Source organism: Maribacter sp. MAR_2009_72, assembly GCF_007827235.1.
In the GTDB taxonomy this organism is placed as follows: domain Bacteria; phylum Bacteroidota; class Bacteroidia; order Flavobacteriales; family Flavobacteriaceae; genus Maribacter; species Maribacter sedimenticola.
In genome coordinates this window covers 3,171,931-3,287,273 of sequence record NZ_VISB01000001.1, presented here as the reverse complement: position 1 = coordinate 3,287,273, position 115,343 = coordinate 3,171,931, and the positions used below count along the sequence as shown (strand labels likewise).

The window sequence follows — 115,343 nt, the reverse complement described above, 5'->3', positions numbered from 1 at the left end:
AGTATTCCCATGAATATAAAAACGGAGATCCAAGTTGGCATAAAAACGGAATTTTTATTTCTGAAGAAGGCCATGCTACAGACTTAATTGGGACAGAAGCCATCAATTGGCTTACAAAGCACAGAGATACGACCAAAAGTTTTTATGTACAATTGGCCTATAGTGCTCCACATTTTCCGCTACAAGAAACCGAAGCATGGAAAAAACCTTATGTTCATTCTATTAAAAATTCATCAAGAAGGGATTTTGCCGCAGCCATGTCCCATATGGACAATAATATTGGCAAAGTCCTGAACAAACTTGATGATTTAGGACTAACGGAAAATACCATTATTCTATTTATGAGCGATAATGGGGCAATGGAAAATTGGTTTCCAAGCAATCAATATGAGGGTAGACATGCCGCAAATGACGTTTTAGGCAGCAATACACCCTTAAAAGATTGGAAGACTTCCAATTATGAAGGAGCTATTAGGGTACCCGCAGTACTATATTGGAAAGGCATGTTAAATCCCGGCATATCCAATAACTATATTTCTGCCATAGATATGATGCCAACTATACTTGACTTGGCAGGTATTGATGAAATACCGGCTTTAGTGGAAGGAAGAAATATTTGGCCCACACTTACAGGCAAAGACTCTTTAAACTCATCTATTTATGTGCGTGGTCATCTACAGGAAAGTATTATAGTGAAACCTTGGAAGCTGATCAGAACAAGACATTTAACTTCCGATACCGAATACGAGCTATACAATATTGAATTGGATCCAGAAGAAACCAATAATGTAGTAAAGGAACAGGAAGCCCTATTTTCCAGTTTAAAAGTAAGCCTAGAGGACCAGTTTCAATTAGACGACCAAAATGTTAACCTAGATATTCAATAATGCCATGAAAAGAAATGCATTCACCATGAAACTCATAAAAGGCAATGAGCAAGAATATAAAAAAAGACATGATGAAATTTGGCCTGAGCTTTCAAAACTTCTTTCAGAGACGGGAATTTTGGAGTACGCTATTTTTTTAGATGAGGCAACCTCTACCCTATTCGCATTTCAAAAGTTAAGTGACGATTTTGACGAAGCTTTGCTTCCCAATCATCCCATTGTCAAAAAATGGTGGGCATACATGGCGGATATTATGGAGACCAATGCCGATAACTCCCCATTATCAAAAAAATTAACCGAAGTTTTTTATATGGATTAAGACCCGTCAATTAATTACCGATAGCCAAAACAAAGTCATGAAAATACATTCTATTCTACTATATATAACTCTATTGGGGCTCACATTCTCTTGCAAAGAAAAAAATGCTGAAGTAAAGGATAGCCAAAATTCCCAAAATTCAGCGCCATCATGGGTCTCTAAAGTTGGTGCTTCTCCCTTAACATTTAATTCAAAAGCATATTCCGTAAACACATATGGTGCGGTAAATGATGGCAGTGCGTTGACCACCGAAGCCATTCAAAAAGCAATTGATGAATGTGCAAAAAATGGTGGCGGAACAGTATTCTTTGAGCCTGGCATTTATTTAAGCGGATCTATTTTTATTAAAGAAGGTGTTCATTTTAGAATAGATAAAGGAGTAGAAATCAGAGGTAGTCAAAACATTGCCGATTACAAAGAAATAAATACCCGTATAGCGGGCGTAGAAATGAAATGGCCAGCAGCATTAATAAATGTTCGTAATGAGAACAATGTATTGATAGATGGTGATGGCTTGGTAAATGGCGAAGGCAAGGTCTTCTGGGATTATTATTGGGATCTTCGAAAGAACGACTATGAGCCTAGAAGTTTGCGCTGGATCGTAGATTATGATGCCAAAAGGCCACGAACTTTTTTAATATCCAATGCTAAAAACGTATTTTTAAAAGACCTCAACATTCAAAAAGCAGGTTTTTGGACCGTTCAGGTATTGTATTCGGAACATATTACCGTAGATGGCCTAACCATACGAAACAATATTGGTGGCCATGGGCCAAGTACAGATGGTATAGACATAGATTCCTCTAGATATATCTTGGTGCAGAATTGTGATATTGATTGTAACGATGATAATTTTTGCCTAAAAGCAGGTCGTGATTGGGACGGTTTAAGGGTAAACAGACCTACGGAATATGTGGTGATTCGTGATTGTATTGCCAGGGCAGGTTCAGGATTGGTGACCTTGGGCAGTGAAACATCAGGGAGTATTCGACATGTTTATGCATCAAACATAAAGGGTTTGGGAACCAAAAACGGACTCAACATAAAATCGGCCACTACCCGTGGTGGAACGGTAGAGGATATTTATCTTGAAAATATACAGATGGATAGTGTACGTACATTTATGGAAGTTTCCATGAATTGGAATCCAACCTACAGTTATTCTAAATTACCGGAAGAATTTGACCCCGAAGAAATTCCCGTTCATTGGAAAAAGATGCTCAATAAAGTTGAGCCGGAATCAAAAGGCATTCCACACTTTAAAAATATCACCCTAAGAAACATTCAAGTTAAAGGAGCTAAAAAAGCAATTAACGTAAAAGGTTTGGAAAGTTCAACGGTTGAACAAATAACATTGGACAATGTGCACATAGAGGCAGAAACGGCTGGTGATATCCAATATAGTAAAAACTGGAGCTTGACCAATGTAAGTCTAGATGCCGAGGACGGCTTGCCGTTAACCATAGAGAATTCACCAGGGGTCATTTTCCCGGCATCTACGTATTCTTCCAATAAATAAACGCATTAAAAACTGTCAAAAATGAAAAATTTCCTTTTTATAGCATTACTGATTTTCACATTTCAATGGCCCCAAAAGAGTTTAGGTCAAGATAAAATAGACCGCCATGCTTTGGTGACAAGGCATAATGTGAACATACAAACCATAGATACCTTAGGTTCGTTAAACGTAGGTAACGGAAAGTTTTCTTTTACCGTAGACGCTACCGGACTTCAAAGTTTTCCTGAACATTATCAAAATGGAGTACCCTTAGGAACCCAATCGGAATGGGGCTGGCATACCTCGCCCAATGAAGGTGGTTTTAAATTTGAAGAAGCATTAAAGGCCTATGATTTTAATGGCAACCCAAATGCCCTATATGCCATTCAAGACCGTGAAAATGAACGAAACAATGCCGCATCGGATTATTTTAGGTCCAATCCGCATCGCCTACAATTAGGAAATATAGGGTTGATCATTATTAAAAAGGATGGTTCAGAGGCGCTCCCTGCCGATTTAAAAAAGATTGACCAAACGCTCAATCTTTGGACCGGCCAAATAGAAAGTAATTTTGAGGTTGAAGGTTCACCCATAAAAGTGCAAACCTATGCAGATGCTGAAACCGATGCTATTTCGGTAAAAATTGAATCTCCCCTCATAGCACAGCAAAGAATTCGCTTAAAATTCAGGTTCCCCTACCCTACAGGTGAGTTTTCAGATAAGGGCACTAATTATACAACGCATAAAAAACATACTACCACAGTTGAAAATAAACCGGGCAACGAATTTCTTTTTTCCCGTACGTTGGATAATGACCGGTATTTCGTTTCGGCAAAACTATCCAACAAAAGCGGTATTACTAAAATAGAGGACCACTATTACAGTATCACACCGTCAACCTCAACATCTTTTGAAGCTACCATAACATTCAGCGAAAATGAGCCAAAACAGCCTATTCATAATTTCACTAACGTAAGGGCTAAAAGCAGCAACATGTGGAAAGATTTTTGGCTGTCCGGTGGTGCGGTAGATTTTTCCGAATGTACCGATGAGCGAGCATTTGAACTTGAGCGTAGGGTGGTACTTTCGCAATACTTAACACGGTCGCAATGTGCTGGTAACTATCCCGTTCAGGAAACCGGACTAACCTATAATAGCTGGTTTGGAAAACCTCATATGGAAATGTATTGGTGGCATACCGCCCATTATCCGCTTTGGGGACGTACCGGTTATTTAGAAAAAAGTATCGGCTGGTATTTTACAGCTTTTGAAGGCGCAAAAAAATTGGCACAACGCCAAGGATATGAAGGAGTAAGATGGCAAAAAATGACCGATAATGAAGGTGGCGAAACATCATCAAATGTGGGCTCTTTCCTTATATGGCAACAGCCACATGTCATTTACCTTGCCGAACTCATCTATAGAGACAATCCTAAGGAAGAAAATTTAAAAAAATATCAAAAGCTCATTTTTGAGACCGCAGATTTCATGGCATCCTATGCTAATTATGATGCTGAGAAGGATAGATACATCTTGGGTAAAGGAGTCATACCCGCACAAGAATGTTTTGACAAATTAGAAACTTACAATCCGCCATTAGAACTTTCATATTGGAAATGGGCCTTGGAACGGGCACAGGAATGGAAAAAAAGATTGGGAATGGACACTAATCCAAAATGGCAAAAAGTCATCGATAAAATATCGCCAATGGCACAACAAGATGGTGTTTATTTAGCAGCGGAGAGTGTCCCTAATTCATACTCCCCAACAAGCAAACATACCATTGACCACCCGGCCGTTTTAGGGGCCATGAGTTTTCTTCCACAGAACGATTATGTGGATATCCCCACAATGAACCGTACCTTCGATATCGTGGACAAGGTTTGGAATTGGGACCATACCTGGGGGTGGGATTTTCCACTTGAAGCTATGACCGCCACCAGATTAAATAGGCCAGAAGATGCAATAAAAGCACTTTTAAGAGACGAGATAACAAATACCTATTTGCCTAGCGGTCATAATTACCAAACTCCTAGATTAACACTTTACTTACCCGGCAATGGAGGTTATCTTGCAGCTGTGGCCATGATGTGTGCCGGTTTTGACGGAAACACAATTAACAACCCTGGTTTTCCAAAAGATGGCACTTGGAAAGTGAAGTGGGAAGGATTAACAAAAATGCCTTAATAAACATATGATACAGCGTTTACTCATACTAATACTATCGATTCAATTTGTATCCTGTACAAAACAAACAGTTACAGATGGTTTTTTAATTGCCGATAAAACCCATACAACATCCATTTATGTGGACTCTAATTGCGACCCGCTAATATTCTGGGCTGCGGAAGAACTTTCAAAAGACATAGAACGTATTACTGGCGCTAAGCCCAATGTTATTAAAACGAATACCCAAAAGGAAACCGGTATTTATATAGGTGAAGTTAAAGACGAGCTGTTAACAACACTTACAACATCCAATGATTCCTTACTAGGAAAATGGGAGGCTTTTAGCATCCAGAATACTCAACAAAATATTGTCATTACAGGTAGTGATGTTCGCGGAACCGTATATGGCATTTTTGAATTGGCAGAACAACTTGGCGTTTCACCTTGGCAATGGTGGGCAGATGTTGTTCCACTAAAAAAAGAAAAATTACAGCTAGAACTACTTGAAAAAGGTATTGTTCAATCACCTTCAGTGCAGTATCGCGGTATATTTTTAAATGATGAAGATTGGGGGTTACAACCTTGGGCGGCCAAAACCTTTGATACCGAGACCGGTGATATTGGTCCAAAAACCTATGAAAAGATTTTTCAATTGCTATTGCGCCTAAAAGCAAACACCATTTGGCCTGCCATGCACCCTTGCACGCAAGGATTTTTTACGGTCGAAGGTAATGCGGGCATGGCCGAAAAATACCAAATGATCGTTGGCACCTCTCATGCAGAACCTATGATGCGTAATAATGTGGCAGAATGGAACCATGATTTCGGCAAGTACGAATACAGTACCAACAAAAATCGTATCAACGAATACTGGCAATCTCGAATTGCTGAAATAAAAGAGAAAAACGTCAATACCATTATGACCTTGGGTATGCGCGGTATTCATGACAGCGGTATGGAAGGCATATCAAGTCTGGCCGAGGGAATGGCTTTTGTGGATACCATTATGACTACGCAGCGCACAATGCTATCCAACACTTTGGAAAAACCAATAACCCAGATTCCTCAAGTTTTCATCCCCTATAAAGAAGTCCTGGATATCTATAACGAAGGACTAGAGGTGCCGGAGGATATTACGTTAATGTGGACGGATGATAATTATGGATATATACGCAGATTGAGCAATGAAGAAGAGCAAAAACGAATTGGCGGAAGCGGTGTATACTACCATTTAAGCTATTGGGGCAGACCACACGATTATCTTTGGCTGAGTACCACCCAACCCGGACTTATCTGGTATGAAATGAGTAGGGCCTATGCTAACGGTGCAAAAAAAATATGGATCGCCAATGTAGGGGATATCAAACCTGGAGAATACGGAATGGAATTTTTTCTGGACTTGGCTTGGGATATCAATTCAATTGAGGAGTCTACAATTCATGAACATTTAAGACAATGGTCCGCTCGGGAATTTGGCGCTGAGATTGCAGATGAGATTGCCATGGTCATGGACGAATATTACCGATTAGCATTTTTGCGCAAACCAGAATATATGGGTTGGAGCCAAACCGAACCTACAACCACTACCGGGATAACCAACTTTACTAACCAACGTGCAAAAGATAGAATAGCAGCATATGATATGCTCTATAAAAAAACCGATAGTCTACAATCTCTTTTGCCACAAGAGAAATTGGCGGCTTGGTTTCAATTGGTAGCATATCCGGTAAAAGGAGCGGCATTAATGAACCGTAAGTTTCTTTATCAACAATTGGCATTGACCGAGAAGGATGAGGCCGACAAGGCAGCTTATATCAAAAAAAGTGAAGAGGCATTTAACACCATTGAAGAACTTACCGCTTATTATAACAAAGAGCTAATAGGTGGAAAATGGAACCATATGATGTCCATGGCACCAAGAAACTTACCGGTGTTTGATGCACCAACATCCCATAAGCCTAACATAGATACAGGAAGGAACTTTAATGTCACTTTTAAAGGCAAAACTAAAAAAGCATCAGGGTTCAAGACTTCTAAAGGCAATTGGAAAACAATAGAGGGATTAGGGTACAGTAACCAAGCAATAACCCTATTTCCTTTGTCCAACACCCGCTTTAAAAATGACCAACCATGGGTTGCATATGAATTTGATGTGGAACAACCTGGTGCGTATTTATTTGAACTTAGATGCCTCCCAACCCATTCCAACACGTTTGACCATGAAATACGTATAGAAATAGATGGTGAACAGCTAGCACCCATAACATTGAACACAAAAGGCAGAAGCGATCAATGGAAAGAAAATGTATTGCGGAACAGTACGGTAGTAAAGGTTCCCGTACAAGTAGGGAAGACAGGTAAGGTAGCTCTTAAGGTTTACGTAAATCAAACAGGCATAGTATTGGATCAGGTAGCGCTATATCCTGCAGATAGTCCTCATTTTTATGAGTTGCCAATTATGGATTAAAGAATCAATCCTTAATAGGTAAAATAAATTCCCTTAATCCACAAGTGGAACAGTTTCGTAAGCTTTGGGCAATGATTCTTGCATTGAATGCCGCCCCTTTAGCCCCGGTATGCGTGTGGTCTTTTGGAAAGAATGCATTAACTTTTTCTTTACCCAATTCACCATATTTAACGGCTAAACTATCACTAATATCCAAGAAAATGGCGTTTTCCACCTTGGCAGCTTCCCGTGCCCATTTTATATATGAATCCGTCCGTTGCTCAACAATACCACCCGGCCATTCATTACGCACCGTTAAACTTAGTACAATAGGCACTGCCCCTTTCGCTTTGACATCCCGTATATATTTTTTCATATACCAGCCAAAAGTATGAACGGTTTCTAACGTACTATCAGGCCGAACTACTTCTTGTAATTCATCTCCAATTCCCCTTAAGGAACCTCTGTATTTTGCCTTTGCAATATTTCCGGCATCATTATGTCCAAATTGAAGCAGTACAAAATCCTTTGGTTGTACTTGTTTTAATACACTGTCCCATAATCCTTCATACATAAATGTTCTTGAGCTTTTACCTCCCCTTGCTTTATTGATTATCTGTATTCGTGTCGTATCAAAATGAATAGGAAAAGGAACACCCCAGCCTACGGCATTTTCATCACCGTTATCTGCCATAGTAGAATCGCCCACCAAAAATAAATTTCGTTTTTTAGGCAACTTGACCAAAGGGCTTCCCAATATAAAATCAGCTAAAGAATTGGATGATTTCTTAAATGCTTCAATAATGACTTCTGCTGCCATGACCGCTCCTTTTGCACTGGTATGGGTATGATCGTGTTCGTAGAAATAAGTTCCCGTGATATCTTTTTCACCTATGGATTCCATTTTCTGGGCCATCTTTGTATTCAAATCTATGAAGGTCACTTGTTCTTCTTGTGCTATCTGTTTAGCCCACAGACCATAAGAGGTATTATTTAAAGGCACTTTGCCTTCGTTCCATTTATTTCTTGGAATAGGCGACAATACAATTGGGATAGCACCTTTCTCTTTCGCTTCTGTTACCACTTTTCGTATATACCATCCGTAGGAATGTACAATTTCATGTTTGCCGGTGAGTATATTATCAATCTCTTCCGATTCATTACCGACCCCTTTAATAGTACCACGCGCCCTATAATCATCATTTATTGGCCCATCATCATTATGCCCAAATTGAATCAACACATAATCTCCTTTGTTCAGTTTACGGTGTACCGAATCCCAAAGTCCTAAATCTTGAAACGTTCTACTGCTAGTGCCCCCCAATGCATGGTTTTCGACATTCACCTTTGTACTATCTAAAAACTGGCCAATAAAATCTCCCCACCCCCACAGTCCGCCAGCACCATCTCCTTGTCCGTTCTTAACCGTAGAATCTCCTACCATATAAACGGTAGGTTTCTCAATACTTGAGGAGGTACATTGCACAAATAGTACACTAGAAAAAACAACTAATAGGACTGATTTAATCGTTTGCATAATTAATTTGTTTGAGGTCTAAAATCGAACCATAGGTTCATGGGAATGCCTTCATCGCCACTTTTAATGCGGATACTGGCCGGTTGACTATGCGGCCCATGATGTGCTAAAGGTTTAAAAGAGCGCATGGCCGGTATTTCATATAAAAAGGAAATATCGCCAGAAGGAAATTCCGGTTGCGGGTGACTGCCTGGAAACCCATTTTTAGGTTCATCTGGTGTGAATAAACGGAGAAAAACCTTTTCAGATTCACTGAACACCTTAAAACCATGGTTACTAGCCTTTAAAGCAGCGGCGTACATATTGGCATGATAGCCTTTAAATTCCGGATAGATCAAATTTTCAAAACTTTCGCCTGTAATGGTACTGTTATATTCCTTTTCCCAAAGTCCGTAAGTGGTTCCCTTTATCCTATTTTTCCATACACGGTAAGGTCCTCTACCCAACCATTTTATGTCCTCTACTCCATCTTCTGGAAAATTGAATGAAATACCAAATGCGCTAATATTATCGTCTACAAAGGCACCATCAAAACCACTATTTCTTCCTGCATTTTTGAGCGCTATCATCTCCATATGCAAGCGACCATCTGGGTACATGGTCCATCTTATGGAGTGGATGCCACCGGTATAATTCACTAGACAAATGGCATTTTGCCCATCGGTATACGTATCTACACTTTTTACACCTGCTTTCATCCCTATAGGTTCTGGACCGTTATTAAAAGGGATCATTTCTTTTTTATTCGATACACTTTTAATTTTTCCGCTTTCTGTATCCAATTTCATGATTACGCCGCCACCTGTTAATATTATTTCATTTCCAGATTTCATGACCTTCGCCACAGTTTTTTCATTTGTAGCGGACAAGAATTTTTTTGCATAGTAAGGAGCATTATGAATGGGCCATGACCATGTATAAATTTCTCTATTATGCTGGTCTTGCGCCGTAATCTCAAGCCAATCACCTTCAAAAAAACTATTAGAAATAGGCATCATCAACTTACCGGTTTCTTTAGGCTCTAAATTTGGAGCCTTAAGTGTACCGCTCTCAATAATTTTAGAGGAACTTTTTGAGTAAAAAGCGTCTTTCGCTGCTTGTACAACGCGGTATTTTAATGAAGTTGAGTTTAAATTTGAATATATATAATCGTTGGTGACATAGAAAGTACCGTCGAACTTTTTGGTGATTTTTACAGGAGCAAATTGTATGGGAGCCCAAACTTCTTTAACCGTAAAAAAACTACCCTCCTTTTCACGATGCGGACCTAAAATTCCGTCGGGTGCCAATGAACCTTTCGAGTCATACACTTGCTCTTGGCCTTTCCAATCGCTTCTCAATACAGCGGCATCGCTAAAAGCCCACATGAATCCGCCAGCAAAAAGCGGACTCTCCTTAAAATGGTTCCAAAAATCCTCTAGTCCGGCACCATGTCCGTTATCATACGTACCGTGCATGAACTCGGTGGGAAAAAATACATTCTCCCCATTTACAAATCGATGTACCCCGGTTTGGTAAGCGGGATAATGGTGCGTATCCCAACCATCAAAATCTGACCACGGGTGTATTACAATCCTATCTTGGGGGTCTAATTCTTTAAATAATGGGTCTAATTCATAATTCCACCCGCCTTCATTGCCATGGTCCCAAATAAGCACCGATGGATGATTAACGTCTCTCTGCACCATTTCGGTAACCAATTTTATGCCTACTTCAGTATCATAGCCGTTTTGCCATCCTGCCAATTCATCTAACACAAAAAGCCCCAAAGAATCACAGGCTTCTAAAAAATGGGTGTCTGGCGGATAGTGATTACGCACCGCATTCATATTCATATCCTTCAACAGGTTAGCGTCCATTATGCTAATACGTTTACTGGTACTTCTACCGGACTCTGGCCAAATGGTATGCCTGTTGATACCCTTCATAATAATTTTCTTTCCATTTACATAAATGCCGTCTTTTTTAATGAATTCCAGGGTTCTAAATCCAATTCTTTTGGTAACATTATGAACGGTCTTTCCATTTTGTTGTAAACTGAAATGAAGGTCATATAAATTAGGAGTTTCAGGAGACCATGGGTCAATATCGCTGAATTTGGTTTTGAGATTAAAAGATGATTTTTTTGGATTGAGGATAAACACTTCGCTCCCCATTTTTTCAGTACTGTTCACTTTGGTCAAAAAGATCTCCAAACTGCACATTTGCGAAAAATTCTCTACAGTCAATTCTGATGTGACCGTACCATCCATTTTTGCATCAATGGCTACATGGGCAATATGCGTTTTTGGCGTCACCGATAACCACACAGGGCGATATATTCCTCCGAACAACCACCAATCTGCCTTTCGTTCGGCAGCATTTACTGAAGCATTTGCAGAATGTTTGGACACATGCACCTCTAACAGATTATCCTCCCCATAATTTAATAAAGAGGTGATATCGTACGAAAACTCATAGAAGCCGCCTTGGTGTATTTCCCCTGCACTTTTACCATTGATTTTTACTTCGGTATCGGTCATGGCTCCACCAAAAACTATCGCTACCTTTTTCCCTTCCATGGAAGCTGGCACCATGAACGTATGTTTGTAAAAACCTTCTTCCTTACTGGGTTCGTCCTGGTCTAATTCTTTATACCATCTACCATAGGTATATTCTCCAAAACCCTCAAATTCCCAATGTGAAGGCACATTTATAGTAGACCACTGATTACTGTTCCTACCGCCATTGACCATAAAGTCCCACTGTACAGGATGTTCAAAATCAACACCAGAAAGATATATTTTTTCGGTTTCTTGAGCGTTCAATAGTATTAAGCTCAAAAGAGCACTTAGGAATAGGAAAAAATTGTTCTTCATTATTGACTTCTATTTAATTTCCGTCTGGTTTTGTAGGTTCAAATCGATTGCTAAGTGGCAAGGCCCATTGAGAAATATGATTTGGAAATGCAGGATTATAAGCAGGGGTAGTATTTTTTAAAAACACTTCTAATGGTAGGCCTTGTCTTTTAATTTCCTGAATGACGCAAAACGCAATTTCATTAGCGCCAAATGCATTGAAATGGGTATTGTCTTCCAAGGCTGTGCTCTGCCCAGGAAATGTATTTGCAGGATATTGTACAAACGCTTTTCTAGAACGATCATCACCCCAACTTTCATAAAGCGTAGTGGTAATTTTTGTGAGGTCTATCAAAGGAACGTTCATCTTTTTGGCAACTGCACGTACTGCATCTGGGTATTCGCCGTGTGTATTGTTCAACTTCCCATCCTCACCAAAAGATCGTCTTTGGACCGGAGTCAATAGAACGGGGATTGCTCCTTTTTCCCGTGCTGTATTAACGAATTCCACTAACAACTTTGTGTAGTTGAGCCATGGCCCTTCATTTTCCTCTTTCTGCTTCTGGTCATTATGTCCAAATTCTATCAAAAGATAATCGCCTTTCTTCAACAAGGAGCCTATTTTTTCCAATCGACGACTCCCTTTAAAAGAGCTCAATGATGCTCCGGAATAGGCATAGTTAGAAACTACAACGCGATCTGATAAATAGCGGGTAATAAATTGCCCCCAAGAGGCCCAAGGCTCTAAATCTTGGTCGGTAACGGTAGAGTCACCGGCTAAAAAAATACTGGTGATTTTCGGTATTGGCGTAACCTGAATTGCTCTAACCTTAGCAGTTCCTAAAAATTCCAAGGTTAATTTACGGTCCCAATTTAAATAGGTCAACTCCCTATCCTTTAGAGAAATCTCACCTCCACCGATTATATTTGGCGTTCTTACGTTGATCATTACAGATTTGGAAAACGTGGTGTTTGGGCCAATTATAGTATCTAACATTAACCTTCTGGATTCTGCTTTTAAGATGATAGTAGTTGCAGACTCCGCCCCTTCAAAATCAATTTTGACCATGTAATTTCCTTCCGGCTTCATGACAGAAAAATAAACCGGGGCCTTGTCTATACTGAAACCGTTATGATGAAACTGCACATTTTTGGACGTGTTAAAATCAAACCCATAACCTAATTGTTCTGTATAGGGCTGGCTTGAATCTACTACGGCATATTCTGTATTTGCGTTATGCGTGCCAAAAACAAAATTTGTAGGCATATCTTTAATTTGTCCATTTGCAACAAATGAAACTACTGCGGTTATAAAAGCTACAATACGTTTTTTTGAATTTATAGGTAAACTAATCAATCTTCTATTTTTTCTAAAAATAATAGTGATTTATAGATATGCCATCCTGTACTATACGGCTTAGGCCTCTAACACCTTAAGCACTAAACAGAATTCCGTTCAATATATTTAAACACATTCTTCACCTTTTCTTTTTTATTCTTTAGCACCATATAGGCAGCAGTCTCCCCCATGGTCTTAAAATCCGTACTGATTACGGTAATGCCCAGCAAACTTTTTAACGGGGTATCATTATAGGAAATAATACCAATATCCTTGCCCAGGGTCAATTCTTTTGCGTTTACTTGCTGCACCAATTTAACAAGGTCCATTTCCTCTATGGTAATATAAACATCTCTACTGCTCAACTCCATGTCCTCATAGATTTCATCCAAAATTTCATGGTCAAAATTGTACTCGCCACAGAATTGGACAAACCCTCTTAAAATTCTTCTAGGATATGGAAAAACAGATTTTTGAGGATAGACCAGAATAAGCTTATCATACTTCTTAAGCTTTTCTATACCTTCTTTTAAGGCACTATAAATATCCTGTTGAAAATCTTGGTAAATAGCGCTGTAATTTCCCTTTATTTCGGGCTTATCATTATCCAGTATAATCAATTTATCCTTCGGGATACGTTCTAATTCCTTTAAGGTATTATCCGTATAACTAACATGCTCTAACCGCTCATTCTTAAAATGGGTCATGATCACATAATAGTCAAAAGATCCTAAATTCTTTTGAATTTCCAATGCAAACAGGGTTTCATCACAATGGTAAATAGATAAGGTTACATGTCCATCTACCCCAATACCATCAACGAACGAGTTGTAAATTCGCATTTTATAGGAGCTAGGTTTATTGATCAGAAAGAAAACATTGATTTTGGAAATCAAGTCTGTTTTGGCAGTATAGAACCCTTTACCCTTGACCGATACAATGACCTTTCTATTTTTTAATTCCCTGTAAGCCTTTTCTACGGTATCCCTAGAAAGGTCGCAATACTCGCTCAATTCATTAATAGATGGTATTTTATGACCGATCTTTAATTTACCTTTTGAAATATCCGCAATAATAGATTCTACAATTTGCTTGTATTTAGGTACTCTAGAAGATTCATTTATTACTATATTCAAGTGCTCGGCCATTCTATTGTTTATGGAAATTAATAGATTAAAAGATGTTGGATAATTTAGGTAAAAACCTAATAGGGCTTTATTAACGCTATATTAAATAAAGCATAAAAATAGTAATCAATTAGGATAAACTACCATAACACTACAGGATAGCTAAAAATTCTTGTTCTCCTATCTTTGGAATTATCATAATAACACTAAGCAATCCAAGATGCAAAAAAACTTTAAACACGTTAATTACCTTTGGGATGAAAAAAAAGCCGCTCAATTTGGTGATGACCAAGTTGCCCTGTTTTTATACCGCTCCAATATATTGGGGGCAGATTTAAGAATTACCAACTACGGAGGCGGTAACACCAGTTGTAAAACCATAGAAAAAGACCCACTGACCAATGAAGACGTTGAGGTAATGTGGATCAAGGGTTCTGGTGGCGATATAGGCACTTTGACCAAGGCAGGTATTGCAGGATTGTATACCGAGCGTTTACGCGACTTAAAAAACGTTTATGGTGGTCTAGAAGATGAAGACCGTATGGTAGGCTTGTTCAACCATTGTATTTATGATTTAAATAGTAAAGCACCTTCTATAGATACACCCTTACACGGGTTACTACCTTTTAAGCATATAGACCATTTACACCCAGATGCTTTGATTGCGGTAGCCGCGGCCAAGGACAGTGAACAGGTGACCAAAGAAATTTGGGGAGACACTATGGGTTGGGTTCCTTGGCAACGACCTGGTTTTGACCTGGGGCTTCAATTGGAAAAATGTTTAAACGACAATCCGGGTATTAGAGGTATTGTTTTAGGGAGCCATGGACTTTTTACATGGGGCGACACCTCTTATGAGTCCTACATAAACAGTTTAGAGGTCATTGAAATGGCTTCGGAATATATCGAGAAAAAAATAAAGGAAAAAGGAAGTGTTTTCGGTGGACAAAAATTACAAAGCCTACCCAAAGAAGAACGATTGGAAAAAGCGGCACAACTTATGCCAATGCTTAGAGGTTTATGTTCTTCCGAAGCTAGAATGATCGGTCATTTCAATGACAATGACATTGTGCTTGAATTCATTAACAGCAATGATTTGGAACGTTTGGCACCAATGGGCACCTCTTGTCCCGACCATTTCCTACGTACCAAGATCCAACCATTGGTATTGGACTTAAAAACAGATGAAGATTTAAGCGATACGGATGCTATTCTAAAAAAACTGCAACCATCTTTCGAAAAATATAGACAAGAATACAAAGATTATTACGACACGTGTAAAAAATCCAATAGTCCAGCCATACGTGATGCCAATCCGGTGATCATTATTTATCCTGGTGTGGGTATGTTCAGTTTTGCAAAAAATAAGCAAACTACGCGTGTAGCCAATGAATTCTATGTAAATGCGATTAATGTTATGCGTGGTGCGGAAGCTATATCGGCATATACATCATTGCCAAGGCAGGAAGCTTTTGATATAGAATATTGGTTGTTGGAAGAAGCCAAGCTACAACGAATGCCTAAAGAAAAACCATTGTCCAGACGAGTAGCCTTTATTACAGGCGCAGGTGGTGGCATTGGTAAAGCAATCGCAGATAAATTAGCGGAAGAAGGTGCCAATGTAGTATTAAGTGATATTGCGGAAGATAGATTACAGGAAGCCGTTGACACCTATGCACGTGATGTAGCCAGTTATGCGGTATGTGATGTCACAAAAAACGAATCGATTGCAGAAGCTTATAAAAAAGCATGTTTAGAATTCGGTGGTATTGATATTATAGTACATAGTGCAGGTTTGGCAATTTCAAAACCGTTGACAGAAACTACGGATGCAGATTGGGATATTTTACAAAATGTATTGGTTAAAGGTCAATTTGAATTAGCCAAACAAGGAGTAGCAATTTTACGCAAACAAGGTTTGGGGGGTGACATTATAAATATTGCCAGTAAAAACGGATTGGTATCCGGTCCAAATAACGTAGGTTATGGTACTGCTAAAGCAGCCCAACAACATATGTCACGCTTATTAGCGGCAGAATTGGCTTCCGATAAGATCAGGGTAAATGTAGTCAACCCAGATGGCGTCATCGTGGGCAGTAAAATTTGGGAAGGAGACTGGGCAGAAGGCCGTGCAAAAGCCTACGGTATTACCGTAGAAGAACTACCGGCACATTATGCAAAAAGAAATTTATTGAACGAAATCATATATCCTGCCGATATTGCCAATGGTGTTTTTGCCTTAGTTGGTATATTAGATAAATCTACAGGGAATATTATAAATGTAGATGGCGGTATGGCCAATGCATTTGTACGATAGTAAATTGAGTGAGTGAGTGCAGACCTGTTGGTGTAGTAAGCCAACAGGTCTATTTTAAATCAACTTTGTATGCAACTAAATAAAGACCAAATTCTATCAGAGAACAATAGATTTCAAAGAAGTCATCAAGATTACTTTAACTTTTTATCCGATCAATTAGATAATCAAGATAAAGATGTAAATGGTATTCTTAGAAAACTTGCCAATTTTCAAGTGGCTATACCTAGTTGGGCATTGGGTGCCGGTGGAACCCGTTTTGGTAGGTTCGGTTTTTTTGGGGAGCCCGCTTCATTGGAACAAAAAATTGAAGATGTAGGTGTTCTACATTCCCTTACCAAAACTGCAGGGGCAATTTCCCTTCACATTCCTTGGGATATTCCACAAGACTATAATGCCATAAAAGAATTGGCGAATGCAAACGACCTAGTTTTCGATGCCGTAAACTCCAATACCTTTCAAGATCAAAAAAATGCAAAGGAAAGTTATAGGTTTGGATCGCTCTCCAATTTAAATGCATCGGTACGTGAACAGGCCGTTCAACATAATATAGATGTCATTAAAATAGGTGAAAAACTAGGGTCAAAAAGCTTAACAGTCTGGTTGGCAGATGGCGCCAATTTTGCAGGTCAACGCAATTTCCAATCTGCTTTAACCCATACAGAAAACAGCTTAAAAAATATATATTCGGCATTACCAGAGGATTGGAAAATGTTTATTGAGTACAAACCTTACGAGCCTAATTTTTATAGTACCGTAATACAAGATTGGGGCACCTCTTTTATGTTGGCAAATGCTTGTGGTGAAAAGGCATATACGTTGGTAGATTTAGGCCATCACCTACCCAATACAAATATTGAACAAATAGTGTCAACCTTAATGCTAAAAGGAAAACTAGGCGGTTTTCATTTTAACGACAGTAAGTATGGTGATGACGATAGTACGGTAGGTAGTGTAAAACCTTATGCCTTGTTCTTAATTTTTAATGAATTGGTATATGGTATGGAAAATAATCCTCAGAATCCTGATTTAGCTTGGATGATTGATGCCAGCCATAATATTAAAGACCCACTTGAAGACTTATTACAATCCTTAGAAGCTATTCAAGAAGCATATGCAAAAGCACTTTTAGTAGACCAAGAAGAATTACAGGCAGCACAATCAAGAAATGATGTAACGCTTTGTCAAGAAATATTACAAAATGCCTATAGAACAGATGTGCGCCCATTATTGGCCCAGGCAAGAGCATTAAGTGGTGGTGCAATAGACCCGTTAAAATCGTATCGTTCTTTAAGAATTAGGGAAGGTTTGATAAAAGAAAGAGGTATGAATTCTGTAGCTACAGGCTTATAGTTCATGAAAAAAGTAACCGCCATATTCGATATAGGTAAAACCAATAAGAAGTTTTTTCTTTTTGATGCCGATTATCAAGAAGTGTATAGAGAATATACCACTTTTGATACTATTGTTGATGAAGACGGTCACCCTACAGAAGATTTAAAATCGCTTCAAGATTGGTTAAAAAATGTATTTGACAGGATTTTAAAATCGGAAAAATACAATATAACGGCCATTAACTTCTCTACCTATGGGGCCAGTTTGGTTCATTTGGATGAACAGGGAGAAGTTGTGACTCCCCTATACAATTACACCAAGCCTTTAGATAAAAAAGTGATAGATTCCTTTTTTGAAAAATATGGCCCTGAAGAGAAAATAGCAGTTACAACAGGTTCGTCTAATGATGGTATGCTTAATTCTGGCATGCAGCTATATTGGTTAAAACACAACAAACCTGCTGTTTTTAAAAAGATTAAATACTCGTTACACTTACCACAATACATTAGCTATATTTTTACGGGTATCCCCATTAGTGAATACACCAGTATCGGTTGCCATACATCGTTGTGGGATTTTTCAAAGAAAGATTATCACGATTGGGTATATGCAGAAGAATTTCACAAAATCCTACCTCCTATCGTTTCAACAGAAACGAGTATCAATCTTAATTACAACGGTAAACGAATAAAAATTGGTGTAGGCATTCACGACAGTTCTGCAGCACTACTACCATATGTAAGAAGCATTAAAAAGAAATTTATTTTGGTTTCTACAGGTACATGGAGTATTGCTTTAAATCCGTTTTCAGAAAAATTATTGACCAAAGAAGACATTGATAAAAACTGTATTAATTATATGCGGATCAATGGCAAACCTGTAAAATCCGCTCGCTTGTTTTTAGGAAATGAGTATACGTTACAAGTAAAAGAAATGGCTGAATTTTTTGGTGTTAGCGAAGATTACCACAAGTCGGTCAAATTTAATAACGATACCTATTTTGAAATTGTAAAGGATATGGAACCCATCTTTAAATGGAAAGGGTTCACAACCAAACAAATGCCAAAAAAAACCAACATATACTATGATAATTTTGAACATGCCTACCACCACTTAATGACAGAATTGGTCTTGTTACAAGTTGAAAGTATTAAGATTGCAGCAGGTGACGAACCCATAGAAAAACTTTATATTGACGGCGGTTTTAGTGATAATGATGTTTACATTAAATTGCTATCCCATTATTTAAGAAACATGGAACTACGAACTACAGATTCATCTTTAGGCTCTGCATTAGGTGCGGCCATTGCTATTTCTGATAGTAAGTTGAATTCCAAGTTTTTGAAGAAAAATTACAGTTTAAAAAAACATGTCCCGTTCATTATAAAATAAGAAAGAGTTATGGCAACAAGTTTCAATTCGGATTATCCATCAGTAGATGATTTAAGAATAAAAGCGAAAAGTAGAATACCAAAATTTGCTTTTGAGTATTTAGATGGAGGTTGTAATGAAGATGTTAGCCTAGCTAGAAACACCTCAGAAATACGTAAAATACAATTACAACCACGGTATTTAAGAAATCAAGGTGCCAGCTCTACAAAAACAAAAGTGTTGGGAATGGAATTCGATGCGCCTTTTGGTATAGCACCCGTAGGTTTGCAAGGCTTAATGTGGCCAAATACGCCTGCAATTCTAGCAAAATCTGCCTACAACCATAATATCCCATTTATACTTAGTACGGTTACTACGATGGATATTGAAAAAGCAAGTGAGCTTACCGAAGGTAATGCTTGGTTTCAATTGTACAACCCGGTTGATGACGCAATTAGAGATAGCATCATTAACAGAGCTGAAGTAGCTGGTTGCCCTGTATTGGTGTTACTTTGCGATGTACCCACTTTCGGTTATCGTCCTCGTGATTTTAGAAACGGATTAGCATTACCTCCAAAAATGACGGTTTCAAACATCCTACAGATTTTAGGGAAACCAAATTGGGCATTCAATACTTTAAAATATGGCCAACCTACTTTTGAGACTCTAAAACCCTACACACCAGAAGGATTGAATTTAAGACAACTAGGTGCGTTCATGGACCAAACTTTTTCTGGAAGATTGAATGAAGAAAAAATAAAACCGATCCGTGATAGATGGAAAGGAAAATTAGTTCTGAAAGGCGTAGCCTCTGAGCAAGATACACAAGACGCTATTCGTATGGGGTTTGACGGTATAATCGTTTCTAACCACGGCGGCAGACAGTTAGACGCCGCACAATCTACCATTAATTCATTACAAGAAATTACAGCGAAATATAGTGACCAAATAGAAATTATGATGGATAGTGGTCTTCGCTCAGGTCCTGACATAGCGCGTGCCATGGCATGCGGTGCAAAATTCACTTTCATGGGTCGCTCTTTTGTTTATGGAACCGGAGCTTTAGGAAATAAAGGAGGAGACCACACGATTAGCATGCTAAAGACACAGTTTAAACAGGTAATGGACCAATTATGCTGTGAACGTGTAGAGGATTTACCAAAACATTTAATAACCACTTAAAACCAACCACCGCCATGAGCCAAAATCACCAAGAAGAAGAAATAATTGAAAAATTGGCCGGTGGCGAATTTGAAAGAGAACCCGTACCCAAATCCAACCTTAAAAGCTGGAAAAGTTTTTTAGGTATGTATGCAGGTGAACATGCCGCAGGCACTGAATTTGTAATTGGACCATTATTTTTAACTACTGGCGTAAGTGCTTTTGACTTAATAATCGGTTTACTTTTAGGAAACCTCATGGCGGTAATCAGCTGGCGATTTTTGACTTCTGAAATAGCCGTTAAAAGAAGACTGACCTTATACTATCAATTAGAAAAAATCTGTGGGAAAAAATTAGTTGTTGGGTATAACCTTGCCAACGGAATTTTATTCTGTTTTTTAGCAGGTGCCATGATTACGGTTTCTGCAACGGCAGTTGGTATTCCTTTTGACATGGAAATGCCTAAACTAACCGACACTATGCCCAATGGGCCAACTTGGATTATTATCGTATTGGTACTTGGCGCGGTTATTTCGTTAATTGCTTCTAAGGGATATGACACGGTATCAAAAGCTGCAAACTGGATGTCTCCAATTATTGTGTTGGCTTTCCTGGCTTGCGGTATTGTAGCGTTACAACAACTAGGCGTAGGCAGTTTTCAGGATTTTTGGAATATTTGGGGCGAAGGTAGTGACCCATTTCCCGGTCAAATAAAATATACGTTCTGGCATGTTTTCTTTTGGTCTTGGTTTGCCAATGCCGCAATGCACATTGGTATGTCTGATCTTTCCGTATTCCGATTTGCCAAAAAAGCAAGTTCCGGATGGACTACCGCTGCTGGTATGTATGTGGGCCATTATATGGCATGGATTGCCGCTGCATTAATTTATGCTGTTTACGTTCAAACACCGGAAGCACAAGCTTTACTGGCACAAGGTGAAGCACCTAATGTTGCTCCTGGTCCTTTGGCGTATAATGCAATTGGTGTTTTTGGAATCATAGCCGTGGTATTGGCGGGTTGGACAACAGCAAACCCTACCATTTATAGAGCCGGATTGGCATTTCAAGCCATTATGCCAAAAGCTTCCACATTTTGGGTCACTATTTTAGCAGGTTCCATTGCCACCATTGCCGGACTGTTCCCTGCCTTTGCTATGAAATTATTGGATTTTGTGGCACTGTACGGATTTATTTTAGCCCCTGTTGGTGCCGTTATCGTATTTGAACATTTCTTCCATAAACAAGCCGGCATAGTTCAGAACTATGCAGAAGTTGCCAATATAAAATTCAACAAATCAGTTTTATTGGCATGGGGTATCAGTTTCGGGTTATTCTATTTTATATCCGTTCAATTTAATGTATTCCTTTCTTTTGTAACCTTACCTGCTTGGTTGCTTTGTGGTGTTTTATTCTTGGTGTTGAGTAAATATTCTCAGAAGAAAATAACAACCAGCTAAACGGTTCTACATAAATTCTTAAAACAAGGAATGATGCTGTAAAAGTATCATTCCTTGTTTTTTAGAACCAAATTATAGGGAAATCTGCGATAATGACAAATTTTCAATCTACAGATTATCAACTATTTAAAAAAATAGATGTATTATTGTTTCATATTGAGACAATAGAAAATCTATCCTAATGAAAAACATTCAAATACTTCTTTTTTCGCTATTCTTATCCTATAACTTAAGTTCTGCACAAGAGACCAATTCTTTTCCGGTTCAAGTGACTATTGAAAACGGAACTATAGAAGGTAATTACGACACACATACTGGAATACAACGATATTTTGGGATTCCATTTGCCAAACCACCAATTGGTGAACTGCGTTGGAAAGCTCCCCAACCTTTAGAAAATTGGGAAGGAGTAAAAGAAACCAAGACATTTGGTCCAAGACCAATGCAAACATTGGTTTTTGGAGACATGAACTCAAGGTCTAATGGAGTTAGTGAGGATTGTCTCTATTTAAACGTTTGGACACCTGCTAAAATGGACACTAAAAATTTACCCGTACTTGTATACTTTTTTGGCGGTGGTAATGTTGCAGGCGATGCATCAGAACCAAGATATGATGGAGAAAGTATGGCCAAAGAGGGCATTGTTGTGGTTACCACCAACTACCGGCTAAACATATTTGGATTTCTAGCTCACCCGGAATTGAGTGCTGAGGCTTCTTATAAAGCATCTGGAAATTATGGCTTATTAGATCAAAATGCAGCACTTAAATGGGTGAATAAAAACATTACTGCTTTTGGCGGTGATCCCAAAAAAGTGACTATTGCAGGTGAATCGGCTGGATCTATTGGGACGAGCCAACAAATGGCCTCTCCCCTATCAAAAAACTTGATTGCAGGAGCCATTGGGGAAAGCGGTGCCGGTATTCACCCAACCATGGCTGCGGTACCTTTAAAAGAGGCAGAACAAATAGGTTTGGATTTTGCAAAGAGTATAGGACATTCCACTCTTTCAGAATTGCGCAAATTGAGTACAAGAGAAGTGTACGAACTTTATAACAAATCCAAAAGATTTGGATTTCCTGCAGTATTGGATAGATACTTCTTACCAAATACACTACCTGAAATATTCAAAAACAAAGAGCAAGCAATGGTTCCCTTATTACTGGGTTGGAATTCCGCAGAAATACCTGGTTTAGCTTTTACTCAAGGCCCATACACAGAAGAAAATTATATAAACAAAGTAAAAGAAGCGTATCCAAAAGAATACCAAAAAGTACTAGAGCTATACCCACATGGTTCTGAAAAAGAAATTGAACTATCGGCAACAGCATTAGCTTCTGACCGTTTTATATCGTACAGTACATGGAAATGGTTTGATTTACATAGAAAAAATAGTAATCAGCCAGTATACCGTTATCTGTACAGTAAACTAAGGCCGCCCTTAGTTGATAAAACATTAGCTTCTGGCTTGGCTGGCGGAACAATAGCAAAAGAGTCTGATAATCCACCGGCACCAAAAGCGGTAGGCGCACCACATGCCTGCGAAATTGAATATTGCATGGGAAATTTACACTTGGTAAAAGACTATGCATGGACTGCAGATGATTTTAAAGTATCTAAAGAAATGATGACCTACTTTGTCAATTTCATTAAAACTGGGAACCCAAATGGAGAAGGTTTACCAAATTGGGAAGCAGCAAAATCAAATGACAAGAACCCTGCTGTTATGGTAATTGATACCAAAAGTAAATTGATAGAAGCCAACAATGATGCTCGTTATGAATTTTTAGACAAGGCCTATAAAAACAAATAAAGAATAGTTTTATAATTTTTGATAATTGGTTTTGGGTTTCTTAAAAAAGGAAAGCTAAAACCAATTTTTTTTGAGTTACATTTTGTTTTAAAAGTAACCATCAAAACCCGTAAATTGGCTTTATGAAAAAACTGATTCAAATTATTGGTGCGTGGTATGGCGCAAAGAAAATTGGAGGTGGAAAATGTGGTTGTATAGGAACCGTTTTTGTATTTCTTATTTTATATTGGATATTCGGTTATGTATTAGAAGCTTTTTAAGATTAGTTGTTGGTTGATGGTTTTTCGCAGGGTGCTTAGCGTGTTGCAATAGAGCTTTCTCTCTTTTCTATTCTCTAACTTCTATTTTCCCTTCTTGATTATTCACCTTCTTTTGGTCAAAAACCTTGGTACTGGTTTTCATATCGGCATACCTTGGGTCTTGCACAAAATCTTGTTTTTGAAGTTTAATGACCTCAATACTTAAAAAACCAAATTCACTTACCACCTTTCCATAAAAACGGTATACACCCCTTCCCCTAAAAATATATTTAGCGGCCACTGGCGGATATACCCAATTAAAAGGCTGTCGACACTTTCACGTAAATGTATAATAACATTAGTACTCAAGGTTTTTTTGAGAAACTGTACTCAGAAATTTTTGTGAAATAGAACAAGTCAAAAACAACAAATTCCCATGAAAAGATATTCATGAGAATTTGTTAATCAATACTAAAATCACATTTAATTAAAACCGCTTAAGCATTTAACAGCTCTTTTAATTCTTTTGCTGCTTGCGCAGGATCTTTTGCTCCGTAAATAGCTGCTCCTGCAACCGCCACAATAGCACCAGATTGTTTTACAGCAGTAATACTACTGCTATTAACACCACCAGCAATAGATACTTTTACACCAGCTCTTGCAGCCTCATCAATCAACACTTGAATAGAATACCCGTCTTCAGCCTGCTCATCTAAACCAGCATGTAACTCAACAAACTCCGCACCCAAAGCAATTGCTTCTTTTGCACGCTTAACTCTATCTTTAACACCTATAGTATCAACAACAACACCTTTACCATTTGCTATAGCAGCTTTTACCGCACCAGCTATGGTAGAATCTCCTGTTGTTCCTAAAATTGTTACATAATCAGCACCTGCACCGAAAGCCATACCTGCTTCTAATTCACCTGCATCAGCCGTTTTAAAATCTGCTAAAACTAATTTATCAGGAAAAGCATCTTTCATTTTTCTAATTCCAGATAAGCCTTCACTTTTAATAAGTGGTGTTCCAAGCTCTATAATGTCTACATAAGGAGCCACTTTTGTTGCCAATGCAATTGCATCTTCTATTTTTAATAAATCTATTGCTACTTGTAATTTTGCCATAATTTAAATATTTCTAATGTTCTGTATTATTTAACTATAATTCTTGTATTTACTCCATATTAGCATGACGCTTCCATAAATCTGAAGCCAAACTGCCATCTAGTTCCCATAAAGTCTGTATTAAAGCATCCATGACCAAAAGCAATGACTGCTCAAACAGACTACCTGCATATTGTTTTGAAATATCTTCATCACGTTTTTGCTTCTGTGCCGCAGGGATGGTAACCGTATGCTTTGATAGTAATGCTAAAAGAGACGCTGCATTTGTGGTAAAGCATATAACACTCGCGCCTTCTATGTTTGCTGTTTCTGCTGCACTAACAATTCCGCTAGTTGTGCCAGATCCAGACCCAGCAATAAGTACATCTCCTTTTGTAATTGCAGGTGCTGTAGTTTCACCAACTACATGTACTTTGTATCCTAAATGCATCAGGCGCATTGCTGAAGCTTTCATCATGAGTCCGGTTCTACCTGAACCAGTGACAAAAATGTTTTTAGCATTTGTAATTGTCGGTATCAATGCCGCTATCTCATCATATTGTATAGATTTAATAAGTTTGAGATGTTCACCAATAATAATATCCATGGCATCTTCTATCAATTCTGTATTGGTTTTTTTAAGCGTATCATCCATAGGGTACTTGATTGAAATTCTCTTAGCATTAAAATCGACTACAAAAGTATATGGGATTACTAGCTAAAGACTTACACAATTAGACAGTTGTCTGGTACAATTTGCTATTATGGCTTTTAATGATGGTGTTATTGGCTATTTTTGTGGTATATTTTGGAAACGGGCTTTTTTTAGGTAGATAATGCTTTGAAAGTTTTAAGTCTGCTTCATGTTTAAAAAGAAGTTTATGCTGAGTGATAAAGTTTTATATATAAAAGATTTAGGAAATTGTCCACCCGCCTATTTAAATGATCCTGCAAGAAGAGATTTTTATGAAATTGTATGGTTACAAAATGAAGATGCACTTCATGTTCCACAACACGATTTCCAAACTTTAAAGGGAGATTGGATTTATTTGATACCGCCGTATAGAGTGCATCAATTGAACAAAGCTGGTAAAAACGGTGTCTTGATATCTTTTAAGCAAGAATTACTTGAAGGCGATTTGAAAGAATTTTTGTTAGATGTATTTAGAATGTTCAACATTCAAGGTGAATTTTCTTGTTTACAAGTAAACGAAGAAGGTTCGAATGGTTTGGCTGCTGTTCTTCAACTTTTGAAAGAAGAATACAGTCACGACGTCATTAATCTAATAATGATGAAAGCTGTTTTAAAGGTGTTTTTATTAAAATTGATACAGCTAAAAGAACAGCATTTTACATTGCAAGATATTAATGAAAAGCGCGTTTATGAGTTTATGCTTCTGCTTGAAGTAAATTATAAGAATAAACGAACTGCCGATTTTTATGCAAGTAAATTGGACATTAGTGCTAAGCGATTAAATCAAATTTTAAAAGAAAAGCTAGATAAAACTGGAGTACAACTAATTCATGATCGGTTGATATTAGAGGCTAAGCGCCAAATTATACATAGCGAAAACACTATTAAAGAAATAGGGTTTAATCTTCATTTTAAAGATCAGTCATACTTTAGTCGTTTCTTTAAACAACACGTAGGGCAAACTCCTCAAGAATTTCAAAACAATGTAAAAGAGCATGTAATTTCTCATGACAATACATTGTATACTTAAGTTTTTACAGAATCAACAGATTAACAATAAGACTTTATAAAATCAATTTTATTCTTAGCAAGACCTACCATAATTTACAGAGCATAATAGTGATGATTCTATTATAAATAAATTCAGGAAAATAGATGTAAAAAATATGGATGAATAGGCACCTTTTTCAGGTTCCACAGTTCATTCTGGATTTTAATTTAAGCGCTTAATGCTTTCTAAACAAACTGATTGCCTAATTTATTCTCTTCTTGGTCATTCACTTTCTTTTTGTCAAAGACCTTGGTACTGGTTTTCATATCGGCATACCTGGGGTCTTGTACAAAATCTTGTTTTTGAAGTTTAATGACCTCAATACTTAAAAAACCAAATTCACTTACCACCTTTCCATAAAAACGGTATACACCCCTTCCCCTAAACATATATTTAGCCGCTACGGGCGGAAACAAGACCGTATCAAAAACCTGACCCTGCTGGTCTATTAGTGTAGCAAAGAACATTGCCTTATTCGTATGCGTCCGCGTTCGTTTTACCGTAATCAAATATCCATAAATATCAATATTTTTATTTAAATATAATTTCAGGTCCTTACTACCGGTGGTATGAAGAGGTGGAGTTGCCAAAAGTTCAAACGGGCTACACAAACTAAACCCCAACAACTCCAATTGCGTAAAAGCTACTTCTAAATTAGTACTATATAATGAAGGAATCTCAAAATGTTGGTGCCGTGGCGCAAACAGTTTTGGGTGGTCTATTTTCTTGGTTTTGTTCAAAAACAAATGCGCTTTCCATAGGAGTTCGTGTTTATTGGTCTCGGTAAATCTGAAGGCATCAATTCGTATTAGTATGCTTACTTGTTCTATAGAAATAATTAAACGATCTAAAAAACCTTCCAACGAACTAAAAATACCATTAAGATGGCGCTCTTTTAGAATACGCTCCATTACCCGCTGCTCCAATTCCCGTAAATAACCCAAGCCTAAATATAGGTGCTTACCATAGATCTTGTTGTCCACATTGCTATTATTGATACAAGGTGGATGAATGATTGCGCCCAACATACGAGCTTCGTGCACATAGAATTCAGGTTTGTAAAATCCGCCACCATTATTGAGTACCGCTACCATATATTCCAACGGATAATAGGCACGTAAAAATAAACTTTGGTAACTTTCTACCGCATACGATGCCGAATGCCCCTTGGCAAACGCATAACCTGCAAAACTGGCTACTTGGTCCCAAATCTCTTTTATAAGTTGTTCCGAATAACCTTTTTTACGGCAGTTGTCCATAAAGGTATCCTGCACTTTTTGAAACTCCTCTCGAGAACGGAATTTACCACTCATTCCGCGTCGTAAAACATCGGCTTCCCCCAAATCAAGATTGGCAAAATGGTGGGCCACTTTTATCACATCTTCTTGGTAGACCATAACTCCATAGGTCTCTGGCATAATCTCTAACATTACCGGGTGTGCCATTTCCTCTGCCCTGCCCTTGTTTCTGTGCCGCAAAATATATTCACGCATCATACCGCTTTTGGACACACCGGGGCGAATAATGGAACTTGCCGCTACGAGCCCCAAATAGGTATCTACTTCCAGCTTTTTCAATAACATCCGCATAGCGGGAGACTCCACATAAAAACAACCCATACACTGCGCTGTTTTTACCATGTTATTGATTTTAGGGTCGTTCTTGAACGCTTTGATATCATGAATATCAAACTTGGCAAATTCTTCTGGGCGGTCTCGCTCTAAAATATCCAACGTCTCTTTTATTTTGGAGAGTCCGCGTTGGGCTAGAATATCGAACTTAAAAATGCCAACGTCCTCCGCAATGACCATATCAAACTGCGTAGTAGGAAATCCTTTGGGAGGCATATTGGTGGCAGAAAACCAATGAATGGGTTTCTCGGTAATTAAAATCCCGCCTGCATGAATACTTAAATAATTGGGCATACCGTGGAGTAGTTGGGTATATTTAAGGACCAAAGCAGAAATATTGTCCAATCGGCCTGCCTGTATGTCACCATTGCACAGCAAATCTATTTCATCTTTTGGAAGTCCAAATACCTTGCCCAGTTCACGTATAACACCTCTGGACTGAAAAGTTACATAGGTACCCAACAATGCAACATTCTTAAAACGATTAAAAATATACTCCGTCATAATGGGCCTGTCCCTATGGGAGAAATCAATATCAAAATCAGGCGGATTTACACGGTATAGATTAATGAAACGTTCAAAATACAAGTCGAGCTCCATTGGGTCTACATCGGTAATAAAAAGCAGGTAGGCTACAATACTGTTGGCACCACTTCCTCTACCCACATAAAAGAATTTTTGTTTTCTGGCGTATGAAATAATATCCCAATTAATAAGAAAGTAGGATACAAAGCCCATTTTTTTAATTAAGTAAAGTTCCTTTTCCAAACGGTTTAGCACAGCTTTGTCAACCTCAGGATACCTGTAGGGCAGGCCTTCTTGACATAATTTTTCAAGAAAGACCTCGTCCTCTTTTTTACTGCCCAAGTATGTACTTAAATTTTGGGGCTTTCTACCGTCGGAAAAATCAAAATGAATCGTACAGGCATTCATTAACCTTTGTGTATTTTCCAAAATAAAACTGTGTTCAGAAAAGTGTGCCGCCAAATTGGGAATTGCATACATCTTTTCATCTTCGCCCGCCTGTTCGGTTACAGAAAGTTTACTTAGCAAGGTATTGTTGGCAATGGCTCTCAAGAGACGGTGCGCATTAAAATCGCGCTTGTTCCTAAAGGTAACGGGCTGTAGTAGAATAATCTTTTCTCGTTGTTGCAATAATTTAGAAAATCGCAATCGTTTCAACTCATTTACCGAAACCCCTATAAACTCATGTTCATCAAAGCTTTTCTTTTCATTTTGAAGTACTTTTTCAAAAGGATATATTACGAACACATGCTTAAACATTGGGGCTATTTCCGGAATTTTCTTTTCTTGATGAATGTGTTCCGATAAAAAGTCGTTGAGCTCCAGAAATCCCTCATTATTTTTAGCTATCCCAACAAAACAAGGCTCAACCCCATTTCTAAAATCAATTCCTAAAATAGGCCGTATATCATACTCCGGGGCCTTACGTACAAAATTTAAACAAGCCGATGTATTGTTGATATCCGTTAATGCCAATTGTGTAACCCCAAGCTCCTTTGCCAATTGCAAAAGCTCCAGTTCCGAAAAGGTCCCATAGCGTAGGCTGTAATATGTATGGCAGTTTAGATACAAAATTCGTTGTTCGTTTTTGTTATTCGTTTTTTGCGCTGAGCTCAAGAGCGCTTATAACTATTTCTCTTCTCTATATTCTATTTTCTCTTCTCTATTTTCTATATTCTCTTTTCTATATTCTCTTTTCCAACATCTAATTTCTCCCATTAAATTTCACTTCGGCTACGCTCAGTGAACTGGCCTCAACTATGATAGACCGGACAAACACCTCCAACAACAGACTACCGACAACCGCCAACCAATAACTAAATCTTCCTATGCGCCAAAACCACTGGAGGCAGGCCGTTGAAAGGGTTATGCATTCTCCCTATGGTCTTTGCTCCCATACCCGATGCCCGTAGCACACTTTTATCCCCATATCGTTTACGGATATTGTCCATTGCATTATAAAGGCTTAGGATTTCCTCGGTATCATCGAACAAATTAATTTGATAGTTACCCGAAACCAAGTGACTAAAACGTATACCTATTAGCCTAACCAATAACCTACGGTTATACAAAGTCTTGAACAGGTCCAATATTTTAGGAATCAGGATATGGTCTGCACTGGTATAGGGAATACGCATTTGTTTGGAATACGTGTTAAAATCAGAGTATCTGATCTTTACGGATATACAGGCGGTCAATTTTTCTCCACGCCGTAACTGGTACGCCAAATTTTCTGTCATGGCAATGAGGATGCCTCGTAGTCTATTTACATCAATAGTATCTTTATCAAAAGTTCGTTCGGTAGAAATAGATTTTCGCTCGCAGAACGGAATTACAGGTGTATTATCTATACCGTTGGCTCTTTTCCAAATGACTCCGCCATTGGCTCCCAACACCCGTTGCATGACCTCCATGGGCATTTCTTGTACCATGCGTACTTGTCGTAGTCCAAGGTTCCGTAATGTTTGATATGTTTTATCGCCCACCATTGGTATTTTTTTGATGGAAAGTGGCGCTAAAAAAGGCTTTTCCAATCCTTCATCTATCTTTAATTGATTGTTAGGCTTTGCCTCATTTGTAGCAACTTTGGAAACAACTTTATTTGCAGATAGACCAAAGGATATGGGAAGCCCAGTTTCCCTGATGATTTTCTTACGCATTTCCGAGGCATATTGGTAACAACCAAAAAAACGGTCCATACCTGAGAGGTCTGCATAAAACTCGTCTATACTGGATTTTTCGAACACGGGCACATACTCCTTAATTATCTCCGTCACCACATCTGAATGCTTGCTATACTCGCCCGCATTACCACGAATTACAAAAGCTTCGGGGCAAAGTTCTCGTGCCATTTTCATGGGCATACCAGAATGCACCCCATAGCCACGGGTCTCATAACTACAAGCCGCTACCACACCGCGGTCTCCTGTACCACCCACCAACAAAGGTTTATTCTGCAACTCACGATTATTGAGCCGCTCTACGGATACATAAAACGTATCCAAATCAATATGTAAAATGGTCTTGCTCATAACTATTCCCCTAGAAAAATCAGGATAGCTAAATTATGGATTATTTCCAATTATTAGGATTATTTCCAATATTTAGTTATTCACAATATTTGAGCAAGACATCATTTATTATGAAATGAATATGTATATTAAAACCAATTTTAAAAAAAATAGGTTTTAAAATTTAGATTCAAAACCTTGAAAACATTCAAGTATTTAGCATGTTAGGGTTAAATACTATCTTTGGGACAAGAGAATTCTTATGCGTAAAAAACATTTTCTAATTGTAGTGTTGATGAGCTTTATGTGGTCCATAAGCTTTGGACAGGATAATGCAAGCACACAAAATTCTATCATTAACTTTTCCCAACCCAATTCCAGTACAGTATGGAACATTCCAAATAAAGTTGCTTTAGAATGGAACACAGTAAATATTGATACGAGTAAAACAATTCGTTTTTTTCTGGTACGCAATGAAATGGTCGTGCAAGAATTGGGAACCTTTAAAAATGATGGGTTTGAAGAAGGAATAGAATTGGCAAAGAATATTGGTTCAGGCAATAGATATCAAGTAGTAGCCATAGAACTCTTTCCTGATAATAAATTCAAAATTGCAAAAAAGGTTACACCGTTCTTCACCATTACCAATGCGGCATCTGATGAAAGAAAGAAAAAACAGCAATTGGCAAACGCCAACCCTGTTCCCGTAAAGAATGTAAAAAACAAAAAAAATAGCAGCAATACGGAAACGGTAGTGAATATTACACCTGAACCTGCACCACAAATAAAAAAAGAACCGATTTTACGGGAAAGTTTTGAAGGTAGAAAAATTTCGTATACCAAAAAATTTGAATTCGATTCTGAAAATATAATCGTCAAAATTTGGGATCATGGTAGGCAAGACGGGGATATTGTATCCATTTATCTCAATGGTGTATCTGTTGTTTCAAAATATTATCTCACCTATTTTAAACAAGCGTTCAATATAAAATTGAACCCTGACAAACCTAACGATTTATTTCTCTATGCGCATAATTTAGGCAGTTCTCCTCCTAATACGGTTTCATTAGAGATTTCAGACGGAAAAAAGGCTGAAAACATAATTCTAAACTCAGACCTACAAAGTTGTGAAGCTGTTTTGATCAGTGTAAAATAGTACAAATTCCTAGTAAAATCATTTCTTCATTTTCATAAATCCAAAAGGTCTCTTTTATACTGCAATGACCTCTTTAATTAACCCTTATTTTTTTAAATTTTTAATATTTACTTTAACAATACTATAATTTAATGTGTATTATTTGGTAAAATAGCAATGATTTAGCACTATTATTACATATTTTATTTTTTATATAAATAATTTTGTTACATTTAATTAACATTTTTTAACAATCCGTGTACGTTAACGAATATTCAATAAATTAAAAACATATAATACTACTGGTCATGTACTAAAAAGATTTATAAAACACTCCTCCTATTTAATTTCTAATTATTAATTAACAATCAACTTTAATTAACCACCTAATTACACTTAACAAATGAAAAAAAAACACATTAAAAAATTAAGTCGGAAAACAAAGAGTTTACTGTTATCTGCCGTACTTGGCATTTTAACGGTCGGCCCAATTTTAGGAAATTCAGATCATTCATCTAAATCAATAATGATCGAAGATGTCCAAACAACCGTTACGGGTCAGATACTGGATGAGAACGGCATACCTTTAGCAGGTGCAAGTGTTGTTGTCAAAGGTACCACTACGGGATCTGTAGCGGATTTTGACGGGAATTACAGTATAAGCGCCCCATCTAACAGTACATTGGTATTCAGTTATGTAGGTTATGGGAAGAACGAAGTTGCGGTCAACGGCAGAACTACTATTAATGTAACTCTGGAACCGGACGCTTCTTTGTTGGATGAAGTGGTTTTGGTAGGATATGGTACCCAAAAGAAAGGTGAGGTAACCGGTGCTATTGAGACCGTAAGTGCCGAACAATTAAGTATTGTACAGGTTTCCAGTAGTATAGATGCAATAAAGGGGCAAATAGCCGGTGTTGATGTACAGTCCACAGGTGGAAGACCCGGACAGAACCCAACGGTTAGGATTCGTGGTAGACGTTCCATCAGCGCATCTAACGATCCTTTGTATGTAGTTGACGGTATTCCTTTAATTGACGGACCAAATTCTATGGCAGATATCAATCCAGATGATATTGCCTCCATGCAAGTACTTAAAGATGCTGCAGCAACGGCCGTTTACGGTTCTAGGGGTGCAAATGGTGTCATATTGGTTTCTACCAACCGTGGTAAGGTTGGAAAAACCAAAATTACCTATAGCAGTAGATACGGCACAACCTCTGCCACAAGATTGGTGGATATGATGAACGGTGCGGAGTTTGCGGATTTGAAAAGAGAGTCCAGACGTATTGGCTGGAACGGGGCCATACCTGCGGATACTGAAGTATTTTTGGACCCAATTGAATTAGAATCATTGGCACAAGGCCGCTCAACGGATTACCAGGATTTGGTTACCGGTAATGGGTATCAGACCAATCACCAAATAGGTGTAAGTGGAGGTTCGGAAAATACCACGTTCAGTACATCAATAGGTTATTTTAAAGAGCAAGGTATTATATCCAACCAAGATTTTGAACGCTTTTCCGGCCGCTTGAACGTGGACCATAAAATCAACGACATATTTAAGATCGGTGCATCGTTCCTTGTCGCCAGAACAGAACAAAATTGGGGTTCTAATGCAACATTGGGTGAAGCCTTGGCCAATAACCCATTAGGGGTTCCTTATGATGAAAACGGTGATTTAAAATTTCTTCCCACTAATGATGGTATCCGTACAAATCCTTTAAACGAACTAGTAGAAGGAGCTTATATAGATGAAAGACAGCAAACAAGAATATTTGCTCCCATTTATTTGGATATCAATATTGCGGAAGGTATTAAATGGACCACTACTTTTGGTCCTGATATTAGAATAGGAAGAAGAGGAACATTTGCAGGTAGTTTAACCAACACCAACCGTGGAGGACCTGGTAGGGCTCGTATATTGAATGTTAACGACCTTGGTTATACCCTAGAAAATTTATTGACCTATAATACGGCATTAACGGATAGACAAAATTTAAAGGTTACCCTTCTACAGAGTATACAGAAATCTAGGGTTGAATTTAATGACGGTAATGTAACCGGTATTCCCTATGAGTCACAATCATTTTATAACCTAGGTTCTGCCACCCAAGGTGGGGTATTAGAATCCGGATTGACGGAATGGGCCCTAGCCTCTTTTATGGGAAGGGTAAACTATGATTTTGACAGTAAATATTTATTTCAGGCATCCTTACGTGCGGATGGCTCGTCTAGATTGGCCCCTGGTAACCAATGGAAATACTTCCCTGGTGTATCTGCAGGTTGGCGTTTAGACCAAGAGGATTTTTTAATGGAAACACAGGTTTCGGAGATGAAGTTAAGGGCATCTTATGGTGAAGTAGGTAATACTTCCGTACTACCCTACCAAACTGCAGGTAGGTTGGCAAGTTCCGTATATGCCTTTGGAGAATCACCTGCATTAGGATTTGGCTTAAACGAAATTCCCAACGAAGATTTGACCTGGGAGGTTTCAAAAACCTTGGATATTGGTTTGGATTATGGGTTCTTCAATAATCGTTTGGTAGGTTCTTTTGATTGGTTTAGAACCAATACCGTAGACCTATTATTGGAAAGAAGTCTGCCATCTACCTCAGGTTACGAGAGTGTTTTACAAAACGTAGGTAGTACAAGAACTACAGGATTTGAATTCTCTATTAGCGGAGGTATCATTGATAATCCAGATGATGGGTTTAATTGGGACGTAGATTTAAACTTATCCACTTATAATGAAGAAATAACGGAACTTGCCTTAACGGATGCGGATGGAAATCCACTGGATGATGTGGGTAACGGATGGTTTATAGGTCAGCCCATAAAAGTATACTATGATTATGAAAAAATAGGTATTTGGCAAGCCAATGAAGAGGCTGCCGCTTTGGCAGCTGACAATAAGGTCCCTGGGGAGATTAAATTGAACGATTTAAACGGTGATGGGGTTATTACGCCAGATGATAGAAAAATAATTGGTAATGGAGTGCCAGATTGGTATGGTGGTTTCAACAACAAGTTTTCCTATAAAGGATTTGATTTAGGAATTTTCTTTGTCTTTAGACAAGGGCACACTGTGCAATCTAATTTTCATGGAAGCAACAACGCCTTGTTTGGAAGATACAACAACCTAGACGTAGATTATTGGACTATCGATAATCCTACTAACGCCTATCCAAGACCTAATGAAAATCAAGAAAGTCCAAGAAATGGTTCAACGTTGCGCTATTTTGATGGTAGTTTCATTAAGCTAAGAAATATATCGTTAGGCTATAATTTACCAGATTCAATAGTTGAAAAACTGAGTATGGAAAAATTACGTTTGTCAGTTTCTGGACAGAATCTTTGGTTTGCAAGTGATTACGATACCTATGATCCTGAAATTTCAGAAGATTCTACAGATTTGAACAGTGGCGTTGTACCTAGTACAAAACAATGGTCATTATCCTTAAAGGCAACCTTTTAACCATAAAAAATTGTTAGTTTAAATAGAATAATTTAAATATTATGAACAGAAAAATTTATATACTCTTAGTTTTAGCACTGGCTTTTACAACAAAGTCTTGTGATAAATTTATTGAAGAGGAGCTGGTAACAGACGTTTCAGCGGCCTCTTATTATACTACAGAAAGTGGTCTAGAAGATGGTGTAAGAGCAACCTATTCCACTTTTAAACCTTTTTATGGACAGGAAATTAGTGCGGCCATGTTGACCTTTGGAACGGATATCTGGACCAATGGGGCAGATGGTGGCCATAAGGTCTTTAATTTTTACGATGGCGGACTTAATGGTGCGGAAAGTTATATTACCGATTCATGGGACAACTGGTATAAAGGAATCAACCAAGCAAATGCAATTGTTAACCGTGCCACGGACGTTGAAATGGATGAAGCCAAAAAAACATTGAGATTGGCAGAAGTACGTTTTTTAAGGGCCTATTTTTATTTTAATATCGTGACCACATTTGGTGACGCTCACCTTAGCTTAGAGGAAACGGAAGGCGTAGAAGTAGAGGCGAACAAAACCTCACAATCAGAAATTTATGCGCAAGCAATAATACCCGATCTTGAATATGCCATAGCCAATTTACCCGATGAGCAATCTGATTATGGTAGGGCCACTAAGCCTGCTGCAGAATTTTTATTGGGCAAGGCACTATTGACGAGAAGCTATCAAGGATTTGCGGAAACTTCAGACGCTTCTAGGGCAGAAACCTTGTTCAGCAATGTTATTAACAATTATAACTTTTCCCTACTTCCCAACTTTGCGGATTTATGGGATATAGATAACCAGGAAAACAGCGAAATGGTTTTTGTAGTTCCCAATTCAAAATCTCAAGTAGATAGTGATGTTGACCCATTTGGACATAGATGGCATCTCTATTTTCTACATGAATATGATGTAAGAAGAGGAATGACAAGGGATATTGCAAACGGTAGGCCATGGAAACGTCACCGGCCTACGGATTTTATGCTGACCCTTTGGGACAGGTCAGTAGATACAAGGTATGACGCTTCATTTAAGCATGTATGGTATGCCAACAAAGAAGAACCCGCTACGGATGCAGTAGGTGAAGAACCTGCAAGGGCGGCCTTGGCAATTGGCGATACGGCCATTTATATTCCAGGACCCGGCAAAGATGTAGATTGGCCACAATCAAGACAGAATGAAGTACCTTACTTGGTCTATAGCAATGATGAATATAACGAACGTCTTTTTCCATCCATGAACAAATGGATAGACCCAACTAGACCAGATAGGCAAAAAGTGAACGGCCAACGAGATTTTATCTTAATGAGATTGGCAGATGCCTATTTGTTACGAGCGGAAGCCAAGCTACAGCAAAACAATCCTTCAGGTGCGGCGGACGATATCAATGTAATTAGATTAAGGGCGGCGGTTCCGGGCCAAGAAGCGGCCTCGCAGATTGCCCCGGCAGATGTGGATTTGGATTTTTTACTTGATGAGAGGGCTAGAGAATTAGTGGGCGAAGGCCATCGTTGGCCAGATTTGGCCAGAACGGGCAAATTGGTAGAGCGAACTAGGTTGTACAACCCACAAGCATCTCCCAACATTCAAGATTACCACACAGTAAGACCAATACCCCAAAATCAAATAGATAGGGCGTTGGGTGGCTACCCGCAAAATCCGGGCTATCCACAATAATATTGTTAGTTTGAGTTAGTTTTAGTTTAATCCTCCTTCAACCAAATTGGTTTAAGGAGGATTTTTTTATGAGGAACTATTACATAAAATGCTCCCTTACAAATATCTCTACGGGAATATCAAGATCAAGGTCTGCATTATCCTGCTTGGTCAAGGAATTGAATAAATTCTTTATGGCTGCATAACCTTGGTATTTAGGCTGTTGATTGATCAAAAAATCAATTTTTCCATTTTTTAGGTACGTCAAATTTTTATCGTTTAGATCAAAACCCAATAAGGAGGTATTGCTAACCCTATACTCCGATAAAATTTCAGGAATTAAATGTGCCCTTGAATTGGTAACGAAAACTCCTTTTGAGCTATCTCCTTTAAACCAAGAAAGCATTTCTTCCGTAATTTCCAATGCTTCGTTCAAAGGATGGTTTACGGTCTTGATCATAACATCCTTTTTCAACGATTTAAAAAAGGACCTAAAACCGTCCTCACGTTGTTTATTGTTGACCTGTATACCCACATCGTTATACGTATTTACAATAAAATATTTTCCTTTATCCCCTACCAGCCCATGTAGCAATCTGCCGGCTACCATACCTGCCTTATGGGAATTTTGTCTTATGAAATTAGAAGGATATTTTAATGGTATTTCGGTATCTAAAAAAACGACTTTCAATTTTCTTTTTTTAGAGGCTTCCAAAAACATGTTGCACTCTTTTTCAAAAAAAGGTACCGTTATGACCGCATCATAGTTCTTTAACACAATTTGACTACATCCTTTTCTAAATGAAGATGATGATGAACCTGCAAATTGATAATGATCACCACGCACGCCAAATTCCTTTAGTTCATCCAAGGCATTTGCAATGCCCAATCTTGGCAGTTCCCAATAATTTGAGGTCGATGTTGATTCTGGTAATAATATGGCAAATTTTATCTTGTTTACAGAAGCGAGCTTTAACCTACTTGCCACTGTATTTTTCTGATAGCCGTTTTCCTCAATAATCTTTAGTATCCTAAGTTCCGTTTCTTTGGATACCCCACCCCGTTTATGCAGCACACGGTCAACCGTGCCAATGGAAACATTGGCCAATTCCGCTATCTGCTTAATACCTATACTCAAAGTTCAACCTTTAAATTATCTGCGATAAGGTACTACCCAATATGGTTTCGTGAAAATTTATTCCACGAATTATATGGGTTAAAGTTCATTTACCATAATATTCCTGAACTGCACGGTCATTTCGTTGCCTGGATGCAATTGTAAACCTATAGGCCCTTTTAAATTGGCATTCTCCAGCTCATAGTTCATGACCTCTACCCCATTTAGCCAAACGGTATAAGTATTGCCCATGGTCATAGCCCTAATGGTATTCCATCTCTTATGGTCTAACAGGGCATCAACACCAGAGGCCTCTACCGGATAACCTAAAGTGGGCACGTATGGCGAGGCTGTCATATCCTTTTTCAAAGATCCAGAAATACCAATTTGCACCTGCACGTTTCTAGGGTTATCACCTCGCATATATATACCGGTATCCACTACACCCTCACCAAATTTAAAATCCATTTGAACCATAAAATTGGTATATGATTTTTTGGTCCACAAAATAGAGCCAATTTTATCTGGATCGCTCTTGGCCCATAAGGTTCCATTATCTATAGACCACCAAATATTCTTTTTTGGAACGCGCCATTGTTCAAGGTCATTGCCATCAAAAATAGGTTTCCAAGTATCATCCCCTGTTTGTCCGTTCACAGGAAGTACGAAAAGAACAAGGAGTAAAATTTGTACAATAACTTTCATGGCCTTTATTGATTAAAATCCGTAAACGATTTGGTTATTTCTTCTGGTGTTAACGCTGATCCATTATGTATAAGGATACGGTACTTAAAAGTAGTACTTTCCCCTTCTTTCAATTTAAAGTTCAAGGATTCCTTACCATCTGAAAAAACGCCTTGACCTAACGGATTTGCAGCAAACAACCCGTAATCGCGGGCATGCCAATACGTAGGAAACCCTACATTATTTTCATGATCTATTATGGTTATGGAAATCTGTTCATTTTCTAGTTTACTTTCCAATTTCACCCACTCGTTTCGGGTACCCCAAACCTTATTGCCCGTTAGACCTGAACTTGATATGTAATTGCCCTCTACCCCTTCATTATTTAAAACCTTAACCTTGGTTATATTGCCATCAGCATCTGTAAACTCAGCAGGTTTATCCGTTGGCATTTCCATTTCCCTGGCCACCCTAATACCTATCATTCCTTCCTTGTTGTCATTGAAGGCAACATCCTTTAAAGCCTTTAAAGTGGTGTTACGATCAATTATTCTTGTATTACCAACTTGAGCAAAGGTCAATTGGGTGGTTTCCTCCAAAAGATTTTCATTGGTAGAAGTTTGCCAAAAGGCCTTGACCTTGAGGACCCCTTTGTCTTCATCCATCTCCAAAAATTCATCATGGACAATGCTGCCATATTTATCTTTTTCAGCATCTGGAATGGCATAGGAGTTGTTCCAAAAATCCAAACCGTTTACATCTCCATAATTAAACCATAAACCCGCATGATGGGGATGGTCTATACGCTCACCAGGTCTTGGTTCAAAAGGAAAACCTCTGGTCAACGTTTTTCCGCTTAGGGTCAATACAGGATATAATATGGGCTTAGGGGTTTTACCGTCATAGATATAGTTTGTAAAAAGAGTACCGTCTAAACTTACCTTTACTTTTTTGGCCGCCTTGTCGTGTTCAAAAGTCACTACTGGGTCTTGCACATTTTCTTTGTCGCTAATATTTTCAGAAGTTCCTTTATTTTGTTGCTCCTTGCAAGAGGACAATACAACAAGGGTGAATAAAAGAACACCATATTTTATTCTATGCATATAGGGTAATTTTTAGTATTGAAATATTTCTCCGCCGGCCAATACATTTTGGGTTTTCTCGTCAAATGTTGCCTTTAATCCAGTCCTTAAAGCTGCCGTGGTCATGATATTGGCAATGGAATGATTATAACCTGCCTCAATTGGCCCGTTGGTAGCTTTACGACTTCTCACACATTCCATCCAATTTAACATGTGCATAGAGGTCATGTTGTCCGCCCCGGTATTTGCAGAGGTTACCACCTTTGGGGCATTGTCACTGAGGTTAAAACCTTCTAGTTTATTTGGCTCCATATTCATGGCACTGGCATATTTTTCTTCCAAACCTCCATTGTCGCTGACCTTATTGGTATCTAGGTTCAATTCTCCTGCGTTAGAATAGTAGATTTCCTTTGTACCCCCTGCAGAATTTGTAAACCTTGAGGAATAAGTAACTTGAAAACCGGATTCTAGATCATCTGTAGGTCCATAATCAAAAACCGCGGACATGGTATCAAAATTTTTACGACCATCTTTCCAAAGGTAGATACCACCATTAGCCGCAACACTTCTAGGGTGGTCTAAACCAGAAAACCAATGTACGGTATCTATTTGATGCGACATCCATTGACCGGGTATACCGGATGAATACGGCCAAAATAATCTATACTCCAAATATTTTCTCGGGTCCCAAGCCGCTTCAGGTCTATTCATTTGATATCTTTTCCAATCGGTATCAGATTGTCGTATCTCCCTTGTAAGTTTTGGCAACCTCCAACGGCCTGGTTGGTTAACGTTCCATGTCATTTCTACCATGACGATATCGCCAAATTTTCCTGACTTTATAAAGTCATTGGCCGCGTGGTAATTGGCCCCACTTCTTCGCTGACTTCCTATTTGGAAAACGATACCTGAATCCTTTACCGCCTTCATACCAATTCTGGCATCGGCCATGGTTTCCGCAAAGGGCTTTTCACAATACACATCTTTTTTGGCATTGGCGGCCTGTACCGTATGCAAGGCATGTTGAAAGTCTGCCGTTGAAATGATGGTAGCATCAATTTTATTCTCCGCATACATTTCCTCATTATTGCGCCATTGCTTTATTTTATTACCCGTAATTTCATTGATATAGGCCACTCCTTCGTCCCTACGTTTGTTCCAAATATCGGACACCCCAACGATTTCAAAATTTTGTGCTTTACTATGGCCATTAAAAGCAGGTATCAAGGCATTTTTAGCCCTATTTGAGAATCCAACAACACCTATTCTAACCCTATCATTTGATCCAATAATCTTTCTATAACTACTAGCACTCATTGCATTGGCACCTAAAAAAACACCACTGGATGCAAGGGCAGTTTTCTTTATAAAATTCCTTCTTTTGTTTTCCATTGTATTAAAGTTTACGTGTTCTGTTGATTATTACGTTTTGGTTGAAATCTATTCACTGGTTAGCATTAAGTTTTTCGCTTGATAATAACAGGTGTGCAATTGTACCAAGGCAATGATATTTAAATACACACAATTATCATATTATTAATAAATTCATATTTAGGCCCCTGTAAAAATATGATTTACCATTTACGTTAACGTTAACGGTTACGAATATAATTATTATTTACATTGATTATAATATTTTATGCAATGAATGCTGTTAAATATTATTGGTCTGCAAATTAATATGCAATATATTTTTACAATTATAGTGATCAAGCTATGCTACTAATAACCCGACACTTAAATTAAATGCCCTCCATTTTTACCGGTCAATATTAATGAAGGCTTCTTTGTTTTTGGCCGATGAGCTATCTTTACAGATCAACATTCCAAACAAATTATTCAATGAAGCGTATCTTTTTCCCCCTATTTTTTCTACTTATTCAGATTTCATTTTCCCAAGTGGATAATATTCATGGCAAATCAACAATTTATGAAGCGCCAACAGACCCGTTGGTACAACAGAAATTAAAGGAATGGGGAGATCAAAAATTTGGTATGCTAATTCATTGGGGCGTTTACGCGGTTCCGGGGATAATTGAGTCCTGGCAATTATGTTCAGAAGCTTGGCTGGAAAGACCGGAAGGCATGTCTTATAATGATTACAAAAAGTGGTATTGGAACTTGAGTTCTGTTTTTAATCCTGTGAATTTTGATCCAGAAAGTTGGGCAGATGCCGCTGATAGTGCAGGGATGAAATATGTGGTTTTTACAACCAAACATCATGACGGGTTTAATATGTTTGACACACAACAAACAGATTACAAAATCACCAATGGTCCATTTAAAAATCATCCAAAAGCAAATGTCGCCAAACATGTGTTCGATGCCTTCAGAAAAAAAGATTTTATGATTGGCGCCTATTACTCTAAACCAGATTGGCACTCACAAGATTTCTGGTGGGATAAATATGCTACACCAGACCGCAACCCAAATTACGATATTAGAAAGTACCCAGAACGATGGGAACGTTTTCAAGATTTTGCATACAATCAAATAAATGAATTGGTTACAGATTATGGTCAAATTGATATTCTTTGGCTAGATGGCGGGTGGGTAAGACCACGAGAAACCGTTAACGATGAAGTACGTGCCTGGGGCGCTCCAATACCAGATTGGGACCAACACATTAATATGCCAAAAATTGCGGAAATGGCCCGTAAAGCACAACCCGGAATCATTTTTGCGGACAGAACCGTACACGGTCCTTATGAAAATTACCAAACTCCTGAGCGATCAATTCCAGAAACAAAATTAGACAACCCATGGGAAAGTTGTATTACTTTAGGGAATGCCTGGGGCTATGTACCCAATGACAACTATAAGTCTGCAACTAAAGTTATTCATTCCCTAATCGAAATTGTCGCAAAAGGCGGCAATATGCTACTTGGTGTAGGCCCGCAATCTGACGGATTACTCCCATTAGAAGCAGTAAATAAACTAGAAGAGATTGGTGTTTGGCTTTCTAAAAATGGTGATGCTATTTATGGTACGAAAACAACTGATAAATATACTGATGGCAAAAACTTTTTCACCACAAAAGAAAACACACATTACGCACTTATTCCTTTAAAGGAGGGCGAAGCATTACCCAATCAAATTTCATGGGGTAAAAATATCCCTAGACAAGGGTCTAAAATCACCTTATTAGAAACAGGAGAAAAATTAGATTGGAGGCTTAAAAGTGGGATGGTTCAAGTTACGCTCCCAAAAAGCTTAAGATCAAAAACCATACCTGCGCTAGCATTTTCATTTAAAAAGTAAAAACGAAAACTTTGACTAAATCTGTAAATACGTCCAATTCAACACAGAAATACTTTTCAATATTTTGTTTAATATTGGGATTATTCTCATCAATAGTATACGCACAGCAAAATTCCGAACTACCTGAACTTCCTCAAATTCAATTATTAACAGATGAATTTATATTTGAGAAAGCTCCATTTTTACAATGCCATGCCCCTACAATTGTAGCTTTAAAAAATGGCGAATTAATGGCATCATGGTTTGCGGGTACACACGAGAGACATCCTGATGTAAGTATTTATACGAGTTTCCTAAAAAATAATACCTGGTCAACGCCCGTAAAAATAGCAGATGGTTTTCAAAATGACAGCCTCAGTTACCCAACATGGAACCCCGTTTTATTTGAAAATAACAAAGGTGTACTTTTCGTATATTACAAAATGGGCCCATCGCCTTCTACTTGGTGGGGAATGTATAAAACCTCAACAAATAATGGAATTCACTGGTCTAATGCACAAAGATTACCAGATTCTATTCTAGGACCAATCAAAAACAAGCCTATTCAAATAAATGATGAAATAATTATATCGCCATCTAGTATGGAAACTGACAATGGAGAAGTTTGGAAAGCCCATATAGAAATATCTAAAGATGATGGCTACACCTGGAAACGTTCAGAAATACCTTCTGATTCTGATGTGAAATTAATTCAACCTTCTGTAATACAACTACCAAATTATATTTTGAAGGTTTTATTAAGAAGCAATAAAAACGTTATTATGGAAAGTATTAGTTCTGATTTTGGTAAAAGTTGGTCTAAGGCAATTGCTAGTGAAGTCAAAAATCCTAATAGTGGTATAGACGCAATAACCCTAAATAATGGTAATTTCCTTTTGGTCTATAACCCCACTTTAAGTGGAAAAGATTGGTCTGACGGTAGACAAAAATTGAATTTAGCCTACAGTACCGATGGAGTGCATTGGAAAGATGTTTTACAATTAGAAAATGAAAAAGAAGGTGAATTTAGCTACCCGGCAATCATACAAGATAAAAATGGCTTTGTTCATATTACATATACTTACAATAGAGAAAGAATAAAATATTTGAAATTGAAACTTGAAAATTAAAAACACATAAGGGCCTAAAAGTATAATTAGGATATTCACTTTACAAAACCAATACAATCATTATTTGATGCTCAGTTATGGAATGATTAGGGATGAAAAAGTACAGTATATACTATAAAAATTAGAAAAATTGACCTACAAGATGGTTAATGACGTTGCAGAAAGCGATACCCTCATTTATTCTTATAGGTATTATTAAAAAAAACCTCAAAAATCTAAGAAATAGATAGTTGAGGTTTTAATCTGTACTCGAGGTGGGAATCGAACCCACACTCCGAAGAACTGGATTTTGAATCCAGCGCGTCTACCAGTTCCGCCACTCGAGCATAAACACCGTAATAAACGATATTTTTAAATAGGACTGCGAAATTAAAAAATTTTTTTCTTTCTACCACTAAAAATTTCAAACATTTATACAGCTGCAACCAATTTTAATTTTTAAATTTGCACCTCCTTAAAAAACAGGGTCTTCCGTAGGATTGAATCTGCTGCTGAGGTAAATAAGAAGAAAAGATATGCCATATCAAGTTCCGGAACCAAAAATATTTGCTTGTACGCAAAGTACGGCACTAGGTGAAAAGATAGCCAAAGCTTATGGCACCACATTGGGCAAAGTCTCTTTTTCACGCTACAGCGATGGTGAATTTCAACCTTCTTTTGAGGAATCTATACGTGGTACGCGTATTTTCATTATAGGCTCCACACACCCTGGTCCGGAAAATTTAATGGAGATGTTGCTAATGATAGATGCCGCCAAACGGGCTTCTGCACGTCATATTACAGCAGTTATGCCTTATTTTGGTTGGGCAAGACAGGATAGAAAGGACAAACCCAGAGTACCTATTGCCGCTAAATTGGTGGCTAAAATGTTAGAGACCGCAGGGGCTACAAGAATTATTACTATGGACCTCCATGCAGATCAGATACAGGGCTTTTTTGAAAAACCTGTTGACCATCTTTTTGCGTCTACCCTTTTCTTACCTTATTTAAGAAATCTTGGATTGGACGATCTAACTTTGGCCTCTCCGGATATGGGAGGTTCAAAAAGGGCCTATGCCTATTCCAAAGCATTGGATAGTGACGTTGTTGTCTGTTATAAGCAACGGGCAAAAGCCAATGTAATTTCACATATGGAACTTATTGGGGATGTTCAGGGTAAAAATGTGGTACTTGTAGATGATATGGTTGATACCGCCGGTACGTTGACCAAGGCCGCAGACCTAATGATGGAACGTGGTGCAGTAAGTGTTAGGGCCATTACCACACATGGTTTGTTATCCGGCAACGCCTATGAAAAAATTGAAAAATCGCAATTAACGGAATTGATCATAACAGATTCCATACCAATAGAAATAAAAAGTAATAAAGTTAGGGTATTGTCATGTGCCGAGCTATTTGCGGATGTTATGGACAAGGTGCACAACAATAATTCTATATCCTCTAAATTTTTAATGTAGCAACCAACCATTATGGCAATGGTGCTAACATGAAATTAGAGGTCAAACTATTAATATTAATTTTTAATACATATAATGAAGTCAATTACAATTAAAGGATCAGAAAGAGAAAGCGTGGGCAAAAAGGCAACGAAGGCCCTACGTAATGCTGGAAAGGTTCCTTGCGTGGTATACGGAGGGGATAAACCATTACATTTTTCAGCGGATGAACTAGCGTTCAGAGACTTGGTTTACACTCCAAATGCACACACAGTTGCAATTGAACTGGATGGTGGAGCTTCTCTAAAAGCTGTAATGCAGGATATACAGTTTCATCCTGTAACCGATAAGATCATACACATTGATTTTTATCAATTATTTGATGATAAAGTGGTTACAATGGATATTCCTGTACGTTTAGTAGGTAACTCTCCAGGTGTACGTAACGGTGGACGTTTATTGTTCAGAAAACGTAAACTTGCCATTAAGGCCCTACCGGACAAATTACCGGATTTCTTTGATATCGATATTTCAAAATTAAGAATCGGTCAAAATATATCTGTATCATCATTATTGAATGATGATTTCACAATCTTACATCCAGATAACCAAGTTGTTGTACAAGTTAAAACTGCACGTACCGCAATTGTTACGGATGATGAAGATGAAGAAGGAGAAGAAGGAGCTGAGGGTGCCGAAGCGGCAACTGAAGAAGCTACCCAAGAATAACTTCTTATTTCAAAAATTACAAAAAGGCATCTCGATATCCGTATTGAGATGCTTTTGTATTTTTGACCCTAAAATAAAGTTTAAATGTTCCATTTTTTAAAAGGACTTTTTAACAAGCGCTCAAGTGTTCATAAAGAAGAGGACCCAATGAAAAAATTTTTGATTGTAGGTCTTGGCAATATTGGAGATGAATATGCCGAAACCCGACATAATATAGGTTTTAAAATATTAGATGAACTGGCAAAGGCCCAGGAATTTACTTTTGAAACCGCCAAACTTGGAGATATAGGCACGTTCAAAATCAAAGGAAGAACGGTTATATGTCTAAAACCCTCTACCTATATGAACCGTAGTGGAAAGGCATTAAAATATTGGATGGACAAGGAAAATATTCCCCAGAGCAACCTATTGGTCATAACCGATGACATTAACTTGCCTTTTGGAACCATACGTATAAAGACCAAGGGCAGTGATGGCGGCCATAACGGATTAAAAGATATTCAACAACATTTACAGACCCATGGCTACAACCGGTTCAGGTTTGGGGTCGGTGCCAATTTTGGCAAGGGTAGACAGGTAGATTATGTTTTGGGACAATGGAACGAAGAAGAACGTGATCTAATATCGGAACGCCTCTCCAGATCTGCAGAAGTAGTCAGTGCATTTGCCCTTAGCGGTATTGCCCGTACCATGAACCAATACAACAATACTTGATTACAGCACCTTAAAATTATATATACCGGAATTGGAATTGTTTCCTTCAGCATCAATAACGACCACACTCCAATAGTAGACCGTGTCCGAAGCTACGGAAACTTTTATACTGTTTACGGAAGGTTGTAAGGAACGAATTAAATCCGTTGGCGGAGTTTCCACGGAAAAATACACCTCATAGTTTACGATATCGTTATCCAGATCGGATGCCGACCATGAGAGGACCACTTCATTGTTAAGGTCCTTAAATACATTTTCAGATGAAGCCGGACTAACTATCGTAGCTGGAAAAGGAGCAAATGTAGCATTGGAACCTGCATTATAAAAATGCCAGATTTCACTAGAAACGGTCTGTTCTACTTGACTATTCTTTGAACGGACCAACCATGAATACTGTTTACCTTTTTCCAAGGGCAGCGTGGCGGACGTATTTGTGGATATTATGGTCTGTACCGTACCGGTCTCGGTATTGGTGACCCTTAGTTCATAGGTTTCCGTATTATCTGCAGCGCTCCAATTAAATTCCACCTGACTTTTTTCCTCTCCTAAACTTACCCCGGTCGTACATTCGGAATTTTGCTCCGGAAATAATAACAACACCGCTTCAGGTGGTTGTGGACTTCGTTTTTTCTTGCATCCGGTAAAGGAGAGCATCAAACATAGAATTATGAATATGGCGCGCTTCATTGCTTAATTATTTTTAAGGTTCCTTTGGCGGTAGCCCCTACATATTTTATATAATAGATTCCTATGGAAAACGCACTACAGTCAATTTCTATCCTGTTTAATTGTGGAACAAAGGTATCACTTGATATCAATCTACCATCCGCACTAAAAACCTGTACAAAAACTTGTTCCTGTTCGGCCCCAAAATAAATATTAATGCTATCGATCACAGGGTTTGGAAAGACAATAGCCCGCTCACTGAAAACCAATTCTTCCTCATAAGTACCTTGACAGGCCAAATTGGTAGTCACCTTAAAAGTATTGAGACCTTTTTTTAAACTTAATGTTACGGTAGGTTCATTGGTCATTAAAATTTCATCGTTATGCGTAATGGTGTATAAGGATGATCCAAGCAAGGAAAAAGTGATCTGACTGCCATCCAAAGCCAGTTTAGATGTTACATTGAGCGGCGCAGGCTCCGTAATTTGGACCTCTACGCAATATTCCTCATAAGTAATGATCCCATCTGTACCTACAATACATACCGAGTAGGTGCCGGATGCCAAATTGGCCAAGTTAAAAGTGTTGGAAAAATTTTGAACAAGTTCTACACCATTTCCGGTAACAGTTGCTTGATAATCCAAGGATAATTTGGGAGTAATGGTAATTGAGCCATCATTATTGTCACTGCACGTTTCGCTATCTATCCTAACCGTAAAGTTTTCACTAGGAAAACGATATACTGGACAACCCGATGCATTTACCTCTTGGCCCAATGGTGTATCCAGACATAAATCGTCTCCATCGTCAAACACGCCGTCCTGATCATTATCCGGCCTAAAATCACCTTCCACACAGACTTCAAGTAAAAAGGCATTCAATTTACCGCCATCAGAAGGAGCATTATCGCGAACCTCCAAGATCCATTCCCCTAAAAGGGACTCGCCATTAAAGGAGCTTAAACTCCCCAATGGGCTAACGGTACCACTAATACCTGGCTCCGGACTACAGATAAAACTGGGCGCATCATCATCAAAAGTGGCTATAATATTCCGCGCCTCACCACATGAACTGGAAACCAACGTAACCTCGGTACCTTCAGGTGAGGTAAGGGTAATTACCAAATCTGCCAAAAAAGTATGTTCAATATCAAGAATGACATTGATATCCGCAATAGGCAAATCTTCATAAAAAATTATTTTAGAGCTTATTACGGGAGTTCCGCTACTGGAAATAGCAATGGGCAAGCCCGCAGTGGCTTCTTTCGTGGTACAGTTAAATTGTATGGTCGTAAAACTGAACGGCGCACTAAAAACTCCTTCCCCACAATCATTTTTGGGTCTAACACGCCAAAAATATTGGCTGTTATTGTCCAATAATACCGGTTTATAGGAATTAGAGGCTACCGTTGCCGTTTCAACAATAGCGGTAAAATTGGTATTGGTTGAAATTTCGACATCGTACAAAGTGCTGCCTACTTGATTCTCCCACTGCAATTCCGTATCTATTGACGCATTTTCCAAACCGTCTACGGGTGCAACTAAATTTACCAATTCAAAAGTATCGTCATAAACCCTTAACAACAAGGTAATATCTTTGGTGACCGTTGCCGAACTTGCAACAATTTCTATAGGATAAATGCCTTCGGCCAGCGTTGAAATACCCTCAAAATCCAATAATACAGAAGTATCCGTATCAGTTGCGGTAGCGGGTGTAAAAGTTGCGGTTAGGCCATCTGGCAGGGAGGGCGTACTAAACGTGCTTTCCTCGTTAAATCCCAAATAGGTTTCATAGGTAAAAGGTACGTTGATATCCTGTGGCTTACAGACATCAAATTCAACCTCGTTAAAATCCAACACAATTTCGGAAGGGGTTATGGAAAAATCGGTACCATTAACAGCAAAAAAAACATTTCCGTCCGCTTTGACCATAATTCTACCGCTATCCGTATCTATACTAGGTACTATGATCCTTTGACTACCATCGTTCAGTACATTTTCGGCCAATATGGTCGGGTAGGTAAGTCCGCCATTGGTGGACAAATAGATAGAAACGGTCTCTGCCGCTACAGGTGCAATATTGGTATCGGCGACATCCCACGTAATGACCTGTATAGATCCTGCCACCAAAGATTCTTCAGTATTTAGCGAAGTGACCGCAAAAGGGCCGGCATCATTAATTACCGTTATACTCATTTCATCAGAAACACTCTGCCCACCATTTAAAGCATTGTCACGCACGGTCAAGGAAAAATTTAAGGACCTACCAATATTGGATACCGTCTCCCAGGCATCTCCCCTACTGGGCAAGACCTGTGTAAGCTGGCCGCTCAGTACTCGGTTAAGGTTTGGAAAATACCGTCTCGGCAAAATACTAGGCGGCAATGACCTAAAATTGGCCCCTGCTGGATTATTAGGTCCAAAAGTAGCTTGGGTTACAACCCCATTGTCTATTTGCTCCCAAGTATAACTCAACACATCCAAAGTATCCGGGTCAGTTGCCTCCCCATTCAAAACAAAGGCCGTACCCTTTGGTATGTTGTAATCCTGTAAGGGAGATAAAGAAGGGGGCACATTGGCAATAGACTGGGTTTGCCCACAGGAAACCGTTCGCAAATAATCCCTAATTTGCGTTATACTGACATAATGAAAATAATCATTGCTATTACTGGCTACATTGTTATTTCCCGTAATACCCGCATAGCCCATAATGGTTGTACCACTTGCCGGTTCTACCTGTACATTTGTACCTTCCGAAATATGAGAGAACGAATGGTTTGCCCCAAATTGATGGCCCATTTCATGAGCGACCAAATCAATATCGAAGGCATCACCGGTCGGTGATGACAGTGTAGAGTATGCACTACCCTTTCTCCCGTTCTTACAAACAGCTCCAATAAAACCGGAATTACCGTCCAAAGTGTTTTCCTGTTGATTGAACAAATGTCCAATGTCATAATTTAAATCTCCTATAACATTGGTCAACGTACTTTGTACCTGGGAACTTAAACTACCGGTATAAGGATCATTTTCAGGATCGGTATAGATTACATCATCCGTATTGTCTATCAATTGTAAGGATATGGCCAGATCACGCTCAAAAACACCATTGACCCTGGTAAGGGTAGCATTGATTGCGGCCAATGCATCTGCTTTGGTACCCCCATGAAATTGAGTGTATTCCCCAGACGCGGAAATAGCGACCCTAAATGTGGTCAATGTTTGGTCATCTACCAATTTAGCCGTCAAATTCTGGGCATAATCCATAACCGTAGGCATTGTTTTACAAATAAACTGTAGATCACTTTTGCTCTGCTCCGTCCTTCGGTATAAAATATATGTATCGTCCTTGGTCTGCTGCATAAACAGGGCTTCCTCTTCACCTACTTTATTGAACATGCTCTGAACACCTTTTGGTGACACACTAAAACGTACCTGCAAACCGGCACGGTCTATAGCGGTACCCTTATAAGATTTAATGGAAGGATATTTTTGGGCCAAGGCCTTTGAGAACAAGGGTATCTCTTCTACACGAAAGGGAATTTGATTGCCCTGTTCATCTGGAAAATAGATGACATTGGACTTTTTATTGGACATTAAGGCTTGGGTGAACAGTGTTTTGTTCAAGACAAATGCCTTACCTTTTTCCACCTGCAGTCGTTGCTTGGAAATCTGTTTGTTGGCCGTAGATAATTCGGTTTTTTCCCAGTATGTACTTTGAGCTACCCCGGAAAAGGAAAGAAATACTATGGTAATTGAAAAAACTAGGCGTAATTTTGCAACCATCAGGGGGCTTTTATCTCAGAATCAAATATAAGTCTTTTTATTTTCTATCATAGGTGATTACAGTTCGCAACATTTCCACATATCATGAAAAACATCCCACGGTCATTACCATTGGTACATTTGACGGGGTACATATTGGTCATCGTAAAATACTGGATAAAATCATAAACCATGCCAAGACTACGGAATTAAAATCGTCCGTACTCACTTTTTTTCCACATCCAAGAATGGTTTTACAAAAAGATGCGGATATCAAACTTTTGAACACCATAGATGAAAAAATAATGATCTTGGAACGTTTGGGTCTTGATGTGTTGATCATTCATCCGTTTACCAAGGATTTCTCTAGACTTACCGCAACGGAATTTGTACGGGATATATTGGTAAACACCTTGAACACAAAGAGAGTCATTATTGGTTATGACCATAGATTTGGCAGAAACAGAACGGCCAACATTACCGATTTGATAGCATTTGGCAATGCTCTGGATTTTACAGTAGATGAAATACCTGCACAAGAAATAGATGATGTTTCCGTGAGCTCTACCAAAATACGTAAAGCGCTGGAAGAGGGCGATATTACCACGGCCAACAATTACTTAGGATATGAGTATATGCTGACCGGCACGATCTCCAAGGGAAAAGGTATTGGAAGACAATTGGGTTTTCCCACAGCAAATCTTACGATTGCGGAAAATTATAAACTTATACCAAAAAACGGAGCATATACCGTTAAGAGCACCTTAATGGGAAAAACGGTCTATGGCATGATGAACATTGGGTACAATCCAACCGTAAACGGCACATCAAAGTCCATAGAAATTAATTTTTTCGATTTCAATGCCGATCTCTACGATAAAAAAATTCAAGTGGATATTTTGGCCCGTTTAAGGGACGAACATAAGTTTGAATCTGTAGATGCCCTTAAGTTACAATTGGCAAAGGACAAAGAACGTTCCATACAACTTATTCGGAAATAAAATGCTGAACAGGGTATTGTTTCAACGTATGGATAATAGCCCCTTGATCATCTTCCGTATTTTTTTTGGAATCCTTATTTCATTGGAAAGTTTTGGGGCCATTGCTACTGGATGGGTAAAAAGAAATTTAATAGACCCCACCCATTTTTTTCCCTTTATAGATTTTGAATGGTTACACCCCATACCGGGAAATGGCATGTACTATTATTTTGCCATTATGGGCTTTTTGGGCATTTGTATTGCCCTAGGGCTAAAATACAGGGTAACCATGATTGCTTTTACCTTTATGTGGTCTGCCACTTATCTAATGCAAAAAACAGCTTACAACAACCATTATTATTTGCTTATCCTTATTTCTTTACTCATGTGTTTTTTTCCAGCGCATAGAAGTAGATCTGTGGATGTAAAATTGAATCCAACTCTTGAAGCCAATTCAATGTTCGCTTATGTTAAGTGGTTTATTGTTTTACAGTTGCTTATTGTATACACCTATGCTTCTGTTGCAAAAATGTATGGCGACTGGCTAGATTTTAGCATGATCAAGGTATTGATGCAGCCAAGGAAAGATTATTGGTTAGTTGGTGAATTGTTACAACAATTGTGGGTGCACAAAATTATAGGCGTAGCAGGAATTGTATTTGACCTTCTGATCATCCCCGCCTTACTTTATAAAAAAACCCGAAAAATAGCCTTTATATTATCCATCTTTTTTCACCTATTTAATTCTATTGTTTTCCAGATAGGTATTTTTCCATACTTGGCCTTGGCGTTCAGTGTATTCTTTTTTGACCCAGAAACCATAAGGTCTATATTTTTTAAATCCAAAACACCTTACGTACCAACCGTTTTATCCTCTCCAAATTACAGAAACGGCCTATTAATGGTCGCGGGTCTATATTTTCTGTTCCAGGTATTGTTACCGGTAAGACATTATATTATTGAAGATGATGTATTGTGGACAGAAGAAGGACATCGTATGAGCTGGAGGATGATGCTGAGGAGCCGCACTGGAAAAGGCAATTTTATGGCCATAGACGAGTACTCCAATGAGATATACCGGATTGACCCAAAAAATTACCTGACCAAGGCACAACTGCGCAAGGTTTATTCATATCCGGATTTTGCTTGGCAATTTGCCCAATATATCAAAAACGATTTCAAGAAGGATAATAAAGACGTTGCCGTATTTTTAAAAAATTCGGAAATAAGTATAAACGGTAAGCCCTATAAACCATTTATAGACCCCAAGACCAATTTGGCCAAGGAGCGCTGGAAACCCTTTAAGCATCACACTTGGATTCTTCCATCCAACCCATAATTAAACTAGATCATGGAAACTTGACCATACGCTGACAAAGCTGAAGCGGCAAACCCCAAGGATCACGCAACATGACCAAATGGCTACCGTCATCCTTAAAGACCTCTTCAAAAAAGCTTGCTCCGGCAAGCAGCAAACGTTGTTTATCTTCCTCTGCGTTCCCGGAAACAAAAGCCACGTGAAAGGTCAAGGGATGCCTATTGCTAAAATCCTCTGCCAATTCATCTTCCCGAGTGTAGAACTCAACCACTACCCTACCGGTACTATCTGCCAGAAACGTCATAAACGGAGCTTCCTTTTGCTGATTATCTATTGTCAGTCCCAAATGGCTGCAATACCAATCAACAACCCCGTTAATATCCTTTACATTTATTGCGAAGTGTTCAAAAATCATAGTAATGAAAGTTTAGGGATTAAAAGTATCCAATTTAAATAGAAGATTAACGTAAATTTGCACTCAAATACGACCTAAAATGTTACAATTACAGACCATAAGGGATAATAAAGATGAAATTATCCTTGCCTTGGAAAAGAGGAATATTGACGCCAGACCAATGTTGGACAATCTGCTTCAACTTGATGAAAAAAGACGTACGGCACAAACGAAATTGGATAATGTATTGGCAGAATCCAACAAAATTTCCAAAGAAATAGGTGTTCTGTACAGGACCGGTAAGGCTCAAGAAGCAAATGCACTAAAGGAGCGTACGGGTACATTAAAGGAAGAGTCCAAACAATTGGGAGAAGAATTGAGCCTAGCGGCAGATGAATTACAAAGTTTATTATATCAAATTCCCAATACCCCGCATACATCTGTGCGCAAGGGGTCAAGTGAAGAGGACAATGAAGAGGTATTTAAAGAAGGAGACATTCCCGTATTGGATACCTCTGCCTTGCCACATTGGGAATTGGCAAAGAAATATGACATTATTGATTTTGAACTAGGGGTAAAAATAGCAGGAGCGGGTTTTCCGGTATATAAAGGAAAAGGTGCACGATTGCAACGTGCTTTGATCGCCTATTTTTTGGACAAGAATACTGAAGCCGGTTATACAGAAATACAGGTGCCACATTTAGTGAACGAGCTTTCCGGTTATGGTACAGGACAGTTGCCGGACAAGGAAGGTCAAATGTACCATGTAACAGCAGATGACCTATATTTGATTCCTACGGCAGAGGTGCCCGTTACCAATATTTTTAGGGACGTCATCTTAAACCAAGATGATTTTCCAATCACCTACACGGGCTATACCCCTTGTTTTAGGAGAGAAGCAGGTAGTTATGGGGCACATGTTAGGGGCCTGAACAGACTACATCAGTTTGATAAGGTTGAAATTGTACGTGTAGAACATCCCACCAATTCATATAAGGCTTTGGATGGTATGGTTGAACACGTAAAGGGTATACTGAGAGCGTTGAAACTCCCGTATAGAATTCTTCGCCTATGTGGAGGGGACCTTGGTTTCACCTCTGCATTGACCTTTGATTTTGAAGTGTTCTCCACCGCGCAGGACCGTTGGTTGGAAATAAGTTCTGTATCCAACTTTGAAACGTACCAAGCCAATAGGCTCAAGTTAAGATTTAAGGATGAAAACGGAAAAAGTCAGCTGGCCCATACATTAAACGGTAGTTCTTTGGCCCTACCACGCGTATTGGCAGGTATCCTAGAAAATTATCAGACTCCAGAAGGAATTAAAATTCCAGAAGTTTTGGTACCGTATTGCGGTTTTGACATGATAGACTAGGGTAACTACCGTTCATACCATATATCATTTAGTATCTTTAGAAAGCATTTATTAGGTGATGCTGGAATATTTTTTCCATTCTTGTTATATTCAGTGAGATATGGTTTTCACTTTTAACCCATATGTTAATGTATTTATTACGGTCAATTTGGTATCCTAAATACACAGCGTGAAGAGTATAGATTTAAATAACCTTGAAACCGTTGAAAAAGGGCAAATCCTTTTAAAGCAAGGAGAAATTGCCAAATATGGCTATTTTGTTAAAAGTGGATGTCTTAAAAGTTATGCCATTGATAGTTCCGGCAAAGAACATATCATGCAGTTTGCGCCAGAAGATTGGCTAATTACGGATTTGGATAGTTTTACCAATCAAGTTCCCTCCCAAGTAGGAATAGAGGCCATAGAAGAATCAGAGATTTTTGTGCTATCCAGATCGGAATATTCGGACATTACAAATTTTGACGAGGAAGATATCACCGAAATGGCAATTAAGTTCAGGAATAATTTAATAGCATCGAACAAACGTATCATAGGTTTATTAAGCGCAACTGCTGAACAGCGATATATTGATTTTACCGTAACCTACCCCACTTTAGTTCAGCGCCTACCGCTAAAATTAATTGCCTCATATATAGGTGTTACACCGGAATATCTGAGTGATATTCGTCGTAAGATTGCACATAAATAACCTATAGTAATTTCTTAAGGTATCTTATTTTTCATTTGCGCATAGTAGTACAACTTTGCTGCATAGTAATTTTATAAATACGTAAAGAAATGACAGACCAAAAAAAGAGCAAAGCAATGCATATAATATTATGGATTGCACAAGGATTATTGGCCGTAATGTTTATTATGGCAGGACTTATGAAAGCTTCACAACCTATTGAGGCACTTGCGGAATCATTACCATGGGTAACCACAACACCGCAAGCGCTGGTGCGCTTTATTGGAATTAGCGAATTGTTGGGCGGATTGGGTTTATTAATTCCATCCATTTTTCGTTTTAAACCTTACTTGACCGTATGGGCGGCACTAGGTCTTGCCGCGGTTATGATCTTGGCCGCAATTTTTCATGCTTCAAGAGGAGAATTTTCAGCAATTGGCATGAATATAATCATTATGGGCATTGCACTTTTTATTGCATGGGGCAGAAGTAAAAAAGTACTCATTTTGCCTAAGGCACACCAACAATAATATTATTGAATATTGTAAATGATGCATCGGAAATGGACATATAAAAATTTTCGGTGCATTGATTTTAATATATGGATGTAAATTTTAATTGACCAATTCAATGCAGAGAACTAACGGCGGAGGCAACCCAAAAAATAAACTTGCTACTTTTGGCCCGGTACATATCAACAATATTGACCTTGAAAGGTCTACCTATTTTTGGACAGAAATAGTAGGTATGCAACTTAGGGGGACCAACAAGAATATTGCTGAATTTGGTACGGAGAAAAGAACATTGGTCGTAGTTCATGAAAAGGCCAAATTTCCATTTCAAAAAGGGTACAGCGGTTTATATCATTTTGCGGTTCATGCACCCAATGAAGCTGAATTTGCAAGTATGGTACATAGACTGAACATTAAAAAATATCCGTACTCCCCTACCGACCATACCGCATCTAAATCCATCTATCTAGAAGACCCGGATGGAATTACCATAGAATTTACCTTAGAAACCCCAGAACGCTTAAAAAGAGTGATCAGCGAAGGTGGAATTTGGATGGAGGGTACAGATGGCGTAATACGATCAGCATCGGAAAGATTAAATCTAGATGAAGTAATGTCCGCATTGCAAGTCAATGACCTTCATAGATTTATTGCTTCTGACACTTATATTGGACATATTCATTTATATGCCAACAATGTTCAAAAATCCAATAGGTTTTACAAAAAATTAGGCTATACCGAAGCCAACAATTTGCCCCAATACATGTTTGCGGATTTAGGGGATGGTGCAGATTACCAACATAGGATAGCCCTAAATTCGTGGCACGGGAGCAACAGACCATTGGCTCCCAGTGAAAATGCCGGCTTAAACCATTTTCAACTATATTATACAGCTAAAGAAAAATTAGAGCAAGCATTACACAGTATAAACTGGTATGAAAAAACCATCAACGGCTATTGGGTCGTTGATCCTACCGGCAACAAAATATGTATTGATATTAATTAATGTACGGGGTAATTGTTCCGGAAGAATTATGACATCTATAAAGCATGGTGATTTTAACCTGCTAGACATTACTTATAGAATCTTGCCAAACCTATTAAAGTTTACTTAAAAATTAAACCATCTAGAAAAAACATGGTCATACAAGCATTATAAAACCATGTATTATGAAAACAACATTAAATAGTATTCCAATTATTTTAGCGCTCATTATGCTGGTTTCGTTTTCAGAAAAGACATATGCGCAAAATTCAAGACGAACCGGTAAGACCGTAATTATCAAAAAAGATAATCCACGTATACCAAGTAGCCGTGTAGTATATAAAAAACCTAAAAAAAAGATTGTAGCGGTTAGAACGTTACCCAAAAGAACAACAATTGTACACAGGGGCAACAATTATTACTATTCGGGAAATAGATTTTACACCTATTCTGGTGGAAGATATATTGTAATAGCCCCAAAAGTTGGCTTTAGAATACAAACGTTGCCAGCTGGCTTTATTAGAATAAATAGACCGTCTAGAACCTATTATTGGGCCAATGGTGTTTTTTATGCCCCAATTAATGATCAATATGAAGTTGTTGATCCAGAAATAGGAACGGTAATCCAAGAGTTGCCAGATGGCTACGAACGTGTGGAAATAGATGGGTATACATATTATGAATTTTCAAATGTACTTTATGAAGCTATCCAAATAAATGGAACTAGGGCCTATGAGGTGGTTGGTTTTGTGGATCAATAAACATACATTCATTCAGTTAATAACGGCTTTAGTTCATTTTGGATTAAAGCCGTTTTTATTACCTTGGTTATTTACTTCATGTAACTTCTTAGAAATTAACAATACCTATGGGCAAGCAACTGGACAGTATTACGCCTCAACTACAACAGTTCATTGAGCAACAAAAAATATTCTTTGTAGGTACGGCTGCCGCTACAGGTAGCGTAAATGTATCTCCAAAAGGAACAGATTCATTTAGGGTTATAGATGCCAATACCATTGTATGGCTAAACTTGACCGGTAGTGGAAATGAAACTGCCGCCCATTTACTTAAGAATAAAAGAATGACCATCATGTTCTGCGCTTTTGAAGGAAAACCTATGATACTACGCCTTTATGGAAAAGCAGAGATTTATCATAAACGGGATAATCAGTTTATGAAATACGAAAAACTCTTTCCAAAAAACATTGGGGCCAGGCAAATAATTGAAATGCATGTAGAACTTGTACAGACTTCTTGCGGATTTGCTGTACCCTACATGGATTATAAAGAAGAAAGAACTACTTTAAATGATTGGGCAAGCAAACAAGGAAGCAAAAATATTGAAGCGTATTGGAAAAATAAAAACACCCAAAGTATTGACGGTTTTGAAACTAATATAATGTCCGATTAATGTAATACCCCCCTAAACACATGATTGAAGAGGTAGATAATTATCTAGATGGTATAAATAAGTGGCAATCAGAGCTCAGGGAGCTAAGAGCAATAATTCTTGAGTGTGGCCTAACGGAAGCGTTTAAATGGAAACATCCTTGTTATACTTATAAAAACAAGAACATTGTACTACTGCATGGTTTTAAAGAATATTGTGCCATCTTATTTTATAAAGGGGCACTTCTTAAAGACCCTTACAACCTCTTGATTCAACAAACCCAACATACACAATCTGGTCGCCAAATCAGATTTACACATGTTGGAGAAATACAAACGCTACGGCAAACGATCAAGGATTATATCCTGGAAGCCGCACAAAATGAGGAATCTGGAAAAAAGGTTCAGGTGAAGAAAGTGACGGACTATCCCGTTCCCAAGGAACTTACCCAAAAATTTTCCGAAGACCCCAATTTGGAAACTGCGTTCAACAGCCTTACCCCTGGGCGCCAAAAAGGTTATTTATTACATTTTTCACAACCTAAACAATCCAATACCCGCAGCAATAGAATTTCCAAAAACACACAGCGAATACTAAATGGAAAAGGATTAAATGATTGTACCTGCGGTCTTTCCAAACGAATGCCAAATTGTGATGGTTCCCACAAACAACTTTAAAATTAATAGGTTTGTTTAGTTGTCATCAGCCTTATAAATTGAACTTTGTACATTCTATGTATCTTTGAATATGCGAAAAATTTTTTTTTTCATAGCCTTTTTCGCCATGATGGGCATGGCATGGTCCCAAGATGATTTTTTGGCAAAACAATATTTTGCCGATGGTGATTTTGAAAAGGCGGTCGTATTCTATGAAAAATTGGTAGAGAAAAATCCACGTAGAACAGAGTACGCACAGGATCTGGTTTCTTGCTACCAACAATTAGAGCGTTATATAAATGCCGGTGATTTCCTAAGGAATAGGTTGAATGAGAGAAATCCCTATCCCACGCTTTTAGTTGATCTGGGCTACAACTATGCCTTGCAAGAATTAGGGAAAGAGGCAACCATTTACTATGACAAGGCACTTAATATTATACAAAAGAATCCTAATTATGGTTACGCCATAGGATTGCGGTTTCAAAACTACAGCTTATTGGACTTGGCCATACAGGCTTTTAAAAAAGCCATGCAATTAAACCCGGGCTTGGATTACAATTATCAATTGGCACGTATTTATGGTGAACAGGGCAAAATAGAGGATATGTACAATGCCTATTTGAATTTGGTAAGTGAAGGAAAAACATCCAAATCAAATATCCTTAGAAGTATTGATGATTTTATATCTGAGAATGCAGAGGACCCCAACAATATTTCCTTTAAAAAAGTACTCTTGGAAAGGGCTCAAAAAAATCCGAATATTCTTTGGAACGAGTTGCTGAGTTGGTTATTTGTTCAACAAAAACAGTTTGGCAGTGCGTTTAGACAGGAAAAAGCAATTTACAAACGTATTGATGGTAATTCAACCATGAGAATGGAAGGTTTGGGAGAACAGGCTTTGGAAGAACAGGATTTTGATGTAGCAAAAGATATCTTTGAGTTTATCATTGACAATACCAATGACGAGGTTACGCAACTGAACGCAGAATTACATCTTATAGATATAGCGTTGAATGATTCTAAGGTCAATCTTGACAATGTTCAAAATACATACGAAACCCTAATAGATAAATATGGCTACAGACCGCAGACACTTCAACTTCAGGTAGCCTATGCAAAATTTCTGACCTTTAAAAAAAACGACCCCAAACCAGCGGAAACCCTATTGAAAAATAGTTTAGACCTTCCTTTGAACACCAGGGGTACCGCCTATATAAAATTAGCATTGGGAGACATATTGGTATTCGATAAAAAATTTAATGAAGCACTGATCTATTTTTCCCAAATTCAACAAAAATTAAAAAATGATGTTTTAGGGCAGGATGCCAGATATAAAGTTGCTCAAACCAGCTTCTATAAAGGAGATTTTGACTGGGCCCTTACCCAATTAAAAGTACTACGCGGCTCAACATCCCAGTTAATTGCCAATGATGCCATGCAGTTAAGTCTGTTAATTTCCGACAATTCCTTGGAAGACTCTACCCAGACCGCCTTAAAAAAATATGCGCGGGCAGATTTTCTTGCCTATCAAAACAAAACAACGGAAGCTATTACGGCCTTGAATGACATCCTTGAAAACCACAAAGGTGAAAAAATTGAGGACGATGCTTTGTTTAAACAAGCTCAGTTACTGGAAACGCAAAAAAAATATGAGGAGGCGCAGTTCAACTATCAAAAAATTATCACGTTCTATAATAAGGGAATATTGGCTGACGATGCGCATTTTGCCTTGGCCGAACTTTATAGAAAAGAGTTCAAGGACAATATAAAGGCCAGGGAACATTATGAGCAAATCATCTACAACTACCAAGATAGTTACTACTTTCCTCAAGCCAGAAAGAATTTTAGAATTCTCAGGGGAGATGCCATTAACTAAAAGTTTACAGAATTAGTCTAAAAATGGCAACTACTTAATTTAACTTTGCAGTTGTCAAAATTGTTAAATCTCAACCTGTACGCCAACATGTTTATTTATAATATTACTACCAATATAGAAGAAGCTTACCATACAGAATGGTTGCAATGGATGAAGCAGGTTCATATACCGGAAGTATTGTCCACAGGAAAATTTCTAAGTGCAAAGTTCACTAAAGTTTTGGTAGAGGAAGATATGGGCGGAGAAACCTACTCCATTCAATATTCCGTTAAGGATAAAGCCACCTTAGAAAGGTATTATAATGAAGATGCTCCGCGCTTGATAGCACAAATAGAAAAGAAGTTTGCGGGGAAACTGGTTTCTTTCAAAACAGAATTGGAAGTCGTTGATGAATATTTTGTGCAACGGGCCACGGCCACTCATTTATTGTTCACCTATGGTACGCTACAAGAACAGGATATACAGCTAGGCGTTTTCTCAAGGGCGTTAACAGGTTTTGAGGATGAACTTGTACAATATGTAGTTTCTGAAAAAAAAGTAGCCGGACTATATCCAACCCTGCAACATACCGGTAATGTCAAAGATATTATCAAAGGACAGGTATATACATTGACCCACCAAGAATTACAAAAAGCTGACGAATATGAGGGTGAGGCGTACAAGCGCATACAGATAGAACTTGGCTCCGGCAGAAATGCATGGGTATATATTTCCAAATAAGGAGCATTTAAACGCATAATATGGGGACAAAAAGAAAAAAAAACAAGAATGACAGGTATGCTCCAAAAAAGCATCACGATAAAGGTCCCGTAAAAGCAAAAAAACATTTAGGCCAACATTTTTTAATAGATGAGGCAATTGCAAAGTCAATTGCAGACACCCTTTTACAAAAGGAGTACAGAAACGTAATTGAAATTGGTCCGGGTACAGGGGTTTTGACCAAATATCTATTGAACAGGGATATTGATCTTGTTGCCATGGATTTGGATGCGGAATCTATCAAATATCTAAATGAAACATTTCCAATGGAACATTTTGCCGTATTGCAGGGCAAGGGTTCCTTTAAAGTAATAGAGGCAGATTTCTTAAATTATGACCTTAACGAGCTGTTCAACAACCAACCTTTTGGAATTACAGGAAACTTTCCTTACAATATATCTACCCAAATAGTTTTTAAAATGTTGGAACATCGTGACCTGGTCCCTGAATTTTCAGGAATGTTCCAAAAAGAAGTGGCAGAACGTATTTGCGCACAGGAAGGCAGTAAAACTTATGGCATACTCTCTGTATTGGCACAAGCATATTATGATACGGAATATCTTTTTACGGTACCACCAGAGGTGTTTGATCCCCCACCAAAAGTGCAGTCCGGAGTTTTACGTATGGTAAGAAAAACCAATTACCAACTTCCTTGCGACGAACAATTATTCAAAAGAGTCGTTAAAACCGCTTTTAACCAGCGTAGAAAGACCTTGCGCAATAGTTTAAAAACCTTTACACTTTCAGATAATCTCAAAGAAGATACTATATTTGACCAACGACCAGAACAACTATCGGTCGTAGATTTTATAGCCTTGACGAAGAAGATAGCAGATGACACCCTTTAAACTAACAGAAGAACTTGTACATAATATAGAACAGCTCATTGAAAACAGAAATGATGCTGAATTAAATACGCTATTTCTAGACGTTCATTATGCTGATATTGCCGAAATCATTAATGAATTGGATGATGATGAGGCTACCTATTTGATCAAGTTATTGGATAGTGATAAAACTTCCGATATTCTTACCGAGCTGGATGAAGATGTCCGAGAAGCTATTCTACGAAACCTATCTTCTAAGGAAATTGCCAGTGAACTTGGTGAACTTGACACTGATGATGCTGCAGATATTATTGGTGAACTTCCAAAAGAACAGGTCCAGGAAGTAATCTCTAAAATAGAAGACCGGGAACATGCCAAGGATATTGTAGACCTTTTGCGGTATGCTGAAAATTCTGCAGGCGGACTCATGGCAAAAGAGCTCGTAAAAGTAAATGAGAATTGGAATGTGCTTACTTGCGTTAAGGAGATGAGGGCCCAAGCAGAAAATGTTACCCGTGTACATTCCATTTATGTGGTTGATGATGAAGATAAGTTAAAGGGTAGATTATCCTTAAAGGATTTGTTGACCACTTCCACAAAGACACATATCAAGGATGTGTTCATCAAAAATGTAGATTCTGTAAACGTAAACGAAGACCCAGAGGAAGTAGCTCGTATTATGAGTAAATATGACCTTGAAGCCATACCGGTAATAGATGAGATAGGAAGATTAGTAGGCCGTATTACCATTGATGATATTGTAGACGTAATAAAGGAAGAGGCTGAACGAGATTATCAAATGGCCGCCGGTATATCCCAGGGTGTAGAGGCAGATGCAAGTATTTGGGAACTTACCAGGGCACGATTACCATGGTTAATTTTAGGCCTGTTCGGGGGTGCTGCGGCAGCTGTCATTATGGGTGGTTTTGAGGAAATGTTTCGTGAATACACCGTCTTGTTTCTATTTACCCCGCTCATAGCGGCAATGGCCGGTAATGTAGGTGTACAGTCTAGCGCAATTATCGTACAGGGCTTGGCCAACGATGACATTAAGGGCAGTATAAGTGATCGGTTGATCAAAGAAATGTTATTGGCTTTATTGAACGGTTTTATTCTTTCGTGTTTATTATTGATTTTTACTTGGATATGGAAAGGGGATTTCCCCACATCATTGGCCATTTCTATTTCCCTGATTGCGGTAATTGTCGTTGCGGGCTTTATAGGAACCTTTGTTCCGTTGTTTTTGGACAAACGTGGCATAGACCCTGCAATTGCTACAGGGCCTTTTATTACTACGAGCAATGATATATTTGGTATTTTAATCTACTTCTCCATTGCCAAACTTATACTTGGAATTTAGTATTTGACAAAGAGGCTTAGAAGGATGTAAGTTGTAGAAATACATTATGGTTGACAGATGAAAAAAATTAATCTTAACGATAAGTTTGAACATGTAGATTCATTTTGGCATCCCCACCAAATAGGTATTGTTGATGATATGCACGTATTATTGGCAAAAGTAAAAGGAGAATTTGTCTGGCATGCCCATGAATATGAGGATGAACTCTTTCATGTACAAAAAGGAACATTGTACATGCAGTTTCGCGACCGTACAGAAGTTGTAGAGGAAGGTGAGGTCATTATTGTGCCAAAAGGAACGGAACATTGCCCAATGACCAAAAACGGCGAAATTGTACATGTGCTCTTATTTGAAAAATTAAGCACGCAGCATACAGGCGCAACAATACATGAAATATCCAAAACGAACTACCCCAAAATATAATTCCCAGAGAAAATGAAAGTATTGCACGTAGATATAAACCACCCATTAATTATAGAACAATTTTCTGAACTTGGCTTTGAGAACCATGAGGATTATACTTCCACGAAAGAAGAGATAGCAACAAGGATATCCCATTACGACGGAATTATAATTAGAAGCAGGTTTTCCATTGACGCGGATTTTTTGGATAAGGCCAAAAATCTAAAATTTATTGGTAGACTTGGGGCAGGACTAGAGAATATAGATACACAGTATGCAAAATCCTTGGGCGTTTTTTTGGCCGCTGCACCAGAAGGCAATAGAAATGCAGTGGGGGAACATGCGCTAGGTATGTTACTATCACTTTTCAATAAACTGAACAAAGCGGACCATGAAGTAAGAAGCGGAAAATGGGACCGGGAAGGTAATAGAGGGTTAGAATTGGAAGGAAAAGTTGTAGGTATTATCGGCTATGGCAATATGGGCAAGGCCTTTGCTAAAAAACTAAAAGGTTTTGATGTTGAGGAAGTCATATGTTATGATATAAAGGGTGGTGTAGAAGATGAACATGCAAGGCAAGTAGGCATAATGGAATTCCAAGATCGTGTAGATGTCATTAGTCTTCATGTACCACAAACCCAAGATACCATTGGCATGTTCCGTACAGAATTCATAGAAAAATTTAAAAAATCCTTTTGGATCATTAATACCGCTAGGGGAAAATGCATTGATACCCAAGACTTGGTAGCGGCTTTAAAGTCCGGAAAAATATTAGGCGCCGGTCTAGATGTTCTGGAATATGAAAAAGCATCTTTTGAACATATGTTTACGGATGACCAATTACCAGATGCATTTGAATATCTGATCAAAGCCGATAATGTAATATTATCTCCCCACGTAGCAGGTTGGACCGTTGAAAGCAAAATAAAACTTGCACAGACTGTCGTGGATAAAATTAAAAATAAATTTTGCTAAGCATATCCATCAATTAATTTTCATAACTTACTATGGCTAGCCTATATTACTTTTGATTTAAATGCACTAACCATGAAATTTGCCGCAAGTACACCAAAAGATTATATAAATCAACTTCCAGTGGAACGCAAAAAGGTAATTGAACAACTACGGGCTACCATACGTAAAAATTTACCCAGTACTTTTGAAGAACAGCTTAGTTACGGCATGTTAGGTTATGTGGTTCCCCACGCTGTCTACCCATCAGGTTATCATGTTAATCCAGCATTACCCTTACCTTTTATTAATTTGGCGTCACAGAAGAATTATATAGCCCTATATCACTCCGGTATATATGCGGACAATGGTTTAATGTCTTGGTTCGTCCAAGAATACCCAAAGCACACGGCTCAAAAACTGGATATGGGTAAGAGTTGCATCCGCTTTAAAAAAATAGACGACATTTCTTACCAACTTATAGGGGAGTTATGTACAAAAATGAGTGCCGAATCATGGATTGAGATATATGAACAGCATATTAAAAAATAACAATAACTAAAAAGTACATACTATGAAGAATAGAGTAACCGGCTTAGGTGGCTTTTTTTATAAGACCAATGACCCAAATAAAATCAAGGACTGGTATAAAAATCATTTAGGATTAAATACGGACCAATTTGGTTGCACATTTTGGTGGAAGGACAAGGAAGGGAACGATTGCTCCACCCAATGGAGCCCTATGCCACAGGATACAACCTATTTTTCACCCAGTAAATCTAGCTTTATGATGAACTTTAGGGTAGAAAATTTAGTGGAATTACTTGAGGTATTAAAGTCTGAAGGGGTTACTGTTGTAGGTAAAATTGAGGAATATGAGTATGGTAAATTTGGTTGGATATTAGACCCGGACGGTAATAAAATAGAGCTCTGGGAACCAATTGATACAGCATTTTTGTAATCATTAATATTTCTTTACATTTATAACAATAATAACCAACAATTATAACCATGTCAGAAAACAATAAAGACTTCGGAGATAAAGCAGAGGAAGCTTTTGACAACGCCAAAGAATCTGCAAAGGATTTTTCAAATGAAGCCAAAGAAACGGCAAACGAGTTTAGTGAAAATGCAAAAAGAACCGCTGATGAATTTACGGCAGGTGCCAAAGAAGCCTTTAGCGGTGCCGGGGGAGAAAACAAGAAAGTATTAGTAGGTATTTTAGCAATAATTTTAGGGGCACTAGGTGTTCATAAATTTTTACTTGGATATCAAAAAGAAGGATTTATATTATTAGGTGTTACCATATTAGGGTATGCAACCACGTGTATTGTTATAGGTGCGTTCTTTTTCTGGATTCCAAGTGTAATTGGCCTAATTGAAGGAATTATCTACTTGACAAAATCAGACGAAGAGTTTTACAACACCTACCAAGTAGGTAGAAAACCTTGGTTCTAACATCTTAAAGTCGAGTTATTTAACCACTCGGCTTTTTTTATTTAAATTATTATCGTAATATTGCAATATATAAATATTACAATGGGAGTTACAAAGACACAAATTTTTAATACCAAACAGAATGAACTGGCCATCTTGTTCAAGGTTTTATCAAATCCTGCAAGAATTGCCATTTTACAATACATAAGCCAACAAGATTCTTGTATTTGCAATGATATTGTAGATGAGATTGGCTTGGCCCAACCCACTATATCCCAACACCTTAAAGAGTTAAAGAGTATTAATTTAATAAAGGGGGAAATAGAAGGTAAAAAAGTTTGTTACTGTATTGATTTAGAACGTTGGGCAGAAATCCAATCTTTGGTCAATTCCTTTTTTAATACCACTAAAAACAATTGTTGCTAATAAAAATCATTTATCATGAAAACATCGGAATTTTTAAATCTTTTAAAGCAAAATTCAAATAAAGCCTTAGTTTTTGAATATAAACCAGGCGTTTTAGTAGGAACAAATTATCACATTACAGAGGTCAAAAATATTAGTATAGAATCTGTGGATTGTGGTGCGGGTACAGATGCATGGAAAGAAACCATTATTCAATTATGGGAAAGTCCATCAGAACTAGGAAAAAGAGAATACATGTCCGCTTACAAAGCCTTGGGTATTTTGAACAAGGTTAATAAAATAAAGCCTATGGAAAAAGAGGTAGAGGTCAAATTTGAATATAGCAATGCTACTTTTCATACGGCCCAATTATATGTATTGTCACACCAAATCAAGGAAGACAGTTTAATTGTACATTTGGGTGTAGAAAAGACAGATTGTAAGGCAAAAGAAACCTGTGGGGTTCCAGAGACTTCTGAACAGACCACGGAAACGGCATGTGCTCCTGGCAGTGGATGTTGTTAAAATAAATGGTTATGGCAAAACCAACGATAAGACCTATGTTGGCTACAGATTGGGAATCTGTAGCTGACATTTACGCTGAAGGTATCGCTACAGGTGTAGCTACTTTTGAAACTGAAATTCCATCCTATGAAGTATGGGAAAGGGCCCATATGGAAATCTGTAGGTTGGTAGCCTTAAACGGATCTAAAATTTTAGGATGGGCCGCACTATCGCCTGTTTCCAGCAGATGTGTATATGGAGGCGTAGCAGAGGTAAGCATCTATATATCCCAATCTAGCAGGGGAAAAGGTGTTGGCAAGCAATTATTGTCGCATTTGATCCAAGCGAGCGAGAAGGAAGGTATATGGACCTTACAATCTGGTGTATTTCCAACAAACATTGGTAGCATAAAAGTACATAAAGCTGTTGGTTTTAGACAAATAGGAGTACGCGAGCGGGTGGGTAAATTAAAAGGTATATGGATGGACAATGTACTTTTTGAAAGAAGGAGCAAGGTAATTGGCGTAGATTAAACTACACGTTTTCACTATCAATATCAGGATTTTGTGCCTCTTGCAATCTACGTTCAAGTTCTGCCTGAAATTCTTCCATAACCGGTTTTACGGTGCTCTCGGGTAAATCTGAAATTTTAATGTACATTAATCCGTCTACAGAATTATTGAATAAGGGATCAACGTTAAACGCCACCACTTTCGCGTTTTGTTTGATATACTTCTTTATAAGTACGGGCAAACGTAAGCTGCCGGGCTCCACCTCATCGATTAAACGATCAAACTTGTTAAGATCGGCCTGTGTTTCATCAAACACGAACTCTTTGTCCGCATCTTTTAGTTTTACCTTGAACTCTTTTTTGGGCCTAATGTATTGGGCTACATAGGGATCCCAATAATTAGATTTCATAAATTCGATCATTAATGATTTGGAGAAGTTAGAAAACTGATTACTGATACTTACCCCACCAATAAGGTATTTGTGCTCAGGAAATCTTAAAGTGGTATGCACAATACCTTTCCACAACAAAAATAAGGGCATTGGTTTTTGTTGATATTCCTTTGTAATGTAGGCCCTTCCCATTTCAATGGAATCCTTCATCATATCATACAATTCTGGTTCTACCCTAAAAAGATCTTGCAGATAAAATCCGTCTATTCCATACTTTGGAAATATTTCCGAGCCCATTCCCATACGGTAGGCCCCAACAATACATTTTACATCATTATCCCATAAAAACAGATGATGATAATACGTATCGAACGTATCTAGGTCAATGGCCTTGTTGGTCCCCTCGCCTATTGCCCTAAAGGTCACTTCGCGCTGTCTACCTATTTCCTTTAGGATAAAAGGCATATCCTTTTCCTTGGCCAAGAATACTTCGTAATTCTTACTTTGAAGAAGACGGCAATCTTTCTCCCTAAGTTTATCAATTTCACCTTCCATAACCTCCTTGCGTACCGCGGAAGCTATTTTTTTGGGCTGCTTGGGCAACTTTAGTGAAGTTGGTATCTGATCAATCAAACGTTCCTTTTCGTACGCATTGGAAAGTATATAGGTCTTACGGCGTAAAAGTTCCGTATACTCTACCAAACTTTCCTGCTCATTTTGTGTAGCCACGGATATAGGCTGACCAATTCTTACTTTTATAGGCCTATTGTTCTGGGTAAAAACTTGGGAAGGTATCATGGCGGTACGCAGAGAATCGCCAAATTTGGAAATGCGATAGAACAAGGAACTATTGCGGGCATGAAAATAAATTGGAACTACGGGAACTTCTGCCTTACGTATCAATTTCAAAACCGCTTCTTCCCATGGTTTGTCCACAATAAGTTTACCGTCCTTGATGGTAGATACTTCGCCGGCAGGAAAAACACCAAGTACATGACCGTTTCTTAAATGTTGTAAAGTGTTCTTAAAACCGGCTACACTGCTCTTGGCCTCCCTGTGTTCCGTAAATGGGTTTACCGGAAGAATATAGGGCTCAATAGGCACCATACGCTGCAATAAAAAATTGGCCATTATCTTAAAATCGGGCCTTTGCCTTACCATTAGTTTAAAAAGTAAGATACCGTCTATAGCACCCAATGGGTGGTTGCTAATGGTCACATAAGGTCCTTCTTTTGGTAGGCGTTTATAATCTTCCTCCGGTATTTCGTAATCAATTTCAAAATGTTCTAAAATAGCATTTGCATAAGCCTCGCCATCCAAATGCGCAATGCTATCATAAAACTTGTTGATACTTGATATACGGGTAACTTTCATTAACACCCAACCAATAAATGTTCCTAAAACACCATATTTGGTAAGGTTGATCGCCTTGGCTATTTCTTTAGCGGTTACTAGACCCATATTCTCTTCCTCATTTAGATCGTAAATATAGGAAAATAGCAGAAGGGTACTTGTTTAAAAACCCATGTTGCAACTTAGGGTTATTTAACCACAAGCTGTACGGTTTCGGTACCACGTTGTTCTAAAAGCAATTCATGTCCGTTCTGTAAGGTTTCCAAGGCCTTGGTATCAAAGTGGCGTATGGTGTACAATGAAACATTTTCATGGTACGCAACCTTAAACTTGCTCCGCAATTGTTGTAATAATTTTTCCAAGCCACCAAATTTATTGTCTACACATACAGAAAAACTAATGGCTGAATTTTGGATCAGGTCAACTTTTATCTTGTGCTCATGGAATAATTTGAAAAGTTCACTGATACTATCTTCTACGATAAATGAAAAATCCAAAGAAGACAATTTCATCAATACTTGATTCTTCTTAACGATAAAACAAGGTACTTTTGGTTCAATGCCCACACCTTTACCTACCGTGGTACCTTTGTTGACAGGATTTATAAATGATTTTACATGCAGGGGAATCTCCTTGCGCTGTAACGGCTGCAATGTTTTTGGGTGTATAACAGAAGCCCCGTAAAAGGCAAGCTCAATAGCCTCTCTGTAAGAAATGTTGTTAAGCAGTTGGGTCTCTTTGAAATACCTGGGGTCTGCATTCAATACGCCAGGTACATCTTTCCAAATGGTGACGGAATCTGCATTAAGGCAATACGCCAAGATTGCCGCAGTATAGTCAGAACCTTCCCGGCCCAAGGTGGTGGTAAAATTATTGTCATCACTACCTAAGAAACCTTGTGTAATGTTCAATACCTTTTTATCGATTTTAGTAACATTTTCCTGTGTACGCTCCCAATTAACGGTTGTATCCCTATAGACACTATCGGTCTTAATAAAATTGCGCACATCCAACCAATTATTGGCAATGCCTATTTCCTTTAAATAAGCACTTATGATGGTTGTGGAAATCAATTCCCCATAACCCACTACCTGGTCATAGACAAAATTGTAATTGGGAGATTTATTCCATACCAAAAAACCATTGATTTCATCAATTAAGATCTTTATTTCGTTATAGATCGGATGCTGTGCATTAGGAAATAGTTCCGATACTATTTCGTGATGATAGTCTACCAACTCCGCTACTTTGGAAGGGATATCGTTCTTGTCCTGAAAATAGGCATTGATTATGTCTTCCATTGCATTGGTGGTCTTACCCATAGCGGATACAACCAATAATGTATTGTCATATCCTACTTCTTTCAAAACCTTTACTACATTTCTAACGGCATTTGCATCTTTAACGGACGCTCCCCCAAATTTAAAAACCCTCATAGTATATTTTATATTTAAAATCTTATTTAATCAATGTGATGCCTAAGCAATAGCGCTCAAGTAATTTTTTATTCCCGCTTCATCTAATTGAACCACATCCCAATCGCGCATTACGTTTGCGCCCTTACTTTCATAAAAACCAATGGCAGGCTCGTTCCAATCCAATACTTCCCAACTGATCCGCTTAACACCTAGGTCATTACCGTATTTTACAACTTCGTTCAATAGGGAGGTTCCCAAACCGCTTCCGCGCATTTCCTTGGTCACAATGAGGTCTTCTAGATGAATTACCGGTCCCTTCCACGTAGAATACCTTGGATAAACCAATGCCATTCCTACAATTTTATCTTCCTTTTCCGCAACAAAACAATGAAAAAGGTTATCTTCAAAACCATCTCTTTGTAAATCCTCTAAACTAAGCTCAACCGCATGTGCTTCCTTTTCAAAAGAAGCCAGCTCATGAATTAAGTTCAAAACCTGTTCCATGTCTTTTGGTTGTCCCTCTCGAATTGTATATTCCATAATTGTTACAAATAAAACACAAAGTTATAAATTTAAAAAATGAAATTAAAATCTAAATTGAACGTTTAACAAAATATCGGATATTTGTAAATAACTATAAACTAAAGCATGGCACCTAAAACAAACCAAACACTTGGAGAGTTTATCATTGAAAATCAAGATTCATTTCAATATTCCTCAGGCGAATTATCAAAATTGATCAACGCTATTAGACTTGCGGCAAAAGTTGTAAACCATGAGGTTAGTAAGGCGGGGTTAATAGATATATTAGGTGGAGTTGGTGAAACCAATATACAAGGTGAGGACCAGCAAAAACTAGATTTGTTTGCAAACGACAAATTTATACAGACGTTGCGCAATAGGGAAATTGTCTGTGGTATTGCATCTGAAGAAGAGGATAGTTTCATCAGTATTAACAGTAATGACAAAAATAACCAGAACAAATATATAGTTCTGATTGATCCCCTGGACGGTTCGTCCAATATAGACGTAAACGTTTCGGTAGGTACGATCTTTTCCATTTACCGACGGGTTACACCGGTAGGAACACCGGTAACCATAGAAGATTTTTTACAACCCGGAAATAAGCAGGTTGCTGCAGGGTACGTGGTATATGGTACATCTACCATGCTGGTATATACTACAGGTGATGGGGTTAACGGGTTTACCTTAAACCCGGCCTTGGGTACCTTTTACCTTTCCCACCCTAACATGCAATTTCCAGAAGAAGGTAAAATCTATTCGGTCAACGAAGGAAATTACGTCCATTTTCATCAAGGCGTAAAGGATTATATAAAATATTGTCAAATGGAAGAGGGTGACCGGCCCTACACTTCAAGATACATAGGTTCATTGGTATCTGATTTTCATAGAAATATGATCAAAGGAGGCATTTATATGTATCCTAAAAGCAGTGTTACGGAAAGTGGCAAACTAAGATTGCTCTATGAATGCAATCCTATGGCCTTTCTTGCGGAGCAGGCCAATGGTCTGGCCATTGGGGGAAAAACCCGTATTATGGACATAGAACCGACAGAGTTGCACCAACGTGTGCCGTTTTTCTGCGGTAGCAGGAAAATGGTTGAAAAACTTCAGGAATTTTTAAATAAATACCATTAAAAAAGGGAGCGTTACGCTCCCTTTTTCATATTTTACCGCACATATTTAGTGCTTTAGCAGATATAGATAATCTTCAAAATCTATTTTTCCGCCAAATATTGCTATAGAACGCTCAATGACCTTATCAGCTTTTTCACCAGTAAACCCTAGTCCAATAGCATACTTCTTTATCAATATCATTTCTTCGTCATCAATGGCATGATCAGAATAAATTATTCTGAACAGGTCATATAAACGCTCAAGCCTTTTCTCAGAATCTGGAGTAGAATCTATAGGATACTTGTTCTCTTTTTTAAGAACTTCCTCATATTCCGCCTTGGTAATATCCAATTTACTTGCAAAACGGTCTAACAAGGCTTTTTCCTCGGCACTTATTTCTCCGTCAATGGATGCCAATGTTGCCAATGCGGCAAAATGGGCCAAATTTCTTCTGTGCTCACCACTAGTATATAAATCTGCAAAAGACATATCGTAATTTTTAATTATTGAGCAAATATAAATTTTTTAGAGGTCATAGTTTACATTGTCCACAACTTTGTTTACCTGTAAAGTTCGTAACTTTCGGTAGCTATGAAAACACCCCTTTTACAATTTACGGACAAGGGTATCTATTGCGAAAAAGCAAATGTATATCTAGACCCATGGAAACCTGTGGACAAGGCAATAATATCCCATGGCCATGCAGACCATAGCCGCTATGGTCATAAAAATTACATTACGCATCATAGAAACGTACCTATAATTTCCCATCGTTTAGGCGAAATAAATGTAGCTGGAAAACACTGGGGAGAACCCTTTCTCATAAACAATGTAAAATTTAGCCTGCATCCGGCCGGACATATCATAGGTTCTTCACAGATAAGGGTAGAACACAAAGGGGAGGTATGGGTTTTTACCGGAGATTATAAAACCGAAAACGATGGTATTTCCACCCCTTACGAACCTATTAAATGCCATACATTTATTACGGAATGCACTTTTGGCCTACCTGCCTTTACCTGGACACCTCAAGATGTGGTGTTGGCGGATATCAACAATTGGTGGGCAGAGAATAGGGCTGAAGGCAAAACCTCTATCTTATTTGGCTACAGCTTGGGAAAAGCACAGCGACTACTTAAATATCTTGATACCGATATAGGTGAAATCTACACCCATGGGGCTATTGAAAACATGACAGAGGTGCTACGCCCTTTGGTAGATTTTCCAAAAACCACCTTGATTGCCAGGGATACCAAAAAGGATCAATTATTGGGCAACATTGTACTGGCACCGCCTAGTGCCCATGGCAGTACATGGATCCGCAAAATGGTGCCCTACGTAACGGCCTCGGCCAGTGGGTGGATGACCTTTAGAGGGGCAAGGAGAAGAAGGGCCGTGGACAAAGGATTTGTTCTCAGCGATCATTGTGACTGGAGCGGACTATTGAGCAGTATCAAGGAAACCGGGGCAGAGAAAATAATATGCACCCACGGGTATACGGACATATTTTCCAGATACCTACGGGAACAGGGCTACGATGCCCGTACGGAAGCCACACAATATGGGGAGGAAGAAACAGAAGTTGCGTTAGCTTCAAAATCAACGGCAACGGTATGAAAAATTTTGCTCTACTCATAAAAGCATTGGATAGCACCAATAAGACAACGGTCAAAGTTCAGGCGCTTACCACCTATTTTAGAAATGCAAGTGATGTTGACAAGGTATGGACTATAGCCATTTTATCGCATAGAAGGCCTCCAAGACCTGTCAATACGACCTTATTAAGGGAATGGGCATCAGAACTGGCCAATATTCCATTATGGCTTTTTGAGGAAAGTTATCATATTGTTGGAGATTTGGCCGAAACCATCGCATTGATAATCCCCGCCACGGAACTTTCTTCGGATAAAAGTCTTACCGAATATCTACGGGAAATGATTGCGCTGAAGAAAAAATCGGATGAAGAAAAGAAGAACTATCTGCACGAGCACTGGAAGGTCCTAAACTACTATGAGCGTTTTGTGTTCACAAAGCTTATCACCGGAGGTTTCAGAATTGGGGTAAGCCAAAAACTAATGACGCGCGCCTTGGCCAAAGCTACAGAAATAGATGAGGATATTTTAGCGTATAAGCTTATGGGTAAATGGGACCCTAACACCATTACCTTTCAACAACTCATTTTAGAGGAGAATGAAAGTGATTATTTATCAAAACCATATCCATTTTATTTAGCATACGCCATAGAAGATGAAGTAGAGGATTTAGGCGAAGTTACCGCTTGGTCTGCAGAACATAAATGGGACGGAATTCGTTCTCAAGTAATCCTTAGAAATGATGAACTATTTGTATGGAGCCGTGGCGAAGAATTGGTTACCGACAAGTACCCTGAATTTGAAAAATTTATTGGCACTATACCCAACGGTACGGTCATAGATGGTGAAATATTACCCTATCCAAATAATCATATCGGTACCTTCAATGACCTTCAAACCAGAATTGGCAGAAAGACAGTTTCTGCTGCATTGCTAAAAAAAGTACCGGTCATATTAAAAGCCTATGATCTCTTGGAATGGGAAGGAAAGGATATACGCCAATTACCTTTTAAGGAACGAAGACATATTTTGGAAAATCTTTTTAAAAATGTCACTGAACAAAACCAAAGTAAGGTCACTGAGCGTAGCCGAAGCGATATCCCCCTTCATCTTTCCCAAACTATATATTTCACATCATGGGAAGACGTTGCAAAAGAACGGGAACGTGCCCGTGAAATGCATAGTGAAGGTTTAATGCTCAAGCGAAAAGATTCCCCGTATTTGGTAGGTAGAAAAAAGGGCGATTGGTGGAAATGGAAGGTAGACCCCTTGACCATTGATGCCGTGCTGACCTATGCCATGCGCGGCCATGGTAGACGAAGCAATTTGTTTACGGATTACACCTTTGCTTTATGGAACGATAATGACGAAGGAGAAAAAGAACTGGTCACCTTTGCAAAAGCATATTCCGGACTAACCGATGCCGAATTTAGAAAGCTGGATGCCTGGATCAAAAAAAATACCCTGGAACGTTTTGGACCGGTAAGAAGCGTTACTCCCCATCATGTTTTTGAAATTGCCTTTGAAGGTATTGCCTTATCAAAAAGACATAAAAGTGGTCTCGCAACGAGGTTTCCAAGAATGCTACGTTGGCGCAAGGACAAGAATATTCACGAAGCCAATACTTTGAAAGATCTAAGACAACTGATTCCAGGTACGGCCCAAGAATCCAAAACCCAAAAAAAGGAACAGAAAAGTAAGGAATCCGTTGAAAAATAGCTACAAGTAATTTGATGGTAATACCAGAAAATGAACAGAGAAGAATTGTTTAATATTGCCCAAGAATGGTTTCAAGAACAACATTGGAAACCGTTTAAATTCCAAAAAGATACTTGGAAGGCTTTTCTACAGGGTAAAAACGGATTATTGAACGCCCCCACCGGAAGTGGCAAGACCTATGCACTCTGGTTTCCTATAGTATTGAACTATATGAAACAGAATCCGGAGTACCGGACCAAACATAAAAAGGGACTAAAAGCGGTCTGGATAACACCCCTACGTGCACTTTCCCAAGAAATAAAACAATCTGCGGAAAGGGTAACGGCAGACTTGGGCACACAAATGACCGTTGGCATCCGATCAGGTGATACATCTACGAAAGAACGGGCACGGCAAAAGAAACAAATGCCAGACCTGCTCATTACCACACCAGAAAGTTTGCAATTACTATTGGCCACCAAGGGGTATGATAAAATTTTTAAAGACTGCTCTGCAATCGTAGTCGACGAATGGCATGAAATTTTAGGTACCAAAAGAGGCGTACAGATGGAGCTGGCCCTTTCTCGTTTAAAGGGTATTTCAAAAGAATTGCGCATTTGGGGAATATCTGCCACCATTGGTAATTTGGAACAAGCGCGTGAAGTTTTGTTGGGTCCCGGCACCAATGCCTTTGATAATTCTATTTTGATCAAGGCCAATATCAATAAAAAAATCACGGTTAAGAGCATCATACCCAAAAAAATGGAGACGTTTCCATGGCGTGGTCATTTGGGTTTGCATTTATTGGAAGATGTGGTACCAATAATCAACCACAGTACAACCACCTTATTATTTACCAATACACGCAGCCAATGTGAAATCTGGTTTCAAAAAATATTGGAAAAACATCCTGAATATGCCGGCGAAATGGCAATGCACCATGGCAGCATTAACAAAGAAACCCGGGTTTGGGTAGAAAATGCGATCCGTAATGAAGATTTAAAAGCAGTTGTTTGTACTTCAAGTTTAGATTTGGGCGTAGACTTTGCCCCTGTAGAAACGGTAGTTCAAATTGGCGGACCAAAAGGGGTAGCCCGGTTTTTACAAAGGGCGGGCCGCAGCGGACATAGACCGGGCAAGGAAAGTGTCATTTACTTTTTACCTACACACGCCATAGAACTTATAGAGGCATCGGCATTACAAAAAGCGGTAAAACTTAATTCCGTCGAGGACCGTTTGCCCTATCTAAATAGTTATGATGTATTGCTGCAATACTTGACCACTTTGGCAATATCCAATGGTTTTTACCCCAAGGAAATTTACAGGGAGATTAAGGAAACGTTCTGTTTTCAGGCGATAACCGTGGAGAAATGGCAATGGTTGTTGAATTTTTTGGTAATGGGCAGCCAAAGCCTACAGTCCTATGATGAATATAAAAAGGTAGAAGTTGAGGAAGATGGCAAATTTACCGTAACCAATAAAGGCGTAGCCATGCGCCATAGATTTCAGATCGGCACCATTGTGGGCGATGCCAATTTAGCGGTAAAATATCAAAAAGGCGGATATATAGGTTCCGTAGAAGAGTTTTTTATATCTAAATTGAACAGGGGTGACGTATTTACCTTTGCCGGTAGGAATTTAGAATTTATACGGATCAAGGATATGACCGTACAAGTAAGGAATTCCAATAAAAAAACGAATAAAATTACAAGTTGGATGGGCAGTAGACTCACCCTGTCCGCACAAATGTCAGAATTACTAAGGGAGGAACTTTATAGTTCTAGCGAACCAAAAGAAAAACAATCTAAAGAAATACGGGCGTTGGCCCCTTTATTTGAACGTCAGCGGAGAGAAAGTATAGTGCCCAGGCCCAATGAATTTTTAATAGAATCCTTCAAAACCCGCGAAGGGTATACCCATATCTTTTATCCGTTTGAAGGTAGGTTCGTGCATGAGGCCATGGGTAGTTTATTAGGGTACCGTATTAGTCTATTGACGCCCATAACTTTTTCCTTGGCCTTCAACGATTATGGCTTTGAGCTTTTATCCGACCAACCCATAGATATACAACAAGTTCTTGATAATGATCTGTTCTCCACGGATTATATGCTGGACGATTTGCAAAAAAGTCTAAATGCCACGGAAATGGCACGGCGTAAATTTAGGGACGTGGCCATTATTAGTGGTATGGTTTTTACCGGCTATCCTAAAAAGAACATCAAGATGAAACATTTGCAGAGCAACTCGCAATTATTGTTCGATGTTTTTCGTGATTACGAACCGGAGAATTTGCTTTACCAACAAGCTTTTACGGAAACCTTTGAACATCAGTTGGAAGAAGGACGTTTACGGTTATCGTTAGAGCGTATTGCCACACAGAACATTATATGGAAACAATGTGATAAGGCTACACCATTCTCTTTTCCATTGATTACCGAGCGTATGAACAGGGAAAAATTATCAAGTGAAAAATTAGAAGATCGTATAAAAAAAATGGCCGCCCTGCTAATGAAAAAATAAAAAACCCACTATAACTTTTGGCCATAGTGGGTCAACAATATTGATATTCAATAATTTAAATTTTGGTATAGACACTTTTTACCGTGTATTCCTCGCCATCATAAGAATCGGTATAGGACATCGTAAATGTATCTCCAGATACGGTATAATTTACTTCTATTTCTATATACTCATCTGAAATCATCATCTTTCCTTTAGAAGTAATAGACCAGTCACCAATGGTAGAATAATCATCTACCGCACATTCACTTCCCTCATCATCCGTAGGAGAATAGCTTATGTATTGATAAGAGTTGTCCGCTTTAAAGACAATAGTCTGTTCAAGTTCACAAGCAGTCAATTCATAAGGCTCATCATTATCGTATTCTGCAACAAGTTGCCATGATCCAATTAACGCATTTTCAGATTCTTCCGTATTTTCATCGTTACTACAAGAAGCAAATAGGCCCAATGCTATTATACTACAAAAAATAAATACTTTTTTCATGTGGATATTATTAAGGTTGGTTTAAAATTACCAAGACATAACGGATCGGCTTTCTATTTATTATCTTTGTCTGTTTATGGCCCACCCCATTCAAATTCGTGATCAATCCTTTAAAATGCATTTCTCCGGAACACTTTTCTGGGAAGAACGATCCATGCTTTTGGTAAGTGATGTGCATTTGGGAAAGGTATCGCATTTTAGAAAATATGGAGCGGCCGTACCGCAGGCCGCAGTTCAAAAAAATTTTGATATGATGGATGAGTCCATTGCATACTTTAAACCAAAGACCCTAGTCTTTATGGGTGATCTGTTCCACTCATCGTTAAATAGGGAATGGGAAATTTTCGAGAATTGGGTACAAGAAAAAACCTTGGATATTATTTTGGTCAGCGGCAACCATGATATATTGTCCCCATTAAAGTACAAGGCAATAGGGATAAACGTAGTGGAAGAAATGGTACTAGGTTCTTTTTTATTGACCCACCACCCTATGAAAAGTGACGGACTATTTAATTTCTCCGGCCATATTCACCCTGCCATTAAATTAAGTGGATTGGGACGCCAGTCCGTTAAACTACCTTGCTTTTATAAAACAATAGACCAAATGATTTTACCTGCGTTTGGTGAGTTTACAGGAACCTACACGCTAGAACCTTGTGAAGGTTGCGAAGTATTTGCCTTACTAGGAGATGCTGTGCTACCTGTACCTATAAAAGAGGTAAAGAAAAAGCGTCGCTATCGTAAATAGTTCATTTAATTCTTTATATAAGTTCTTTTCTCTAAATTTAACATGATAGCTTTGAGTATTATGAAGAAAAGACTGGCCATTATAAATTTAGTATCGGTACTATTGGTCATTGGGGTCAATTACATATCCCAATCCATGTCGTTCAACAATACTACTATTGGTGAAATAAGTGCACGTTATGAAAATCTGTTTACGCCGGCAGGCTTTGCCTTTGCCATTTGGGGTGTCATTTTCTTAGCACTTTTGGTTTATGGAATATTTCAAGTAAGGCGCGCGTTTTTTAGTAATAAGAAAAGTGTTTTTATAGAGCAGACCGGGTATTGGTTTGCAATAGCCAATATTTTAAATTGTTGTTGGGTATTTGCTTTTGTCTATGACTATACCGGTCTTTCCGTGCTAATAATGCTAGGCATATTAGTATCCCTCATCAAAATAATCCTCAACACCAATATGGAACGTTGGGACGCTCCCATTACTACCATTGCCTTTGTATGGTGGCCTATTTGTTTTTATAGCGGATGGATTTCCGTAGCAACTATAGCAAATATTTCGGCTTATCTAAGTAAACTTGATTGGAACGGTGGCATTCTTTCTGAAACCGCTTGGACCGTAAATATGATTATAGTTGCTATTGTTTTGAACCTGCTTATGATATGGAAAAGGAACATGAGAGAATTTGCTGCGGTAGGCATTTGGGCCTTGTTCGCAATTTATATACGGCACCAAGACACATTTTCTACCATAGCGAATACGGCCTTGGCGGGCTGTGTACTCTTACTCTTGGCCATCATGGCACATGGATATAAAAATCGTGGAACAAATCCGTTTAAAAAACTTCAAGAGCGGTTACGGCAAAAACCTTAGACCATACTCTTTAAATCATTGGCCCAGCTTGGGTATGTGAAGATGGTAGATTTAATATCCTTGTCCGTCATACCTTTGTTAATGGCCAATGCAAAAAGATTGATTATTTCGCCGGCATTTGGTCCCAACAAATGAGCTCCAACAATTTCTCCTGTACGATCGTTCATAATCACTTTATAGGCATACAACGGTGCATTAATGCGTTTAGCGTTGAACCAACCGGGTACTACATCATAATTTACCCTTATCTTTTTATACCTACCACGGGCCTCTTTTTCCGAATATCCAACCGTGGCCAAATTGGGTAGTGTAAATACCACTGAAGGAATTACAGGAACGCTTAGTTCCTTGGAATTCCCCTTTAAAATATTCTCGGAAACCACATAGCCTTGCCTACCGGATAATGGGGTCAAAGGCAAATTTTTATCGGAAACATCTCCACAAGCATAAACGTTGGTATTACTAGTACTTTGCAAATAGCCATTGGTAACAACCCCCTTTTCATTAAAGTCTACATTACCTTTCTCCAGTTCCAGTTCCTTAATTGCAGGCACCCTACCGGCAGTATTGAATACCGCATAGGATTTAATGATTTTGGAACTTCCTTTAATTTCATAGGTAAGTTTATACCGCTTTCTTTTCTTCTTTAAGGCTGTGGGCTTAGCTCCAAATATAAATTTAATCCCTAAAGATTCGGAATATTTGGTCAGTTCCTTCACCAAGTCCGGATCAAAAGCTTTTAAAACTCTTTTTCCTGTATCCAAAACAGTAACCTTAGCTCCAGCCCTAGCTGCAATATGTGCAAATTCCATGGCAATATATCCTGCTCCAATAAAGACAATTTGTTTGGGCAGTTTTTTCAAATCTAAAAAATCGTCGCTGACCTTAAGGTGTTTGGCTCCTGTAATAGAAAGAGGTCTTGGCTCCAAGCCTGTTGCAATGATAATTTTTTCCGCGGAAACCGTTTTACCCTCTACGGAAAGAGTTTGTTCATCCAAGAATTTAGGGGATTGATGGTATAATTTAATTCCGAGATCCTTTAATTCCTTTTCTGTGCCAGCAGGTATCTTATCGGTAAAGCTTTGTTTAAAATTTTGCAATTGCTTCCAATTAATCGTGGTTTTAGTTCGCAATCCCTTTCCTTTTAAATTGTGAGCCTGCTCCAATGCTTCCGTAGCACCGATCAATACTTTTTTGGGGTCACATCCTCTATTGGCACAAGTACCTCCAAACTCACGAATATCTGCAATGGCCACTTTCTTTCCTGCTTCTACACATGCTTTGGCCACCGTTTGGCCGGCAATACCACTACCTATTACAAAAACATCAAATTTCTTTTTCTCCATGAGTAATTAATTTTGTTCAGGTCAGGGTATTTTATATAAGAACCAAATTGTAAAACCACATTTTTACGCTAAGGAAAGACCTACATCTTTTATGGTATTCGAAGTTCTGACAATTATGGTTTAAAATGTAACCCATATTCGATTAAAATGAGTGGTATCCGTTGCTTGGGTATCCTTATAAGGGATACATTTTAGTAATAATACTTATTACAAAATAGGGTTTATATCTAAAATATAATATTGGTATTCTTTTATTAATTAGCTTTTCTGATGAACCATGTTTGTTTTAAAAGTTACAAACTGCTCTTAGAATTATCTTTTGTGAAAAAAAGGCAATCCATATGTTTTAAAGTTGTTAGCTACTTAAGTATTTTATTCTATATCTAAAATTGCGTTTGCCTGATAAAACCTTAAATCAGAGTATTCAGTAGAATCAACAAAAATCACCGTATAGTCTTCGAATTTTTTAAAAATCCTTATATACTTATATTGAAAATTGTCTTCATTAAAAAGGCCTCTTTTTTTTAAATAGTCTTTAAAATTTAATGGTTTTCCATTCTTTACATTAAACAATTCTTCAAGTCTAAAACTTAGCTTCAATCCTTCTCTTAAATTATTATGCATGTTTGATAAATAAAACAATGAACTATCTTTTTCCGTTTTCTGAAGGAAGTTGGTGTCGTATTTGAAAAATAACGTGTCTCTACCTACTTTTCTAACCTTTTTTTGTGAATATACATCCGCACATATTGATAAAAGGAATACGGTTAAAATTAATATTTTAATATTCATTTTTTTAATTTAAGAACTAATTGCTAACACTTTAAATCCTGAGCTTTTATCATCAATAATTTTTAAAATTTTCTTTTATAATTTGATTTAATGTTGTCCATGTAACGGATTCTTGTAAATCCTCCAAAGCTTTAAGAGCAAACTCCTTCACAAACGGATCAAGCACCCCATTAACCGTATTGGCCAGTACAAAATTGTTTAATGCAGCTACCTCTTCTATGTTATTACTATTGGAAATCCAATAAAACTCCTCAGTATAATAGCTTACACCTAGAGAATTTTTTATATAATTTACTTTAGTTTTGGGCAAAACCACCATCTCCCCATCGGGGCAGTCCGTGATTGCCAAGGTTAGGGAACGGGCGGTGTAAGAGCAAGATACTTGCGCCATCGGGAGGACAAACTCCTAATAGTTGGGATTACAGAGTTATGATACTCAACGGATATTAAGATCATTTTTCATATTTTTTTGATCTGGCAAAGAGTAAATAAGAAAAAATAATCATAAAAATGGTCAAACCTATGATAATAATATTCTTATCAACTACAATGTAAGAATCCCAAATAGAGAAAACGAAAAAATCCTCTACATATACTATTAAAAAAAATATAGCCAAAATATAAAATACTACTATAATTTTTGACCAGTACTTACCAAATTTTAGTGTTGAACTCATATTCATGTAAAATTGTCACTGCAATAAGAAAGGCCATAACTTCTCTAAATTCTTGAGAATTATTGAGATTTTCAATGCCGTTGACCAAGTCGATATTCAAAAATAGTTTATTTATGTCTTCCTATTTTTCTTCCGACATTATTGTTGAAAATAATCCATTTCCTTTTCTTTTATAAACGCCTGTGAACCTTCCCTAGCTAGCGCAAGCGTCGCGCTTGTTCTGAGGTTAGCTGTATATAATGTTTAGGTACGAGCAATAGATTGCGCCAAGGGGAAATTATAATTTGGTTCTCAGGAGCATAAGCATTATTAAAATTAGAACCTCTATAATTCATTAAAATTTGAGTACTGTCCAATTTCCAAGTCTGATTGTATTTAGACATAAAAATAATCTCAAATACACCCCCGTATGAATTATCTGTTTGGGCAAATATGACACAGTTACTATCTACGACAAAAGGTTTGGAAAAAGCCATTTTATCCTTCTGCTTCGATTTCCTGAACAATGTTGAAATTGAATCAGAGAATTTTATGGGATATTTACTATTGGCTCCTTTAATCATGGTAGAGTCAATTAGATTATTTTTTAGGGCAGTATTTAGAAGCTTGTCCAAATTATTAACTTCAAGAAGAGAGTCAAAATTTTGCAATTTTAATTTGATGTCCTTATCTCTTTTTGTTATTTCATGGACGTATATATCATAAAAATTAGTACGCTCATTCTTTTTCTGTAAATTACTATTTGTTGATTCTTGCTTACAGGATACCAAAAAACAAATTATACTTAAATATATTAATATCAATCGCATCTGTCGAAAAAATAAATCGTTCCATCAGTTAATATCCCTACATTGGTACCATAAACACTTTCCTCAAAAAGCCATCCTTCTTCGCCATCAAGACAATCATTTCTTCCTTGCCAATAGTTATTATTGTATGTAAAATCACCATAGTGTACTGCTTCGTGTAATACGCTTACCCCTACTACAAATAAAATTGTTTCACCGTATTGAGAACTGGATACTGAATTTTCCAAATAATTAACCAAATCTAAATCAAGAATTATTTTGTTGGGAGTTTCAAATGCAATTTGGGCATTACTACCAAGATGTCGAACCTCCACGATAATTATCAAGAACTTTAATTGAATCTAAACGCCAGCCTTCCTTTTCTTTGGTGAAAAAAACGACGCCATTTGAATAACCAAGTTTATGCTGGTTTTCAAAAAAAAGCAATCGCTTATTTCCCGAAATTTCTATTGGCTTGGACAAATAATCAAAAACTTCAAAGTTACCTGCTAACTTTTTAATTAATAATTTAACAGTATCTGTTACTTCAATATTATATTGAGCATTTTCTTTTATCGATTTACTTTCCTTTATTTTTAAAACACTTGCAGAATCGATTAATCCCAGATGAATCATTTTTGAAAACATCTTATCAGTATTTTTAATTAAAACCAATGAATCAATATTTGAGTGATAGAAATTTGATTTTCTATTTGCGATTTCTAAATAATACAGGTCATAAAAATTAGTTTTTAAACTTCCAGATTGTTTTTTAAAACTCTCAGAGTTACAACAAACAAAAAGTAGAAATATGATTGGAATATTCTTTTTCATATTATTTAGTTTAAAGGTACTATTGTAATTTCTCCCTCTTCGTTAATTATAACGGCTCCACCGTATACCTGATTTTCAAATCTCCATCCTTCTTCATTTGTATATGGGTAATTTCCAGTCCAATAATCATTATTATATTTAAAATCGCCATAATGTACTGCCTCATGCAATATGGTCACTGCAATAAAGAAGAGTAAACTTTCACTATATGTCGATCCAGAAACTGAATTTTCCAAATTATTAATCAAATCGATGTCAATTTCTAACGTATTGGGTTCGCTAAAATGACCACTTACTGATTCCAATTGTTTAATAACAATCTCAGGACCATCCCCCCATTTTAAAATTTGTTCTATTTGTTCCGTTGTGGCATTGGTATATTCTTTAAACGCATTTACAATGGCCGTATTGTTTGCCAAAGTTGGCAACTGGTTCTTTAAATACTCCGTTAGTTTTTTGTAATTACTATCATAGTCACTTCCCACGGGGTATTTTACTAACGGAGTAATGGATATCACAGAATACCCATCCATCCAAGCCTCCAAAGCTTTAAGCCCAAACTCCTTCGCCAACGAATCAAGTACCCCATTTACCGTATGGTCTTTTATAAAATTGTTCAATCTATCAGCCTCTGCATGATTGGAAGATATCCAGTCAAATTCAGGAGTATAATACTCCAAATCCAATTTTTTCTTTATATTCCTTACAGTTGCTCTATTGAACACCGCCACTTCGCCATCGTCTCCGTCTGGGCAATCACTTGAAGCCGTGGTAATGGAACATGCCGTTTTCTGTCTTGGGCTATCATCACATCCAGAATATTCGGTTACTAAAACGGAATTTCCATCTATATACACGATTTTGGTAGTAATCTTAATACTACACTGTTGCCCTGCATTATTAATATAAAAATTACCACCACTAAGTTTGGTAGTTGTTACGTTAGTGGCTATCACCTTGTATAAATTAACATCTATAAACTCGCTGTTAGTCATTATACTTTAAAAACTTCCTTTGGACCAAATGGTAAGGCCTATAGTTTCATTTCAATATCTAACTGTCCTTCAGTTGCTTTATATGGCAGAAATATACATTCAATTGGCCCCTCACCATAATAATCACTATTCCATAGAGTATCTATCTTACCATGTAGCTTGAACTCCAAGTTATAGACCCCTTCAGTTCTCAAATAAATTGTATCATTTACATATCCTTTTATCCTTAAATTAAACATGGAATAGGGCATTAAACCATAAGGTTCAACTAAAAGTCTTTCTTCTTGTTTGAAGCTTAAAATTCTGATTCTCTTGTGATCCTTTTTGCAAGAAAAAAAAGAAATAATCAAAACTGAAAGTATAATTTTCTTAACCATTTTATTTTCAATTTATTGATTATTGGAATCAGAATTGAACTATTGTTCGCATTATAAAAACCATTTTTAAACGTGTGATTACTTAAATACCTAAGATCCCCAGCATTTTTTACGGCTTCTATCAATACAAAAATTCCTGTTGATTGATTTCTTCCTATTTTCTTCCGACATTATTGTTGAAATAATCCATTTCCTTTTCTTTTATAAACGCCTGTGAACCTTCCCTAGTTAGCGCAAGCGTCACGCTTGTGCTGGGGGTATTAGTATAATGGTTTAGGCACGAGCAATATCCTCACGCCAAAAGGGGAACTAATATTTCTCTCTTATGAAGGTTATCCATATCTCCTTTTCAGAAAATAAATTTTGAGGGTTGGTTTTATTTTTTATTACCATTCCTATTGAAGTTCGTCCAGAACCTTCATTTATACCATACCAATTGGAACTCTTAATAATGGAAAGATCCTCCATTTTTGGTTTGTTAATATTTTCATAAGACTCATTCCATGAATCCTTTTCGATTTCCATGGGAGTTTTGTATCCATATTTTTCTAAATAAAATTGTGATAAGCTAGATGTTTCTGGCATTCCGTATTTTTTTACCACTTTATCATAAAATAAACGACCGTTAGGTACTTTGACAGATAATGTTAATTTTTTCAATTCATTTTCTGTGTTGACATATGCTCCTATTTTCTGTACAGGAAATCCCAAAAAATTATAGTTTGTTGGGGTTCCGGAAATAGTGCTGTAATTACTAGCAGGGAAATAACATTCTGTAAAATTTTCATTGTTACATTCAATATATTCTAGACCTTGAAATAACTCTGTTATTGATCTGTCCAAAAAATCATAATCAATATTCATTTCTTGATAATCGTTGGAAAAAATTAGCAAAAGGTATAAATAAACTTTCATTTAATAGCAATTATCAGAATCCGTATAATCTTCCCTATATGGTCGAGCAACCCCTTTCCAGCCGTTTGGAGCACTTCTTGTTGCTTGACCACCAATATCTTCAAAACTCTCTTTTATAAACTCATCCATTTTATATGCAAGAACCCCAGCGTTTATCTGACTACAGGGTTGTTTACGAAACCATGATTGCAAATCAAAAAACGCATTAGCCAAGGCATCCGCTGATTGTTCTGCTGCTAAAGAACTATTTCTATATGATGGTAAGTGGAAATAATAGGTTTGATAAGATGCAGCGACACCAATACCAGGACATTTACCCCACTTGGTAACCACATCCCATATTCCATTTACTGCTGCAACCTGTACACCTGTAGTGCCGACATTATAGAAATCAAAACTTTCACAACTAGGGTCGAGTATTACAATCTCATTCTCATAATCAATTTTATATCGTTCCATCAAAGCCTTTAGAGCAATAAGGCCAAACTCCTTAGCCACCGAATCAAGTACACCTGTTGTGGTATTCGTGTTTGCTTTTATAAAATTGTTCAATCTATCAGCCTCTGCATGATTGGAAGATATCCAGTCAAATTCAGGAGTATAATACTCCAAATCCAATTTTTCCTTTATATTCCTTACAGTTGCTCTATTAAACACCGCCACTTCCCCATCGTCTCCGTCTGGGCAATCACTAGAAGCCGCGGTAAGAGAACGGGCCGTTTTTTGCATTGGGCTATCATCACATCCAGAATATTCGGTTACTAAAACGGAATTCCCATCTATATACACAATTTTAGTAGTAATCTTAATACTACACTGTTGCCCGGCATTATTAATATAAAAATTACCACCACTAAGTTTGGTAGTTGTTACGTTAGTGGCTATCACCCTATATAAATCAACATCTATGAATTCACTATCTGTTCTAATCTGGACAATTCCATAGGTAGACTCTACTTCTGCATACTCATTGGTACCCCCCTCATTATTATTTACATAGGCTTCTGTGTTATGTGTTGTATTTGAGGTGCCGGCAGAGGAACTGGGAAAATTTAGGTATCCAAAATAAGATGGTCCATACCAGTTATTAGCACCATTTACCTGAATAAGTTCAGGGTTATATACCGAACCACCTGGGCTCGGACCAACTGTAGTTCCATCAGAATCACAATCACTTCCTTTTAAAGTCTTAGAGCCCTTACCTAAGTCCACAGCATTGAAAAAACTGTCAAAACGGTAGGTATAATAAGTGCCCTTAAAATATGAGAAATCTTCCCCGCTAGCCAAATATTCTTCTAAATATTCTGGGTTTACGACATAGTGCCGTACATAAGGTTTAGAAGTCCTACCTTTTTCGTCTTCAGAAATAATCATGTTAAAAAACTCACCTTCTTTCTGGCCAGTAACATATACCTGGAATGTATAATTGGTCCTTTTAGTCTTTTTATCCTTTACTTTAAGGATAGAGTTCATATCTATAAGCCCCTTTTTAAAGTACACATTTTTGGATTCAAGGCTTCTTGAACCAGTTAACTCCTCAATAGTGCCAATTACATGTGGAACATCCTCTGAACTTACCTCAAACACTGGGCTTGGTATATTTTGTTCATTATCAATTAAAGACTTTTCAATATTATCCATGTCCTTAATATCCAAATCTATAATGTCCTTCTCTACACATCTTGCATGGAGAAGAATTAGGAAAGTCAATAAGAAATAAGGAATACTTCTAGTAGTTAAAGGTATTTTCATTTGGTTGGCGTATTTAGTTTCCATTCAAGTTAAAAAAAACCTGGCCTTAAATGCACCTAAAAAACCCTTATAAAAATAGAGGATTTTATATTTTTACGATGAAATGCTTTATTTTATCGACGAACTACCTGTATTTTGATTAGGTAAAATATATTTTTGAAAAATTAAAAATATTCCATAGACGTTTTACACCCTGAAATTACGTCATTTATCCACATTTCTTTTATGACCGTATCCTTATATTTGCAAAAATCTTTTTCTGTTGAGTCATTCTTCAATCCAACAACGGTATGAACAGTCTCCCCAAACTGGGAAACTGCTGAAAACTATTGCCCAATCTCAAAACAAGGAAACCGAAACAATACAATTAAAAGGACTTACCGGCTCCTCATTATCTTTTGTATTGACCCATGTCTTTAAAAGTACCGACCGACCATTTTTGGCAATTTTTAATGATAAGGAAGAAGCCGCCTATTATTTGAACGATTTGGAACGCTTGGTAGGCGAGAACGATGTATTGTTCTATCCCGGCAGTTATAGAAGACCTTACCAAATTGAGGAAACGGACAATGCCAATGTTCTATTACGTGCCGAGGTTTTGAACAGGATCAACTCCAGAAAAAAACCGGCCATTATAGTCACTTATCCAGATGCACTTTTTGAAAAAGTTGTTACCCGAAAGGAGCTGGATAAGAGTACCCTAAAAATGAAATTGGGAGATACCCTTTCCCTTGATTTTTTAAATGAAGTCCTGTTTGAATACAAGTTTAAACGAGTGGATTTTGTTACCGAACCCGGTGAATTTTCTGTTAGGGGAGGTATTGTGGATGTGTATTCCTTCTCTCATGATGAGCCGTATAGAATAGAGTTTTTTGGGGATGAGATAGACAGCATTAGAACATTTGATGTAGAAACACAGCTATCTAAGGAAAAGGTAAAATCCATTACCGTGGTTCCAAATATGGCCAATAAATTTTTGACCGAGAAAAGGCAAAGTTTTTTATCCTATGTGGCTTCCAAAACATTGGTATTTTCCAAAAACACCGATTTTCTATACGGTCGTTTAGACGATTTTTTTGAAAAAGCAAAAGAAGCGTTCACCAAACTATCCACAGATATAAAACACGCCCAACCCGAAGAATTGTTTATGGGTGGTGCTGACTTTAAAAAGCATTTAGCAGAGTTTACCTGTATTACTATGGATGCTAAAAGAGAGGAAACGACAACTATTGCCTATCATACAAAACCCCAACCCTCTTTCAACAAAAAGTTTGACCTCCTCATAGAAAACCTGAATAGTTACCGTGAACAGGGGTATACCAATTACATCTTCTGCGCAAGCGAACAACAGGCAAAACGCTTTCATGATATTTTTGAGGAAGTTAACGAACAAGTACATTATCAGATTATAGTATTCCCCTTATTTCAAGGTTTTATAGACGAGGACCAAAAATTGGTCTGTTATACGGATCATCAAATTTTTGAGCGCTACCATAAATTCCATGTAAAAAATGGCTACGCCAAGAAACAGGCCATTACCCTAAAAGAACTCAATAAATTAGAAATTGGGGATTATGTTACCCATATAGACCATGGCATAGGTAAATTTGGCGGACTTCAAAAAATAGATGTTGAGGGTAAAAAACAAGAGGCCATCAAACTTATGTACGGGGAAAGAGACATTCTATACGTAAGTATACATTCCTTACATAAAATTTCAAAATTCAACGGTAAGGACGGTGCCCCGCCAAAAATATACAAATTAGGATCCGGAGCTTGGAAAAAGATAAAGGACAAAACCAAGACCAGGGTTAAAAAGATTGCCTTTGACCTTATTAAGGTCTATGCAAAACGAAGGCTGGAAAAAGGTTTTCAATATAACCCCGACAGTTATTTACAAAATGAGCTGGAAGCCTCTTTTATTTACGAGGACACCCCAGACCAAAGTACCGCCACAGAAGATGTAAAAAGGGATATGGAAAGTGAACGGCCTATGGACCGCTTAATTTGTGGGGACGTAGGCTTCGGGAAAACGGAAGTTGCCATAAGGGCCGCCTTTAAAGCAGTGGACAACGGTAAACAAGTTGCCGTTTTGGTACCAACTACTATTTTGGCTTTTCAACACCATAGAACATTTGCAGAACGCCTAAAGGATATGCCCGTAACGGTAGATTATTTAAACAGGTTTAGAACGGCAAAGGAGAAAAAAGAAACATTACAAAAATTATCAGAAGGTAAAGTGGATATCATCATAGGTACCCACCAGTTGGTCAACAAAAATGTAAAGTTTAAGGACTTAGGCCTTTTGATAGTGGATGAGGAGCAAAAATTTGGCGTAGCGGTAAAGGACAAATTAAAATCCATCAAAGAAAATGTAGATGTCCTAACGTTGACAGCAACACCCATACCAAGAACATTACAGTTTAGTTTAATGGCCGCTAGGGATTTATCTACCATTACCACAGCCCCACCAAATAGATACCCTATTGAAAGTCAAGTCATTCGTTTTAACGAAGAAACCATTAGGGATGCCGTAAGCTATGAAATAGAACGTGGCGGTCAGGTGTTCTTTATACATAACAGAATTGAAAATATTAAGGAAGTTGCCGGTATGATCCAACGTTTGGTCCCCGATGCCAAGGTGGGTATTGGCCATGGTCAAATGGACGGTAAAAAACTAGAGGCATTAATGCTAGGCTTTATGAACAGTGAATTTGATGTACTGGTATCAACTACTATTGTAGAGAGCGGTCTGGATGTGACCAATGCCAATACCATCTTCATCAATAATGCCAACAACTTTGGCTTAAGTGATTTACACCAAATGCGTGGTCGTGTAGGACGTGGCAATAAGAAGGCATTCTGCTATTTTATTACACCCCCTTATGAGGTCATGACTACCGATGCGCGTAAACGAATAGAAGCCCTTGAGCAATTTACGGAATTGGGCAGTGGTTTTAATATTGCCATGAAAGATTTGGAAATAAGGGGTGCAGGAGACCTTTTAGGTGGAGAACAGAGTGGTTTCATCAATGAAATTGGCTTTGAGACCTATCAAAAAATATTGGCCGAAGCCATAGAAGAACTTAAGGAGAACGAGTTTAAGGATTTATATGATGAGGTTGAGGGGCCACAAGAAAAGGTATTTGTCAAGGAAACACAACTAGATACTGATTTTGAATTACTTTTCCCGGATGATTATATTAATAATATCACGGAAAGGCTTACCTTATACACAGACTTAAACCAAATAAAGGATGAAGAGGCGTTACAGAAATTTGAGTCGCAATTGGTAGACCGTTTTGGAGAATTGCCGGACGAAGCTGCGGATTTATTGAATTCCGTTCGTATAAAATGGATTGCAAACAGTATTGGGTTAGAGAAAATTGTAATGAAAAAAGGTAAAATGATCGGTTACTTTATTAGTGACCAACAATCAGCATTTTATCAAACCACTACCTTTACACAAGTTTTACAATACGTACAATCTCACGCACAGCAGTGCAAGATTAAAGAAAAACAGACTCGCAATGGGTTACGCTTATTATTGGTATTTGAAAATATTAGGTCTGTAGACCGGGCCTATTTAGCGTTAAAGCCGTTTGAAATAAAAGAAAAGAATATTGTTTAATGAATTTTGATTTATCTGAAAAGTTGGCCATAGTCAACGTAATTGATGCTGTAATTGTTGCAGATGGTAAAATACATAAGGGCGAAATAAATGCATTGAGCAGATTAATGTCTATCATAGATTTTGACAGTAATTTTCTAATACAGGCACGTACCATAGATACGGCCCAGAGTGTAGTTATCTTAAAGAAAATGTCTCAGGACAAGAAAAATAATCTCGCACAAATTTTAGAGGATGTAGCCTTGGCAGATGGTTTTATTCACGAAAAGGAAAATGATTTAATCAACTATATTTATAACGCCATAGGTATGATGAAGGCAAAAAGAGGTTAGCATATCCCTATTCCAAATATCTATTTTCTAGAAAGATCATTTTGCTTTAATCTATTCAATTTTCAGTAATCATTTGGTTTTATAGCCCATTGTTTTAAAAGACCTGTCAACTTGTGTATCTTGTTGTTTCAACCAAAATATATTAATAAGCTTGAACGAGGTCTTAATTTCTAAGGAAGAAATGCAAAAAGTGCTAAAAGCTGTATTTCTCAAATACTCTTTTTCAGAAACCCAGGCACTGACATTAGCAAAAATACATACGGAAAGTACGTTAGACGGAATTACTTCTCATGGCATTAATAGGGTGCCGGTATTTATAGATTATGTACGCAGGGGACTTATAAACATTGGTGCATCACCTACTAAAATTGCTGAAATGGGAAGTATGGAGCGTTGGGACGGTAATTTGGGATCTGGTGTCCTAAATGCCATTACTGCCACGGACCGTGCAATTTCGCTGGCCAAAAACCACGGCATGGGATTGGTAGCCTTAAGAAATACCAATCATTGGATGCGTGGTGGCACCTACGGTTGGCAAGCGGCAAACCAGGACTGTATAGCAATAATGTTCACCAATACCACCCCAAACATGCCTGCTTGGGGTGGTAAGCATAATCGCATAGGCAATAATCCATTGGTAATTGCCATACCTAGAAAAGAAGGCCAAATTGTTTTGGATATGGCTATGTCCCAATTTTCATTTGGCAAAATGGAAAGTTTACATTTAAAAAATGAAACCTTACCTTTTAATGGAGGATGGGATTCCCATGATCAATTAAGCAAAAACCCAAAGGATATCATTGACTCTGGCCGAGCAATTCCCGTTGGATATTGGAAAGGTTCTGCCCTATCCATGATTTTAGATATGTTGGCTACACTTTTGTCCGCAGGAAGTTCCACTTTTAAAATTGGTCAAAAAGGAAGCGAGACAGCAATTTCTCAAGTATTTTTATGTATTGACCCCAGTGTATTCTCAGATAAGGAGCTTCAGGAAGAACTTATTAATGAGATCATAGCCTACACTAAAGATGTGGACCCCATGAAAAAAGGGGGCGCAACATTTTATCCCGGTGAACGTACCCTGGCTGTAAGAGCAAAGAACAGGAAAGAGGGCATGAAGGTAAGCAGTAAAATATGGAATGAGATTTTAGCATTGGCGCGTTAGATAATCGACTGGATTATATTTAGTACATTTAAAAGACATCATTTCCACATATTATGAAAGGTATATACTATCTGCTATTAGTGCCGTTTTTTGTTATAAACTGCAAGGAAGCTCCCAAAAAAACAAGCCCTACAGAAGCTGCCATCATTACTCCTTTGGCAAAGGCAAGAATAGATTCGGTTCTCAACCATTTTGTGGATACCAAAAATATAGCCGGCGTTTCCGCACTTATCTTCGAAAATGGGGAAGAAGTGTATTTCAATGCCTTTGGTTTTGCAGATATAGCGGCAAAAAAACCTATGGACCGCAATACAATTGTCCAAATCTACTCCATGACCAAGCCTATTACCGGTACGGCATTAATGACCTTATATGAAGATGGGCTCTTTGAATTAGATGAGCCAATATCAAAATACATTCCGGAATTTACTAACATGACAGTTTATAACGGAGTAGATGAACATGGCAATATAAAGACAATGGATTTACATAGGGAAATTTCTATTAGGGACATTACCAGACATACCGCAGGTTTTCCCAACAGAAACGATATACCGGGCTTAAGTTCCCTAATGAAAAAAGCGGATGCCATGAACCGTAAAAATACCCTTACGGAAATGGCCCAGAAAATGGGAGAAATTCCATTATGGTTTCAACCCGGCACCCAATGGGAATATGGACCAAGCGTTGACGTACAAGCACTATTGGTAGAAAGAATATCTGGTAAACCCTATGGTGAGTATGTCCGAAACCATATTCTAGATCCATTAAAAATGTCAGAGACACGCTATTTTATTCCTGAGGAGGATAGGGAACGTTTTGCCAAACTTTATATTAGGAAAGATGAGGGTGTATTGGTTCAAGATACTATTACCTATGACAATTATACCGAACATTGGCCACTGACCAGGGGTGGCTCCGGGCTCACCTCTACCCTGGACGATTATATGCGTTTTGCCCAAATGCTGGTCAATGAAGGCCAATTGAATGATGTCAGGATATTAAAACCGGAAACAGTACAACTAATGGCAACCAATCAATTGGCGGACAGTATTACAGAACGCTCTTGGCTACCATCAAAAGGTCAGGTAGGATTTGGAATTGATTTTGCCGTTCGTGTAGCACCGCCCAAAACGCCCGAGGAAAATAATGGAACCGTAGGTGAATTTTACTGGGATGGTGCGGCATCGACTTTATTTTGGGTAGACCCCGTCAATGAACTTACCGCTGTACTTTTTGTGCAACTGTTCCCATATGACCAAATTGGTTTGCATAAAAAATTCAGGGATGCCGTTTATGGACCGTATCCGTTTAATAAATAAAAGACTAATGTTATTATTAACTGAATGAATTGGTTCGCCTAGAACCCTATAAATTCTTGCTTTTTACTTATCTTTCTGCTTTTAAAACATACGCATGAAATTTGAAGAGTTTGTAAAAGCGGCCTTTGTAAAGATGATTTACGAGGTTATAAATGCAGATGGTAAAGTTCACCCCGCAGAACTGGAAATACTTAATAGGTTAAAAAAAGTAATTGGTTTTGATGATGCTTTCATTGAACGAACAAAGCAATTGGATTACGACAATGCCATTGTTACCCTATACAACATTCCCTATGAGCAAAAAAAGGCACTAGCGGAAATTTTGGATGAAGTTGCCATTTCCGATGGATCTGTGCACAAAAAGGAAATGGATCTGATCATAGAAACATTTATCAATATTGGTATAGGCGAAGAAACGGATTAATGGTATGACTTTTACTAGAGAAGAGAAATTGGCCCTGGTCAAAATGGTAGATTATGTTATTTTGGCGGACAGTAAGGTAGATCCGGCCGAAATGAGATTATTGACCGAACTGATGCAGCGATTTGATTTTAACACTTTTTTTATTGGTCAAGCAAGGGATTTAAACAAAGAAGAAGCTTATAGAGTACTGGGCAATATGCCTTTGGATAAAAAACAGGTTTTGGCCCAACTACTGGATCAAGTAGCAATTGCAGACGGCTATTTACATGAAAAGGAAATCATTAAGATTATGGAAGCGCTAGACCATATGGGCATAGAGCGCTCAACCATAAAAGACAACCTTTCATAAATTTTATCTCTATAAATTTCTATTGATCTGCAATTATTAATTTTACATTATAAGCCTTTATCTCACAAGAAGGTATTAACACTATATTTTGGCCCGTTAATTGCTTTTAACCAGTTATGAAACCATTATTATTTCTATATATTTTGTTAGGTGTTTGGTTTACGAACGCCCAAGGAACCATTTCAGGTAAATTTTCACCTGCCAAGGATTTTAAATGGCTTATAGCTTATGAACTTACCCCAGGAGGGGAACGCTATGTGACAGATACTTCAATTAAGGAAGGTACCTTTACCTTGACCATGCCCATAACTGCGCAACCGGGCATGTACAGATTAGTCTATGCAGTACCGCAAGATGAATTTTATATTGATATTATATATGATAAAAAGGAACAAATAACTTTTAACTTTAGTTTGGATCAGGGACTAAACATTACCAATTCCAAGGAAAATAAGGCCTACAATGATTATTTTAACGCAATTACCGAAGCTCAGGACCAATTAATGGAGTATTATGAGAACGGAAATACCTCAAAAGAGAAGTTTAAGACGCTCACAGTAAACCTGAACAACGTTCAAAAGACGTACGAAGAAAAATTCAATGGCACCATTGCGCATATTTTCATCAAAGCAAATAGACCATATATACCAGGCCAATATGAAAGTTTGGAACTTTTTCTAAAACATAAAAAAACTCATCATTTTGATCATTTAAATGTCAATGACAAAATTCTGCAAGGTTCCAATTTCTTAACGGACAAATTTTCAAGCTATGTTTTTTCCGCTTTGCCTTTGACAATTAACAGTGCAGAAAATTTAGACCAAGAGGTGATAAAAAATATAGAAACAACCGCCAATTTTATTAATGCCACCCCAATATCCTTTCAAGTGAAAGCTATGCACCAGTTATGGAAAATAGCTGATGTCAACGCGATGTCCAACGTAGCGGATTATATTTTTGAACATCATTTAAAAAAATTGGCCATTGCCAATGGCAATCAATCCATGGTAGATGAAATTACCATGGCATCTAGACTAAGGATTGGTGCTATATCACCAGATATATCTTGGCAAAAAAATGGTAAAACGCATTCCTTATCTACCATGGATAAGGCAGAAAACTACCTTCTTGTATTTTGGAGCAGTACCTGTTCACATTGTCTAAAGGAATTACCTGCGCTGCACAAGGAACTAAAAAAATTCAATGGCTTAAAAATCATAGCGGTAGGCTTGGAAGATAATGATACCAACTGGAAAAAAGTGTCCGCCACCTTACCGGATTTCAACCATGCGATTGCATTAGGTAAGTGGGAGAGTGAATATGCTCAAACCTTTGGTATCCAGAGCACTCCTACCTACATTGTTCTGGACAATGAAAAACGAATTATTGCCAAACCCGAATCCGATAAGGAACTAATAGATTTCTTGGAAAATTAGAGCGACTTTAAATCCTTTATGGTTTTAAAGGCCATATCCACCTGTTCATCATTGACCAAAATCGTAAACTCGTTGGTAGTAGAGATAACTTCATAAAGTACAATGCCCTCCCATGCCAAACGTTGAAAAATAAAATAATAAATACCGGGAACAGATACATTTTCTGCAGGTAGCTTTACGGTTATGGAAGAAAGGTCCTCTGCTTTTTGCGTGCATTTCTCATCCTTGAACAATAATTCAACGGTTTTGTCCATTACATTACTGATCACGATATTAATTTCATTGACACCACGGCTAGAAGTATAGAATACATCTTGATTATTGTTGATTTCTTCCAACAATTTGGCTTGGTGTACCAATATTTTATCCGATGCCAAAAATGTATAATCGGTCAAGGAAGAACGAACGGTAATTTCACCAATATTCTTCAAAACCTTTAAGATTTTATGTGTTGCCCTAAATTCAAGATCATCGGACAATCTTTTTAAGGCCATTACAATAGCACCGTTACGTATATCCTTACCTAGCTCATGCTCAATTTCCGGTTTCACAATACGTGATAATGAGGTAAGGTTGATGATTCCTTGAGCCAATGCACTCTGTAAAAATGGTTTCTTTTTAATATACTCTTCTACGACTGATGATATTGTCTTCATTTTGTTGTTTGGTTGCTGTTATAGTGCAAATATAACAACTTGTTATAAATAAAACAAAATGTTTTTATATAAAATCTACTTAACCAGTCTATTACCTAAAAATGGTAAAATGCGGACTCTAAGTGTTCAAGCTCAAAACGCATCTTATTTTTTAAAATGGTAATGATATCAAAGCGTACATTAACATCTAAATCGTTCTCCGTAACATAATGATTGGCCGCCATAACCAAAAGTTTAATTTTCTTAGGGGTAACGGTTTCGGCTATTGGTTCAATATAATCAGACCGTCGGGACCTGACCTCAACGATGGCGAGATCATCATTTTTTTTAGCAATAATATCAATTTCAGCTTGGAGGTATCTGTAATTTCTATATAGGATGTTATACCCTTTCTTGGTAAGATGTTCTACCGCTATTTCCTCACCTTCCTTTCCAAATTCATTATGTTTCCCCATAATATTGTTGCATAAATGTGTAATTCATCGAAAATAACGGTGTTTCAACGCTAAATTGGCTTATAATATCGTTATTTGATAGACGAAGTATCGAAAATAGATAGTTTATAATACTATAGCAAATTTCGAAACGTTTAGCATAGAAGCCCCAACTCTACGAACGTAATACAAACGCCTATTTAAGATTATGGAATATTTCATTAATTGTAATACTTCTACTCTTGCTCCATACAATGCACCGTTAGATCAAATAAGAGCATCGCACTTATATAGAAGATTGGGTTTCAGTGCCTCGGTATCTACTATAAATCAAACCATTGGTCAAAGTGCTGGTAATGTTATCGACAATTTAGTAGACCAGGCTTTGAATATGCCTCCCACACCTGCCCCAACTTGGGCAAATTGGACCAACGCTAATTACCCAGAGGACGATGAGGCCCGTAACCAATTACGAAATCAACAACAGAGGGAGTTTAGGCTAACTTATGCCAATGCCCTATTGAACAACAATCTTAGGGATAGACTTAGTTTCTTTTGGAGCAATCATTTTGTAACGGAACTTGAAGTATACAATTGCAACGGATACCTCTATGAGTACATAAATTGCCTACAACGCAACAGTTTAGGCAACTTTAAGACCTTTGTCCATGAAATAGGGCTTACCAATGCCATGTTATATTATTTGGACGGGGTATATAACAATGGGAACAACCCCAATGAAAATTATGCCAGAGAGCTGTATGAACTTTTTACACTTGGCGAAGGAATTGCCTATACCGAAGAAGACATAATAGAAACGGCCAGGGCCCTTAGCGGCTATGTAGAACGAGGGGAAATAGGATGTTCCCCGGTCACTTTTGACCCCACTAGACATGATGCAGGGTCAAAAACCATATTTGGCCAAACCGGAAATTTTGGATATGATGAAGTCATAGACAATCTTTTTGCTCAACGATCAGGCCAAATAGCGGAATTTATTTGCCGTAAGCTATACGAATTTTTTGTGCACCCAGATTCAAGGGACGAAGCCAATAATGCCCAGACCATTATAAATGAAATGGCGGCCACATTTGAGGCCAGCAATTTTGAAATTGCCCCGGTCCTAAGGCAATTATTTAAAAGTCAGCATTTTTTTGATGATGAAGCTATAGGGGTCATCATTAAAAGCCCAATCGACTTTTATTTCAATACATTAAAGGAAACCGATTTTTCGTATACGGATACCAATGTTGCGGAAATGGTGAATTATAGTGCGTTGTTAAGCCAAGAAATCTTTGAACCGTTTGATGTTGCCGGATGGCAACGGGACAGGTCATGGATCAATACCAATTTCATGATCGGGCGTTGGCTTACCATTGAAAGTATCATTGAAGGTTTTTATATGGCAGACAATGAACAATTTAGAAGGTTAGGACTTGAAATTTCTGGTGATGCCGGTTTAACAAGCACAAATCCTGATGCTGTAGCAAGACCAATTATTGATTTCATTTTACCAAAAGGATTATTGAACGAGCCTGAATACGAAAAAGCATTTGCAATTTTTAGAAGTGATATAGAAGAAGTGTATTATGAAGGGGGAAACCAAGAATCCTGGACCTTGGCCACGTGGCCACAAGCCCCTTTTCAAGTATATCTATTACTACAGTATTTAGCAAGACAACCCGAGTTTCAATTAAAATAACACCTACAACTATGTGCAATTCACACCACTCTCCATATAAAGGTCTTCAACATGAAGGCCATGATGACGAACACAAAACCTGGAGCAGACGTTCCTTTTTACAGGCAATGGGTATTGCCGGTTCAGGTTCAATGATGTTAGGTGCCAATATGTTGACCGCCTCTTCCCCTTCCCCACTTTCAGCAGGTATAGCGGCGGCAGAAACCGACAACATTTTAATATTGATTCGCCTTTCTGGGGGTAATGATGGTCTTAGCACCATAATACCTTTAGAGCAATATGACAGTTATGCCAATGCCAGGCCAAACATTTACGTGCCGGAAAGTAAGGTCCTTAAACTTACCGATGAGTTTGGGGTACCTTCATATATGAACGCACTTGCCCCCATGTGGCAGGAAGGACAGTTCAAGGCCGTACATGGTGTGGGTTATGAAGGCCAAAGTTTATCGCACTTTACAGGTTCGGATATTTTTGCAAATACCGATATTAATACTACAGGCTTTAGCGGTGAAACAACCGGTTGGATGGGCAGACATTTTGAAAGCATCTACCCAGATTATCTTATAAATCCGCCAGCAGCACCAGCAGCCATTCAAATTGGTCAATTTGGTAGTTTGGTCTTTCAAGGAGATGAAACCAATTACGCCTTTGTAACCTCAAACATAGACCAATTGGAAGAAATTGCGGAATCTGGTGTGGTCTATGGTCTGGAGGACAATCTATTCAACAATTGTATGTATGGTGATCAACTTAAATTTTTAAGGGGGGTAGCCAACACTACGTATGAATATTCCGGTATTATCCATGAAGCATATGAGCGTGGACAAAATCAGGTAGAATACCAGGATAATGGCTTTGCAAGACAAATGGCCTTGTTGGCCCGTTTGATCAAAGGAAATCTGGGTACCAAGGTATATATGATTAGCATGGGTGGTTTTGACACCCACGGCAACCAACCGGAAGCTCATGCCCGTCTAATGACAACACTATCCGTTGCAGTAAACAATTTTTATGAAGATTTAGCATTTACCCAACAGGACAATAAGGTATTGAGCATGACATTCTCTGAATTTGGACGTAGGATCTTTGAAAATGGCTCAAATGGCACTGATCATGGAAAGGCCTCTCCTACCCTATTTTTTGGCTCTGGTCTTAACGGTAGCGCATTTGTGGGCGACCACCCTACCTTAGATGACCCGGACGGTCGTGGTAACCTAGAATATACGATGGATTTTAGGGATTTGTACGCAACGGTTCTTGCAGAATGGTTGTGTGTGGACATACCATTGGTACAGGCACATTTATTGAATTACAAACCCTACGTACCTGTAAATCTCGGCTTTAGTTGTAGTGGCGAACCCTTTCCAGATATAGCGTATAGTGATGGGGAAGTTACTCCACCGGTACGTCCAGATGAGGATGCGGAGACCCCTTTTAATCCAGATTTATTGAATGCAGTGGTACATAAACCTTTTTACCCTACGGACAGTACCCCGCATATTTATTTGGAAATGCCTTTTTCCGCCCATGTGGATATTCAATTATATAACATTCTAGGTCAGAACGTAGGCACCGTTTTTAATGAAATGATGTTTGAAGGTTCTACCGAAATCAATATACGAGAGCGCATGCCCGAACAACTGTCAACCGGTAAGTACATTTATCGTATAAGTGTACAAAATCAAAAAATGAGCAAATCGGTGATGGTAGCTTAAACTGTTTCCCAAACATTAAAATTGCCCGATGACATTGATAATGCATCGGGCAATTTTTTTATGCCAATTTAGATTTCATTTTTCCTGCTTGGAAAGATAGTTCTTTTTTTACCCTATGGTTTTTATCCTTGTGTACCAAGGTAATATCCTTTTTATCCTTAGCAGTTCCTGCTAATTTAAAATCATTGTCTAAAATCAGTTTTGTGGTTTTTCCTGTACTCATGTCCAATTACTTTATTATACAATCCTTTATAATACAACCGTTAAATCTAGGCTTTCGTATAATTATGGAGGTTGCAGGTACTTATTTTATGAAACACATCAACTTACAATTGACAAGAATTTGGTAAATCTCGCATCAAATTCAGTATTTTTGCAGCTTAATTTATTTTTGATGTCCAAGATAGAATCACCCTCTAGATATACCATTACCGCAGCATTGCCCTATACCAATGGACCCATACATATTGGCCATTTGGCAGGTGTATATGTGCCGGCAGATATTTATGCCCGTTACCTACGCTTAATAGGTAAAGATGTGGCCTTTGTTTGTGGAAGCGATGAGCATGGTGTGGCCATCTCCATGAAAGCCAAAAAGGAAGGGGTAACTCCAAAGGATATTATTGATAAATACCATGCCATTATTAAACGATCGTTCATGGATTTTGGGATTACTTTTGATAATTATTCACGTACTTCTGCACCTGTACATCATGAAACGGCATCTGAATTTTTTGTCAATCTTTATAAAAAAGGAGATTTCATAGAAGAGACCACGGCACAACTTTATGATGAAGAGGCACAACAATTTTTGGCGGACCGTTTTGTAATTGGTACCTGTCCAAAATGTGGCAATGAGGAGGCATATGGGGACCAATGTGAAAACTGCGGGTCAAGTTTAAACGCTACGGACCTGATTCATCCAAAATCTACCATTACCGGAACAGTACCCACCACTAAGGAAACCAAACACTGGTTTTTACCTTTAGACCGTTACGAGGATTTTTTAAGGGAGTGGATTCTTAAAGGTCATAAAGATGACTGGAAACCCAATGTATATGGGCAGTGTAAATCTTGGGTAGACGGCGGGCTGGAACCAAGGGCGGTAACCAGAGATTTGGATTGGGGTATTCCCGTACCTGTGGAAGGTGGTGAAGGTAAAGTATTATATGTATGGTTTGATGCTCCTATAGGGTATATATCCTCTACAAAGGAATGGGCAGCGCGTGAAGGCAAGGATTGGGAGCCTTATTGGAAAGACAAGAATACCAAATTGGTACACTTTATCGGAAAGGACAACATTGTGTTTCACTGTATTATATTTCCTTCCATGTTAAAGGCAGAGGGTAGTTATATTTTACCGGATAATGTGCCTGCAAACGAGTTTCTAAATCTTGAAGGGAACAAATTGTCCACGTCCAAAAACTGGGCGGTTTGGTTACATGAATATTTAATTGATTTTCCGGAGTTACAAGATTCATTGCGTTATACCCTGACCGCAAACGCTCCCGAGACGAAGGACAATGACTTTACGTGGAAAGATTTTCAAGCAAGGAACAATAATGAATTAGTAGCCATTTTAGGAAATTTCATTAACCGTGTAGTAGTATTGACCAATAAATACTATGATGGACAAGTGCCCGCTGCTGGCAACTTCTCTAATGTTGATTCAGAAACACTAGAACAGCTTCGTAAATTTCCAGAATCAATAGCAAGCTCCATTGAACGTTATCGTTTTAGGGAAGCAGGACAAGAACTTATGAACTTGGCACGCTTGGGCAATAAGTACTTAGCCGATGCAGAGCCATGGAAAGTCATTAAGCAAGATGAAGAACGTGTTAAGACAATTATGAACGTGGCGCTACAAATAGCAGCAGGGATAGCTATTTTAAGTGAACCATTTTTGCCATTTACCGCTAGAAAGCTAAGGAATATTTTAAATTTAACTTCAACATCCGAGACTGAGCAAAGTGGAAGTATTGGTTGGAACGATGTTTCCGGTGAAAACGATTTGCTACGACCAAAGCATCAAATACATCAGGCAGAATTGCTTTTCAGAAAAATTGAGGATAGTGAAATACAGGCACAATTGGACAAATTGGAGGCCACCAAAAAAGCGAACGAAAACGAAAACAAGAAACTAATGCCACAAAAAGAAACGATTACCTTCGATGATTTTTCAAAATTGGATATGCGGGTAGGAACCATTATCGAAGCTGAAAAAATGGCCAAGGCCAAAAAGCTTTTGGTCCTTAAGGTAGACACCGGTTTAGATGTAAGAACAATTGTTTCTGGTATTGCAGAAAGTTTTACACCAGAAGAAATTGTGGGTAAAAAAGTAACTGTTTTAATCAATTTGGCTCCTCGTGCACTTCGCGGTGTAGAGAGTGAAGGCATGATTTTGATGACGGAAAATAACGAAGGAAAATTGGTATTTGTAAATCCTGACGAGGATGGGGTATCCAATGGTCTGGGTATAAACTAAAAAAACTTCAAGACAAAAAACCCCTTGGCGACTAATCGCCAAGGGGTTTTTGTGTATTAGATAAAATATTCTAAAACGCTATAATCTTGCCTTGTCCTTAACGGCATATTTAGATTTAACAATCTTTTTTACGGTAGTACCTTCATGTTTATCATGTAGAATTTTAGCACTACGCAATTTTATCATTTTATTATGTTTGGCCACCTGATTCCTTATGGTATTGATCGTTTTGGCTTTTGCATTGTATTTTGATGCGGTATTGACCAATTGGCTCATTGATTTACCAGAAGGGTCATAAGAATCTATGATATTACCGTTTTCATCATAATAATCTATACGTATCAAATCTCCATTTTCATAATACTCAATACTGAACAAGACATTGGTGCCATAATATCCTTCAACCGTTATTATGATTCCGTTGGTATCATATGCAAAGATGTAATAATAGCTGATCTCTCCTTGTTCATAATATTCCGTCCTTGTATTTTGGTTCAGCGTATTAAAGTAAGAGCGTAGAATTAAAATACCATCCTCATAAAAATCATAATACTCCAAATACCCATATTGGTCATATTTATCAAAATATACTAGGTTGCCATTGGCATCAAATGTTTCTACTTGGGTCAGGGTACCAAGGTCATCATAAGCATATACCAAGGATTCCGTTAATACACCATTGTCAAAAAACTCAATAGAGATATATCCTCCAAATTCATTGTACAGATAAATGGACTCAAGTACGTTTTGCGCGTTGTACCCCTCGGCCTTAGTCCGCAAACCATTACCATCATATTCAAAAATATAGGTATAATCAAGAAGTCCATTTTCATAATATTCCTCTTTAACCCAATACCCATCTTCATTATAATAGTCTTTCCATATAATTTCACCATTTTCATCATATGAAGTAGTGGTATAGATGCCCCCATCCTCATAAAATTCAGAATCAGTCGTTTCGGTAATATTTCCTTGGTCATCAAAATATTCGGTTTTGACAATATCATAATATCCTGCGGGCATAAGCATCCAGGTTTGTTTATAAGAATAGTCCAATTCCCCATTTTCGTAATAAACATATTTGGTTTCTTCAAATGAACCATCTACGTTATAGGTAACCCTAACGTCTAACAGTCCTTCAAAATAACTTTCATAACTAATCTGAAATCCTTCATTGTACAAGGAGATAGATTCATTGCCAAAACTATTACTGTACCTACTTTCCGTTAAAAGTTCATTGGCATCAAAAAGATACACTTGCTCCAAAGTCTGTGAAATATCATTAGACGTAATTTGCCCGGTCAATTTTCTTTCCTTTAAGGTATGTTCAGGAGTATACACAAAATCAGTATGTTGTTTTGAACTTGAACTACTGACATAAGGATCTTCATTTTGATATTGAGAAGTGAAATTATTAGAATATTCACTATCCAAAGTGGAGAAGTTCAATTGTGCATCATAAGCAAAAATAGTCGTGTTTTCATACTCACTAAGGGAAGAATATTGATTTAATTCATCATTGCTTGTATAGGTACTTTTCAACTCTTCCGTTATAAGCATACCTGTTTCATAAATATGTGTAAACTGTTTTTCAGAAACATAAACATTTAAATTTTCCCTTATCGTTTCGTTAAAGACCACGGCCTGGTTCAAATCATTCCGTTCCGTAATCACATAATAGTGCTCTACCGTTTGGTTGGGGTCAATAATGTTAATACGCTCAACTTGGTCCATACCGTTATAGACCAGCTCTTGTACCTCTGTTTTTTCGGTTATGGGATAACTCCACGATGAAGTTATTAGTCCCGGTCCAACCTCTGTTTTAAGTATAGTGGTGGGTAGACCTTTTTCATTATGGTTTTGATATTGCAGCTCCCTAACTACTCTTCCAGAATATCGTAACGTTATTGCCGTAGAAACCAATAGGCCGTTTTCGTCCATAGTATTTTTATAAACTGCAGACGGCGGAATTTGTGCCGCATATAGGGACTGTAGCAAGGGCAATAATTGGCTAAGGGATAAATTTGGAACAGGTGTATATTCCATATCAAGTGCATTGGCCATATTTTCAGCCGCTTGTTCAGGGTACACAATATTGAACATTTTACCGGTCTGCTTGGAAATGTTGATGACCATATCTGCCAATGACGAGGAAATAGATCCTGAAAAATCCAAACTTTGTACACCGATCGCACTGACCACATCAGCAGTTATTTCAATACCGTTATCATGATTTTGGTCCTCGTCCAAGGTTTGTAAAAATGCGGCAATATTTTTAGCCATAGGGCTTGCAATGGTAGCATCTGCATCTATCTCCTGTGCTAAGGTAACAGGTGAAACCAGTTCTTGCCCCAGGACTTTTCCTAGAATAATATCCCCTACTTTAAAAGTCACCTCTTCTCCGGAAACATAGGTGAATTCTCCTTTTTCATTGGTAATACCTGACTGGGTAGCGGTTGTAAAAGTTAGACCCCCAACTTCGCCATCTATGAACTTTCCGGTCAGCACCTCAATGGCAGGTTCTTCCTTAGGCGGGTCTTTTTGAATGGGCTTGTCTGGTTCTACGGTGTCATCGCTTTTACTACAGCCCAATGCGAGCAATAGTGTAAAAAAAATTGTACATACCTTGATTTTCATAATACAGTGTTTTTTGGTTTAATTAAAAAAGTGGTTGCGGCAATGGTTGCCAGTTCAAAAATATTTTGTGTACCTAAGGGGGAAAGAAAAACACACACCGGGGGCAGGTCCTACAAATAAATAATAGGAATGCCTTGATTTCAATACCTAATAATGGGTATTTTTAAAGGCTTTAATTATAGCCCATATGCAGTTATTAACCTACATTGAAAAACATACCCAACTCCCCAAAAAAGGAATAGAAAACACGATTGAACTTTTAAATGCCGACTGCACCATACCTTTCATTTCACGGTACAGAAAGGAACGCACCGGTAATTTAGATGAAGTTCAGGTTGGCACCATTGTTCAATTAAAGGAACAATATGAGACTCTTGAAAAACGTAAAAAAGCGATTATAAAAGCAGTTGATGAACAAGGGGTCTTGACTACCGCCCTACAACAAAAATTTGAAAATGCCGAAGATCTTACATCATTGGAAGATCTCTATCTACCATATAAAAAGAGTAAAAAGACCAAGGCCGAAGTAGCCCGTAAAAACGGATTGGAACCTTTGGCGAAAATCATTATGGCGCAACGCCAAAATGATATTGAATTTACGGCATCAAAATACCTAAGTGCAGTAATTAAAAATGAGGACGATGCATTGGAAGGGGCGCGGCATATTATAGCAGAATGGATCAATGAACGTACAGATGTCAGAAATGCCATAAGATCACAATTAGCTAGGTTCGCCCAAATTACCACCAAAGTAATCTCCACAAAAAAAGAGGAAGAAAAGGCTCAGAAATATCGTGATTATTTTGATTGGAGCGAGCCATTGAACAAATGTCCGTCTCATAGGCTTTTGGCAATACTCCGCGCAGAATCGGAAAAATTTATTAGGGTCAAAATTACACTGGATGACGAGCGTCTCATTGATCGCATTAAGAACAGGATCATAAAAACGAACAATGAATGTGGTCAGCAAATTGACCTTTCCATAGATGATGCTTATAAACGATTGCTTTTCCCCTCCTTGACCAATGAACTCTTAAAAGCAGCAAAGGAAAAAGCAGATGATGCCGCCATTACCGTTTTCTCCAATAATCTTAGACAATTATTATTGGGGGCACCCCTGGGCGAAAAACGTATATTGGCCATTGATCCAGGTTTTAGGACCGGTTGCAAACTGGTATGCTTGGACGAAAACGGAAACTTGGTACATAATGAGACTATTTATCCACATGCGCCACAAAATGACTTTACCGGTGCCGTTAAAAAGTTAAGTTCCTTGGCTAATGCCTATAAAATTGAGGCTATTGCCATAGGTAACGGTACGGCATCCAGAGAAACGGAACAATTGGTCAAAAAAGTTATTTTCAATAATCCTGTTGAAGTATTTGTGGTGAGCGAGGCAGGTGCATCTATTTATTCCGCATCTAAAATTGCACGTGAAGAATTTCCAAATTACGATGTTACCGTGCGTGGAGCGGTATCCATAGGTAGACGATTGGCGGATCCATTGGCGGAACTGGTAAAGATAGACCCAAAATCTATTGGTGTAGGGCAGTACCAACATGATGTGGACCAAACAAAATTAAAGACCTCATTGGATATGGTTGTAGAAAGTTGCGTTAATATGGTAGGAGTTAACATTAACACTGCCAGTGTACCATTGTTAAGCTATGTATCTGGAATAGGTGCAAAACTTGCAGAGAATATTGTTGCGCAAAGAAAGGAAAAGGGTGCCTTTAAAAGTAGGCAGGAAATACTGGATGTACCAAGATTAGGAGGCAAGGCCTTTGAACAAGGCGCTGCATTCCTAAGAATTAAAAATGCGGAAAATCCGTTGGACGATTCTGCCGTACACCCAGAAAGTTATGGTATCGTTAAAAAAATGGCCTTGGACAACAATACTGAAATTGCAACTTTAATTGGCAACAAATCGGTATTGAAAGAGATAGATTTAAAAAAATATTGCACCAATGATGTGGGTCTGCCAACACTAAAGGATATCCGCTCAGAATTGGAAAAACCAGGTTTGGACAGAAGGGAAAAGGCAAAGGTCTTTACTTTTGACCAGAACATTACCTCTATAACGGATTTACGCAGTGGTCAATTGCTGCCCGGTATTGTAAACAACATTACCAACTTTGGTTGTTTTGTAGATATAGGAATCAAGGAAAGTGGTTTGATCCACGTAAGCAATCTATCGGATTCATTTGTTAAGGATGTAAACGAACATGTTCATCTTCATCAACAAATAATTGTAAAAGTGCTCGATGTTGATGTACAGAGAAAGCGCATTCAATTAAAATTGCATAATTAATATTGATATGCTAAAAATAGCCTATCACCCTATTTATAAACATCCGTTACCGGAAGGGCATCGCTTTCCCATGATGAAATATGAGTTATTACCGCAACAGCTAATTTATGAGGGCACCTGTACGAAAGATAATTTTTTTGAACCTGAATTGCCCAATGACAAATATATTGTTGCCGTACATGACGCAGAATATTTTTATGACCTCCTGAATTTAAAAATAGGGGCTAAAGCGGCAAGAAAAATTGGTTTTCCGCTTTCTGAAGATTTAGTGGAAAGAGAACGAATTATTGCAGATGGTACCTTAAAGAGTTGTGAATATGCATTAAAAAATGGTATTGCCATGAACATAGCCGGTGGAACACACCATGCTTACAGTGACCATGGAGAAGCCTTTTGTATGCTTAACGATCAAGCAATCGGGGCAAAATATCTATTGGACCAAAAACTTGCAAAAAAAATACTCATCGTAGATTTGGATGTCCACCAAGGAAACGGAACGGCGGAGATTTTTAAGGATAATGCATCTGTTTTTACCTTTTCCATGCATGGCGCGGGAAACTATCCGTTCAAAAAAGAAATATCGGATTTGGATATTCCGTTACCTAAAGGTATCAATGACACTAGTTACCTTAATATCCTTCAGGAAACCTTACCTAGTTTAATTACCCATGTACAACCCGATTTTGTTTTCTATCTCTGTGGCGTAGATGTGTTGGAAACAGATAAATTGGGCACATTAGGATTAACAATGGAGGGTTGCAAAAAGCGAGATGAATATGTATTGGGAACCTGTAAACACTTAAATCTTCCTGTGCAATGTAGTATGGGCGGTGGTTATTCCCCAGAAATAAAAAGAATAGTAAATGCGCATGCCAATACGTTTAAAGTTGCCCAATCCTTGTATGATTGATTGTACGACCAAAATAATTAGGCTTTCATACCGTTAGCAAGGAAAGAATAGTAAATGCATATTAAATTCTCCTTATTATTGATAGTTCTATTTTTCAGTAATAAAATTTTAGCCCAACAAGAAATTGCCAAAATCACAGAAGTTTACAAGAACCGCATAATTATTCCGGATGAAGTATTGCCCTTGGTAGATGAGGAACACAATAGGTTTGCCCTATTATTATTGCGCGGAAGAGATATAGATGGTTATTTGTTCAATTCCAAAAATGAAATAGAAGGAAAATTAAGCCTTCAGGGAAAAGCAAGGGCGTACAAACAAATCCTTGGGAAAACAATTTTGGAGAATCAGGATTTTGTAGTGTTTTTAACAAATAAGAACAGAAGAAAGTTTGCCTCTTCTAGCTTTTCTTTTGCAACGAATTCAATAACGTTCCATGAAATAGATATTGACCTAGGAGCGGAAAAAATAGTACAGACTGCAGAATACAACAACAAATTTCATATTCTTACCATAGTTCCTAATACCTCAATAATACATATTTACCGTTTTGAAAATGATAAGGATTTTACTATTCATGACATAGATTTTTCAAATCATTCATTTCTTAATAGAAAACAGAAAATTAAGAATCTATATGATATGATTACGGTGAACAGTGGTTTTTATGGTCTGGACAAATCATTGGATTTAGTAAGGATTAAACAAGATGACCCTATTACGTTGGAGATAGCGTGCAATCCCACAAAAATATATCAAAATGAAAATTATATTACCATTACCATGGATAGTAACCATGATGTTACCCAACTACTGGATATTGATTTAAAATCATTAACCGGTAATGCCAATAGTTTTCATCAATCTATGGTCAATTGGTCCTATAAGGACAAAAACAGCAATTCCTTTGTAGATGAGGATATCTTATATCAAATTGAAAGTACTAGAAGAGTACTGCACTTAAGGGCTTTAAATTTTAGAAACGGTAAATTTATTAACGAACATAGTGCACACGAAAATGAAAATATAAAATTTAAGAATTCATCTATTGTACAGACAGGGGGTACTTTTGATAACCACAGAACATTTGAGGATACCGGGGTACTCTTAAGAAAAATGAATAGGGGAAAAATAGGAATTGCGGTTCAAAACAAAGGAGAAAATAAACACATTTCCTATGGTGGTGTTATAGAACGAAATGCAAACTCAGGTATGGTACTGCCTGGTTTTGGAATACCTATAGCTACCTTTGGTGCCGTTACCGTTTATTTTAATCCAACATTTTTTGCGTATCAATCCTATACCGTAACCAAGGCCATACAGGTAGATGCCCTTTTTAATTCAGCTTTTGAGCATCAAAACGGTCAACTTGGGGAAAACCCATTTGAAATGATTGAGAATTTTGAAATTGAAAATAATATTTCTCCTGCAGGAAGAACGGTATTTAAAATGAACGGCTCATATATATTAGGTGCTTATAATGCTTACAACAGAACGTATACATTGCGTAAGTTTAAATAATTTCTAATTTTTTTAAAATCTGTTTGATCATTTGAATTTAAAATTAATTGAAACAGATTATTATTAAATAGGCTATAAGTTTAAATTTACGGCATGAAAAAGCTCGTAATTCTATTAAACTTAATATGTTGTTCATATTTACCTGCCCAAAACACAAAAAACGACACCATTGATACACGCTGGAAAATGTTTACCTATGACGTAGGTAATATGTTTATGGGAGTTGGACATAGCTATACCCGTCCAATACATTGGCAAGGAAAACAATGGGCCCAATTTGGTGCGGTCGTTGGCGGTACGGGCTTGGTATATTTGGCCGATGACAACACATCTAGGTTCATTAGGAACAACAGGGAAGGTATACCACAGTTTATTAGGGATTACGGTGAGTTATATGGTAGTCCTGAAAACAATTACTTAGCAACATCAGGAGTATATTTTACCGGATTGATTACAAAGAATGAAAAACTAAGAAGAACCGGGGTATTGTTGATTTCGTCCGCTTCTTCTGCAGGACTTTTACAACAAGTATTAAAATCCGTGGTGGGCAGGGCAAGACCCGTAGCCAATTTAGGAAAAGATACATTTGACCCATTTAACCCCAGCAGAAATTTCCATTCATTTCCTTCTGGTCATGCTTTGCTGGCATTTACAAATGCATATGCCATTGGTAAGCAATTTAAAAACCCTTGGATAAAAGCGGGAATTTATACCATTGGTGCCATACCGGGTATTTCACGTGTTTGGGATGGACAACATTGGTTAAGCGATATGGTTTTTGCTTTTGCAATAAGTATTGCTACCGTAGAATCCATTGACAAATATTTGGATAAAAAATATGATGAGAAATACAACGACCAAAACAAAATGGTAAGTTGGAATCTAAATTTTGGACCGGGCCAAATGGGTGTGACCATTAATTTCTAGCGATAGGCAATCTGCCGTTTTATAATTTCTTACAATATTTAATGACTGTGCAGAATTAATATTTAATTCTGCACAGTCATTTCCTTTTAAATCTTACACGTTCTATTATGACGTAAGTTTTAATATTTCAGTAGCTTATTGATATAGCCAATTTAAAACACATAATCTACTTTATACTATACTTATAAAAACCTTTAATATTATTTTTATAAGTTTTTTCTTACCACAAATCTGTAGTACTTAGGTGTTATTTTCTTACAATACACAACATTAATTTTAAAAAAATCATTCATTATTCAATATTTAGCTCTTAGAATGTATGGAGCTATGAAAACAAACAAAACTTACATTTTTACAGCACTCACCATGTTGCTTGTATCGTTTGGTTTTACCCAAGTTAAAATTGGGGACAATATTGATGCAATAGCAAATACATCGCTATTAGAATTGGAGAGTACCAATAAAGTACTTGTACTAAGCCGGTTAACCAATGACCAAATGATGAGTATAACACCATTACCAGGTGGTATGGCCTATAATATTGACACAGGTTGTATTCATTCCTATGACGGAAATAAATGGATCAATCTTTGCGACAGCAGTTTGCGCACCTTTTCCTTCATTGACAATGAAGATGGAAGTTTTACCATTAACTATGGCAATGAAAGCGTGTT

Annotated in this window: 98 protein-coding genes and 1 tRNA gene (2 of these 99 only partly in view); 63 read left to right on the top strand and 36 right to left on the bottom strand. The window is 37.9% G+C overall.

Going from position 1 to position 115,343, the window contains the following annotated elements:
* The 5 genes in view from JM81_RS13840 to JM81_RS13820 are tightly spaced (at most 37 nt apart) and all read left to right on the top strand, a layout consistent with a single transcriptional unit that may run on beyond the window.
* Positions 1–887, top strand: the 3' portion of a protein-coding gene (locus JM81_RS13840) for a sulfatase-like hydrolase/transferase (protein ID WP_144804305.1). It extends 469 nt beyond the left edge of the window; the window shows 887 of its 1,356 coding nt (coding positions 470–1,356); the start codon falls outside the window, past its left edge; it ends in the stop codon at positions 885–887.
* Positions 888–891: 4 nt separating this feature from the next.
* On the top strand, positions 892–1,206 hold the full coding sequence (rhaM, locus tag JM81_RS13835; RefSeq protein ID WP_144804303.1) for an L-rhamnose mutarotase: 315 nt from the start codon (positions 892–894) through the stop codon (positions 1,204–1,206).
* A 37-nt stretch (positions 1,207–1,243) separates the two neighbouring features.
* Entirely contained in the window at positions 1,244–2,725 is a 1,482-nt protein-coding gene (locus JM81_RS13830) for a glycoside hydrolase family 28 protein (protein ID WP_144804301.1), read from the top strand.
* 21 nt (positions 2,726–2,746) lie between these two features.
* Positions 2,747–4,891 (top strand): hypothetical protein, encoded by a 2,145-nt coding sequence (locus tag JM81_RS13825; protein ID WP_144804299.1) that lies wholly within the window; start codon positions 2,747–2,749, stop codon positions 4,889–4,891.
* Between the two features lie 7 nt (positions 4,892–4,898).
* On the top strand, positions 4,899–7,340 hold the full coding sequence (locus JM81_RS13820) for a glycosyl hydrolase 115 family protein (protein WP_144804297.1): 2,442 nt from the start codon (positions 4,899–4,901) through the stop codon (positions 7,338–7,340).
* 4 nt (positions 7,341–7,344) lie between these two features.
* Here the strand turns inward: JM81_RS13820 and JM81_RS13815 are convergent, their stop codons facing one another.
* From JM81_RS13815 to JM81_RS13800, 4 genes are all read right to left on the bottom strand, one after another.
* Positions 7,345–8,856: a rhamnogalacturonan acetylesterase gene (locus tag JM81_RS13815; protein WP_144804295.1), complete on the bottom strand. Its 1,512-nt coding sequence runs from the start codon at positions 8,854–8,856 to the stop codon at positions 7,345–7,347.
* 2 nt (positions 8,857–8,858) lie between these two features.
* Positions 8,859–11,714: a glycoside hydrolase family 2 TIM barrel-domain containing protein gene (locus JM81_RS13810; RefSeq protein WP_144804293.1), complete on the bottom strand. Its 2,856-nt coding sequence runs from the start codon at positions 11,712–11,714 to the stop codon at positions 8,859–8,861.
* A 13-nt stretch (positions 11,715–11,727) separates the two neighbouring features.
* Positions 11,728–12,960, bottom strand: coding sequence for a rhamnogalacturonan acetylesterase (locus JM81_RS13805; protein WP_144804291.1), 1,233 nt, complete (start codon positions 12,958–12,960; stop codon positions 11,728–11,730).
* Between the two features lie 173 nt (positions 12,961–13,133).
* Positions 13,134–14,180: a GntR family transcriptional regulator gene (locus JM81_RS13800; protein ID WP_186435578.1), complete on the bottom strand. Its 1,047-nt coding sequence runs from the start codon at positions 14,178–14,180 to the stop codon at positions 13,134–13,136.
* Between the two features lie 199 nt (positions 14,181–14,379).
* On the opposite strand from JM81_RS13800, the gene JM81_RS13795 reads away from it, so the two are divergent.
* The 7 genes from JM81_RS13795 to JM81_RS18460 all read left to right on the top strand — a co-directional run bounded on the left by JM81_RS13795 (position 14,380) and on the right by JM81_RS18460 (position 23,870).
* Complete coding sequence (locus tag JM81_RS13795; protein WP_144804287.1) at positions 14,380–16,476, top strand: bifunctional aldolase/short-chain dehydrogenase; 2,097 nt, start codon at positions 14,380–14,382, stop codon at positions 16,474–16,476.
* Positions 16,477–16,545: 69 nt separating this feature from the next.
* Positions 16,546–17,826 carry a sugar isomerase gene (locus JM81_RS13790; protein WP_144804285.1) on the top strand — a complete coding sequence of 427 codons (1,281 nt, stop codon included), beginning with the start codon at positions 16,546–16,548 and terminating at the stop codon, positions 17,824–17,826.
* Positions 17,827–17,829: 3 nt separating this feature from the next.
* A complete protein-coding gene (locus tag JM81_RS13785; protein WP_144804283.1) occupies positions 17,830–19,200 on the top strand; it encodes an FGGY-family carbohydrate kinase in 1,371 nt (456 codons plus the stop codon).
* 9 nt (positions 19,201–19,209) lie between these two features.
* Positions 19,210–20,361 (top strand): alpha-hydroxy acid oxidase, encoded by a 1,152-nt coding sequence (locus tag JM81_RS13780; RefSeq protein ID WP_144804281.1) that lies wholly within the window; start codon positions 19,210–19,212, stop codon positions 20,359–20,361.
* 14 nt (positions 20,362–20,375) lie between these two features.
* The gene (locus JM81_RS13775) at positions 20,376–21,797 is read left to right on the top strand and encodes a purine-cytosine permease family protein (protein WP_144804279.1); all 1,422 of its coding nucleotides are present in this window, start codon (positions 20,376–20,378) and stop codon (positions 21,795–21,797) included.
* A gap of 181 nt (positions 21,798–21,978) precedes the next feature.
* Positions 21,979–23,610, top strand: a complete 1,632-nt coding sequence (locus tag JM81_RS13770; RefSeq protein ID WP_144804277.1) for a carboxylesterase/lipase family protein — start codon at positions 21,979–21,981, stop codon at positions 23,608–23,610.
* Positions 23,611–23,732: 122 nt separating this feature from the next.
* The gene (locus tag JM81_RS18460) at positions 23,733–23,870 is read left to right on the top strand and encodes a hypothetical protein (protein ID WP_027065147.1); all 138 of its coding nucleotides are present in this window, start codon (positions 23,733–23,735) and stop codon (positions 23,868–23,870) included.
* A gap of 67 nt (positions 23,871–23,937) precedes the next feature.
* Here JM81_RS18460 and JM81_RS13765 read toward each other — a convergent pair whose 3' ends face one another.
* From JM81_RS13765 to hxlB, 3 genes are all read right to left on the bottom strand, one after another.
* Positions 23,938–24,150, bottom strand: a complete 213-nt coding sequence (locus JM81_RS13765) for a hypothetical protein (protein ID WP_144804275.1) — start codon at positions 24,148–24,150, stop codon at positions 23,938–23,940.
* Between the two features lie 196 nt (positions 24,151–24,346).
* Positions 24,347–24,976, bottom strand: a complete 630-nt coding sequence (hxlA, locus tag JM81_RS13760; protein ID WP_144804273.1) for a 3-hexulose-6-phosphate synthase — start codon at positions 24,974–24,976, stop codon at positions 24,347–24,349.
* Between the two features lie 49 nt (positions 24,977–25,025).
* Positions 25,026–25,610, bottom strand: a complete 585-nt coding sequence (gene hxlB, locus JM81_RS13755; RefSeq protein ID WP_144804271.1) for a 6-phospho-3-hexuloisomerase — start codon at positions 25,608–25,610, stop codon at positions 25,026–25,028.
* Positions 25,611–25,818: 208 nt separating this feature from the next.
* On the opposite strand from hxlB, the gene JM81_RS13750 reads away from it, so the two are divergent.
* Positions 25,819–26,679 (top strand): AraC family transcriptional regulator, encoded by an 861-nt coding sequence (locus JM81_RS13750; protein ID WP_261375059.1) that lies wholly within the window; start codon positions 25,819–25,821, stop codon positions 26,677–26,679.
* A 206-nt stretch (positions 26,680–26,885) separates the two neighbouring features.
* On the opposite strand, the gene JM81_RS13745 is transcribed toward JM81_RS13750, so the two are convergent.
* The gene (locus JM81_RS13745; RefSeq protein ID WP_144805648.1) at positions 26,886–29,927 is read right to left on the bottom strand and encodes a DNA polymerase III subunit alpha; all 3,042 of its coding nucleotides are present in this window, start codon (positions 29,925–29,927) and stop codon (positions 26,886–26,888) included.
* A gap of 245 nt (positions 29,928–30,172) precedes the next feature.
* Positions 30,173–31,387: a DNA polymerase IV gene (gene dinB, locus JM81_RS13740; RefSeq protein WP_144804269.1), complete on the bottom strand. Its 1,215-nt coding sequence runs from the start codon at positions 31,385–31,387 to the stop codon at positions 30,173–30,175.
* Between the two features lie 241 nt (positions 31,388–31,628).
* On the opposite strand from dinB, the gene JM81_RS13735 reads away from it, so the two are divergent.
* The 3 genes from JM81_RS13735 to JM81_RS13725 all read left to right on the top strand — a co-directional run bounded on the left by JM81_RS13735 (position 31,629) and on the right by JM81_RS13725 (position 37,679).
* Positions 31,629–32,522 carry a hypothetical protein gene (locus JM81_RS13735; protein WP_144804267.1) on the top strand — a complete coding sequence of 298 codons (894 nt, stop codon included), beginning with the start codon at positions 31,629–31,631 and terminating at the stop codon, positions 32,520–32,522.
* Between the two features lie 382 nt (positions 32,523–32,904).
* The gene (locus tag JM81_RS13730; protein ID WP_144804265.1) at positions 32,905–35,979 is read left to right on the top strand and encodes a SusC/RagA family TonB-linked outer membrane protein; all 3,075 of its coding nucleotides are present in this window, start codon (positions 32,905–32,907) and stop codon (positions 35,977–35,979) included.
* A gap of 41 nt (positions 35,980–36,020) precedes the next feature.
* Entirely contained in the window at positions 36,021–37,679 is a 1,659-nt protein-coding gene (locus tag JM81_RS13725) for a RagB/SusD family nutrient uptake outer membrane protein (RefSeq protein ID WP_144804263.1), read from the top strand.
* Between the two features lie 79 nt (positions 37,680–37,758).
* Here the strand turns inward: JM81_RS13725 and JM81_RS13720 are convergent, their stop codons facing one another.
* The 4 genes from JM81_RS13720 to JM81_RS13705 form a co-directional block, all read right to left on the bottom strand.
* Entirely contained in the window at positions 37,759–38,796 is a 1,038-nt protein-coding gene (locus JM81_RS13720; RefSeq protein WP_144804261.1) for a substrate-binding domain-containing protein, read from the bottom strand.
* Between the two features lie 78 nt (positions 38,797–38,874).
* The gene (locus tag JM81_RS13715) at positions 38,875–39,480 is read right to left on the bottom strand and encodes a DUF1080 domain-containing protein (RefSeq protein ID WP_144804259.1); all 606 of its coding nucleotides are present in this window, start codon (positions 39,478–39,480) and stop codon (positions 38,875–38,877) included.
* A gap of 5 nt (positions 39,481–39,485) precedes the next feature.
* Positions 39,486–40,562 carry a PmoA family protein gene (locus JM81_RS13710; protein ID WP_144804257.1) on the bottom strand — a complete coding sequence of 359 codons (1,077 nt, stop codon included), beginning with the start codon at positions 40,560–40,562 and terminating at the stop codon, positions 39,486–39,488.
* Positions 40,563–40,574: 12 nt separating this feature from the next.
* Positions 40,575–41,933, bottom strand: a complete 1,359-nt coding sequence (locus tag JM81_RS13705; protein WP_144804255.1) for a Gfo/Idh/MocA family protein — start codon at positions 41,931–41,933, stop codon at positions 40,575–40,577.
* 450 nt (positions 41,934–42,383) lie between these two features.
* Between JM81_RS13705 and JM81_RS13700 the strand changes: the two genes are divergently transcribed.
* Both JM81_RS13700 and JM81_RS13695 read left to right on the top strand, forming a co-directional pair.
* Positions 42,384–43,802 (top strand): alpha-L-fucosidase, encoded by a 1,419-nt coding sequence (locus JM81_RS13700; protein ID WP_144804253.1) that lies wholly within the window; start codon positions 42,384–42,386, stop codon positions 43,800–43,802.
* An 11-nt stretch (positions 43,803–43,813) separates the two neighbouring features.
* Positions 43,814–44,911 (top strand): sialidase family protein, encoded by a 1,098-nt coding sequence (locus JM81_RS13695; RefSeq protein WP_261375058.1) that lies wholly within the window; start codon positions 43,814–43,816, stop codon positions 44,909–44,911.
* 246 nt (positions 44,912–45,157) lie between these two features.
* Here the strand turns inward: JM81_RS13695 and JM81_RS13690 are convergent.
* A tRNA-Leu gene (locus tag JM81_RS13690) sits at positions 45,158–45,237 on the bottom strand.
* A 189-nt stretch (positions 45,238–45,426) separates the two neighbouring features.
* On the opposite strand from JM81_RS13690, the gene JM81_RS13685 reads away from it, so the two are divergent.
* From JM81_RS13685 to pth, 3 genes are all read left to right on the top strand, one after another.
* The gene (locus tag JM81_RS13685; RefSeq protein ID WP_144804251.1) at positions 45,427–46,368 is read left to right on the top strand and encodes a ribose-phosphate pyrophosphokinase; all 942 of its coding nucleotides are present in this window, start codon (positions 45,427–45,429) and stop codon (positions 46,366–46,368) included.
* Positions 46,369–46,443: 75 nt separating this feature from the next.
* Positions 46,444–47,076, top strand: a complete 633-nt coding sequence (locus JM81_RS13680) for a 50S ribosomal protein L25/general stress protein Ctc (protein ID WP_144804249.1) — start codon at positions 46,444–46,446, stop codon at positions 47,074–47,076.
* Positions 47,077–47,160: 84 nt separating this feature from the next.
* Positions 47,161–47,790: an aminoacyl-tRNA hydrolase gene (gene pth / locus JM81_RS13675; protein WP_144804247.1), complete on the top strand. Its 630-nt coding sequence runs from the start codon at positions 47,161–47,163 to the stop codon at positions 47,788–47,790.
* On the opposite strand, the gene JM81_RS13670 is transcribed toward pth, so the two are convergent.
* A complete protein-coding gene (locus tag JM81_RS13670; RefSeq protein ID WP_144804245.1) occupies positions 47,791–48,477 on the bottom strand; it encodes a hypothetical protein in 687 nt (228 codons plus the stop codon).
* Entirely contained in the window at positions 48,474–52,241 is a 3,768-nt protein-coding gene (locus JM81_RS13665; RefSeq protein WP_144804243.1) for a reprolysin-like metallopeptidase, read from the bottom strand. The genes JM81_RS13670 and JM81_RS13665 overlap by 4 nt, the downstream gene beginning before the upstream one ends.
* 53 nt (positions 52,242–52,294) lie before the next feature.
* Here JM81_RS13665 and JM81_RS13660 point away from each other — a divergent pair, with 53 nt between their 5' ends.
* Complete coding sequence (locus tag JM81_RS13660) at positions 52,295–53,221, top strand: bifunctional riboflavin kinase/FAD synthetase (RefSeq protein ID WP_144804240.1); 927 nt, start codon at positions 52,295–52,297, stop codon at positions 53,219–53,221.
* Position 53,222: 1 nt separating this feature from the next.
* Positions 53,223–54,539: an HTTM domain-containing protein gene (locus JM81_RS13655; RefSeq protein ID WP_144804238.1), complete on the top strand. Its 1,317-nt coding sequence runs from the start codon at positions 53,223–53,225 to the stop codon at positions 54,537–54,539.
* A gap of 10 nt (positions 54,540–54,549) precedes the next feature.
* Here the strand turns inward: JM81_RS13655 and JM81_RS13650 are convergent, their stop codons facing one another.
* Positions 54,550–54,933 carry a VOC family protein gene (locus JM81_RS13650; RefSeq protein WP_144804237.1) on the bottom strand — a complete coding sequence of 128 codons (384 nt, stop codon included), beginning with the start codon at positions 54,931–54,933 and terminating at the stop codon, positions 54,550–54,552.
* Between the two features lie 79 nt (positions 54,934–55,012).
* Between JM81_RS13650 and serS the strand changes: the two genes are divergently transcribed.
* The 19 genes from serS (at position 55,013) to JM81_RS13555 (ending at position 69,551) form a co-directional block, all read left to right on the top strand.
* Entirely contained in the window at positions 55,013–56,284 is a 1,272-nt protein-coding gene (gene serS / locus JM81_RS13645; protein ID WP_144804235.1) for a serine--tRNA ligase, read from the top strand.
* Positions 56,285–56,453: 169 nt separating this feature from the next.
* Positions 56,454–56,972, top strand: coding sequence for a Crp/Fnr family transcriptional regulator (locus JM81_RS13640; RefSeq protein ID WP_186435577.1), 519 nt, complete (start codon positions 56,454–56,456; stop codon positions 56,970–56,972).
* An 89-nt stretch (positions 56,973–57,061) separates the two neighbouring features.
* Complete coding sequence (locus tag JM81_RS13635; protein ID WP_144804232.1) at positions 57,062–57,481, top strand: DoxX family protein; 420 nt, start codon at positions 57,062–57,064, stop codon at positions 57,479–57,481.
* A 100-nt stretch (positions 57,482–57,581) separates the two neighbouring features.
* On the top strand, positions 57,582–58,469 hold the full coding sequence (locus JM81_RS13630) for a VOC family protein (protein WP_144804230.1): 888 nt from the start codon (positions 57,582–57,584) through the stop codon (positions 58,467–58,469).
* Between the two features lie 164 nt (positions 58,470–58,633).
* A complete protein-coding gene (locus JM81_RS13625) occupies positions 58,634–59,209 on the top strand; it encodes a DUF6515 family protein (RefSeq protein ID WP_144804228.1) in 576 nt (191 codons plus the stop codon).
* Positions 59,210–59,316: 107 nt separating this feature from the next.
* Positions 59,317–59,862 carry a pyridoxamine 5'-phosphate oxidase family protein gene (locus tag JM81_RS13620; RefSeq protein ID WP_089258945.1) on the top strand — a complete coding sequence of 182 codons (546 nt, stop codon included), beginning with the start codon at positions 59,317–59,319 and terminating at the stop codon, positions 59,860–59,862.
* 20 nt (positions 59,863–59,882) lie between these two features.
* On the top strand, positions 59,883–60,518 hold the full coding sequence (locus JM81_RS13615) for a DUF1801 domain-containing protein (protein ID WP_144804226.1): 636 nt from the start codon (positions 59,883–59,885) through the stop codon (positions 60,516–60,518).
* A gap of 70 nt (positions 60,519–60,588) precedes the next feature.
* The gene (locus JM81_RS13610; RefSeq protein WP_144804224.1) at positions 60,589–62,373 is read left to right on the top strand and encodes a tetratricopeptide repeat protein; all 1,785 of its coding nucleotides are present in this window, start codon (positions 60,589–60,591) and stop codon (positions 62,371–62,373) included.
* Positions 62,374–62,460: 87 nt separating this feature from the next.
* Positions 62,461–63,093, top strand: a complete 633-nt coding sequence (locus tag JM81_RS18670) for a DUF4286 family protein (protein WP_144804222.1) — start codon at positions 62,461–62,463, stop codon at positions 63,091–63,093.
* Positions 63,094–63,113: 20 nt separating this feature from the next.
* The gene (rsmA, locus tag JM81_RS13600; RefSeq protein WP_144804220.1) at positions 63,114–63,980 is read left to right on the top strand and encodes a 16S rRNA (adenine(1518)-N(6)/adenine(1519)-N(6))-dimethyltransferase RsmA; all 867 of its coding nucleotides are present in this window, start codon (positions 63,114–63,116) and stop codon (positions 63,978–63,980) included.
* Entirely contained in the window at positions 63,967–65,319 is a 1,353-nt protein-coding gene (gene mgtE, locus JM81_RS13595; RefSeq protein ID WP_089258935.1) for a magnesium transporter, read from the top strand. The genes rsmA and mgtE overlap by 14 nt, the downstream gene beginning before the upstream one ends.
* 57 nt (positions 65,320–65,376) lie before the next feature.
* Positions 65,377–65,742 carry a cupin domain-containing protein gene (locus JM81_RS13590; protein WP_144804218.1) on the top strand — a complete coding sequence of 122 codons (366 nt, stop codon included), beginning with the start codon at positions 65,377–65,379 and terminating at the stop codon, positions 65,740–65,742.
* 12 nt (positions 65,743–65,754) lie between these two features.
* Positions 65,755–66,696, top strand: coding sequence for a 2-hydroxyacid dehydrogenase (locus tag JM81_RS13585; RefSeq protein WP_144804216.1), 942 nt, complete (start codon positions 65,755–65,757; stop codon positions 66,694–66,696).
* A 72-nt stretch (positions 66,697–66,768) separates the two neighbouring features.
* Positions 66,769–67,224 carry a DUF1801 domain-containing protein gene (locus JM81_RS13580; RefSeq protein ID WP_144804214.1) on the top strand — a complete coding sequence of 152 codons (456 nt, stop codon included), beginning with the start codon at positions 66,769–66,771 and terminating at the stop codon, positions 67,222–67,224.
* A 22-nt stretch (positions 67,225–67,246) separates the two neighbouring features.
* A complete protein-coding gene (locus JM81_RS13575) occupies positions 67,247–67,633 on the top strand; it encodes a VOC family protein (protein WP_144804212.1) in 387 nt (128 codons plus the stop codon).
* 50 nt (positions 67,634–67,683) lie between these two features.
* Positions 67,684–68,130 carry an NINE protein gene (locus tag JM81_RS13570; RefSeq protein WP_144804210.1) on the top strand — a complete coding sequence of 149 codons (447 nt, stop codon included), beginning with the start codon at positions 67,684–67,686 and terminating at the stop codon, positions 68,128–68,130.
* Between the two features lie 81 nt (positions 68,131–68,211).
* A complete protein-coding gene (locus JM81_RS13565) occupies positions 68,212–68,535 on the top strand; it encodes an ArsR/SmtB family transcription factor (protein ID WP_144804208.1) in 324 nt (107 codons plus the stop codon).
* Between the two features lie 15 nt (positions 68,536–68,550).
* The gene (locus tag JM81_RS13560; RefSeq protein WP_144804206.1) at positions 68,551–69,039 is read left to right on the top strand and encodes a DUF6428 family protein; all 489 of its coding nucleotides are present in this window, start codon (positions 68,551–68,553) and stop codon (positions 69,037–69,039) included.
* A gap of 11 nt (positions 69,040–69,050) precedes the next feature.
* A complete protein-coding gene (locus JM81_RS13555) occupies positions 69,051–69,551 on the top strand; it encodes a GNAT family N-acetyltransferase (RefSeq protein ID WP_144804204.1) in 501 nt (166 codons plus the stop codon).
* A gap of 1 nt (position 69,552) precedes the next feature.
* Here JM81_RS13555 and JM81_RS13550 read toward each other — a convergent pair whose 3' ends face one another.
* The 3 genes from JM81_RS13550 to JM81_RS13540 all read right to left on the bottom strand — a co-directional run bounded on the left by JM81_RS13550 (position 69,553) and on the right by JM81_RS13540 (position 73,232).
* The gene (locus JM81_RS13550) at positions 69,553–71,382 is read right to left on the bottom strand and encodes a GNAT family N-acyltransferase (protein ID WP_144804202.1); all 1,830 of its coding nucleotides are present in this window, start codon (positions 71,380–71,382) and stop codon (positions 69,553–69,555) included.
* Between the two features lie 80 nt (positions 71,383–71,462).
* A complete protein-coding gene (locus JM81_RS13545; protein ID WP_089258915.1) occupies positions 71,463–72,710 on the bottom strand; it encodes an aspartate kinase in 1,248 nt (415 codons plus the stop codon).
* 42 nt (positions 72,711–72,752) lie between these two features.
* Positions 72,753–73,232: a GNAT family N-acetyltransferase gene (locus tag JM81_RS13540; protein WP_144804200.1), complete on the bottom strand. Its 480-nt coding sequence runs from the start codon at positions 73,230–73,232 to the stop codon at positions 72,753–72,755.
* A 108-nt stretch (positions 73,233–73,340) separates the two neighbouring features.
* Here JM81_RS13540 and fbp point away from each other — a divergent pair, with 108 nt between their 5' ends.
* Entirely contained in the window at positions 73,341–74,351 is a 1,011-nt protein-coding gene (gene fbp, locus JM81_RS13535) for a class 1 fructose-bisphosphatase (protein WP_089258911.1), read from the top strand.
* A gap of 45 nt (positions 74,352–74,396) precedes the next feature.
* On the opposite strand, the gene JM81_RS13530 is transcribed toward fbp, so the two are convergent.
* On the bottom strand, positions 74,397–74,819 hold the full coding sequence (locus JM81_RS13530; protein ID WP_089258909.1) for a TerB family tellurite resistance protein: 423 nt from the start codon (positions 74,817–74,819) through the stop codon (positions 74,397–74,399).
* Between the two features lie 102 nt (positions 74,820–74,921).
* Between JM81_RS13530 and JM81_RS13525 the strand changes: the two genes are divergently transcribed.
* Genes JM81_RS13525 through JM81_RS13515 form a run of 3 tightly spaced genes read left to right on the top strand, consistent with a single transcriptional unit; the run spans position 74,922 to position 80,140 of the window.
* Positions 74,922–75,947, top strand: a complete 1,026-nt coding sequence (locus tag JM81_RS13525) for a ligase-associated DNA damage response exonuclease (protein ID WP_144804198.1) — start codon at positions 74,922–74,924, stop codon at positions 75,945–75,947.
* The gene (locus tag JM81_RS13520) at positions 75,944–77,641 is read left to right on the top strand and encodes an ATP-dependent DNA ligase (RefSeq protein WP_144804196.1); all 1,698 of its coding nucleotides are present in this window, start codon (positions 75,944–75,946) and stop codon (positions 77,639–77,641) included. The genes JM81_RS13525 and JM81_RS13520 overlap by 4 nt, the downstream gene beginning before the upstream one ends.
* A 30-nt stretch (positions 77,642–77,671) precedes the next feature.
* A complete protein-coding gene (locus JM81_RS13515; RefSeq protein ID WP_144804194.1) occupies positions 77,672–80,140 on the top strand; it encodes a ligase-associated DNA damage response DEXH box helicase in 2,469 nt (822 codons plus the stop codon).
* A gap of 55 nt (positions 80,141–80,195) precedes the next feature.
* On the opposite strand, the gene JM81_RS13510 is transcribed toward JM81_RS13515, so the two are convergent.
* Positions 80,196–80,627, bottom strand: coding sequence for a lipocalin family protein (locus JM81_RS13510; protein WP_144804192.1), 432 nt, complete (start codon positions 80,625–80,627; stop codon positions 80,196–80,198).
* A 76-nt stretch (positions 80,628–80,703) separates the two neighbouring features.
* Between JM81_RS13510 and pdeM the strand changes: the two genes are divergently transcribed.
* Together pdeM and JM81_RS13500 are read left to right on the top strand one after the other, a co-directional pair.
* Complete coding sequence (gene pdeM, locus JM81_RS13505; RefSeq protein WP_144804191.1) at positions 80,704–81,375, top strand: ligase-associated DNA damage response endonuclease PdeM; 672 nt, start codon at positions 80,704–80,706, stop codon at positions 81,373–81,375.
* Between the two features lie 60 nt (positions 81,376–81,435).
* Positions 81,436–82,239, top strand: coding sequence for a tryptophan-rich sensory protein (locus JM81_RS13500; RefSeq protein WP_144804190.1), 804 nt, complete (start codon positions 81,436–81,438; stop codon positions 82,237–82,239).
* On the opposite strand, the gene JM81_RS13495 is transcribed toward JM81_RS13500, so the two are convergent.
* From JM81_RS13495 to JM81_RS13450, 10 genes are all read right to left on the bottom strand, one after another.
* On the bottom strand, positions 82,236–83,585 hold the full coding sequence (locus tag JM81_RS13495) for a dihydrolipoyl dehydrogenase family protein (RefSeq protein ID WP_144804188.1): 1,350 nt from the start codon (positions 83,583–83,585) through the stop codon (positions 82,236–82,238). The two genes, JM81_RS13500 and JM81_RS13495, sit on opposite strands and share 4 nt — an antisense overlap.
* A gap of 372 nt (positions 83,586–83,957) precedes the next feature.
* Positions 83,958–84,377 (bottom strand): hypothetical protein, encoded by a 420-nt coding sequence (locus tag JM81_RS13490; RefSeq protein WP_144804186.1) that lies wholly within the window; start codon positions 84,375–84,377, stop codon positions 83,958–83,960.
* Positions 84,378–84,429: 52 nt separating this feature from the next.
* Positions 84,430–84,768, bottom strand: coding sequence for a hypothetical protein (locus JM81_RS13485; protein WP_144804184.1), 339 nt, complete (start codon positions 84,766–84,768; stop codon positions 84,430–84,432).
* Positions 84,769–85,251: 483 nt separating this feature from the next.
* Positions 85,252–85,863 carry a hypothetical protein gene (locus JM81_RS13480; protein WP_144804182.1) on the bottom strand — a complete coding sequence of 204 codons (612 nt, stop codon included), beginning with the start codon at positions 85,861–85,863 and terminating at the stop codon, positions 85,252–85,254.
* Positions 85,854–86,177, bottom strand: coding sequence for a hypothetical protein (locus JM81_RS13475; RefSeq protein ID WP_186435576.1), 324 nt, complete (start codon positions 86,175–86,177; stop codon positions 85,854–85,856). Before JM81_RS13475 ends, JM81_RS13480 begins: the two co-directional genes overlap by 10 nt.
* Positions 86,155–86,676, bottom strand: a complete 522-nt coding sequence (locus JM81_RS13470; protein ID WP_144804178.1) for a hypothetical protein — start codon at positions 86,674–86,676, stop codon at positions 86,155–86,157. Before JM81_RS13470 ends, JM81_RS13475 begins: the two co-directional genes overlap by 23 nt.
* Before the next feature lie 5 nt (positions 86,677–86,681).
* Entirely contained in the window at positions 86,682–87,671 is a 990-nt protein-coding gene (locus tag JM81_RS13465; protein ID WP_144804176.1) for a hypothetical protein, read from the bottom strand.
* 38 nt (positions 87,672–87,709) lie between these two features.
* Entirely contained in the window at positions 87,710–88,048 is a 339-nt protein-coding gene (locus tag JM81_RS13460; protein ID WP_144804174.1) for a hypothetical protein, read from the bottom strand.
* Between the two features lie 309 nt (positions 88,049–88,357).
* Positions 88,358–88,963: a hypothetical protein gene (locus tag JM81_RS13455; protein WP_144804172.1), complete on the bottom strand. Its 606-nt coding sequence runs from the start codon at positions 88,961–88,963 to the stop codon at positions 88,358–88,360.
* Positions 88,964–90,715, bottom strand: coding sequence for a hypothetical protein (locus JM81_RS13450; RefSeq protein WP_144804170.1), 1,752 nt, complete (start codon positions 90,713–90,715; stop codon positions 88,964–88,966).
* A 262-nt stretch (positions 90,716–90,977) separates the two neighbouring features.
* Here JM81_RS13450 and mfd point away from each other — a divergent pair, with 262 nt between their 5' ends.
* From mfd to JM81_RS13415, 7 genes are all read left to right on the top strand, one after another.
* Positions 90,978–94,346: a transcription-repair coupling factor gene (gene mfd / locus JM81_RS13445; RefSeq protein ID WP_144804168.1), complete on the top strand. Its 3,369-nt coding sequence runs from the start codon at positions 90,978–90,980 to the stop codon at positions 94,344–94,346.
* The gene (locus JM81_RS13440) at positions 94,346–94,678 is read left to right on the top strand and encodes a TerB family tellurite resistance protein (RefSeq protein ID WP_144804166.1); all 333 of its coding nucleotides are present in this window, start codon (positions 94,346–94,348) and stop codon (positions 94,676–94,678) included. Before mfd ends, JM81_RS13440 begins: the two co-directional genes overlap by 1 nt.
* 151 nt (positions 94,679–94,829) lie before the next feature.
* Positions 94,830–95,843, top strand: a complete 1,014-nt coding sequence (gene yiaK, locus JM81_RS13435) for a 3-dehydro-L-gulonate 2-dehydrogenase (protein WP_222430305.1) — start codon at positions 94,830–94,832, stop codon at positions 95,841–95,843.
* Between the two features lie 53 nt (positions 95,844–95,896).
* A complete protein-coding gene (locus JM81_RS13430; RefSeq protein WP_144804164.1) occupies positions 95,897–97,165 on the top strand; it encodes a serine hydrolase domain-containing protein in 1,269 nt (422 codons plus the stop codon).
* 94 nt (positions 97,166–97,259) lie between these two features.
* Positions 97,260–97,589 carry a TerB family tellurite resistance protein gene (locus JM81_RS13425; protein WP_089258870.1) on the top strand — a complete coding sequence of 110 codons (330 nt, stop codon included), beginning with the start codon at positions 97,260–97,262 and terminating at the stop codon, positions 97,587–97,589.
* A 4-nt stretch (positions 97,590–97,593) separates the two neighbouring features.
* Positions 97,594–97,938 (top strand): hypothetical protein, encoded by a 345-nt coding sequence (locus JM81_RS13420; RefSeq protein ID WP_144804162.1) that lies wholly within the window; start codon positions 97,594–97,596, stop codon positions 97,936–97,938.
* A 116-nt stretch (positions 97,939–98,054) separates the two neighbouring features.
* On the top strand, positions 98,055–99,374 hold the full coding sequence (locus JM81_RS13415; protein WP_144804160.1) for a TlpA disulfide reductase family protein: 1,320 nt from the start codon (positions 98,055–98,057) through the stop codon (positions 99,372–99,374).
* On the opposite strand, the gene JM81_RS13410 is transcribed toward JM81_RS13415, so the two are convergent.
* Entirely contained in the window at positions 99,371–100,030 is a 660-nt protein-coding gene (locus JM81_RS13410; RefSeq protein ID WP_089258864.1) for an aspartate kinase, read from the bottom strand. The two genes, JM81_RS13415 and JM81_RS13410, sit on opposite strands and share 4 nt — an antisense overlap.
* A gap of 95 nt (positions 100,031–100,125) precedes the next feature.
* The gene (locus JM81_RS13405) at positions 100,126–100,485 is read right to left on the bottom strand and encodes a YraN family protein (protein ID WP_144804158.1); all 360 of its coding nucleotides are present in this window, start codon (positions 100,483–100,485) and stop codon (positions 100,126–100,128) included.
* Positions 100,486–100,672: 187 nt separating this feature from the next.
* Between JM81_RS13405 and JM81_RS13400 the strand changes: the two genes are divergently transcribed.
* Together JM81_RS13400 and JM81_RS13395 are read left to right on the top strand one after the other, a co-directional pair.
* Positions 100,673–102,166 (top strand): DUF1800 family protein, encoded by a 1,494-nt coding sequence (locus tag JM81_RS13400; protein WP_144804156.1) that lies wholly within the window; start codon positions 100,673–100,675, stop codon positions 102,164–102,166.
* A gap of 11 nt (positions 102,167–102,177) precedes the next feature.
* Complete coding sequence (locus JM81_RS13395; RefSeq protein WP_144804155.1) at positions 102,178–103,881, top strand: DUF1501 domain-containing protein; 1,704 nt, start codon at positions 102,178–102,180, stop codon at positions 103,879–103,881.
* 58 nt (positions 103,882–103,939) lie between these two features.
* On the opposite strand, the gene JM81_RS18455 is transcribed toward JM81_RS13395, so the two are convergent.
* Entirely contained in the window at positions 103,940–104,104 is a 165-nt protein-coding gene (locus JM81_RS18455) for a hypothetical protein (protein ID WP_186435575.1), read from the bottom strand.
* A 171-nt stretch (positions 104,105–104,275) separates the two neighbouring features.
* On the opposite strand from JM81_RS18455, the gene metG reads away from it, so the two are divergent.
* The gene (metG, locus tag JM81_RS13390) at positions 104,276–106,366 is read left to right on the top strand and encodes a methionine--tRNA ligase (RefSeq protein ID WP_144804153.1); all 2,091 of its coding nucleotides are present in this window, start codon (positions 104,276–104,278) and stop codon (positions 106,364–106,366) included.
* Between the two features lie 78 nt (positions 106,367–106,444).
* On the opposite strand, the gene JM81_RS13385 is transcribed toward metG, so the two are convergent.
* A complete protein-coding gene (locus JM81_RS13385) occupies positions 106,445–109,003 on the bottom strand; it encodes a hypothetical protein (protein ID WP_144804151.1) in 2,559 nt (852 codons plus the stop codon).
* Positions 109,004–109,190: 187 nt separating this feature from the next.
* Between JM81_RS13385 and JM81_RS13380 the strand changes: the two genes are divergently transcribed.
* From JM81_RS13380 to JM81_RS13360, 5 genes are all read left to right on the top strand, one after another.
* The gene (locus tag JM81_RS13380) at positions 109,191–111,314 is read left to right on the top strand and encodes a Tex family protein (RefSeq protein WP_144804149.1); all 2,124 of its coding nucleotides are present in this window, start codon (positions 109,191–109,193) and stop codon (positions 111,312–111,314) included.
* Positions 111,315–111,321: 7 nt separating this feature from the next.
* Entirely contained in the window at positions 111,322–112,224 is a 903-nt protein-coding gene (locus tag JM81_RS13375) for a histone deacetylase (RefSeq protein WP_144804147.1), read from the top strand.
* A gap of 54 nt (positions 112,225–112,278) precedes the next feature.
* Positions 112,279–113,742, top strand: coding sequence for a hypothetical protein (locus tag JM81_RS13370; protein WP_222430304.1), 1,464 nt, complete (start codon positions 112,279–112,281; stop codon positions 113,740–113,742).
* A 93-nt stretch (positions 113,743–113,835) separates the two neighbouring features.
* Positions 113,836–114,669 carry a phosphatase PAP2 family protein gene (locus JM81_RS13365; protein ID WP_089258848.1) on the top strand — a complete coding sequence of 278 codons (834 nt, stop codon included), beginning with the start codon at positions 113,836–113,838 and terminating at the stop codon, positions 114,667–114,669.
* Positions 114,670–114,996: 327 nt separating this feature from the next.
* Positions 114,997–115,343: the 5' portion of a hypothetical protein gene (locus tag JM81_RS13360; RefSeq protein WP_144804143.1), read on the top strand. The gene runs 286 nt beyond the window's last position; the window shows 347 of its 633 coding nt (coding positions 1–347); it begins with the start codon at positions 114,997–114,999; the stop codon falls past the right edge of the window.

Excerpts from the sequence above, each read along its gene's own strand:
- rhaM (WP_144804303.1), top strand. The coding sequence starts at position 892 with ATGAAAAGAAATGCATTCACCATGAAACTCATAAAAGGCAATGAGCAA.
- JM81_RS13830 (WP_144804301.1), top strand. The coding sequence starts at position 1,244 with ATGAAAATACATTCTATTCTACTATATATAACTCTATTGGGGCTCACA.
- JM81_RS13825 (WP_144804299.1), top strand. The coding sequence starts at position 2,747 with ATGAAAAATTTCCTTTTTATAGCATTACTGATTTTCACATTTCAATGG.
- JM81_RS13820 (WP_144804297.1), top strand. The coding sequence starts at position 4,899 with ATGATACAGCGTTTACTCATACTAATACTATCGATTCAATTTGTATCC.
- JM81_RS13815 (WP_144804295.1), bottom strand. The coding sequence starts at position 8,856 with ATGCAAACGATTAAATCAGTCCTATTAGTTGTTTTTTCTAGTGTACTA.
- JM81_RS13810 (WP_144804293.1), bottom strand. The coding sequence starts at position 11,714 with ATGAAGAACAATTTTTTCCTATTCCTAAGTGCTCTTTTGAGCTTAATA.
- JM81_RS13805 (WP_144804291.1), bottom strand. The coding sequence starts at position 12,960 with ATGCCTACAAATTTTGTTTTTGGCACGCATAACGCAAATACAGAATAT.
- JM81_RS13800 (WP_186435578.1), bottom strand. The coding sequence starts at position 14,180 with ATGGCCGAGCACTTGAATATAGTAATAAATGAATCTTCTAGAGTACCT.
- JM81_RS13795 (WP_144804287.1), top strand. The coding sequence starts at position 14,380 with ATGCAAAAAAACTTTAAACACGTTAATTACCTTTGGGATGAAAAAAAA.
- JM81_RS13790 (WP_144804285.1), top strand. The coding sequence starts at position 16,546 with ATGCAACTAAATAAAGACCAAATTCTATCAGAGAACAATAGATTTCAA.
- JM81_RS13785 (WP_144804283.1), top strand. The coding sequence starts at position 17,830 with ATGAAAAAAGTAACCGCCATATTCGATATAGGTAAAACCAATAAGAAG.
- JM81_RS13780 (WP_144804281.1), top strand. The coding sequence starts at position 19,210 with ATGGCAACAAGTTTCAATTCGGATTATCCATCAGTAGATGATTTAAGA.
- JM81_RS13775 (WP_144804279.1), top strand. The coding sequence starts at position 20,376 with ATGAGCCAAAATCACCAAGAAGAAGAAATAATTGAAAAATTGGCCGGT.
- JM81_RS13770 (WP_144804277.1), top strand. The coding sequence starts at position 21,979 with ATGAAAAACATTCAAATACTTCTTTTTTCGCTATTCTTATCCTATAAC.
- JM81_RS18460 (WP_027065147.1), top strand. The coding sequence starts at position 23,733 with ATGAAAAAACTGATTCAAATTATTGGTGCGTGGTATGGCGCAAAGAAA.
- hxlA (WP_144804273.1), bottom strand. The coding sequence starts at position 24,976 with ATGGCAAAATTACAAGTAGCAATAGATTTATTAAAAATAGAAGATGCA.
- hxlB (WP_144804271.1), bottom strand. The coding sequence starts at position 25,610 with ATGGATGATACGCTTAAAAAAACCAATACAGAATTGATAGAAGATGCC.
- JM81_RS13750 (WP_261375059.1), top strand. The coding sequence starts at position 25,819 with ATGTTTAAAAAGAAGTTTATGCTGAGTGATAAAGTTTTATATATAAAA.
- dinB (WP_144804269.1), bottom strand. The coding sequence starts at position 31,387 with ATGAGCAAGACCATTTTACATATTGATTTGGATACGTTTTATGTATCC.
- JM81_RS13735 (WP_144804267.1), top strand. The coding sequence starts at position 31,629 with ATGCGTAAAAAACATTTTCTAATTGTAGTGTTGATGAGCTTTATGTGG.
- JM81_RS13730 (WP_144804265.1), top strand. The coding sequence starts at position 32,905 with ATGAAAAAAAAACACATTAAAAAATTAAGTCGGAAAACAAAGAGTTTA.
- JM81_RS13725 (WP_144804263.1), top strand. The coding sequence starts at position 36,021 with ATGAACAGAAAAATTTATATACTCTTAGTTTTAGCACTGGCTTTTACA.
- JM81_RS13715 (WP_144804259.1), bottom strand. The coding sequence starts at position 39,480 with ATGAAAGTTATTGTACAAATTTTACTCCTTGTTCTTTTCGTACTTCCT.
- JM81_RS13710 (WP_144804257.1), bottom strand. The coding sequence starts at position 40,562 with ATGCATAGAATAAAATATGGTGTTCTTTTATTCACCCTTGTTGTATTG.
- JM81_RS13705 (WP_144804255.1), bottom strand. The coding sequence starts at position 41,933 with ATGGAAAACAAAAGAAGGAATTTTATAAAGAAAACTGCCCTTGCATCC.
- JM81_RS13700 (WP_144804253.1), top strand. The coding sequence starts at position 42,384 with ATGAAGCGTATCTTTTTCCCCCTATTTTTTCTACTTATTCAGATTTCA.
- JM81_RS13685 (WP_144804251.1), top strand. The coding sequence starts at position 45,427 with ATGCCATATCAAGTTCCGGAACCAAAAATATTTGCTTGTACGCAAAGT.
- JM81_RS13680 (WP_144804249.1), top strand. The coding sequence starts at position 46,444 with ATGAAGTCAATTACAATTAAAGGATCAGAAAGAGAAAGCGTGGGCAAA.
- pth (WP_144804247.1), top strand. The coding sequence starts at position 47,161 with ATGTTCCATTTTTTAAAAGGACTTTTTAACAAGCGCTCAAGTGTTCAT.
- JM81_RS13670 (WP_144804245.1), bottom strand. The coding sequence starts at position 48,477 with ATGAAGCGCGCCATATTCATAATTCTATGTTTGATGCTCTCCTTTACC.
- JM81_RS13665 (WP_144804243.1), bottom strand. The coding sequence starts at position 52,241 with ATGGTTGCAAAATTACGCCTAGTTTTTTCAATTACCATAGTATTTCTT.
- JM81_RS13655 (WP_144804238.1), top strand. The coding sequence starts at position 53,223 with ATGCTGAACAGGGTATTGTTTCAACGTATGGATAATAGCCCCTTGATC.
- JM81_RS13650 (WP_144804237.1), bottom strand. The coding sequence starts at position 54,933 with ATGATTTTTGAACACTTCGCAATAAATGTAAAGGATATTAACGGGGTT.
- serS (WP_144804235.1), top strand. The coding sequence starts at position 55,013 with ATGTTACAATTACAGACCATAAGGGATAATAAAGATGAAATTATCCTT.
- JM81_RS13635 (WP_144804232.1), top strand. The coding sequence starts at position 57,062 with ATGACAGACCAAAAAAAGAGCAAAGCAATGCATATAATATTATGGATT.
- JM81_RS13630 (WP_144804230.1), top strand. The coding sequence starts at position 57,582 with ATGCAGAGAACTAACGGCGGAGGCAACCCAAAAAATAAACTTGCTACT.
- JM81_RS13625 (WP_144804228.1), top strand. The coding sequence starts at position 58,634 with ATGAAAACAACATTAAATAGTATTCCAATTATTTTAGCGCTCATTATG.
- JM81_RS13620 (WP_089258945.1), top strand. The coding sequence starts at position 59,317 with ATGGGCAAGCAACTGGACAGTATTACGCCTCAACTACAACAGTTCATT.
- JM81_RS13615 (WP_144804226.1), top strand. The coding sequence starts at position 59,883 with ATGATTGAAGAGGTAGATAATTATCTAGATGGTATAAATAAGTGGCAA.
- JM81_RS13610 (WP_144804224.1), top strand. The coding sequence starts at position 60,589 with ATGCGAAAAATTTTTTTTTTCATAGCCTTTTTCGCCATGATGGGCATG.
- JM81_RS18670 (WP_144804222.1), top strand. The coding sequence starts at position 62,461 with ATGTTTATTTATAATATTACTACCAATATAGAAGAAGCTTACCATACA.
- rsmA (WP_144804220.1), top strand. The coding sequence starts at position 63,114 with ATGGGGACAAAAAGAAAAAAAAACAAGAATGACAGGTATGCTCCAAAA.
- mgtE (WP_089258935.1), top strand. The coding sequence starts at position 63,967 with ATGACACCCTTTAAACTAACAGAAGAACTTGTACATAATATAGAACAG.
- JM81_RS13590 (WP_144804218.1), top strand. The coding sequence starts at position 65,377 with ATGAAAAAAATTAATCTTAACGATAAGTTTGAACATGTAGATTCATTT.
- JM81_RS13585 (WP_144804216.1), top strand. The coding sequence starts at position 65,755 with ATGAAAGTATTGCACGTAGATATAAACCACCCATTAATTATAGAACAA.
- JM81_RS13580 (WP_144804214.1), top strand. The coding sequence starts at position 66,769 with ATGAAATTTGCCGCAAGTACACCAAAAGATTATATAAATCAACTTCCA.
- JM81_RS13575 (WP_144804212.1), top strand. The coding sequence starts at position 67,247 with ATGAAGAATAGAGTAACCGGCTTAGGTGGCTTTTTTTATAAGACCAAT.
- JM81_RS13570 (WP_144804210.1), top strand. The coding sequence starts at position 67,684 with ATGTCAGAAAACAATAAAGACTTCGGAGATAAAGCAGAGGAAGCTTTT.
- JM81_RS13565 (WP_144804208.1), top strand. The coding sequence starts at position 68,212 with ATGGGAGTTACAAAGACACAAATTTTTAATACCAAACAGAATGAACTG.
- JM81_RS13560 (WP_144804206.1), top strand. The coding sequence starts at position 68,551 with ATGAAAACATCGGAATTTTTAAATCTTTTAAAGCAAAATTCAAATAAA.
- JM81_RS13555 (WP_144804204.1), top strand. The coding sequence starts at position 69,051 with ATGGCAAAACCAACGATAAGACCTATGTTGGCTACAGATTGGGAATCT.
- JM81_RS13550 (WP_144804202.1), bottom strand. The coding sequence starts at position 71,382 with ATGGGTCTAGTAACCGCTAAAGAAATAGCCAAGGCGATCAACCTTACC.
- JM81_RS13545 (WP_089258915.1), bottom strand. The coding sequence starts at position 72,710 with ATGAGGGTTTTTAAATTTGGGGGAGCGTCCGTTAAAGATGCAAATGCC.
- JM81_RS13540 (WP_144804200.1), bottom strand. The coding sequence starts at position 73,232 with ATGGAATATACAATTCGAGAGGGACAACCAAAAGACATGGAACAGGTT.
- fbp (WP_089258911.1), top strand. The coding sequence starts at position 73,341 with ATGGCACCTAAAACAAACCAAACACTTGGAGAGTTTATCATTGAAAAT.
- JM81_RS13530 (WP_089258909.1), bottom strand. The coding sequence starts at position 74,819 with ATGTCTTTTGCAGATTTATATACTAGTGGTGAGCACAGAAGAAATTTG.
- JM81_RS13525 (WP_144804198.1), top strand. The coding sequence starts at position 74,922 with ATGAAAACACCCCTTTTACAATTTACGGACAAGGGTATCTATTGCGAA.
- JM81_RS13520 (WP_144804196.1), top strand. The coding sequence starts at position 75,944 with ATGAAAAATTTTGCTCTACTCATAAAAGCATTGGATAGCACCAATAAG.
- JM81_RS13515 (WP_144804194.1), top strand. The coding sequence starts at position 77,672 with ATGAACAGAGAAGAATTGTTTAATATTGCCCAAGAATGGTTTCAAGAA.
- JM81_RS13510 (WP_144804192.1), bottom strand. The coding sequence starts at position 80,627 with ATGAAAAAAGTATTTATTTTTTGTAGTATAATAGCATTGGGCCTATTT.
- pdeM (WP_144804191.1), top strand. The coding sequence starts at position 80,704 with ATGGCCCACCCCATTCAAATTCGTGATCAATCCTTTAAAATGCATTTC.
- JM81_RS13500 (WP_144804190.1), top strand. The coding sequence starts at position 81,436 with ATGAAGAAAAGACTGGCCATTATAAATTTAGTATCGGTACTATTGGTC.
- JM81_RS13495 (WP_144804188.1), bottom strand. The coding sequence starts at position 83,585 with ATGGAGAAAAAGAAATTTGATGTTTTTGTAATAGGTAGTGGTATTGCC.
- JM81_RS13490 (WP_144804186.1), bottom strand. The coding sequence starts at position 84,377 with ATGAATATTAAAATATTAATTTTAACCGTATTCCTTTTATCAATATGT.
- JM81_RS13485 (WP_144804184.1), bottom strand. The coding sequence starts at position 84,768 with ATGGCGCAAGTATCTTGCTCTTACACCGCCCGTTCCCTAACCTTGGCA.
- JM81_RS13480 (WP_144804182.1), bottom strand. The coding sequence starts at position 85,863 with ATGCGATTGATATTAATATATTTAAGTATAATTTGTTTTTTGGTATCC.
- JM81_RS13470 (WP_144804178.1), bottom strand. The coding sequence starts at position 86,676 with ATGAAAAAGAATATTCCAATCATATTTCTACTTTTTGTTTGTTGTAAC.
- JM81_RS13465 (WP_144804176.1), bottom strand. The coding sequence starts at position 87,671 with ATGACTAACAGCGAGTTTATAGATGTTAATTTATACAAGGTGATAGCC.
- JM81_RS13460 (WP_144804174.1), bottom strand. The coding sequence starts at position 88,048 with ATGGTTAAGAAAATTATACTTTCAGTTTTGATTATTTCTTTTTTTTCT.
- JM81_RS13455 (WP_144804172.1), bottom strand. The coding sequence starts at position 88,963 with ATGAAAGTTTATTTATACCTTTTGCTAATTTTTTCCAACGATTATCAA.
- JM81_RS13450 (WP_144804170.1), bottom strand. The coding sequence starts at position 90,715 with ATGAAAATACCTTTAACTACTAGAAGTATTCCTTATTTCTTATTGACT.
- JM81_RS13440 (WP_144804166.1), top strand. The coding sequence starts at position 94,346 with ATGAATTTTGATTTATCTGAAAAGTTGGCCATAGTCAACGTAATTGAT.
- JM81_RS13430 (WP_144804164.1), top strand. The coding sequence starts at position 95,897 with ATGAAAGGTATATACTATCTGCTATTAGTGCCGTTTTTTGTTATAAAC.
- JM81_RS13425 (WP_089258870.1), top strand. The coding sequence starts at position 97,260 with ATGAAATTTGAAGAGTTTGTAAAAGCGGCCTTTGTAAAGATGATTTAC.
- JM81_RS13420 (WP_144804162.1), top strand. The coding sequence starts at position 97,594 with ATGACTTTTACTAGAGAAGAGAAATTGGCCCTGGTCAAAATGGTAGAT.
- JM81_RS13415 (WP_144804160.1), top strand. The coding sequence starts at position 98,055 with ATGAAACCATTATTATTTCTATATATTTTGTTAGGTGTTTGGTTTACG.
- JM81_RS13410 (WP_089258864.1), bottom strand. The coding sequence starts at position 100,030 with ATGAAGACAATATCATCAGTCGTAGAAGAGTATATTAAAAAGAAACCA.
- JM81_RS13405 (WP_144804158.1), bottom strand. The coding sequence starts at position 100,485 with ATGGGGAAACATAATGAATTTGGAAAGGAAGGTGAGGAAATAGCGGTA.
- JM81_RS13400 (WP_144804156.1), top strand. The coding sequence starts at position 100,673 with ATGGAATATTTCATTAATTGTAATACTTCTACTCTTGCTCCATACAAT.
- JM81_RS13395 (WP_144804155.1), top strand. The coding sequence starts at position 102,178 with ATGTGCAATTCACACCACTCTCCATATAAAGGTCTTCAACATGAAGGC.
- JM81_RS18455 (WP_186435575.1), bottom strand. The coding sequence starts at position 104,104 with ATGAGTACAGGAAAAACCACAAAACTGATTTTAGACAATGATTTTAAA.
- metG (WP_144804153.1), top strand. The coding sequence starts at position 104,276 with ATGTCCAAGATAGAATCACCCTCTAGATATACCATTACCGCAGCATTG.
- JM81_RS13385 (WP_144804151.1), bottom strand. The coding sequence starts at position 109,003 with ATGAAAATCAAGGTATGTACAATTTTTTTTACACTATTGCTCGCATTG.
- JM81_RS13380 (WP_144804149.1), top strand. The coding sequence starts at position 109,191 with ATGCAGTTATTAACCTACATTGAAAAACATACCCAACTCCCCAAAAAA.
- JM81_RS13375 (WP_144804147.1), top strand. The coding sequence starts at position 111,322 with ATGCTAAAAATAGCCTATCACCCTATTTATAAACATCCGTTACCGGAA.
- JM81_RS13370 (WP_222430304.1), top strand. The coding sequence starts at position 112,279 with ATGCATATTAAATTCTCCTTATTATTGATAGTTCTATTTTTCAGTAAT.
- JM81_RS13365 (WP_089258848.1), top strand. The coding sequence starts at position 113,836 with ATGAAAAAGCTCGTAATTCTATTAAACTTAATATGTTGTTCATATTTA.